We start from the raw sequence: 115,343 nt of genomic DNA, 5'->3' as shown, positions 1-115,343 counted from the left end.
CTAAGATTTCTTTTGGGTAAAGAATTCCAATAACGCTGACAATACTTGCTATGAATACTCCTAAAAATAGTGCTTGCACTGCTACTTTTGAAGCGCCATCTGGATCTTTTTCGCCTATTCTTCGGGCAACCATTGCTGTTGCTGCCATACTTACGCCAATGGCGACAGCATATACTAGCGTAACTACAGATTCGGTAAGTCCGATAGTTGCAACGGCATTTGTGCTGACTTGGGAAACAAAAGCAATATCGACAATTGCGAATATTGATTCCATCAACATTTCGAGAATCATAGGAATTGAAAGCATGAAAATAGCTTTTCGAATGCTTCCAGTGGTAAAATCATTTTGAGCCCCTTTTAAAGCTTCTTTGAAATATGAATAAAGTTGTTTGATTGATAACTTATGGTCTTGTGACATCTTGTAAAATTATATATTGAATGCAGTAACCTCAAGAAGATTGGGTTACTTAAAAGGGTCGAACTACATCGACAGGTTCCGAATATATATTACTTACAGTTCCATAAGAATACAAATATCGCTTTTTTTTCTGATTATGCAAATTGCATATCTTTTCTAGATAGAAATGATCTTACTAAAAAGCGATATTGTTATGTTTAGGTATCATTTTTATTGTTCAATCCAACTCAGAATACTTTCATCGTTTGGCAATGTTTGTGGCGAAATTACTTTTTCCAACTCACCTTTTGCGTTGATTAGATATTTTTGAAAGTTCCACGCCACCTCAGAATCTTGCAATCCATTTTGTGATTTTTGCGTTAAGAATTTATACACTTCGTGCATATCATCTCCTTTTACAGAAATTTTACTCATCATTGGAAATGTTACACCAAAATTTGCTTTACAGAATTTTGCTATTTGCTGATCGCTTCCAGGTTCTTGCGCGCCAAAATTGTTTGCAGGAAAACCAATTATCGTAAAGTTTTTATTTTTGTAAGTTTCGTATACTTCCTGTAATTGCTCGTATTGTGGCGTTAATCCACATTCGGAAGCTGTATTGACAATGAGTACTTTTTTTCCTTTTAAATCCGCTAATTTAAAGTCTTTTCCAGCAATATCTTTCACTGTAAATTGATGAATTGATCCTTTTTCCATAATTTTTTCAGGTGTTTTTTTGGTAGTTTTTTCTTGAGTTGAAGCCATATCTTTAGCTTTCTCATTAGAAGGTTTTGACGTGCAACTTACGGCGCACAATACAAGTACTAGTATAAATACTCTCATTAGTTCTTTGGTTTTTGTAAAAATACGAAAGTATTTATTTAGGATAGAATGTTCATGATATTTTTTATATACTCTATTTAAAATGTTTTTTTTCTTCTTTAGACTAAAATTACTTACTTTAAAACAAATCAAATGTACTCAAGATGATTAAGGATATTTATAAAATGACTAAAGCTATTGTGATAGTTCAACTAATAACAAATCTTATATTAATCTATTTCTTCTATCTAAAATTTAAGTCAGCCATTTTATTACCAATAGAATACAAGTTGTTTACTTGGGGTGAACTCTCGGTAACTTCTTTTATGAGAGAATTTCATTTTGATTTTATGCTAATAGTCATAGGTCTTTTTTCAGCATTTACTTTATATCAAAATCATAAAAATGGTTGGATTGGTAGTATTATTTTTTGGCTTCTTTTATTGACATCATTAATAGTAACTGTAACTTATCTTAGTTTTACTGACGCGCTAGATTTATTTATTTCAGATTATCTTTTAGCAATTATATTAACTATAATTTCAATAATGAGTATTGTTATGTTAACTAAAAAATCATTTCAAGAAAAATACGGTTTCAATCTTAGAAATAAGATCGTCATTATAGTTGGAGTTATATTGCTCACAATTAATTGTATGTATTCAATAACATTAGTATAGCAAGGAATCTACTAGAAATGAAACGAAAATTCCTCTTATTTTTTATTCTTATTGGGTTTTGTATTGGCTTGTTGAAATTATCACAACATGTAAACATCAATCCTTTCCGAACTGTTGGTGAAGAGTTGGATGCATTCAACAATGTTTCTGTCTATTATAATGGAGCTGTAAACCATGTGGAAACACGAAATGTAACGAAAGATGGTTATAATCTTGGTTTAGAGTTTCAATGTGTTGAATTTGTCAAACGATATTATTACGAATACTTACAGCATAAAATGCCTGATAGTTATGGACACGCCAAAGATTTCTTCAATCCGAATGTAAAAGATGGAAAACTAAATACACAACGAAATTTGATTCAGTACACAAATGGAAGTAGTTCGAAACCAAAAACAAATGATATTTTAGTCTTTACAAGTTCTTGGTATAATAGTTTTGGACATGTAGCAATTGTAACAAAAGTTGTCGAAAACAAAGTTTTTATCATTCAGCAAAACGCTGGTCCATTTAGTAATACACGTATTTCTTACGATTTGACTCATGAAAAAAATTGCTGGAAAATTCCAGCAAGTAAAATTGTAGGTTGGCTACGAAAAGAATAGTTTTACATCTCTGATAAGCTCTATGTGACACCATATAACAAATGAAAGACAAATATCTCAAAAATTTCAAGGACAAAACGAAAGCTGAACTTACACACATTGTAACAAATCCGAAAGAATACAATCAATATGCCGCTGCAGCTGCACACGAATTGTTACGAAAGAAAACGGCAACATTTTCGGAATATCAAGCACTAACTAATGGAAACACTTTTTCTTCAGAAACTACTAGAAGTAATAAAAGTTCAGTAGACAAAAGCTTTCTAGAGGTTTTTTTAACCATCTTAAAATGGATTGGAATTATTTTATTCTTTCCATTGTCATTAGTTGTCGTTGGTTATTACAAGAACAAAAAAGCAAAGAAAGAATACTACGCAAACAATCGTCCGCATAGTGAACGTAATACTTAAGATTTCTGTTTTTACAAAGAATGAAAATAAGTACTCTTGGCATACTTTCTTGCCTGGCATACATCAAGGTGAACGATAATTTAATACCTTAGATTTGTACAACAGTCACAATGACTATACGTAATTGTATATTTTCACAACTACACACAGCCGAACCATTGTAATACATTTTGAAAGATGAAAAAACTAATACAAGAACAATTTGAATTTGGTGCGTTAGAAATCAAAAGACTCAATGGTTACGAAAACGTCAACTATCTTATCGATAGGAGTTTATCTAAAAATATTTTTAAGACCTATAAATACAGTAAAGAGTTGCTTTCAATTCTTGAAGCTGAAAACAAAGCACTCTTGCACCTACAAGAGGAAAATGAAGATAAATTTCCTAAACCAATTCCGTTCGCTAATGGCGATTTTATAAAAGTATTAGATATAAATAGTGAATCAACTATTTGCAGAATGCTCTCTTTTCTTGACGGGGAATTTTTAGGTGACACAAAAGCCACTAGCGAACTATTTAAGTCATTCGGAGTTTTTCTTGCACAAATGAATATTAGATTTCAAAAATTTAATAGTTATGTCCTTAAAGCAAGACAATGGGAATGGGATATTCAATATTTACATTTGAATAAAAAATACATTGCTGATATTTCCAATCCGCATGACAGAAATATTGTCAACTACTTTTTTCAGCAATTTGAAGAAAATGTAACTCCAATTTTACCAGCCTTAAGAAAACAAATTATTCACAATGATGCAAATGAGTGGAATGTATTAGTGAAAAATGGAAAAATTTCTGGAATCATTGATTTTGGCGACTTGGCGTATTCTTTATTAATCAATGAGTTATCCGTGGCAATTACCTATGGTTGCTATGATAAAAAAGAGCCTTTAGAATGGGCTATAATTATTCTAAAATCATATCATGAAGTGCTGCCTTTGGAAGAAAAAGAAATAAAGGTTTTATATTATACAATTGCTGCCAGACTTTGTATAAGTGTCTGTAATTCGGCTAATTCAAGAAAAACAAATCCTGACAATGAATATGCCACTTCTAGTGAGAAACCAGCTTGGGCAATGCTGCATAAATGGATAGAAATTAATCCTACACATGCAGAAAATCAATTTAGAAAAGCTATTGGCTTGCCAAGTAAGCAACCGAAAACTACTGAAGAGGAAATCAACAACAGACTTAAACATATTAGTCCAATTTTGTCGTTAAGCTACAAACAACCTATCGCAATGGCACGTGCTGCATTTCAATACATGTATGATACGCACGGTAATACTTTTTTAGATGCATACAACAATATTCCACATGTAGGACATTCACATCCAAAAGTTGTCGCTGCTGGACAAAAACAAATGGCACTATTAAATACAAATACTAGATACTTATATGATTTATTACCAACGTATGCAGAAAAGTTGTTGTCAAAATTTCCAAAATCCCTTAACAAAGTGTATTTCGTCAATTCTGGAAGTGCCGCAAGTGATCTAGCGATGCGAATGGTAGATGCGCACACCAAACATGAAAAAATAATGGTAATGGAACATGGGTATCACGGAAACACACAGCTGTCTATAGATATTAGTGATTATAAATTCAGTAATGAAAAAGGAGATGGAAAAAAGAACCATATTTTAAAAACGCCCATTCCTGATACATATAGAGGAACATACAAAACAAATGATGGTAGTGCAGGTCAATTATATGCCAAAGACGCAATTAAAAAAATAGCACAATCAGAACTACCGATAGCAGCATTTATAAGTGAACCAATAGTTGGATGTGGAGGTCAAATACCGCTAGCTAAAGGATATTTAAAAGAACTATATCCTGTCATTAGAAAACAAGGCGGAGTATGTATAAGTGATGAAGTTCAAACTGGATTTGGTCGCTTGGGAGATCACTTTTGGGGTTTTGAAGCGCAAGAAGTAGTTCCTGATATCGTAATTATTGGAAAGCCAATGGGAAACGGACATCCAATGGGAGCGGTTATTACAACAGATGAAATCTCCGATTCCTTTAGTAAAGGTGTTGAATTTTTTAGTTCCTTTGGAGGAAATCCTGTTTCCTGTGCAATAGGTTTATCCGTATTAGAAGTAATCGAAGAGGAAAATTTACAAGAGAATGCAAAAATTGTCGGTGATTTTTATAAATCGCTTTTTATGGATCTTCAAAGTAACTATGATTGCATTGGAGATGTCAGAGGATCAGGACTGTTTATTGGTGTGGAAATCATAAAGAATGAAGCTTTAGATCCAGACACAAAATTAGCAGCTCACATCAAAAATGAACTTAGAAATCAGCACATACTTATAAGTACTGATGGTCCATTTGATAATGTACTTAAAACGAAACCTCCATTATGTTTTACGAAGGAAAATGCACAATTGGTTGTAGAAAAGATGGAAGAAGTATTAAAAACGTATTACAAAAAGTAAAGAATTTGAAACACGCATTGTTGGTGTCTATTTCTCGTTTGACAGCTATACTTAAAACCTTCTCCATTTTTAGAGAAGGCTTTTTATTTAATTTAGGATTAACTGAGTGGCGTAATACTTAAGCAAATTAGCCTATAAGTACATGGGGCAATGCGTCTGTAAAAACATCCTTCTGGCGGTGGAGCTAATTGTGGCTCTTCACACGGAAGTCCATCAATAGGAATTGGTCCTACTGCTCCTCCATTAATTGTTTTCTGTTCAGTTTTACTTAAAGCTTTTCCAATGCTTAAAATTTGTTTTTTCATGATTAAATAATTTAAAAATTAATAAAAAATTTTGGTATTACAAATTACACCATAAAAAATGATTTCCAATTTATAAAACCCTTTATTCATGAATATGATCGCAATGTTTTACGGCATAACAACAGTGAAAACATATTTTGGAAATTATCAGGTTTAGATATTTTGTGTGATTTAATTCTAGAAGATAAAATTGTCGGTTGGTTGCAGAAAAAATAAGTCGCTATTGTTGCTACAAGTGAGCGTATTTAAAAACCTTCTCTAAAAATAGAGAAGGTTTTTTATTTAATTTTAGGACTATTAGTATGGCGTAATATCGAAGCAAACTAGCTTGTAAGTAGGACATGGTATTCCTGGAACTGTTATATAATGACAACCTTCTGGTGGTGCAGCTAATAATACTATTGGACATGGATTACTTATTCCTCCAATACCAAGTGATCCGCCATTAATTGCTTTCTGTTCCGTTTTACTTAAAACTTTTCCAATACTTAAAATTTGTTTTTTCATGATTTAATAATTTAAAAATTAGTGGTTATAAAAATATTTTTGTACAACAAATTACACAATAAAAATGATTTTTCAATTTATAAAACCGTTAAAGCGAATAATGATATATGTATAACCGAAACTTACTTTAATTCTAGTATATTACATTCATAATTTATAACTATGAAATTAAACTTAGTGTCTTGTGATGCGCAACGTCCAGATAAAAGAGCGATCGCCAAATTTATTGCCGAGATTTCAACAAACATGAATGAATCTTTAGCGAATGAACTTACAGAAATACTCTTAGAAGGAGACGTTGTCGATATTGAAATAGCAGATAAAAACACAGGTTCTGCGCTAAGAACTTTACGAAAACTAGATATTGACTACGAAATTGTAGAATGAATTAAATTACGAATAAGAACGTCTGTAAACTATAAAAAATGTTGAACGAAATTGAAAATAAAATCCCAATACATGTAGATTTGGCTCCAAATCGAGATAAAGTTTATTCTGGAATTTGTTTAAAATCGAATGATGAAGTCTTCATTTTTATTTGTTTTAATGAAGATACCAAAGAATTTGATGGTTTCGCAATCATCAGAAATTATGAAATCGAACAATACAGAGCATGGGACGAAGAAGAACTCAGTGAAATAAAAAATAATAATTACTCAGATTTTATTGGACAATTGGCACTCGAAAAAATGGACAATATGTCCCAATGTCTATCAGAATTAAAAAATCAAGAATTAGTAGCCATTTTTGATGAATCTGATGATGATACGTATTTTGTAGGTAAAATTGAAACTGTAATGGATACTGAAATAGCATTAAAGCTTATCAATGAAGATGGAGAATGGGCTGAACCTGAAAAAATAAAAATTGATGAAATACAATATATCGGATTTGGAACGAGTTACGAAAAAGAATTGCTAAATAAAAACGCTTTACAATAAGATGTATAAAAGTATCCTACTCATACTATCAATTTTCTTCATTAGTTGTTCAAATACAAAAAATAAATCAACAGAAAACATCGCAAATACCAAGAAAATTGATACGCTAAAATATTCTTATCGCGGATTTAACAATGGATTGATTCTTAATCTATTAAGCAATGAAAATTTTGAATATCAAGAATATTTTTATGGATGTTTAGGAGGTGGAGAAAGGAAAAAAGTGTTTGGAACCTACAAATTTGACAAGACTAATTTGACACTAATTCCTTCTAAAATAAAGCTCATAACATACCCAATGGTGCGTAATGATAAACCAGACACACTCAAGATTGATTACGGTGTTGATTCTCTAAAAATTAAAACACAGTATACTATAATTACTTGGGGAAATGCTAACTATGTATTAACTGAGCAATTTGATGTAGGCTGGAATACCGATAAAAAAAACGACTACATGCGGTTTTCCGAAAATTACAATTCAGGAGCTGAACCTGAAAGAAGTGGTCGCTATTTAAAGGATCGACAAAAAGATACACTCAATGTGCCTTTAGACTTAAATCAAATTCCAAAAAAATGGAGAAAATTATTTCTAAAGAATCCATTATCAGCTAAAATTATAAGTTCATCTAAGAAAATTATATCAGGGGAAAATGGAGAGTTCATATATTGGATTCTTGAAATTGATAAAGGAACGAAAGACAACGTGAGTAAAGGAATGATTTTTCAAACGGAATCTGGAGATTGTTTTTTTGAAATAGACTCAATTGGTGTAAATAGAAGCTTTACTAAAGCTTTTCCCTATATGTGTAGTGATGAAAATGACTTATCCATAGGAGCCGTTTTTCAAACCAAATGGGAATAAAAATATCTATCATAACTGCACATGAATATGATCGTCATGGCGAACTGCATGACAACCGTGAAAACGGACTTTGGAACTCGTAAGTTTCATGCGTTTTTTTAAATGTGGCTCAATAAATACTTTCTTGATTTTGGATGAAGCTGTCAATTTATCAATCAAGGATTTTGTGCGTGTTCTGTCAAAAACATAATTTCCTTTTTTATATTGCGGAACGATTTTTTCCAAGAAACTATATTGAAAATAACCTTTCTCCGCGCAGAATTCAGGCATGTTCTCCTCGCCTACTGTTGGGGATTCGCAAACGCCGTAACCCAACCAAGATGGACTTCCGTTTTTATAGTATTTTGTAGTTGCATCTGTATAATAGAAAGCCAAATCTATTTTTCGTCCGTCGTTGTGACTCCAATGCGGCAACAAGGGAAATTTCGCGCCAAGCGGAAAACAAGCATCTAAATAATACGTGGTCGTTTCTGGAAACTCTTTTTGGATTTGTTCAGCTTCCGTAATTAAAACTGCGTATAAATCTTCATGCACATACTGCCGATTCATCAAATAGGTAAACATTCTTAATGGTTTCAATGCCGAATGTGTAATTGGTAATGCTTTTCTGTTGTATAAACTCGAAGCCAATATTGGTAAAATTACAAACGATAGTATACCGTAAATTGCCAGAAACATACTAAAATTAACCACTTTTCGCTTCCAACCTAAAATCGTAACGCGACGTTTCAACCCTAAATAAATCAAATATGCCAATCCGCCAACTTGCGTGAGTATTGTAAGCAACAATACTAGGAGAATGTGAAGCAATACGCGAAGTGCTTTCATATAATCTATTTTCTATTGTGTTAGGTAAAGGTACTAAAAAGCATAGATCTCGATCTTCATCGGGATTAGTTCAGCTTACAATTTTGAGTTCGTCTTGCAGACTTCTCAAAATCGAGATTCACTAAAACTTAATAGTAAAATATTCCCAACTCAACCTTTTTTAATCCCAATTCGGCAGAAACCCCTTTTCTATTGCATCATTCTGAGACATATTTGTTCATCAAAAAAAACGAACAGTTATGTTAAAAACTTTACTCAGCACCTTTTTATTGCTTGCAAGCCTTTCTATGTTTTCGCAAAGTACGATTTCAGGAAACGTATTAGACGAAGCTAAGCAACCTTTATCATTTACAAATGTAGTATTATACGAAAACGAAAGCGATATGCCTTTGAAAGCTGTCATTGTAGAAGACAACGGAGCATACAGGTTCACGAATGTCAAAAACGGAAGTTATCTAGTGGAAGCTTCTATTTTTGGTTACAAAACACAACGATCTATTGTATTAAACATTGATTCCACTAAGAATGTAACCTTCGATTTTATCATGAAAGAAGACATTCCTGAAAACTTAGGCGAAGTTGTCATTGTAGCTAAAAAACCAGTCATTACACAAACGGCAGAAAAACTCGTCGTGAATCTTGAAAATTCCGAAATGGTGAATTCAAATGTGCGCGATGTCATCAAAAAAATTCCAGGTATGTTGATCACGAACGGAAATATTAGTTATGCCGGACAAAGCAATATTCGCATCCTAATCAACGGAAAACAAACCAATTATATGGACATGCAAACGCTGCTGCGCGAAATGCCTGCGGATAATATTGCGAAAATAGAATTGGTACAACAACCTGGTGCAGAATATGATGCAGATGGTTCTGGCGCGTTGATTAATATTATTTTAAAGAAAAATGTAAAACTTGGAACCTACGGAACTTTAAAAAGTATGGTGGGTTATGTGGATGATTTCACTTTCAGAAAAAGTGCTTCCATTGCGAGTTTTAAAGATAAAATCAATTGGCAAGCGAGCGCGAGTTATTCACGTGGTTCTTGGCGAGAAAATTTACAAATCATTCGAAAAATTGGCGACGAAGTATACGATCAAATTTCCCGTTCGCCTTTTGATCCAAATACATTGCGACTGAGTGCCGGATTGGATTATTACATCAACAAAAAACATTCAACAGGAATTAGCGTCCGACGAACGGGAAGTTCTTCAAATCGTGTCACGGATAATGTGACGAATATTACAAACAACGGAACGATGGAATCGTTGGAAACTGACAACCGATTTGAGCGCGATTGGAAATTATATGTAATCAATCCGTATTACGAATATGATGATGAAGTGAATAAATTGACACTCGATTTTAATTATGTAGATTACAATTCTACGAATGAAAACAATTTATTTCAAGTTGGACAAAGTACTGTGGCGTATGACAATCAACGCTATTTTCAAGATGCAGATTATAAAATTTACACCTATCAAGCGGATTACAAACGTCAATTGAGTAAGAAGGCAACGTTGAGCGCAGGATTTAAGTATTCGGATGTAGATTCGGATAGCGATTTAAAATCGTTGGTTCAAGATACAAGTGGCGATTTTGTCAATAATAGCAACCAAACAAATCGTTTTCTGATTGATGAAAATATCATGGCAGCCTACGCAAAATTGAACGTTTCCGTAGATAAATGGTCTTTTTCTGGTGGATTGCGTTGGGAACAAAGCGAAACCGTTGGAACTTCGCAAAACTTGAATACTTCTTTAGACAGAACAATTGCGAAATTTTTCCCAAGTTTGAGTGTTTCTCGTGAAATTACAGACAAAATCTCTGCGAATCTTGCATACAGTTACCGCATTCAACGTCCTTCGTATGAAACTTTAAATCCGTTTGTATATTATTACGATCCGTTTACATTTGAAGAAGGAAATCCTACCTTAAAACCTGCATTGACGAATAGTTTCCGTTTCAACTTAACATACGAGAATCAACCATTTTTCAGCGCAAGTTACAGTAAGACGAATGATGTATTGTTTCAAATTGTATCACAAGATGATGCAACTTCAGAATCGTCTCGTTCCACGATCAACTTAGCAAATAACGAAAATTGGAGCTTTAGTTTGTTTGCACCATTGAGCTTTATAAAAGGTTTGGAAGGTTATACAGGCGTGATTGTAAATTATGCCAACTACACTTCTGAAAACTTAAATCCTGTCTTAGATACTTCTAAATGGAGCATGACATGGTTTACAAGCGCGGAATATAAATTACCTTGGAATATTCAATCAGAAATATCAGGATATTACACATCTGGCGGACTGGAAGGACAAATTGAGTTTGAATGGATAGCTGGAATTGATATCGCGTTTAGCAAAAAATTCTTAGATGATAAATTAAAAGTAAGTGTAGAATTGGAAGAAATTATCGATCGTAAATTTATGGGTGCCATCAATTATGACAATGTGAATGCAAACTTTATTAGTGACTGGCCACGAAGAAATGTGTTTTTACAATTGAGTTATAGTTTTGGTAAGAAATACAACAAATCAAAAAATAGAAAAAATAGCGCTGGTGACGAAGTTGATCGAATTAAAACGAAGCAATAATATGTGTTTCATATAAAATAATGCGTAACGGATTCTTTTTCCGCAGTGTAGTAGTCATTTTTCGTTAAGAATTTTTGAAGCCTTGGAAATCGCAGATTCATGAACTCATTAATTTAAAATAGAAAATCGTGAACTAAAAAATTTAGAAAAATGACTACGGTTTTAGTTTTCGATAGAAAAACTAAAAACACCTCTGGAAATCGAAGATTCATGAATACTTTAACTTGAAGTATAAATGCATGAACTAAAAAGCGCACTTTCTTTTGTTGAAGCCTGTGCTGAACTTGATTCAGTATTCTTTGTGCGAGCAAAGTAAAAGAAAATAAAAAAATGAAATATTTTCTAAGATATATTTGAAAGACTCTTTTATAAAAGTTATTTCAAATTCTCATAACAATAAAATTTTTACTCTATTTTTATGCATTCATTATGAAAACAAAACTCAACAAATCTGATTACATGCTATTCGTCATTTATTATGGCGTGTCAGTCCTGATGACGATATATGAATTCCAAAAGAAGAGTTATAATCTTATTGAATATTTACTAGATATTCCTGCGTTTATCATCCTTGATATTGGAATGATACTAATATTTATGTATTGGTTATTACCAGATTATATCATCAACCAAAAAAAGTACTTACGTTTTACATTTTGGGCAGTTTTGCTAATGATTATTGCTGGGTTTTTAGAAGATGCTGTGGGTCATTTTAGCGGTGATAATGATTGGAGTGAGTTTAAATATGGTGTGCAGGAACTGATAAATTATATTTCAGGCACGGCAGAAAGTATTGGGATGCCTTTTGGGTTATTACTCGCGAAGAAATACTATGAAAATCAAATTCAATTTTCAAACATTCAACAAAAACAAAAAGAAAATGAATTGAAGCTGTTGCGCTCACAAATCAGTCCGCATTTTTTGTTTAATAATTTGAATACACTGGATGCTTTAATTGATAGTGACACGGAAAAAGCAAAAGAATACATTAATCGTTTATCATTGATTTACAGGTATTTAATTCAAACGAAAGATGCAGAAGTCATGGAATTGACGGAAGAAATGAACTTGGCAGAAAATTATATGTTTTTAATAAAAACGCGTTTTGGCAATGATTATGACTTTGAGATTATTAAAAATGTATCGCTAGAAAATAAATTTGTACCGACTGGCGCGATTCAAACCTTGTTAGAAAATATTGCCAAACACAACAGAGCACAACACGGAAAAGCAATCAAAGCAACCATGACAATTGACGAAGATTGGTTAACGATTTCAAATACGAAAAGCAACATCAAATCCAATCAAGAATCACTTGGAACGAGCTTGAAAAATTTAGAATATCGGTATGCGTTATTATCCGATCAGAAACTAATTATAGAAGATACGACGAGTCAATTTATCGTGAAAATTCCAATTATTAAACTAAGTAACGAGTCATAATTTACAAGCAATGCGCATATTAATTTTAGAAGATGAAATTCCTGCTTACGAGAAACTCGTGGCAAATTTGGAAACCTATTTTGAGGAATCTTTTTTGCATGATTGGGCGCGTTCCAATGAAAAAGCACGTGAATTTTTAGCGCAACATAGTTATGATTTTATCCTGTCGGATATTCAATTGTTAGATGGAATTTCGTTTGATGTGTTTAATACGGTTCAAATTGATTGTCCAATTATTTTCTGTTCAGCACACGATGAATATTTGTTTGAAGCGTTTCGCACGAATGGAATCGCATATATTCTAAAACCATACACAAAAGAAGACATCAAGCAAGCACTAGATAAATTTCAATCGTTTTTTAAAACAGAGAGCTATCAACCAATTCACAATGACACGATTGATTTATTAAAATCTGCGTTAAAGCAAGAAGAAATACACTATAAGAAGCGTTTTGTGATTAAGAAATCAAAAGGAATTCAATTGTTAAGCGTAAGTGATATTAGTCTGATAGAAGCTTCTGGCGATTTTTGCATGGCGATCGATCACGCGGGCAAGAAACACCCAATTTCGCATACTTTAGGCACCATTCACGAAATGCTAAATCCGTTGAAATTCTTTCGCATCAATCGAAGTCAAATTGCGCACATTGAAGCTATTGAAAATATCGAAAATCATTTCAAAAATCGTTTACTCATTCAACTCACAGGTCTGAAAGAAAAGGTCATGACAAGTTCGTCGACGACTTCGGATTTTCGGAAATGGTTGGAACAGTAGAAATGTAAAATTTTGAATGCTAAATTTTAAATGTAAAAGTGCAAACTGAAAACCGCAACTACTTCGAAGCTGTTCTCGACTGCGCTCGAACTGACAATTGAAACTAAAACAACTGAAAACCGTCAACCGAAAACTGCTAAACTTATAAACTATTAAACTCCAAAGACTAAGAATTCACAGACTTACTTTTCTTATAATGCACTTGGTAACGCCAGTAACTCAATGCGCCATAAGCAAGCCAAACTAAGGTTGCTGTGATGACGAATGGTAATCCTAAAACAGCGTCTCCAGTTGCATACGAGTGCAATCCGCTAAGGACAAAGTTTACACCAAAATATGTAAAGAGAATTGAGCCAAACGCTGAGATTGCCATCCAGTTAAAGAACCAACGTCCACGCAATCCTGGCACCAATCGCATGTGTAATACAAATGCATATACCATGATACTGATTAACGCCCACGTTTCTTTTGGATCCCAACCCCAATAACGTCCCCAACTTTCATTTGCCCACATTCCGCCAAGGAAGTTTCCAATCGTTAACATCACTAAACCAACCGTAATCGCCATTTCATTGATAATGGTGATTTCTTTTAGGTTGAGTTCCATGCGTTTTTTGTTCTCTTTTGTGGTCAGAATGATCAATAAAAGCGATACAATTCCTAAGATCATTGCCAGCGCAAATGGTCCGTAACTTGCTACAATCACGGCAACGTGGATAAGTAACCAATAACTGTCTAAAACTGGTTGTAAGTTTGCTATATTTGGATCGAGCCAGTTCATGTGCGCGCCCCATAAAATCATAGCTACGACAAAAGTGGTTGCTGAAATTGTTAGATCGGACTTTCGACCAAATAACAATCCAAATAACATGGTTGCCCAACCTACATAAATCATAGATTCGTATGCATCACTCCACGGTGCATGACCCGAAATGTACCAACGTGCAATTAATCCTAAGGTATGTAATAAGAACAAGGCAACAACAAGCCACTTAAAGACTATAATTGTCACACGCATACCTTTGTTATCTTTGAAAATCTGAACAATGATTAGGATGAACATGATGGCGCCAATCAACAAATAGTACATCATGAGTTTTTCAAAAATGTTATATTTATTATAGGCAATTTCAGCATCAATCTTTTTTAAAGAAGGCACAACAGCACTTCCATATTCTTCTTGACGCTTGCGTAAACTTTCTAGCATTTTATCTGCTTCTGAATAGTCGCCCGTTTGTTGTGCTGCATTTAGGATCAATACATATACTGGCATTGCATTTTTTACATAACGCTCGTATAATGAATCTTTGGGTTGAAATCCTTGACTTGGATTCTGAGAATATTCTTCTCCAGAAATCCATTTGTTATTTTCATGATCGGGAAGTGGAAATATTTTTAAGATTTCTCCAGAAACTGCTCTATTGAGTAATCCTAGTTTTAAATCGAATTCTTTGATTGCTTTTTGGTATTGATTTGGCGTATTTGAAGCAAAAGCATCTTCTAGATAAGGTGCTAATTTATAATTCCCTTTTTTATCAAAAAAATCTAATAACATTGCGTATTTATCGCTTTTCTCAATTCCGATGATTTTTCGTAAACTATCGTGTTTTTGACGCTTTACACTAAGGATATTTGCGTTGTACCACAATTTTGGATATTGAATCATTGACAACAATACTTGGTTTGCCGAAATGACATTATCACTATACGTGTTTGATTTACTTAATTTACGTACCAATTCTTGCGCATACGTATTAACCGGTTTCATACGTCCATCCGCATCTTGAATGACCAAACGACCAAATTTATCAGCATGTTCTTTTGGAACAATATTCGCATAAATGATAGAATCTACTTGTTTACCCGTAATCGTTCTTGTCACAACTTCATGTTCTTCACCTGGCGCATGATCGTGTCCTTCATGACTGGTAGAATCTTGCTGCTTTACAACTGCTGCTTGTGGAGATGTTTCGTTTGCTGCTTGTTTTCGCACTTCTCCATTGTCTTGTGCAAATGCACCAAAACTAAAGAACAACAATGCAATGATAGAAAGTGTTGCTTTACGTTTCTTAATTTTTTCTAATTGCTTTTTCAAATCGCTAAAGCGTGTATTTTTATCAAACATAATAGCCATTAATGCGAAGTATAATAAGAAGTACCCAAAATAGGTAATGTTGGTTCCCCAGTAATCGTGACTTACCGAAAGAATGGTTCCTTTTTCATCTCTGTCAAATTGTGCTTGGAAGAAACGATATCCTTTGTGATCCATAATGTGATTCATATAAATATCGTAATCAAACGAAGTATCATCTACTAAAGTAACTCTACTCATAAACGATTTGTAACCGCCTTGCCCTACTGTTCCAGGATACCGTTCTGCGATGAAATCGTTGAGTTTTATACTAAATGGAAGTTTCATTCGGTCAGCACCAAACGTCAACCAAAAGCCAAGTCCACCAACTTTCACCTGTACAGGCGGATTTGTGCGTCCTTTTCCACCCATAACGCGAACTTCTTCAGTTTCGCCTTTACTTGTAATTTCTAAAATAATAGCATCAGCCTGATCTTTTAGTTTTTCTGGCGTTTCTACAACACCAATTTTTCCTTTAACGGCTGGTTCAGGAACTACAAATTGCAATCCTGCTAAGCTGTATAACGAAAGGAATTGAAACGGTTGTACACTGTCTTTGTATACTTTTCTTTTTTGTTGAATTGACATGATCATGTTTTCGCCATCAAACGGACTTTTGATCGTGTAATTTCCATCAGCATCACTCATGATGTTGATAGCACCTTCTGTTGGTTTATTGAACGCAATCAGAATGTTATGAAGATTATCAGCAGCTTGACCAGATTGTAGAAAGTGATTGTGACGATTTCCAGCGCCAGCTTCTACTATTTTCAGATATTCTATACCATTCTCGTCGGGCACAATACCTTCTTCTGCGCCTTGAATGTATCCTTTGTAATCAATTGTAAATTCTTGCCCGTTAAAATCTTTATTCCAAGGAAATCCTTCATTAGTCCAAGATCCTGGAGCAATTCCTTCTGGAGAGATTAAGTAATCACCTTTCAGTGTTCTACGTCTTGGTTGTCCGTCAATTTCGCCATCAACCAACGCTTTAATGTATGTTTTTTCAGAAAGAAATGTACTTTCGGTTGCGCCTTCTCTAATTGGCATCACACCTTCATAACTTATATAACGTGTGACAAACGCACCAAGAATGATAAATATGAACGATAGGTGAATGAGTAATGTTGCCCATTTTTCTTTTCGAAACAATCGATATCGAAACATGTTTCCAAAGAAATTTATCATAAAAAATATCATAATGATTTCAAACCACCATGCGTTGTAAACATATATTCTAGCTGTTATTGTGCTGTATTCACTTTCAACGAAAGTTCCTATTCCCATGGCAAGTGCGAATACAAAAAAAAGGACAGCCATTAATCGTGTAGAAAAGAGAATATTCTTGATGAAATTACCCATTGTGTAGCGTTATCGTTTAGATCAAAATTTCAGTATGCAAAAATACGGTATTTTACATAATTTAATGTCTATTTAACATTCAATTTACGCTTATTTAGGAACATTCTAATTGAAGTGATTTATTTCGGTGTGCGTGCTTCAAACAACTTGATGTAGATAAAAGTGCCCATTTTTCGAGCTCTGTTTTTTGCGATGTTCACTTTTTCGCCTTCAAAAAGTGCATCTAAGGTATGAAACCAGTAATTTAACCAAACGCCAAAATGATGTTCATTGATGGTGTTTTTTATAGCTGCATCTACCTCAACATGCTTTTCCAACGGATTTCCTTTGTATTTGTTGACAAAGAATAAACTGCTTTCCCAAAAGTCTGTTAAGTGTTCTAAATGCGCGTCCCAATGTGTAATTCGCGCATTGAAGATTGGTCCCAACAAGTCATCTTTTCGAATTTTATCATAGAAAGTTGTCACCAATAAATGTACATCTTCCCTATTTCGAATGTCGTGTTTCATGTTTGGACTTTATTAGACTTGCTTGGATTGTTAGATTATTGGACTTGCTTAGACTTCTTGGACTTACTTAGATTACTAGACTTCTTGGACTTGCTTAGACTTCTTGGACTTACTTAGATTACTAGACTTCTTGGACTTGCTTAGATTTGTTTGACTTGTAACTCGCTAGTTTCTTGATTTCAGAAACACTTACCCACAATAATACAATTACTTTGATGATTTCTAACAATACATAACTAATATGTAAGCTAGAATCTTCTACAGGTTGTTGATTTATAATTTGTACAGCTCTGTCATCTAATAAAGGTAATAAGAAAATTGTTTGTATCAATACGATTAAAATCAAACAATGCAATAAGTAACTTCTTCTAAAGCTATTACTCGCAAGCGATAGAATGGTATAAATTAATAAAAATGTTACTTCTACTCTATTTAATGCTGTAAAAATGATTTTTCCAATGCTGACACCAATTCGCCGATCGACTAATTCTGATTGAAATTTTAGCGGAGCTTCCATAAAGCTAATCGCTAAGACCATTCCAAACCAAATTAATGTGATCAGGTATTTATGTGTTTTCAAAAAATTCCACATACGTGTTTATTTTATTTCTGCTGTTTCTTGATTTTGTTTACACATTGGAATCTTATACTTATGCATTACTTTCTAATAAAACTGTATCGCATTTAGCACAATGACTAATGCACTGAATACTAAACTTAATAGCAACATATTAAATACAAATTTTCCTTTTAGTTGTGCTAAGATTGATGCGTTATAAAAAGAAGTGAATATTACACATAAAAATAATTGCACTAAAGAAGAAACCGTGTCTAGTCCGTTCATTAAAATATACATTGCAGCAATTGATCCGATACAACTTTGCAGAATGATCGTTAACGGAATGTACATGGTATATTTACTTTGAAATTCGTTTAAATAGGTGTTATATAGTGTCATCTTAATTTTGGTTTTTGTTCTTGACAAATATCTCAACTCTGACTATTTTTTTTCATGATATATATCATGTTTGAAAATTTTATGCATCATAATTAACCTATTTATGGGAAATTTAAAACGAATGGATTGAAAAGTACATCGCTAAAGTTTTAAAAACCGTAAAGTGTTGTTATTTTAGCGGCATGATAAGAATTGTCATTTTAGGCGCGGGAAATATTGCGCAACATTTATATGAGGTGTTTCAAACTGTTGAAACGCTTCAGGTTGTTCAAGTTTATAACAGATCGACAAAAGCTCTATCGTATTTCAAAAATACAGATACGACTACTAGTTTGAAGAATCTGGCGGAAGCCGAAATCTACATTATTGCCGTTGCAGATGACGCTATTCCAAGTATTGCCAATAAGTTACCATTTACCAATCGTTTGGTGGTGCATACTTCGGGAAGTGCAAGCATGCACGAATTGCACAAAAAAAATAGACGCGGCGTATTTTATCCGTTGCAAACCTTTACCAAAGGTGTGTCTGTTGATTTTTCTGCGATTCCGATTTGTTTGGAAACTGGCGAAAAAGCAGATTATAAAATTTTAAAAACGGTTGCGGACGCGATTGGAAGTACTTCGTATAAAATTAGTTCGGAACAACGACGCGCTTTGCATGTTTCGGCGGTTTTTGTGAATAATTTTAGCAATCATTTATATAGAATCGCGCATGAAATTTGTGAAACGAACAATGTTCCTTTTGAAATTTTAAGCCCATTAATTCAAGAAACTGCAAAGAAAATTACAACGCTTACGCCGTATATGGCACAAACTGGACCTGCAAAACGTGGCGATCAAAAAACGATTGATACACATCTAGAAAAATTAGATAAAGACATTCACAAAGAAATATATACCTTGCTCACGCAATCAATTGCAAAAACTTATGGAAGAGAAAAGCTATAAAGAATATTTGAACCAAATTACCACCTTTATTTTTGACGTAGATGGTGTTTTAACCGACGGAACTGTAACAGTGACCACATCGGGCGAAATGTTACGTCGTATGAGCATTAAAGATGGTTATGCGCTTAAAACTGCTGTTATGAAAGGCTACAATGTGTGTATCATTTCTGGCGGAACCAATGAAGGCGTTCGCAAGCGTTTGGAAGGTTTGAGCATAACGGATATTTACTTGGGTGCACATCACAAAGTGGAGCAATTAGACGAATATTTGGCAAAGAAAAACATCCAACTTGAAAATGTGCTGTATATGGGCGATGATATTCCAGATGTTCCTGTATTGAAACGTGTTGGATTGTCGTGTTGTCCACAAGATGCAGCATACGAGGTGTTAGAAATTTGCGACTATATATCTCATGTCGATGGTGGAAAAGGCGCGGCACGTGACGTCATTTCGCAAGTGATGAGAGTACAAGGAACGTGGGATAAGAATTTTGACGCGAAATACGATTAAATTCTAAATTCATGCTAAAGTTTTTACAACTCATTCGGTTTCCAAACTTGGTCATGATTGCCTTGACGCAATTCCTCTTTTTTTACTATTGGATTGTTCCTTTTGACGATTGCCACATAAAATCTGACTTGTTTCTGTGTGTTATGATAGCAACCATATTCATTGCTGCAGGTGGAAACATTATCAATGATATCTTTGATGTAAAAACAGATCGTATCAACAAACCAAATCGTATGTTTATTGATACGTTTATTTCCAAAAAGAAAGCGTATTTGCTTTATTCCTTTTTAACTTTCGTGGGAATTGGCTTGGGAAGCTATGCTGGTTTCGCAATCAACCATAGTTGGGTTTCTTTAATTTTCATCGGAATTGCTGTATTATTATTCTTGTACAGTTCGTACTTAAAAGGCATTCCGTTAGTTGGAAATAGTGTTGTTTCTGCTTTAGTAGCGAGCAGTTTATTCATCCTGATCGCATTTGATAAAGGACACACAACTCGCGGCAAGCACTTAGTATTTTTTAAAGATGTTGCGCTTATTGCAATATATATTTATGGAACGTTCGCTTTTTGGATAAATCTCATGCGCGAACTCGTCAAAGATATTGAAGATGTAAATGGCGATTACAATGCCGGAATCAATACGTTACCAATTATCTTAGGGAGAAATAGAGTCAATAAAATTGTTGCTGTTTTAGCTGGATTAATGATTTGTTTCATTCTGTATATTACAAGTGCATATCTTCAAGGAAAAACAATTACCACAATTTACGTACTGATTACCATACTTTTACCACTTTTATATTTCATTATGAAAATATGGCAAGCAGATTCCAAACGAGAATACCGAATGCTGTCTTTACTATTGAAATTAATCATGTTGTTTGGAATTTTATCTACACTCATTTTTTACTATTTTGATCCGATTGATAAACTTGCATTTCTATTACCTTAAAAATTATGTTAGACAAACTTTCTTCAACATATCATATCATTTTAGCATCTGGTTCTCCCAGAAGGCAACAGTTTTTTAAAGATTTAGGACTGAAATTTGAAATCCGATTGAAATCGGTTGATGAAGTCTATCCTGAACATTTACAACATCATGAAATCTCTGATTATTTAGCCGTCTTAAAAGCGTCTGTTTTTAAAGGTGAATTGAAAGCTAATGAAGTGTTAGTTACTTCGGACACCGTTGTGTGGCATGAAGGTGTTTCGCTTGCTAAACCACAGGATGCACAAGAAGCGTTTGATATGATTGCCGCGATGAGCGGAAAAAGTCACGAAGTTATTACATCGGTTTGTTTTACAACGGCGACTTCACAAAAAGTAGTGCATGAGATTACGAAAGTGTATTTTGAAGACATTTCTACGGAAGAGATCAACTATTATGTAAGTAATTTTAAACCGTTTGACAAAGCTGGCGCGTACGGAATTCAGGAATGGATTGGCAATACAAAAATTTCACGCATTGAAGGTTCGTATGCAAATGTGGTTGGTTTGCCAACGCATTTGGTATATAAAGTGCTTTCGGAGATTGAAACGTTATTCTGATGCTTTTTCATTCCTGCGAAGGCAGGAATCTACTCAATACTTGCTATTATTTCTTTTAGCTTCTTGTGTGATTCTGAATCACATTCCTACTCTACTCAATGTAAAAGTTAAAATGACAAATTATTTACGAAGACAAAAACGAAAATACATCAAACTAAAGGTTATGATTACTTCTCTAGAAGTAAAAATAACAATACAATTCCCTATATCAATAAACAGGTATGTCGGATTTTTAGGTTGTGAGTTGTTATTTATATGAGCGATTGTGAATCAATTACATACAATTCATTTACCGTTCATATACTTTTTTGTGCAATTCATACAATAATAGTGTAATCTCACAGATAAAACATCCGTTGTTCGATCAACATTGTGTAAATTGAATGAGATTCCCTAAAATAACAGTTTGTGAAAAAAATTATACGTTGTATTATTATTTCATTCATATTCCTTCTGCATACAACTCTTTGTGCGCAAGAAGTATCATCTATTTTAAAAACTACAGAAACTTTCTATACTAGCGAAGCCTTTGAAAAAACAATAGATGTTCCCTTGAATGAAATGTATTCGCTTCCGCTAGATAATATACTTTTTGAAAATCTTAATAAAAATAAATTTCAGTATACTGGACAACACTTTGATGCTTTTACCAATGTTTATGGTATAGAAAATCAGAGGTATCCAAAAACTGAAACAAATCTTCGAAGTTCATTCGATTCGGCAGATACTGCATCGTCTGTAGATTTATTACCAGTTGCGATACAAGAATCTTGTACAACTTTTATTGTGGTCATTTCATTACTTATCATTATGATTATCGCATTTATCATTATCCGAAGAATTAAAACAAACACACTTAAATTGTTTTAACACATTGTTAAATCATACTGCACAGTCATTGTTTTTGAATATCTTTATAAAAAAACGATGAAATCGATCTCACGACACCTTATTTTAGCTGGACTTACGATCATAGGAACGATTATAGCTTGTTCCAATATTAAAAATGATACCGCTACAACTTTAACAATAACAACCGTTTCCAAACTTGCACAACCAACTTCAGAAGCATTCAACAAGTATTGGTATGCTGGTACAGCGGAAATCACTTCTTACGAACTTGAACAAGCGCGTTACGGCGAAATTCACAAAGGGAAATCTGTATTAATTTACGTTACGGAAGATTTTAATCCAACAAAACAAGTCAAAGCAGATCAACAACGTCCGAATAATATTCCAATTTTAAAATTGAATAGTACGAAGAAATTCTACACCGGAATTTATCCGTATAGCACCATGACAAGTACATTTTATCCTGTGGCAAACAATAAACATGCGATAAAAGTCACTGCTTCCATGCAAGAATGGTGCGGGCATATTTTTACACAATTGAATACTAGAGAACAGTTTGAAGTACAATCGTATTCGTATTTTGAAAGTGAATCGGATCAGGAATTTACGACTGAGAAAGCAATTTTAGAAGATGAATTGTGGACAAAACTCAGAATTGATCCAACTCAATTACCCACAGGAGCACAGCAAATTATTCCTGCATTTGAAGTATTACGCATGAAACATATTCCGCTAAAAGCGTATGAAGCAATAGCAACATTAACAGCAAATGGAACCATTTCAACATACACATTAAACTATCCAAAATTGAACAGAAAACTTGCTATAAACTTCAACACTAGCTTTCCGTACGATATTTTGGGTTGGACTGAAAGAACGACAAGTGGCTACGGAAGTAATGCCAAATTATTGACGACTAAAGCAACGAGAATCAAACAGTTGAAGAGTCCGTATTGGTCTAAAAATGGTGTAAAAGATAGTATACTACGTAAAGAGTTAAGGCTATAATCCTACAAAAACGCCTATTAATCAATAGCAATAGAATAGCGGTTATATGGTAAAACCGTAATCAATAGTTATAAAATTTCACGACATTGATAATGTAATAATCTGATAAATTAATTACTAAATATATCTAAGTCATACTTAAGTAATATTCCACGCTTAACCTACTTGGCTTATATATAATCTCATTTGAAAAAGGATAAAATATGCCCTTATTTTATCCTTTCTTTTTTGTCTTAATTTAAAAAGTCACACCAAGCATTTCATCAATCGTATTTACTGTAACTGAATGATAATTTGGACGTGCTTTTGTATACATACGTTTTGCTTCTTCTAGTTTGTTATTTCGCTTGAATGCTTTGTATAAGGTTGAAACATACCAACGACGACCAACGCTCATTAAAAAGTTTTCAATTTGTGCATCAACATTGTTTGCATGATAATCATGATTGATGGTTTGTTCAAACCAAACCATGGCAATGTATGAATTGGTCGCGTTTGAAAAATTACATGCCGTATCTAAAGCAGTGAATTTTTCTATAGATATTCCTGCAGGAATGTTTCTGATGAAATGTATTTTTTGTTGAATGTTCCACTCTTTTTTACACAAATCAACTTCGCTTAAAGTTCCTTTTTCCCAATTGACAATAGCTTCTTCTACTTTTTGAAACTTATCAGATTGAATTTTTGCTGCGTTTGCTGGAATTCCGGGGTTGTAAATCCAATCGTTTACATTAAAATCAACCTTGTTTTTTTGTAATAATTCTTTGTTTAAATACACAACAAATTTTTCTGTTGTCATGGTAGAAAACGCATGCTTATTGAAATATTCTTTTAGAAAAGTATCCATATTTTCGCGTCCAACGGTTTCTTCTAAAGTTCTTAGGAATAAATATCCTTTGTCGTATGCAATACTATTCATTCCATCATCAGGATTTTTCCCTTTCAAGTCTAACTTTAAATGTGTTGCTGTTGGCTGATTTTTAAAACCTTCTATTTCTTCTGCCAAATCTTGTCTTCCTATTGAAGCTAACATATTTGCATATTCTTTTCCATATAACGCTTCCATGATGCGCATTTCAAAGTATACTGTGAAACCTTCGTTCAACCAGAAGTCATTCCATGTAGCATTTGTAACTAAGTTTCCAGACCAAGAATGTGCCAATTCGTGCGCTATCAAACTTGTTAAACTACGATCGCCTGCAATTACGGTTGGTGTTGCAAATGTCAATCGTGGATTTTCCATGCCGCCAAACGGAAAACTTGGTGGCAATACAACCACATCAAACTGATCCCAAGCATACGCTCCATATAAATTTTCAGCAGCTTTTACCATTTTTTCCATGTCTGCAAACTCGTAATGAACTTTGTCAATCATCGATTTTTCAGCATATACGCCAGTTCGTGGACTGATTTCTTTATATACCAAATCGCCAACTGCTAACGCAATTAAATACGGTGAAATTGGTTGTTTCATTTCAAAACTGTACTGTCCGTTTTCGTTTTTCTCTTTTGGGTTTTCCGCACTCATAATCGCCAATAACTCTTTTGGCACTTTTACATTTGCTGTATATGTTAATCGTACTTGTGGACTGTCTTGAATAGGAATCCAGGTTCGCGTTAAAATTGCTTGTCCTTGTGTTAGTAAAAACGGATGTTCTTTATCGGCGGTTTGTTGTGGGTTTAAAAACTGTAATGCTTCTGTCTTATCTGTTGTTTCGTAAGTAATGGCAACTGTTTTTGAGTTTTTTTCAATCGGAATTGACAATGATTGTCCCAATACGGCATCATTCGCGCCAAGCGAAAACTTCACTTCTTTTCCATCAACAGTTATTTTCTGAATGTTCAAGTTTTTCGCATCAAATACAATTTCGGAAGCATTTGTACTTTCTATGGTATATGTAGCTGTTCCTGTGATATTTTTTTTATCAAAATCAACAGTAATGTTGAGCAATAAATGCTTTGCAACAGCTTCGTTTGGTTTTGCGTACGAATGTGTATCATTTGCATACGCGATGATTTCTTTCATTTCTTCTTTTTGAGATGTTGAACAACTTACCATCAGGCAAGCAATCAAAATAAAGGCACTATTTTTTAATGTATTCATGAATGTATGTGTGAATTAAAACTGTCTTTTCAAAACTACGGAATTATTTAGGAATCTTTCGATAGGCTCAAGGTAAACTTGTCAAAATGCGCCACGTTGAACTTTCTGAAATGTATCACATTGAGGATGTTAAAACGTTAAGTAAGGTGTTTCCGTAACGCTCTTTTATTTGTTTTTCTTAATTTTTCATTATTAACCAAAAATTTACACTTATGTTAAAAAACATTTCAAATCTTAAGGGAACAAAAGTATTGAGTAAAGACTCTCAAAAAAATGTCAATGGTGGAAAAACCAGATTTTGTGGCGGAACTGGCGGAATTCCAATTAACTGGCCACAATCACAATGTTATGGTTGGGGAATTCAATGGTATAATGGACAATGTTATGCGTGTTACTAATAGTCAAATCTAAAATTTATATCATGAAAAAAAAAAATCTTAAAAGTTTACAACTGAACAAAAAATCAATCTCCAACTTAGAAATTTTTGTAGCTAAAGGTGGAAGCGGACGTACATGTAATGCCGATAGTAACATTATATGCGATGAAGGTAAAACAAATACTAATTGTTTGTTTAATTCTGATTGCATCTGCTAAACATTTTATAAAACCATTAAAATATTGAATCATGAAAAAAAGAAAACTTAACAGTTTACAACTGAATAAAAAATCAATTTCAAATTTAGAAGTTAGTGCTACAAAAGGTGGATATCAATCTGAAAACGGTTCTTGCTATTGGCAAGATTGCCCGTCTAACGATCCTAATTTTATGAGTGATTGCTATTGCCCTAATGAAGGCGGCGGCGGAAACAATACTAATAACTGTCAAACACAAGTTAATTGTGGTTCTAATGGACCTTCCTGCTTTAATGTAGATTGCGAATATTACTAGTCGCAAATACTAACATTTAATCTAATATCTATACTAAAAGCGAACTTCGGTTCGCTTTTTTCATGCTTCAATTTTTGGTGCTTATCCTAGCTTAAATCCGTGTTTTTCCTATTCTCTTTTATGAGCAATGTAACGTTCTTTGAACCTGTGAAACAAAAATTTAATTCCAATGAAAAAACAACATTTAAAAAACTTAAAACTTGGTAAATCTACAATTTCCAATGTAGGAATTTCAACTGTAAAAGGCGGCGCAACAACAACAAACCAATCTCAGTATTGTCCTGTACCAATTCCTTTACCAGATACAATTCAAGCTCCTTTACCAGTGACTCATGACACAATTATATGTACACTGAATACGTACACAAGGTTCGTGTCTGGATGTAAATGTTAAGACATCAAAAAAAGACAATCAGCGAACTTCGGTTCGCTTTTTTTATGGAATTTACAGAAGAAAAATTACACCTAAAAAACGCTAAATTAATGGTTTATTTTCCTATGAAAATTTGACGAACGTTAAAGAACGTTAAAAACTAGAGGTCTCTAGTACAACTTTCCTATTTTTGATTTTACTGAACCAAATATTTCCTAATGAGAAAATACATCCTGTTTATTCTAGTATGCTGTGCGTTTACGTCAATTAGTACCGCACAAAAACCAAATAAACTTTCCTCCAATCAAATCTACGAGAAAGTACAAAAACTAAATTTTTTAGGATCTGCATTGTACATTGCTGCGCATCCTGATGATGAAAATACACGACTCATCGCCTATTTGTCTAATAATGTAAAAGCACGTACGGCGTATTTATCACTTACACGCGGCGATGGCGGACAAAACTTGATTGGTCCGGAAATTAGAGAACAATTAGGTGTTATTCGTACACAAGAATTATTAGCTGCGCGTGGTATTGACGGCGGACAACAATTATTTACACGCGCCAATGATTTTGGCTATTCAAAACATCCAGATGAAACGTTGGCAATTTGGAATAAAGATGAAGTATTAAGCGATGTGGTTTGGGCAATTCGAAAATTTAAACCCGATGTAATTATCAATCGTTTTGATCACAGAAGAGCAGGAAGAACACACGGACATCATACCACTTCTGCTATGTTAAGTATGGAAGCTTTTGATTTAGCTGGCGACAAAAACGCGTATGCTTCACAACTTTCTGATTACGAAACTTGGCAACCAACACGTTTATTTTTCAATACATCTTGGTGGTTTTACGGAAGTAGAAAAAAGTTTGAAGAAGCTGATAAAAGCAAAATGTTGAATTTCGATATTGGCGTATATTATCCGTTAAAAGGATTATCAAATAACGAATTGGCTTCCATTGCGAGTAGTCAACACTTATGTCAAGGTTTTGGACGTTTAACTTCACGTGGTTCGCAACAAGAATATGTAGAGTTTTTAAAAGGAGATTTTCCAGAAGATAAAAGCAATATTTTTTCAGGAATTGATACTTCTTGGAATCGTGTGAAAGGTGGAAAAGCAATCGGAAACATTCTAACTACCGTTGAAAAAAACTTCAACTTCGTAAATCCAGCTTCGCATTTACCAAAATTAATGGAAGCGTATGGAATGATTCAAAAACTCGAAGATGAACATTGGAAAGCGATTAAATTAAGTGAAATTGAATTAATTATTCAGGCTTGCGCCGGATTGTACTTAGAAGCATCTGCCGCGACTCCAAATGCAACACCAAGAGCAAACGTGCAAGTGAATGTTGAAGCGTTAAACAGAAGCAACGCGAACATCAATCTGAAATCAATTACTTCTTCAAGCGATCAAAAAACAACTCCAAAAACGCTTTTATTACAACCAAATACAAAAGAAAATTTTCAATTAGCGATCAATTTAGCAACTGACAATTATTCTGCACCGTATTGGTTATTTGAAAAAGGAACCTTAGGAATGTACAACGTTGCCGATCAGCATTTACGTGGATTGCCAGAAACTCCAAGACCTGCGAAGTTGCAATTCAATCTTGAAATTGACGGAAAACCAATTACCATTACAAAACCTGTTGTGTACCGATATTCAAAACCTGATAAAGGTGAATTGTACCAACCGTTTGAAATATTACCTGCAGTTACGGCGAATTTTAAAGACAAAGTGTTGATTTTTTCTTCAAAAGAAGCCAAAGAAATTCCGGTAACAGTAAAAGCAGGAAAAGACAATATTGACGGCTATGTTTCTATCAAACATCCGTATAGCTGGAAAGTATATCCAGATAAGCAAAAAGTAACCATTGCTCAAAAAGGCGATGCAGTTACCCTAATGTTTACGGTGATTCCACCAGCAACACAAAGCGAAGGCGTTTTAGTACCAGAAGTATTTATTGGGGATAAAAAATACACGCAAGCACTCAACGAAATTGAATACGATCACATTCCGAAACAATCGGTTTTATTACCTTCTGAAACGAAAGTCGTTCGCTTGAACATACAAAAAGGCGGTCAATATATTGGATACATTCAAGGTGCAGGAGACGCAATTCCTGAAAGTTTAAAACAAATTGGTTATGATGTCACTGTAATTGATCCGGCAACGATTGATGCAACTTCACTTGATAAATTTGACGCAGTTGTCGTAGGAATTAGAGCGTACAATACAGTTGACGAATTAAAATTTAAGCAAAAATATATTCTAGAATATGTAAAAAATGGTGGAAACGTCATTGTACAATACAACACAAGTCGCCGCATAAAAGTAGACGCAAACGAATTAGCGCCGTATAAATTGACATTATCACGCGATCGTGTCACGGACGAATATGCAAAAGTAGAAGTTATTGCGAAAGATCATTCTATTGTAAACTTTCCAAATAAAATAACTGCAAAAGATTTTGACGGTTGGGTTCAAGAACGCGGATTGTATTTCCCGAATGATTGGGCACCCGAATTTACGCCAATACTTTCCATGAACGACAAAGGAGAAACAGCAAAAAAAGGAAGTTTGTTAATTGCCAAATACGGAAAAGGAAACTACATCTATACAGGATTGAGTTTTTTCCGCGAATTGCCTGCGGGCGTTCCTGGCGCATACAAACTTTTTACCAATATGATTTCTGTTGGCAAATCACAAATTATCACACAACCACAACTTAAAAACTAACTCATGGAAACTGAAAAATTTGTCTGGAAAAAAATGTATACCGTCATTTTGTTAGCCAACTTGGCATACATTATTTTCTTTTACATACTCATGAATATTTTCTCATAACCCACCGACAACATGCTCACATTAGACTGGATTGTATTGATAGGAACATTAGCCGCAATTGTTGGTTATGGAACTTGGAAAACGCGCGGAAGCCAAAACGTGCAAGATTATATTAGAGGTGGAAATAGCTCAAAATGGTGGACCATTGGTTTGTCTGTTATGGCTACACAAGCCAGTGCAATTACCTTTTTATCAACCACAGGACAAGCGTTTAGCGACGGAATGGGATTTGTACAATTCTATTTTGGAGTGCCAATTGCCATGGTTTTTATCTGTATGGTTTTTATTCCATTGTATCACAAACTCAAAGTATATACAGCGTACGAATTTTTGGAAAATCGATTTGATTTGAAAACCAGAAGTTTAACAGCTATTCTATTTTTAATTCAACGTGGATTGGCCGCAGGAATTACCATTTTTGCACCAGCGATTATCTTATCAGTTGTTTTAGGTTGGAATTTAGTCACGCTGAATATTATTATTGGTGTGATGGTTATTATTTATACCGTTTCCGGTGGAACAAAAGCTGTGAGTGTGACTCAAAAACAACAAATGTTTGTCATTTTTGCAGGAATGTTCGCTGCCTTTTTTATTACGTTAAACTTAATTCCAGAAGATGTAGGATTTATAAAAGCACTGGATATTGCAGGCGCAAGCGGAAAAATGAACGTGCTCGATTTTTCTTTTGATTTAGAGAATAGATATACGATTTGGACAGGAATTATTGGAGGAAGTTTCTTAGCACTCTCCTACTTCGGTACCGATCAAAGTCAAGTGCAGCGCTATCTTTCGGGGAAATCTGTAAAAGAAATGCGTTGGGGAATGATGTTCAACGGATTGTTGAAAGTTCCGATGCAGTTTTTCATCTTATTAGTCGGAGTTATGGTATTTGTGTTTTACCAATTCAATCCTTCGCCTTTAAACTTTATTGATACTTCTACTGAAAAAGTACTCGCTTCAGAGTATAGTAATGATTATAAAACGTTACAAGACAAACAAGCTGTTCTATTCGGTGAGAAAAAGACAGTAAGTTTACAATTAGCAAAATCATATAATGATGTCGATAAGAAAAATTTATTGCGATTAGATAGTATTGAAAAAACATATCGTGCCGAATCAAAATATTTGATAAAGCGTGCGATTGATGGAGATTATGGTGAAAAGTATGATAAATTATCACAGGAATTAATCGCGCTTGACGCGAATCCTGAAAGTGAAGCCTATAAAGAGAAAAAAGCTGAATTGAAATCGTGGTATAAAGAAGCTGCAAAAGACAGCGAGACCAATGACCGTGATTATATGTTTATTTCGTTCATCTTAAAATACTTACCAAACGGTTTGATAGGATTGTTATTGGCGGTAATTCTATCTGCAGCAATGTCCTCTACGGCTTCTGAAATCAATGCATTGGCAACCATTACGTCCATAGATTTGTACAAACGAAACGTCAGAGAAGAAAAAGACGAAGCGCATTATGTGAAAGCAACAAAATTATTCACGTTAGGTTGGGGAATTTTGGCTATTATCATTGCATGTTTTGCAAGTTTGGCTGAAAACTTGATTCAATTGGTGAATATTATTGGATCTATATTTTATGGAAATGTGTTAGGAATTTTCTTGTTAGCATTCTTCTTCAAGTATGTCAAAGGAAATGCAGTTTTTACAGCAGCATTAATCACGCAAGCAATTGTTGTGATTGTTTGGTGGATTGACCTCATGCCGTATTTATGGTTAAATTTATTCGGTTGTTTGGTCGTTATTATGCTGGCGATTATTATACAATCGACACAGAAAAAAGTAGTATAATTTTTTCGAAGTAATAAAGTTAATACCTTTTGGAACGCAACCTTTTAAATAGATTTGCATCTAAAAGGTATTAAAACCGTAAACATTATGAAAAAATTAACCAAACTACTCTTCGCATTTACATGCGTCTTATTCTTACAAAATTGTACCGATGATGATTTCGATTCTAGGACTGTTCCCAATCAGCAAACCGCAGCTGATATCTTAAAAGATGAAGAATTTAAAGCTGATAATTTCGGGTCGCCAACTACTGGAAATTTTATCGGCTTAGTCAAAGATGTCGATGATAATAGAATATCAGGTGTGCAAATCACCATTGGAAATTCCGTAACGATTACCGACCGTAATGGAATGTTCATTCTTAACAATGCAGATGTTTTTGAAAATTTCGCGTATGTAAAAGCCCAAAAAGAAGGATATATCAACGGATCAAGAGTTGTGATTCCAAAAACTACTGGTGAAAATAGAATAGATATTGTTTTATTTAAAAAGAGTATTACCGAAACAGTGACTTCAGGCTCCGTTTCTTCAGTGGCTTTAGAAAACGGCGCAAAAGTAAATTTTAGTGGCGGATTCGTTCGGCAAGATGGAAGTGAATATACTGGACAAGTGGATGTCGTTTTACATTATGTTGAACCAAACTCAATAAATACATTTTCCCAAATGCCTGGTAGTTTATTGGCGCAAACCGAAGCGAACGATGCACGAAATTTAGAAACCTACGGAATGCTTTCTGTAAATTTATTTTCTCCTTCTGGCGAACAACTAAACATCAATGAATTTAATAGAGCCACTATTGAATTTCCAGTGCATTTCAGTCAAACTAGTATTGCACCCGATTTTATTCCTTTGTGGTATTTTGATGAAGCACAAGGCTATTGGAAGGAAGAAGGACAAGCCGTTAAATTTGGCGATATGTATGTCGCAGAAGTTTCCCATTTTACATGGTGGAATTGCGATGCTCCTTTTGATGCTATAGATTTTTGCTTCAACCTGACACCAGCGAATAACACTTCAACTACACCCTATTACGTGATTATCAAACGACTTCCCAACGATCAAACTATATTTTCTGGTGCTGTATATTCAGGAAGTTTTGAATGTGGTTTAATTCCTAGAAATGAAGAAATAAGCGTTTCTATTTATCAATTTGCAAGTTTATGTTTTGGACAATTGATCGATACACAAACCATTGGCGGTTACGCGACAGATACTTCAACCGTAATTTCATTTGACGAGTCCGTAAATTTATTAACGACTACCATTACTGGAATTGCTAATGATTGTGACGGAAACCCTATTACCAATGGGTATCTATATGTAGATGAATACAATACGTTTTCAATCACAAACGGAATGATTAATATTGGACTGCAACATTGCGGAATACAAACAGCAACAATCCAATTGTTTGATTCTAATACAAATCAATGGGCAATTATAGACAATGTTCCACTTAATACACAAAATTTTAATTTAGGTGTAGTTAGCACCTGTACAAATAATGGTGGTATTTTTAATGGAAACCTTAGACTATCAACACAACAAGAAGTAAACGATTTTGGAACTTTTGGATTCACAAGTGTAACTGGAAATGTTACTATTGGTGATGAAAGTACGTATACAGATATTACCAATCTAAGTCCGTTAGCTTCCATTGCAAACATTGCTGATGATCTTAAAATTATCGGTAATGAAAATTTACAAAGTTTACAAGATATGAGCAATATAGCTAGTGTTGGTGGTTCACTTTTTATTGAAAACAATCCTTCACTAACTTCATTGAGTGGTTTTACAAGTTTAACGAACGTGGAGTATTTATATATAACTGATAATGATGGACTCACGTCACTTGCAGGTTGTGACAACTTTACTTCCATTCAAAATATACGAATCTCTGATAATGATGGACTCACATCACTTGCAGGCTTCAATAACTCAATTACAATTGGGCTTAACCTTACTATTGTTGGAAATAACACACTAACTTCATTACAAGGTCTGGACATTTTTGGTTTAACAAGTCAAAATGATTTAATAGTATCAAGCAATAATGCATTGACTTCACTACAAGGCATAGAAAGCATAAGCGATTTACGATTTTTAACTATTCATAATAATAACGCATTAAACTCGCTAACTTCATTAGAGAATTTAACAACAGTGTTAGATTTAGACATAAATGATAATGATGCTTTACTTAATTTAGAAGGCTTAGGACAACTACAAGCGAGAAGTTTACTTGTTTCCAATAATGATGCATTACTAAGTTTAAATGGAATTGAAGACTTAACTTTTATAGGAACAACTTTTTCAATAATTAATATTGGTGTTAGACAATGGGAAGGTGATTGCACTGGTTACTTTGATGGACCAAATCCAAACTTGACTGACTTATGTGCACTTAACAATGCATTAGTTACATCAAATTGGAATAATAATAATGATTATTGTGTAGTAATTGTTAATAATGGGTACAATCCTTCTGGTCAAGATATACTTAATGGAAACTGTAGTCAGTAGTATACTAGCTTCTAGCTTCTAGCTTCTAGCAAAATTAAAAAAGCCTTTCTACAAATGTGGAAAGGCTTTTTATTGTTTTAGTGTTTCTTTTAATTTTACAAGGATAAATCAAAGTCATTTACCGCAGCTGAGATTTCATACCCCAAACGTAAACCTTCGGTACAATCCATTCGCAAATGCACACCTAGTGGAATTCTTGAAAAACCATTTTCTGTTGCCATTTGTGTAAATGTTGTATATCCTCGTGGAGTTCCTCTAAATTCGGTTCTACCTTCGTGAGAACGATCAATAAAGTCAATATTGTTTCCAAAATGATGCATAAATATTCCCGCTGCAGCGGAAGCAAAGGTAGAATGTCCGGATGGATAACTTGGAAAAGAAGGATTTGGCCAAGAAATATACGGATATAAGTTCGTTTGAAAAGTTGGATCTATAAATTCCTGAATGTACACACTTGGACGCATCACCATATATTCATACTTATCTGCCCAAGTAGAAACAGCGGCATCATTTAATGAAAATCCAAGTTTTAGTAACAAAACCAACGCACTTTCATGATCTACATCATATTGTTTTATCAATTGATTTGCGATCGAAATTTGTCTTCCTGGCGGACTCATCATTAATCCTTCTACATCATTTGACCAAAATTCTGCAACCCATAAATCGTCATTATTTGTTGTTCTAGCAGTTTCACTAGACGCGTATACTTCTTGCATTGCTGTGTAAAACGAGCTCGTTGTATCTTCGCTATACGTCAACGGTGGCGCAACTGTTGAAGTTTCTGCTGACGAAATCACAAAGGTGCGCACAGAAGCCCAATATGGAAATAAAGCGCGTTCTGCATCATCACTGTAGGTCCAAAACCCAATACCAGTTGGCGGTTCATACGACGTTGGTTGCGGGCTCAATATTTGTGTTTCTGCTTCCGTATCAGTTTGACTGTATGCTATTATTTGTTGTGCTATGTAATTTCCCCAATCTTTTGAATTCAAAACAACATCACTACTTATATTTTGAGAAAGTTCGGCTTCTTTTTCTTGACGCAACATTGCTATTTTACTATCAATATCTGGTCGCACATTGTACATAAAATGATCAATTGCCGTTGCATAACAAGCATTCAAAGCTATACCAACATTCACATTTGCTTCTCTTTGGGTAAAATCAATATCAAGTTCAACATATCTATCTTTATTAGATGTGTACCCAACCATATCTGCCACACAAACTTCAAACGCCGCTAAGTGAATATACGCCAATGCTCTTGTAGATGCATTTGGACGCATGCCAATTGCATAGCGATCTAATTCACACCATAATTGATTCCAATCTAAAATAACTTCCGTAGTAGCATCTGAAACCGTTTCAGAAGGAGTTTGTATCGCAATATCTAGTTGTTCATCTGTACAAGAATTCAATATAAATGTGACAACGAACACTAAAAATAACGCGCGAAAAGATAATTTCATCATGATTCATTTTAAATAAAGCATGAAATTAATTTATTTTTTAAAACTACACACAAAAATTAATGATAATTCAATCAAAAATCATGGCGCATAAAAAAAGCCTTTCCACAGTGGAAAGGCTTTTTTATGTTTTAAGAGTAAAGAATTACTTCGACCATTTTTTGATAGAATCCTTATTCATCTTTACATAGTCAGCATTTCCAGCTTTTTCAGCTAATGCCATTGATTCTTTCGCAATTTTGATAGCGTCTGCTTTTTGACCCATTTTAGCGTATATTAAAGACTGTTGTCTTAAATACCAAAATCTTGGTTGCTCTTTTGTCATTTCAATAGCCTTGTCAATCCACATTTTAGCTTTGCTAATGTCTTTTCCTTCTTCTAAGAAATATCTAGCAGCAGAAAAATAATCTCCAGCACTAGCGCCAGCCATTACCTTTTCAATACTAGCGGTAGTTTTCTTGTCTGTAGGAACTGTAAAAGGAACAACTACATACGTTTTGTCCCAGCTAAATGTTAAATCTGCTCCACCATTAGAAAGGTTTCCGATTGCAATTGTAAACGATTCTGTTTTGTATGGCATAGTGTTTACAGGAGCTACAGCTGTTGCTACTACTTTAGTATCATCCCATTCGCCTGGTGTTCCCCAGTTTGTTGTTTCGTTATATAACATAACTTCCCATGTTTGCGCAGATGGCTTTACAAAAATTGCATACTCACCTGCTTTAACAGAAGTTCCTCCAATAGTAATATCATCACTAAACGAAATTTTAGTGTTTGCATTGGCTCCAGTTCTCCATACTTTTCCGAAAGGTACCAACTCTCCAAATATTTTTCTTCCTCTCATTGCTGGTCTTGAATATTCAACAGTCATTTTTGTTAAACCAACAGTTTGCTCTAACTTCGCGCTTGGGCTAGGTTGTGGCGTCTCTATTTGTGCTTGAACACTGATTCCAGCAGCTAAGAAACATGCTAAAAGTAATTTTTTCATCGTATTATTATTTTTGATTTTTTAGTTTGACGAAGTTACACAGAAACCACACGCACAAATGTTAACAAATCCTTAAAATAAGAAATACTATTTTTACGGCGAGCTAAATGCATATTATGAAAAATTACATTGCGGAATTTTTAGGAACATTTACGATGGTTTTTTGTGGTACAGCCGCAATGGTTGTGAATGACATTACTGGTGTTATTACACACCCTGGAGTCGCCATTACATGGGGATTGGTGGTCATGGGAATGATTTATGCGTTTGCTGAAATCTCTGGTGCACATTTTAATCCTGCGGTAACAATTGCTTTTTCGTATGCAAAGAAATTTCCATGGAAAGAAGTTCCAAAATATATTTTAGCACAATGTTTAGGCGCAATTTGTGCAAGTTTACTCGTTTATATGTTTTGGCCCGAAAGTGAAACGCTTGGCGCAACAATTCCAACAATCATAGCTTGGAAAGCTTTTATTCTTGAATTTTTACTGACTTTTTTCTTAATGCTTGTCATTATAAATGTATCAACAGGCAGCAAAGAGACTGGCACCATGGCTGGAATCGCTATTGGTGGTATTGTACTATTGGAAGCAATGTTTGCAGGTCCAATGACCAAAGCTTCCATGAATCCCGCACGTTCCATTGGTCCAGCGTTGGTTTCTGGAAATTTAGCTGATCTATGGTTATATATTGCTGCGCCAATCTTAGGTGCACTTTTCGCAGTTGTATGCTGCATACTTGTAAAAGGCAAAAACTGCTGTGATACTGACTGTTAACTAGCAAAACCCTCACTTTCCGATCAAAAAAACGCTTTTCATCATTTTCGTTATGATAACTTTAACAGCTACAAAAACATTTTGTTTAATTATAATCTAAAAAAGCTAAACAAAATTTCGTACCTTTATCCTGTTTTAAAATTAACATTATGGCAAAGAAAAAAAATATAACTCCACTCTTCATTATTTCAGCATATATGAACTCTATTTTGGAGCATGGGGAACAACCGAAAAATGTGTATGCATTTGCTAAAAACAACAATTTTGACGAAGCTAAGTTCTATGAATTCTATAGTTCTTTTGAAGTCTTAGAAGAAAACATTTTTTCAACATTTGGCACAAACACATTACAAGTATTATCAAACAGTGAAGAATTTGAAACATTTGACGCTCGTAACAAACTATTAAGTTTTTATTACACCTTCTTTGAGCAATTAACTGCCAACAGAAGTTACGTTGTTTACAGTTTAACTGTCGACAAAAAACCATTACAATCTTTAAAATTATTAAAAGAACTGAAGCATGTATTTACTGCTTTTATAGAAAGTTTAGATTTAAAAACGCTCGATCTGAATCAAGAACGCTTAGAACGTATTCAACACAAAGCAATCAACGAAACTGCTTGGATACAATTCATACTCACCTTAAAATTTTGGTTAGATGATACTTCTTCAAGTTTTGACAAGACGGATCAATACATCGAAAAATCTGTGAATGCAAGTTTCGATCTTATAGACAACACGCCGCTCAAAAGCATTGTAGATTTTGGGAAATTTATATTCAAAGAAAAATTAGACATCAGATCTTAATGAAAACAATTGACAAAATTCCAATTACAAAAATACAGCGTGCCAGCAAACTGGTAACGACAGGAGCAAAAGTTGGTGTCAACTATTTAAAATATTACGGTGATAAAATCATCAATTCTGAAGAAAAAGCGAAAGAAAGACTCGATGAGTCCAATGCAGAAGATATTTATGATGGTTTAAAAAGCTTAAAAGGAAGTGCTTTAAAAGTAGCGCAAATGTTAAGTATGGAAAAGAATATTTTACCGCGTGCGTACGTGGACAAATTTTCATTATCACAATTTTCTGTACCACCATTATCGCCACCATTAGTTATAAAAACATTTAAAAAATATTTTGGCAAATTACCAAGTGAGATTTTTGACAAATTCAATACCACTTCGTTAAACGCCGCTAGCATAGGTCAAGTACATGTTGCCGAAAAAGACGGGAAGAAACTTGCTGTGAAAATCCAATATCCGGGAGTTGCTCAAAGCATCTCCTCAGATTTGGCACTTGTAAAACCTATTGCGATGCGAATGTTTAACATTACTGGGAAAGGCTCTGATAAATATTTCAGAGAAGTTGAAGAAAAACTCACGGAAGAAACCAACTACTTACTTGAAATCAAGCAAAGTAAAGAAGTTTCGGAAGCGTGCAAACATTTGCCAAATATATTGTTTCCAACGTATTATGATTCGCTCTCATCAGAGCGAATCATAACGATGGATTGGATGACAGGAGAACATCTTTCTGAATTTACAGGAAAAAATACTGATCAAGAGAAATCAAATTTACTAGGACAAACACTTTGGGATTTTTATATGTTCCAAATTCATGAGTTTCGTAAAGTACATGCAGATCCGCATCCAGGAAACTTTTTGGTTTCAGAAGATGACAAATTAATTGCACTTGATTTTGGCTGTATGAAAGCCATTCCAGAAGATTTTTATGTGCCGTATTTTGAGTTGGCTGATAAAGGAACCATGAGCAATCCTGAATTATTTAGTAAAAAATTATACGAATTAGAAATTCTTCGTGAAGATGATACAAAAGAAGAAGTAGCTTTTTTTACAGAGATGTTTCATGAATTATTAGGTTTATTTACCACACCTTTTAATGTAGAAGTTTTTGATTTTTCTGATGAAGAATTCTTTGGAAAGATTGCTGATATCGGTGAACGCTATGCTAAAAACACACAATTGCGTAGCATGAATGCAAATAGAGGCTCAAAACACTTTATTTATATGAATAGAACGTTTTTTGGACTGTATAATTTATTGCACGAATTGAAAGCGAAAGATGTAAAAATCAACAATTATAAAAACTTTTAATGGCAACAATTACGCGTGACGATATTGACAATATGGAAAAATTGTACCGTATCAATTTGATTAATAGTTGTTCGGGGTATAAATCAGCTAATTTGATTGGCACACAATCCGAAAATGGTCAAACTAACGTTGCTGTATTTAGTTCTGTAACACATTTAGGATCAAATCCACCGTTACTTGGCTTCATCACGCGACCAGCCGTTGTACCTAGAGATACATACGAAAATATTCGGAAAACAGGAATTTTTACTATTAATCATATTCATCAAAATAGTATACAAGATGCGCATCATACATCTGCAAAATATCCAAAAGACGTTTCAGAATTTGATCAAACTGATTTAAAAGCTGAATATAAAGAAGATTTTTTAGCACCTTATGTAAAAGGTTGTCATGTACAAGTCGGAATGCGTTATGTAAACGAATATGTAATTGAGGAAAATGACACGATTCTTGTTATTGGTACAATTGAACATTTACATATCAATGACGAACTCTTAGAAACTGACGGTTTCATTAATCTTGCGAAAGCAAAAACCGCCACTATAAATGGACTTGATGGTTATGCGATACCGCAACAAAATACGCGTTATCCATACCAACGTCCCAAACAAATTTAGACTATGCGAATTCTACTTACGGGCGCTACGGGATATATCGGAAAACGACTCATTCCAATTTTATTGGAACTGGAACATTATTTAGTTTGCTGCGTAAGAGATAAGCAACGTGTTCCCGAAGAAATTGCAAATCATGAGCGTATTGAACTTATTGAAGTTGACTTTTTAAAACCAGAAACTTTACACAATATCCCAACAGACATTGATGTTGCTTATTATTTAATTCATTCAATGTCGTCTTCGTCTAAGTTTGAAAAAATGGAACACGATTGTGCGGTAAATTTTAAAACTCGCATTGAAAAAACGAATGTAAAACAAGTGTTGTATTTGAGTGGAATTGTAAATGATTCTCAATTATCAAAGCATTTACAATCGCGAAAAAATGTAGAAAATATTTTAGCGTCAAACACATACGCGTTGACAACTTTTAGAGCTGGAATTATTGTGGGAAGTGGAAGTGCATCTTTTGAAATCATACGAGATTTAACAGAGAAACTTCCTATTATGATTGCACCAAAATGGATCAATACAAAATCTCAACCTATTGGAATTCGTAATGTATTGGAATACTTATCAAAAGCGATCGGAAACGAGAAAGTGTATAACAAATCGTATGATATTTTTGGCCCTAAAGTGATGACTTATAAGGAAATGATGTTGCAGTTTGCAGAAGTACGCAAACTCAAAAGAACCATTATTTCTGTGCCCGTAATGACGCCAAAGTTATCTTCATATTGGTTGTATTTTATTACTACGACTTCGTATAAACTTGCGATGAATCTGGTGGATAGCATGAAGGTTGAAGTGATAGGGAAATCGAGTGATATTAATGAACTATTGGACGTTCAACCAATGTCATACAAAGAAGCCGTAAAAAAAGCATTTATAAAAATTGAACAAAACAGTGTGATTTCTAGCTGGAAAGATTCGTTGATTAGTGGACTTTTTCGTGAAAAAATATCGCGTTATATCAAAGTTCCGGAATTCGGTTGTTATGAAGATCTTAAAACAAGAGATATCGTTGATGAAGCACAAACACTCGATAAAATTTGGGCAATTGGCGGCAAAAATGGTTGGTATTATGCTACATTCCTATGGAAAATTCGCGGGTATTTAGACAAAATTTTTGGCGGCATAGGATTGCGTCGCGGACGAACGCATCAAACCACCTTAAATGCAGGTGATCCATTAGATTTCTGGCGCGTATTGTATGCAAATAAAGAAGAAAAACGATTGTTGCTTTTTGCAGAAATGCGCTTACCAGGAGAAGCTTGGTTAGAATTTAAAATTGAAAAAAATAAGCTCCATCAACGTGCTACTTTTAGACCAAAAGGAATATGGGGACGTATGTATTGGTTCGCAGTATTACCATTTCACGGCTTTATTTTCAACGGAATGATCAACAAATTGGTGAAAAAAGACAAAAAAATATAATGAATTCTCAAAACAAAATAGAAATTAATGTAGTTCTCTTTAAGCGTGACTTACGACTTCATGACAATGAAGCCATTCATGCTGCGCTTGCATCTGGGAAAAAAACATTGTTGTTATTTGTTTTTGAAGAAATTCTCTTGAATGATCCGCATTATAGCGAACGCCATTGGAACTTTATCAAAGAATCTTTGGCAGAATTGAATACCTCGTTGAAAACTTATAATAGTGAGGTTTTAATTGTACAATCGAATGTAAATAGAGCATTGCAAATCATTCAAGAAACATATAAAGTTACGCATGTATATTCACACCTAGAAACAGGCATAAAAGTAACGTACGATCGTGATAAAATATTGAAGCGTTTTTTAACAAACAACATGATTACTTGGGTTGAAAATGTAAATAATGGTGTTTTTAGAGGTTTGCAAGATCGAAAAAATTGGATCGAAAAGTGGGAAAACTTTATGAATCAACCTTTGTTAGATTTCAATCCAAAAAAAGAACAATTGTGTACGATTGAAGAGGTACAAAAATTAGCTTCTTTCTTTCATATTCCAAATTTAGAGACAAATCGTGATTCACCTTTTCAAAAAGGCGGCACTACGACTGGTTTAAAATACATGCATACGTTTTTTAAAGATCGCGGAAGAAATTACACGTTTCATATTTCAAAACCATTACTCGCGCGTCGCAGTTGCAGTCGTTTATCGCCATATTTAGCTTGGGGTAATTTATCGGTACGACACGTATTGAAAGAAGCAACAAGTAATATTGAACAAAATATTCATAAAAAACAAATAGAGTCTTTTGGTTCACGTTTGCGCTGGCAGGCACATTTCATTCAAAAATTTGAAATGGAAGACGAAATGGAGTTTGTAAGTATTAATAAAGGCTATCGAAAGTTAAAAAAACATGTTTCTGAGCAATATATAGAAGCATGGAAAAATGGACAAACTGGATATCCGTTGGTAGATGCTTGCATGCGCTGCTTGAAAGAAACTGGCTATTTGAATTTCAGAATGCGGGCTTTGGTTGTTTCTTTTTTTACACACAATTTATGGCAACCTTGGCAGAAAGCAACCGTAATTCTATCACGCTATTTTTTAGATTTTGAGCCCGGTATTCATTTTCCGCAGATTCAAATGCAAGCTGGAGAAACCGGAATTAATATGTTGCGCATGTACAATCCGACAAAGAATGGATTAGCGCATGATCCGGAAGGAATTTTTATTAAAAAGTGGGTTCCTGAGTTGGCGGATTTAGAAACTGTTTTTGTACATGAACCTTCAAGAATGACACAAATGGAACAACAAATGACAGGTTTTATCCTTGGGGAAAATTATCCAAAACCAATTGTAAACCTTCAGGAAACCAGAAAACGCGCAAGTGATATTTTATGGCACATGAAAGATGAAAATACAGTAATTGAAGAAAATTTTAGAATCTTGCGTAAGCATACATTAACCAATAGAAAACAGCCCTCATAATGATCTTAAATACTACCTACACAGACAGAGAAGCTTCAAAATTGATTGATTCTAATTTGGGCGAACAGTTTCCAATTATGCAACGTATCAAACTAAAAGGAATTGGTTCAAAACGAATGATTATCAATGATGTAAGTCCAAAAATGAAACAATATTTGAATACCGTTGATGATTTGAATTACGGAAGTATTGAACTGCGCCCGAAAGGAATTTTAATTCATATTCACAAAAAACTTGATAGCTATTCTTGGGTAATTCCGTATTACAAATTACACATTTATAATTCGGCTTATTTTAGCATTCATGCAGAAGGAAATTTTATTCAATTCAAAAAAAATAAGCTTTTTAAAGAAAATAAAGCATTCATTGAAAAAATAGTAACGCAAAAAAACACAGTGTTAAATACAACAGATTATTACGGAGCATGAAACATGATTTAAACCCAATACAAGTAGATCGCATTATTGAAATGGCGTGGGAAGATCGGACAACTTTTGATGCAATAAAGTTTCAATTTGGATTAAAAGAGCAAGAAGTGATTGATTTGATGCGAAATAATTTAAAAACTTCTAGTTTTAAACTTTGGCGCAAACGTGTTTCTGGTCGTAAAACTAAGCATGAAAAAAAGCGTAATTTTATCGAAGGACGCTTTAAATGCTCGCGTCAGCGAAGTATTAGCAATAATAAAATTTCGAAACGCTAAGGAAATCATAGCTTTTCTTTATAGGTGCATCAACAAAATAAGGCAAGAATCTTTCTTTTGAACTTAATTTTGTTTAACTTTATAAATAAATAATTAAACAATACAAAAAATATGAAAACTGCTGACGTTTTAAACCACATAAATGGGTTTAGCTATGAAGAAATTGGAGATGAACACCTGCTTACAGGTATGGAAACTCCTTTGCGTCCAGATGCTTTCAAACTATCTGATGAAGAGAAAAAGCAAAAAATTGCATATCACTTCTCGGAAATCATGGAAACGTTAGGATTAGATTTAACTGACGACTCATTGAAAGGAACCCCAAAAAGAGTTGCTAAAATGTATATAGAAGAAATTTTCTCAGGTTTAAACCCTAAAAATAAACCAAAAGTAGCTATGTTTGATAATAAATATCAATACAATCAGATGCTTATTGAGAAAAATATCCAATTTTACTCTAACTGTGAACATCATTTTGTTCCAATCATGGGAAAGGCTCACGTAGCTTATATTTCATCGGGTAAAGTAATTGGACTCTCGAAACTTAACAGAATTGTACAATATTACGCAAAGCGCCCTCAGGTACAAGAAAGACTTACCAATCAGGTTGCAAAAGAATTATGTAGTATATTGCAAACTGATGATGTAGCTGTAATTATTGATGCGAAGCATTTATGCGTTTCTTCAAGAGGCGTTAAAGATGATTCGTCAACAACAATTACATCTTATTATGGAGGTGTATTTAATACATCTCAAAAAATTCTAGAATTACAAAACTTTTTAAAAAATTAAATTATGACAACTATTTTTTCTGAGGTTATGGACTTTGAAGAAAAGAAGTTCATATCAAGAAGTGACAAAATTGCAGCTTCTCGTGAAGCAAAAAGATTAATCTTAGGTTTGAACGAGATTTACAAGCAAAAAAAAGATCCATCTATCATGGAAGTCATGAAAAGATTAACAACTTTAAAACGCAAGTACGAAAAGCGTTTATAATTAACATATTCCAATAAAATAATTCGCTATGCTGACAGCTATTTCGGTTGTTAGCATGGTTTATTATTGCCTATAAATCAAAAAATAAATGAAAAATATATTAGTAATTGGAGGAAGTAAAGGCATTGGTGCTGCCATTGTAGAATCGCAATTAGCACAGCATAAAGTCATCAATATTAGTAGAACAAACCCTGAAATTACTTCCAACAACTTCACACATTTTACTTGTAATGTCTTAGAAGATGAACTTCCAGAAATAACTGCAATAGACACCTTAATTTATTGCCCAGGAAGTATTAATTTGAAACCGATCTCACGACTCAAAATAGATGATTTTAAAAACGATTACGAAATTAATGTAATTGGTGCTGTAAAAGCAATTCAGAAATACTTACCCGTTTTAAAAAAAGGAGAAAATCCAAATATTCTATTATTTAGTACCGTAGCAACGAAGTTAGGAATGCCTTTTCATGCTAGTATTTCTGCTGCAAAATCAGCTGTTGAAGGTTTGGTAAAGTCATTGGCTGCTGAGCTTGCACCCACAATTCGTGTGAACGCAATTGCACCAACGATCACAAACACAGACTTAGCAAGTAAGTTGTTGCGAAATGATAAAATGGTAGAAAATATCACAGAACGTCATCCATTAAAAAAATTCTTAGAACCACAAGAAGTTGCAGATATGGCAGACTTTTTAATTTCTGATAAATCGCGTTCAGTATCTGGACAAATTTTTACCATTGATTGTGGTATTGTAAGCCTAAAAATATAATCTATGAAATTTTACATCCGATTAGCAATATTCTTACTAATTAATTTTGGCGCATTAGGAATAGGAACTATTCTAATGGATAACGGACCAAGAACAGATTGGTACATTAATTTAAACCAAGCGCCTTGGACACCGCAAGGTATCGTATTTGGAATTGCATGGACAACCATAATGGTTTGTTTTTCTATTTACATGGCAAAACTTACGGAACAAAAAAATCTCAAAACTATTCTAGCGCTTTTCGCGATACAATTTGTACTGAATGTTAGTTGGAATTACGTTTTCTTCAACCAACATTTTATTGCATTAGGAATGATTAATCTAATATTATTATTGGTATTAGTCACCTTAATTGCATACAATTACAAATCACAATTAAAAGTATATACATTATTTATACTTCCCTACATACTATGGCTTATAGTCGCCTGCTCTTTAAATGGCTATATTCTCATTAACAACTAAAATACATGCAAAAATTTAGCACAAAAGGAATTGTCTATCGATTACACAGCAAACAAAACTTTCCCATATCTCTTGAAGAGGCATGGGATTTTTTATCGGATCCAAGAAATCTAAAAACAATTACACCAGATTATATGAGTTTTGATATCCTAACGGAGAATATTGGCAAAATGTACGCTGGTCAAATCATACAATACATTGTAACGCCCGTTTTTAATATAAAAACACATTGGGTTACCGAAATTACACATGTAGAACATCAGCACTATTTTGTGGATGAACAACGTTTTGGACCTTATACAATGTGGCATCACAAACACTTTATCAGAGAAGTTCCAGGCGGCGTAGAAATGGAAGATATTATTGATTATAAAATACCTTTGGGCTTTTTGGGACGATTGATGCATCCGATTTTGGTGAAACCTAAACTAATAGAAATATTTGAATACCGTACTAAAAAACTAACTGAACTATTTGGAACTTATGAAGGATAATTGTGTGATTTTTTGGCATCGAAGAGATTTAAGAATCGATGACAATATCGGATTATACCATGCGTTGACTTCTGGAAAAAAAGTCATTCCACTCTTTATATTTGATGAAGACATTTTGGAAAAATTACCCGAAGATGATGCGCGTGTGAACTTTATTCATGAAGAATTAGAAAAAATTCATCAAACATTACAAAAACATGAAAGTTCGTTGTTAGTGAAACACGGAAAACCCGTTGAAATTTTAAAAAAAATCATCAAAGAATATCACATTTCTGAAGTATATACAAATCATGATTATGAACCGTATGCAATTTCAAGAGATAAAGAAATAAAAGAAGCATTAACCGCTGAAAATATACACTTCAAAACGTTTAAAGATCAAGTGATATTTGAACGCGATGATATTGTAAAAGCTGACGGTAATCCCTATAAAATATACACGCCGTTTTCAAAAAAATGGTTAGCTACTTTGCAAACTTCAGATTATGAAAGTGTTGATTGCGCTTCGCATTATAAAAACTATGCGAAAATTAAATTTGATTTCCCAACACTAAAAGATATAGGATTTACTGAAGCTAGCATAAAAGTACTTCCGTATAACATGTCTTCAACTATTATTGACAATTATGAAGACACAAGGAATTATCCAGCTATTGAAGGAACTTCAAGATTGAGTACGCATTTACGTTTTGGAACCATAAGCGTTCGAAAATGTGTCAAAAATGGATTGCAATCTGAAAATAATATATTTTTAAAAGAATTAATTTGGAGAGAATTCTTCATGCAAATCTTATGGCATTTCCCAGAATCAGTCACGCACAACTTCAAGTCTAAATACGATGGAATTAAATGGCGCAACAATGAAGATGAATACAAAGCTTGGTGCGAAGGAAAAACTGGCTATCCATTAGTGGATGCTGGCATGCGTGAACTAAATGAATCTGGTTATATGCACAATAGAGTTCGTATGATTACTGCGAGTTTTTTGTGCAAACATTTATTGATCGATTGGAAATGGGGCGAAGCATATTTTGCGAAAAAACTATTGGATTTTGACTTAGCGCAAAATGTTGGAAACTGGCAATGGGTTGCTGGTACAGGTTGCGACTCTTCTCCGTACTTCCGAATTTTCAATCCGACATCACAAATACAAAAATTCGATAAAGCACATGGGTACATTAAAAAATGGGCTTCAGATTATCAAGAATTCACATATCCACAACCCATTGTAGAACACAAACACGCACGTGAGCGTTGTTTAACAACTTATAAGAGTGGAATTGAAAGCTAATCAAATTGCTGTTTTGTTTAACCTTTTCATTGATTTAACAAACAATTAACATATTTTGTTTAACGATTATTTAAAATATATAAACAAAATTTATATCTTTGTTTCGATCGTTAACTAAAAAAATTGTTATGAAAAAGAAAACAACATCCATTCTAATGGCAATCGTCATTTCATTATTCACACTTACTTCATGTAGTGATGATGACAATAATGTAGTCGCACCAAGCAATACAATCGCAGATTTTGTTGCTGCAAACTCTGATTACAGTTCTTTAGGAGCTGCTTTAGACAGAGCAAGTTTAACTGGTGTATTAGCAGGAACTACAAACTACACCGTTTTTGCTCCCAATAATGCAGCATTCGACGCTTTCTTAACTGCAAATGGTTTTGCAAATTTAGAAGCTGTACCCGTAGATGTACTTACGCAAGTATTACTAAACCATGTAGTAAGTGGTGTAAATACTTCTTCAAATTTAAGTACTGGTTACATTCAAACATTAGCAGAAGAAGCTACAACTGGAAACAACCTAAACATGTATGTAAACACAAGTAATGGTGTTGTACTTAATGGTGTGTCTAGTGTAACAACACCAGATGTAAGTGTTGATAACGGAGTTATTCACGCAGTAAACACTGTAATTGGATTACCTACAGTTGTAACATTTGCAACAGCTGATGCAACATTTGGAATTTTGGTACAAGCATTAACTAGAGAAGCTTCATTTACGTATGTAGCTACACTTTCAACTACAGGAACACCAGCACCATTTACAGTATTTGCGCCAACTGACGCAGCATTTGTAGATTTATTAGCTGAGCTTGATGGTGTTACTGAGCTAGCTGACATCCCAACAGCAACGTTAGAAGCTACATTAAACACACATGTAGTAGCAGGCGCAAATGTATTAGCAGCTACATTAACCGATGGAATGACAGTAAATACATTAGGAGACAACTTTACAATAAACACAGTAGGTGGAGCAAGCTTCACAGACTTAAACAATAGAACCGGTGACATAGTTGTTACCGATGTCCAAGCAGTGAATGGAGTAATTCATGTTGTTAATAAGGTTATATTACCGAATCTAGATTAGGTGTACTAGATTCACATTATTTTAAAACTGACAAAGGCAACTAATTAATTTAGTTGCCTTTGTTTTTAGTATATTTTTGTACCTTTTTGGTCCCAAATGGTCAGTTTATGAAGCTACAACTACTTCTTTTATTTTTATGCAGTATCGGTTTTTGTCATGCACAAGAAATTGAGTTTGATCTTTATTTCGATTTGGGAAAATTTGAATTGTCTTCAAAACATGAAAAAAAAATTGATGAGAAGTTAGCTAATTTAGACAGTACAATTACTTATAATTTTATAATTAAAGGATATACCGATTTTGTGGACACCGAAAATTTTAATCTTGAATTGTCTCAAAACAGAGCAACTTCTGTTTTTGAATACCTAAAGAAACAGTATGAAGTGCTGATCAATTCTATTGAGAAAGAAGCCAAAGGTGAATTGCCAACGGAAACAACCAAACAAAATGAACGAATTGGCGTCAAAAAACACCGAAAAGTTTCCATTACTATTTCTAAAAACGATCACAAACCCAAACTGGTAAAGCGTAAAGAAAATATTTATGTCATTCCTGTGAAAGAACTTCGCATTGGATCTTCGTATGCTTTAGGAAAAATAAATTTTAAAACGGGAAGAGTTACATTGGTAAAATCTTCTATAAAAGAACTTGAAAAATTAGTCCGTTTTCTTAGGAAGAATAGAGAAATCCATATTGAAGTACAAGGGCATGTATGTTGTGGTGGCGACGACGATTCTGACGCACTTAATAGTGCTACTGGTACTGTTACACTTTCTGTAGATAGAGCTCGATTTATTTACAACTACCTAATTAATCGAGGTATTTCAGAAGATCGCTTAAGCTACAAAGGCTATGCATTTAAAGCACCATTACATTTTCCTGAAAAAAGTCGCCATGATCGAAGCGCTAATAGACGTGTTGAGATTAAAATCACGAAGAATTAATTTTCCTGTTGAGATTAAAATCGACTAAAGTTTAAAACAAAAAAAAATGAATCACTTTTGACAGCAATTCATTTTTTTATAAGTTTTATATACGTTTGAAACTATAAACGGACAATCTTCGCTCCTATCGCGCGTAAGCGTTCATCAATATTTTCGTAACCTCTATCAATCTGTTCTATATTGTGAATAGTTGATGTTCCTTTGGCTGATAACGCCGCGATTAATAATGAAATTCCTGCTCTAATATCAGGAGAAACCATTGTTGTCGCTTTCAATTTTGATTTAAAATCATGACCAATCACGCTTGCTCTGTGCGGATCGCAAAGTATAATTTTTGCGCCCATATCGATCAATTTATCAACGAAAAATAATCTACTTTCAAACATTTTTTGGTGTACCAATACACTTCCACGTGCTTGTGTAGCAACTACTAAAATAATACTTAGTAAATCTGGAGTAAATCCTGGCCAAGGCGCATCAGAAATAGTTAATATAGAACCGTCAATATAATTTTGAATTTCGTAACCATCTTTGTGTTCAGGAATATGAATATCATCGCCTTTACGTTCAACTGTGATTCCTAATTTTCTAAATACTTCTGGAATTTGACCTAAATCGCCCCAACTTACATTTTTAATCGTCAGTTCACTTCGTGTCATTGCTGCCAATCCAATCCAACTTCCAATTTCAATCATATCTGGAAGCATTCTATGTGAAGTTCCACCTAATTCATCAACACCTTCAATACTCAATAAGTTTGATCCAACTCCTGAGATTTTTGCGCCCATTCGGTTCAGCATTTTACATAATTGCTGTAAATAAGGTTCGCAAGCGGCATTATATATCGTGGTTGTTCCTTCTGCCAAAACAGCAGCCATCACAATATTTGCAGTTCCTGTCACAGATGCTTCATCTAAAAGCATGTAGGTACCTTTTAATTTTTTAGCTTCTACACCGTAGAAATAATCTTCACGATTATATCTAAATGTTGCGCCTAATTTTATGAAACCTTCAAAATGTGTATCTAATCGTCTACGTCCAATTTTGTCACCTCCAGGTTTAGGAATATATCCTTTTCCAAAACGTGCTAACAATGGTCCAACAATCATGATAGAACCACGCAATCCGCGTCCTTCTTCTTTAAATTGTTCAGATTCTAAATAGCTAAGATTGATATCATCTGCTTGAAATGTATAGGATCCCGGTCCGTTTTTTTGAGTTTTCACGCCTAAGTTTCCTAAAAGCATGATTAATTTATTGACATCTACAATGTCAGGAATATTACTAATTGTAACCTTTTCTGGAGTCAATAATACAGCACATAAAATTTGTAGTGCTTCATTTTTTGCTCCTTGTGGTTGAATACTTCCTTTTAACTGATGACCACCTTCAATCTTAAAAGTCCCCATAAAATATAATAATGAATGTTATTAGTAGCGTTTTCTATTGCTGCGGTTGTTGTTACTCTTGCTACGCTGTTGATTTTTGTTGCTGCTGCTTACGAACTTTTTCTTCTGCTTTAATAAGCTTGAAGCATCTGACAAGTCTTCTTCTCTGGCTGCTAAGTCAATTTCACCATTACTTAATACAAGTAAATGTCTAAAAATTACATAATCATCCACAGTATCTTTATTCCAATTGAGATAACATTTCTTCATGTGATTTGCAATCGCGTACTCTAATGCTTCTTTCTTTTCGCCATCCTCCCAACTATTGGCAACATCAATCATACGTTTGATGTTATTTCCATAGAAACGATATTTTGGAAAGTTTTGCGGATATCCTAAAGGTTCAGGACGTTCTTGCAATACTTCGCGTGATGGTTTTGGATATGGAGAATCAACATCAAGAGCAAAATCTGCCATGATAAATAATTGATCCCATAATTTATGTTGAAAATCAGGTACATCTCTTAGGTGTGGCTGCATGTTTCCCATCACACCTATAATAGACTTTGCAATTTTATTGCGCTCTACGTCATCTTCTGTGTCTAAAGCTTGGTTGATCATTTTTTGAATATGTCGTCCATATTCGGGAATAATCAATCGTTTACGCTCTGTATTATACTCTAATTGGTCAATCAAAATGAAAATTGTTTGTAAGGTAAATAATGAAGTAAAATAAAGTTCTCGTGAAGATTATTTTTGTGCTTGCAAAATAGTAAAAAAAAATAAATTATGTGTCTAATTATAAAGAAATTATGCCTTCTACCACACTTACATCCTTATATTTTTGAATAATAGCATCTGCACTTTTCATATTTACGGTAATGGTCACACTAGTATATGTTCCTTTAGAAGATTTTTTGGTATCAATTACGGCACCGATATTATTAAAAATTTGATGTACTTGTTTTATTTTTTCTTCCCTAGAAGGAACAATAAATTTATACATATATATGGCTGGAAATTTGGTTGTATCTTCTAACTGTGCTTTTAGTTTCGTGTAAAACGCTTCTGTATCGTTTTTTGAACTCATTATGTCTTTTTTTCAAATGAACGGCAAAGATACGAGGAATGTTTTAATTTTGAAACGCTTTGCTTTTGGATCACTGCGCTCTTAGATAATTGGAGCACTTTGCTGTTAGACTTGTTCCCGCGTAGGCGGAAATCTCTTAGATCGCTTCACTATTAGCGTCAAGATTCTAGACTTATTTAAAGCTTTTCGGGAATGATTACGGGAAACCGCATTGTGTATGTGTGATCTTTGTTTAGCTTTATAGAGAAATATGGAACGTAAAATTACTTAGACGTATATTGGCAAAGCTAAAAAAGGAAAATACAAATGAAAAAAAGAATATTGATTTTAATATTAATGCTAACTTCTGTCATTGGCTACTGTCAAGATTCAAAAGAAAATATCTTATTCGTTGTCGATTCAATTCCAATAATTGAAGAACCTAAAGAAGGATTTGGAACACTCACAGAAGATGAAATTAATAATGTTGTGGTCGTTACAGATCAAAAATTAATAAAATCATCTGGCTATAAAGATATAGATAAAATTATGTATGTTTTTACCAAAGCGTATGCAAAAAGACCCGACAGTATTAAAATAATTCCTTCTACTCAATTGATGAAAAGAAAGAATGGTGTTTGGTGTTTAAATAATAGTTCAACTGCATATTCAGGAAAGTTTATAGATTATTACTTAACAGGTGTAAAGCAAGGAGAAGGCGTTTTATTTAACGGTAGACTAAAAGGCAAAAGACGTATATACTATTTGAATGGAAACGTTTCTGATGAAATTGGATATGAAAACGGAATCTCCAACGGAGTCGAAAAACGATTTTATGAAGATGGTACACTAAAGCAAAAAGGTATTTTTAAAAACGGGAAAGAAATTGGCGTTTGGGAAATGTATCATCCAAATGGGCAATTAAAACAACGGACAACTTTTAATGAGAATGGAAAAATGAATGGCGAATCTATCTCATATTATTCTACAGGAGAACTAAAAGGTAAAAGTATTTTTGTAAATGGAGTTTCTCAAAAAGATAAAACAGCCGAAAAAATCTATAAATACTACAACCAAGGACAAGCTAACTATCGAGAAGGAAATTTTAAATCGGCTATAAAAAGATACACAAAATGTATTGAACTTGATGAGAATTGGGTTGAGGGTTACTTTGCGCGAGGAGCAGCAAAACTAAATAACTTTCAATTTGATGAAGCCATTAAGGATTTTGATAAAACCCTTGAAATAGAACCTTATTTTACAAATGCGTACTCAAACAGAGCTTTTACCATCATTAGAAAACACGAATTTGGAAATAGTAGAACCATCTCTAAATCCAAAGACATTCAAATAATGGCTTCAAAAGAAACTAAAATTCCTGAAGCTGAAAAAACTAAAGTATGTACTGATTTAAAAAAAGCGGTTGCGCTTGGAGATGATAATTGGATGGTTTTACAAGCATTGAAAAAACATTGTGAAGAATAAGCAACTATTTTGTGACGCGTGCTAGAAATTAATTAGATGTGAGATCGCTTCGCTTTTAGCGTTAGGATTCAAGATGTATATTTGACACATTGCGGATAATATTGTATTTTTCAAAAAAATAATTGAAGAAATTATTCATCAAAACACCTCAAAAACTATACTACAACGCAGACTCCTAGAAATATAAAACATGCCAAATCACACAAAAATTGTTATTGATGCTTCTTCCAGAATTTACTATGCATCATATTATATTCAAGGTTTGTGCGAAGTATTTGGGAAAAGAAATGTTACATTTTCAAACGCCTATTTCAGTGATTTAAAAAGAAAAGAAATAGAGTTTTCATTTGAGCATTATTTTGCATTTGTTGTCATTCAACCTGATAAAAGTTTAAAAAAGATTGTCATTGATTTTTGCGATCCGCCAGATATCAATGAAACTGCTCACAAATGGTGCGATATTTATGCAAAAATAAACTTCAATCACAACGAGACAGCAAAAGAATTTCTCGAAAAAATAATATCAATTCCGCCAAGTTTTAGTATCAAAATATGGAACAAAAGAGAAACGTTTTATCATTGTTTTAACAATCTCATAAAATGTAAATTTTCTCCAATCATAGGTTTTAAACGATTTTTTCAAGATTATTATGTACAAAACAAACGTCCACAATTACATGATTATACTAATTCTGATACTTTAGAAGCATCTCCAAAACCATATATTTTTATGATTGCTACACTTTGGGGAGCAAATGGAAAGAAAACGAATCAACAACGAAAAACTTTTATTGAACTCGTAAAGGCGAAACAATGCAATTTTGAAGGCGGATTTCTCACAAAAGAAATTACTGCTGAAATGGAAGGTTTCAAAGATTTTATATTCACAGAAGCGTATTCCAGTAAAGCATATATTGAAAAAACGAAACGATCTGATTTTGTATTCAATACGCCAGCTGTACATAAATGTCATGGTTGGAAACTCGCTGAATATTTAGCAATGGGCAAAACTATAATTTCCACACCTCCATACAATGAAATGCCTGAAAACCTTAAACATTCCGAAAATATTCACATCGCTTCTGATCATGAAGAATTAGCTGCTGCAATACATTTAATGCTAAATAACGCTGAATATAAAAATACATTAGGCAAAAATGCACAGGCCTATTTCGAAACATTTGTCAGTCCAAAACCTGTCATCAATAGAATCTTAGAAAAGGTTATTTAATCTGAGCCCGAGCTAATTGAATTACTTAATTTCGATACAAAATTCTTTCAGAATTTCACTCAATTTGACGTAATTCTAACTAAAAAATCGTCAATTCGAGTGATTTTCGAGAGAAAATCGTATCGAGAATAGGTTTTTTAGTGTATACTAACTTATATCGAACTCACGTTATTTAAGCAAGAAATCAGATATAAGTGAGCGTTTTTTTCAACTATTTTATATGCTCATTTCATATTCCTCACAATTTGACTAATTTTGCAACATAAATAATTCAGATTGAACACAAAAAGAATACTCATCATCGGCGGTCCAGGAACTGGAAAATCTACGTTGATTACCGAATTAGAACAACAAGGACATACGTGTTTTCATGAAATTTCACGTGAAGTCACAGCGGCTGCACAAAAACAAGGAATTGAACAATTATTTCTAACGCAACCGTTATTGTTTAGTGAATTATTACTCAAAGGTAGAATTCAACAATTTGAAGATGCCAAACAGTTAAATGTTGCGTATACTTTTTACGATCGAGGAATTCCGGATGTCGCTGCGTATATGGATTACACAGGTGACGAATATCCTGATATGTTCCGCGAAGCGTGTGAAAATCACAGATATGATGTTACATTTATATTAGCACCTTGGAAAGAAATTTACGCGCAAGACAACGAACGTTACGAAAGCTTTGAACAAGCAGAAACCATTCAAAAGTATCTGATTACAGCGTATGAAAACTATAATTATTCGCTAATTAATGTTCCTTTCGGAAGTGTTTCAGAACGTATAGAATTTATTCTAAATACACTCAAAAACCTATAATGACCAAACCGCTTGCGCTACTCGAAAAATACTGGGGACATACTTCATTTCGTCCGTTGCAAGCCGAAATTATTGACGCGGTTATTCTACAAAAAGATACCTTAGCATTATTGCCAACTGGTGGTGGAAAATCGGTTTGTTTTCAAATTCCTGCGTTGGTAATGGATGGAATTTGCATTGTAATTTCACCTTTAGTCGCTTTGATTCAAGATCAAGTAACGAACTTAAAAGCGAACGGAATTAAAGCAATTGCGCTTACTGGCGGATTGAAAACTGAAGAAATTGGCGCACTTTTAGACAATTGTGTGTTTGGCGATTACAAATTTTTATACCTCTCACCTGAACGTTTACAACAAGAAATCATTCAGGAACGCATCAAGCAAATGAACGTAAATTTAATTGCCGTTGATGAAGCACATTGTATTTCACAGTGGGGAAACGATTTTCGTCCTGCGTATAGAAATATTAATACTTTGCGCGAATTATTACCAAACGTTCCTTGTATCGCGCTGACAGCAACTGCAACTCCAAAAGTGGTTGTAGACATTGAAGAAAATTTACATCTTAAAGATGTTCAAAATTTTCAACAATCGTTTTCACGTGAAAACTTAGCGTATACTGTTTTAGAAACTGAAAATAAAGTGTTGACGATTGAAAAAACACTGCGCAAATATCCGCAATCATGTATTGTATACGCACGAAATCGGAAAAGCACCGTAACCATTCATGAAGCCTTACAGCGCAAAGGATTTACCAGCATGTATTTTCATGGTGGACTTTCGTCAGAAGATAAAAAAAAATCGTTGCAAAAGTGGTTGAACGGAAAAGTACAAACGATCGTGGCAACGAATGCCTTCGGAATGGGCATTGATAAACCTGATGTAAAAAATGTAATTCACATACAATTGCCCGATAGTTTAGAAAGCTACTATCAAGAAGCCGGACGCGCGGGACGAGATGGCGAATATGCAAACGCCATTATTCTCACCGATCAAAACGACATTAAACAATTACAACAACAATTCATTCATAATTTACCCGATGTTGATTTCTTGAAACTGGTTTTCAGAAAACTGTGTAGCTTCTTTCAAATTGCGTATGGTGAAGGTTATGAAACAAAACATGCGTTGGCTTTTTATGATTTCTGCAAAGCATATAAATTTCCAACACAAAAAACATATACAGCGTTACAGTTATTAGACAGACATAGCGTGATTCAGCTTTCGCAGAGTTTTCATCGAAAAACTACGATACAATTTGTGATTGATCAGTATAATTTGTTGAATTATTTAGACAATCATCCGCATTTAAGTTTGATTACACAAGCCATTTTACGCACGTACGGCGGTGTTTTTGAGCAAAAGATAAAAATTAACACCACATTTCTAGCGCAAAAATTAGGCTTACCTAAGGAAAAAATCAACGAAACGGTTCAACAATTGGCAAAAGATGAAGTCATATTATTAGAAGAATTGCAAACGGACGCGGAAATTACGTTTTTAGTCGCGCGTGAAGATGACAAAACGATCAATCCAATTGCAAGAGATGTTCGCCATCAGAATGAACTCAAAAAGAAACGCGTTCAATCTGTCATCAAGTACATTGAAAATACAGAAACGTGTAAAAATACTCAGCTTCTCTCTTATTTTGGGGAAACTGCTAAAACTCCGTGCGGGATTTGTTCTGTCTGCAAAGCAAAAAAAACAGCAACACCTGACAATGAATTACAAATGCTAATTCATGATGATATTTTAAAAGTACTGAAGACCAATCCAATGACTTCAACCGAAATTTGCGCTGTTTTACCTTATCGAGAACATCTGATATTAGCAATTATTCAATTACTTTTGGAAGCGGAGAAAATTAAATTAACAGAAACAAATATGTATACCTTATAATATATGAGAGATTTAAGAATCGTTTTTATGGGCACGCCCGATTTTGCTGTGGCAACACTCAAAGCACTTTTAGAAGCAAATTATAATGTAGTTGGAGTCATTACGGCACCAGACAAACCTGCAGGACGCGGACGCAAGATGCATCAATCTGCTGTGAAGAAATTTGCATTGGAACATAACTTGAATGTTTTACAGCCCACAAATTTAAAGCGGAAATCTTTTGTTGCCGAATTAAAAGCGTTACACGCGAATTTACAAATTGTAGTTGCGTTTAGAATGCTTCCAAAAGTCGTTTGGCAAATGCCAGAATATGGAACGTTTAATTTACACGCTTCGTTACTTCCAAATTACAGAGGTGCTGCACCAATAAATTGGGCTATTATTAATGGTGAAACAAAAACGGGCGTGACTACTTTCTTTATTGATGAGAAGATTGATACTGGTGCGATGATTTTTCAGGAAGAAATTCCTATTGATCCAATTGAAAATGCAGGTTCGCTTCACGATAAGTTAATGAATATTGGAAGTGCTTTGGTTGTGAAGACAGTTCAGCACATTGAGAAGGATGAAGTTACTACGACCATTCAACCTATAAGCGACGATATAAAAACGGCGTATAAAATTCATAAAGAAACCTGCGAGATTGATTGGACAGTTCCAATAGACACTATATTTAATAGAATTCGTGGTTTGAGTCCATATCCGGCTTCTTGGACAACCTTATATAATGGAGATGATACGTATGCGATTAAAATATATGAAGTAGCCAAAGTATTGGAAACGCATTCGCATGCAGTGGGAAGTGTTATTTCTTCCAAAAAAGAAATAAAAATTGCGGTAAAAGAAGGGTACATATTATTGAAGGTACTTCAACTTCCAGGAAAACGTAAAATGGAGATTTCGGCATTATTGAATGGTTTCAAATTCGAAAAAGACGCAAAGGTCTCGTAACCCTTATATCTAGTGATACGAGAGAAAACCTATAAAAAATAGTCGTGTTTATTAACAATCGCATGAAGTTATCAACAAAAACAGGGTTTTCCCGTGCTATTACTTGCATGAGAAGGAAATCCGTATAAATTTGTATTGCTTTTAAAAAATAATGTTTAACCAACAATTAATAATTCAACAATTATGAACAAAACAGAATTAATTGACGCAATGGCTGCTGACGCAGGAATTTCTAAAGCTGCAGCAAAGAAGTCATTGGAATCATTTTTAGGAAATGTAGAAGGAGCTTTGAAAAAAGGTGGAAGAGTTTCTTTAGTAGGATTTGGATCTTGGTCAGTTTCAGAAAGAGCTGCAAGAGATGGAAGAAATCCACAAACTGGAGCAACTATTAAAATTGCTGCTAAGAAAGTAGTTAAGTTTAAAGCTGGATCTGATTTAGGAAATGCTGTAAACAACTAGTATTTTATTTATATTAAATACACTATAAAAGCACTCAAATTGAGTGCTTTTTTGTTTTCAATAGGTTCCCAAGATTTACTAGATTTGATTATTCCATTTTTTTTTAATAGCTTTAAATAACCTAAAAAATCATAAATGGTAGCCTTAAAACCCAATAAAGGACATCTTCTAATTGCCGAACCTTCCATTATTGGCGATGTATCTTTCAATAGATCAGTAGTATTGCTTGCAGATCATACCGAAGAAGGATCTATTGGTTTTATCTTGAATAAAGCACTAGATGTAAGTCTCTCCGACTTGATTCCACAGTTTTCAAACGCAAAAACTACTTTTAAAGTCTACAATGGCGGTCCTGTAGAACAAGATAATTTATATTTTATTCATAAAATTCCACACTTAGTTCCAAATAGTATTGAAATTTCTTTAGGGATTTATTGGGGCGGCGATTTTTCGTCTGTTGCAAAGCTTTTAGAAGAAGATAAATTGGACAAAGACGATATTAAGTTTTTTCTAGGATATTCTGGATGGCATGCCAATCAATTGAGTGAAGAATTGAATTCTAATTCATGGATTATTGTTGAAAATGAATTCAAAAAAGAAATCATTTCCAAATCATGCAAGTCTATTTGGCGTAAAAAGATGATGGAATTTGGTGGTGAGTATTTGATTTGGTCAAATGCACCCGAAGATCCGAGTCATAATTAAATCCTAACCTATTCGAATTTTTAGATTTAGTTTTCCGATTAAATCTCTTGCGACTTCCGTTTTAAATTGCTTTTTTCGATATTTTGTAATTGGTAAAATTCCTTGAATCACGTTTGTAATGAAGAATTCGTCTGCTTTTTGAATTTCAAACGGTGAAATACTTTCTTCTTTTAGTTCGTAATCTGTTGTTTTTCCTATAATTTCAAGCAATTGCTTTCGCAAAATACCTTTTAGGCAACCATCGGTAATTGGTGGTGTTTTGATCACATTTCCTTTCACCAAGAAAATATTTCCGTTTAGTGCTTCTACAACGTTTTTATCTTCATTAACCAACAAACAGTTATCTAGATCGTTCTCCTTTGCGTAAACGCTTCCTAAAACGTTTATAATCTTGTTATTTGTTTTAAGTGTTGAAAGCAATCCTTTGTTGATATAAAAATCTTTATACAAGTCTACTTCATAAGCAGCATCCGAGAGTAAATAAAACGGAGATGCTAAATCATTTACGGTGATTATGTATTCAATATCATTAGAACTTGGCAAGTACAATCCGCCATTTCCTCTAAAAATAGTACAGCGCACACGTGCATTAGTTAGTTGACTCGCTTTTAATGTATTTAAAATTTCTTCTTCTAGGAATTCCATGGTAAAGTTCATCGGAATTTCCATTCGTAAAATACGCATTGATTCCATCAATCTGAAATAGTGATCTTCCCAAAAGAGAATTTTATTCCCTACAACTCTTAGCGTTTCAAAAAGTGCATCTCCATACTTCATCCCTCTGTTTTCAACACTTAACAATGTTGTCTCTTCACTAATATTACCGTTAAAATTTACCATAAAAAAAGCCTTGAATTTCTCAAGGCAAATATAGTTTTTAAAAATGTTTTTTTAGCGTGATCCTAAAACTTGTTTAAGACTTCCTATTTGATTATCCCACAACATTTTAGCTTCTTCTAACTCATCTTCATCGCTGTGATCAGTGACAATAATAGAAACATCTTTTGTAATTTCATCAACTTGAATCTTCAATTCAAAATAGTACGATGTACCTTCATCTTCTTCCCATTGAAAACGAATACGCTCATTGGTCTTTTTCCCTAGAAGTTTTGCAACCTCTTCACTATCGTCCCAAATAAAGGTAAAAAACTCTCCTCTTGAGTTTACATTATCTGAAAACCATTCAGACAATCCTGACGGCGTTGATAGATATTGAAACAAAAGCTGTGGAGAAGATTGTATAGGGAACTCAATTTCGTATTTTATTTTATCAGACATGCTTTATTTGTAATTATGTTGCTGACAATATATACATTAATTGTTTAGTTTAAAAGAAAAGAATTAAAAAAATAAAAATTGCGTATTATTTGCTCTGAAAAAAAATGTTTATATATTTGCACCCGCAAAGTAGGCGAGGTAGCTCAGCTGGTTAGAGCGTCGGATTCATAACCCGGAGGTCGCGGGATCGTGCCCCGCTCTCGCTACATAAGATAAAATAGACGTTAAGTCAATGTTTACACGGTTTTCCACTTTTGGAAAACCGTTTTTTTATGACTAAATTTGAGGAGATTTTAACAAACGAGTATGTAAACGAGTATATTTCTATGGCAAAAAAAATGTATTCAGAGCCAAAAATATATGATGCCAAGGGCGATCTTTCCAAGCGTTGGTACGTGTATTTCTATTTTAGAGACCCCGAAGATGGGAAAATGAAGAAGCAAAAACCAATCTTCAAGGGTGCAAATAGGTTTAAAACTAGAGCTGAACGAACGGAAATTTTAAATACCTATCGCAAAGCTTTAATCAATTTATTGAAAGATGGCTTTTCTCCTTATGAAAATAATCAGCAAACAAAAGAGCGTTTAGAGAAACTTCGAGGAGTAAACGACACCACTGAAAAAATAGTACAAACGCCTGTTACAAATTTAAGCACTGGATATACTGTAAAAAAAGCACTCGCTTTTGCATTAAAACAACGTGAACCTGATTGGGCAAAGAAAACAGCAGGATCTATGAAAGGGCATTATGATAGATTCATTGAATGGCTAACTGAAAATGATTTATTAGACCAAGATATCAGTGAATTGAAAAGAAATCATATTATGTCCTTTTTAAATCAACTAAAAACGAAGCCAAACAATAAATCACAGAAGCCTAAACCATTAGCACCAAAGACAAAGAATAATTACAGAGCCACATTATCGTCCTTATTCGCAATATTAGAAAGCGATGAAATTATTCCAAGCAATTTTATAGGCAAAGTAAAGCCCAAAAAAAGTACACCAAAGAAAAACAAACCTTTCTCAAACAAACAAGTTAAAGAGATACGTGAGCATTTAGATACGCATGATCCGTACCTACGAATATTTATTCAATTCATGTCTTACGCCTTTTTAAGAAATAAAGAAGTGTGTAACATCCGTATCAAAGATATTGACCTTGATTCTAAACGAATTTTTATAGGCACAAAAGTAGAATCCCAAACCGCGATCCCGATAATTAAAGAATTGGAAGATATCATACGCGCCATGAATATCGAAAAATACGATCGTGATGATTTTTTAATTACGCGCTTTGGTCATCCAGCACCTTGGAATACTGATGCAGATAATAAATCGGGATATTTCTCTAAGCGATTTAATACAAACGTAAGAGAACCGCTTAAATTAGACATGGAACATACTTTGTACTCATTTAGACACTCCGCAGCAATCAATATTTTTAAATCGCTTAGAGATACTAAAATGCCGCATGACCAAATATTATTCCGCTTAATGTCAATTACTAGACACAAATCTATTGCAGGACTTAAAAATTATCTTCGAGAAATTGGAGCGACACTGCCCGAAGATTACGGAAATATCTACACAATTGAGTTTTAATGACACAATATGGCATAAAAATTGACGTTAGATTTTAGTGCAACATTTTTACGGGTTTCCGTAAAATTTGATTTTTTTATTGCACGTCCAAATTGTTCTAGCAAAGCTTCCCCAAGCTGATTTCATAAAATTTAAGCGATCATTAGTAAATGATTGTTGAGTTGAATATGGAAGAAAGCGAAAAATCAAAAAAAGAAAATACACAGCAACAGCTTGATGCGTTAGAAGAAAGTATAAAGTTTCAAGATCAAAAAGAAATACAGGAATTATTCAAAAAAATGGATGTTGATGATATTCCATTCGATATGTATGTAGAAGCGATCAACAAACAACTTTCATTTAAGGTATCGTTTGAGGATGTGATAGATGAAGAAGAATAATGTGTATTAGTTGTTTAAATCTATCAGTTTTTGCATGCTTATGCTCTCGCCTTCTTTTGCGAGTAAAGCCATTTTTAAAGCTTCAATGTAGATCATGTCTTTAAAAGATTGTTCATGCAACAATGCTTCTTTGTTGGCGCGAATTTCTAAAGCCAACTTTTTAATGTAGTTTTTATCTTTTTTATCGAGTACATTCTCGTCGTTGCTATATACTGTATCACCATCAAAACCTTCTTTATTCTTTTCCATTAAAATCTTAGCATACGCAACAACAGCATCTTTGGTATTCCTTCTAGGATTTTTTGTGGTACCATTTAAGACTAAAAAAAGCGAACCTGCACTTTGTCCAGAATAATTAGCAAGTTCATTTGCCGTTACTTCTCGCTTTTTTAAATACTCCAATGCTTCTTTAAATTCAATCATACAGGAAAATGTTAAATTAAGAATAAATATTCTATTTAATTCTAAAATATTCTATATTTGAATAATTAATTCTAATATATCTCGTTAGAACTATACAAATATAGCTTTTTAAATATAAAATAGAATAAAAATAAGTCAAATCTTACGTCTGTTAGTTATTAAGAATAGACCATTACTACAAATTTCATTGAAAGCAGCAACGGCATATAACGTAATTCAAGCCTTATCGAAAGATGAGTTGCCTAAGCTGTACAAAATGTTGGGAGTGCAACAACCAAAACAAAAAAGGACTTCCAAGAAAAATAAGTTAGTAACGCTTGCCCAAGCAACAGACGATATTTTGGCTATGTATATAACTAAATAAACTATTGATAAATGGCAACAAAACGTAGAATCAAACTCAGAATTAGCATTAAAAATCAATTGAAAGATTACAAAGGATTTGGGAAACTACTCAATGGAATGACACGCGAAGGCTTTTGTGTGCTATCCAACGGACAAATTGTAAGCGAAAAAGAATTAGAAAAAGCCATAAGAGGATGAATTAGTTCATCAAACGTGAATTTCAAAGGCGTGATTTTACGCCTTTGAATCTTCACATTAATAATTGTAATACATGACAACAAATAAATTAAAAACTCCCATAGCGTGCGCTATTATGTATAAAAATCACTTTGCTTCATTCGGGTTTTCTTTGGATAATTTAATTACGCTATTGGAACTAAAAACGATTGATTCCTTTTTTGATATTCTAGTCTGTAAATATGATGATCATATTGAATATATGATACATGTCTCAAAAACCGATGATGAAGTTGTTAAAATACATAGAGTAACTGTGTTTCATAAGATGATACAAAAGATGCACAGTGTTAGCTATGAATCACTTACGAATTCGTATGTAATTGGAAAAGAATACGATTGTTTAACCGCTAAATGTATGCTCCATGCAGTTAATAAGTAACCACATACCGACCTATATTCAATGTCCGTATTTCCTAACGGAAGATAAGATAGAAACCATGCAACGCTATCGCATTTTTATAAACGCGTACAATGCAACGATTCCACGTTTGAATAAAGAAGTAAAGGAATATAACAATCGTGTTTTAGCATATATACAGAGCAACAAAACACAGCAACAAGCGGTGGTTGCACAACAAGAGTTTGAAGACATCGAAGTGAATGGTATACAAAACAAATGGTTATCGACACTTGACTATAACGAGCAAATTGAAAAAACCAACGGAGACAAGCTGCTGTTAAAGAAACAAAAACACCTTCCTGTTAGACAAGCGCAATTAGGCACTTTTGAAATTATTGTTTGGCTATATAGTCAGCAACTTATCAAGCTGAGAAAACAATTACAACAGCTTGGAAGCGGTGTAAAAGTATCTTTTCCAAAAGTACAAGTTACCTCTACTCAGGTTTGCAATTTCACGAAAAATGGCGAAAAAAGAATGCTGTTAAAGCGTGATACAATTCGTGAACATGTACACCGATTACGTCAAGCGGGTGTATTTGTTCAATATCAATTTAAAGGCAGCAGTATGCCTGTTAATTACTTTATCAATGGAGCAATTTTTGTCTTTAGAGACAAGCGAAAAGGATTTACTGATAATCAACAAGTTAAACCGTTTAATAACGGAAAACCGCTGGACTTTAGTGTAGATACAAGAACATTTACTAAAGAAATAATAAAGAAAGTAGGGAATGTTGATAACCATTCCCATGACAAGGAAGTATTTTCATTTGCTGCTGAAAATAGCAGCAAAAACAAGAACAGGTACAAGAACACCAAAGAGGATAAACCACAAAAAAATTCCAATGACAACGAAGGCAAACTAGGCGGCGGCGAAAATTTCCCGAAAAATGAATTGTCTGAGTATTTAAGAGGTCAAATTTTATACAAAACCGTTTTTCTAAACGCACTAACCGAGCATCAGTACGACAATTACAGCTTTTCCGCTTCCAATATGAACAGGCGTTTAGATACAGAATCCATAAGTGGCGTAATGTCTAAAGAAGAATTTAGAGAACTCCTCTTGCAACTATTCATCAAAATAGCAGCGCCTATCTGGAAAGGGAAAAATGTGTATTACGGAAGTTGGCACAAAGCCTACATTCAAATTGATGATGAGTATTTACGGAATCCGAACGGAAGCATTCCACGAAAAGAAACATTGTTGTATTTGTTTGGCTTTTTAGTGTACCGAATTGGTCGTGCGAAACGCTTTTTTAACAGCAAAACAACCTATCGCATTCATTTTCCGTGTATTTATTTTGATGCCACACGAAAGCAACCAAGTGAAGGCGGATTTGCCTATACGGTGGAATGGCTAAAACAGTATCAAAAGTATCAAGATTTACGAGCAACGAGGAAGCAACAAGCAGCAACAAAAGGTGGTGCAAGACGTAGACAGAAAACCAATGAAGAAAAAGTAAGAGATCAACTAAAACTGTATTTGAAAGGTACAATTACACTCCCACAAGTGTACACCTATATAGAGCGAAACAAAGGCATTCCTGATTATTTCATTAATGAAGTACCAAGACTCCTGAATGTATTAACTAATAAAGAATTTGATTTATATGACTAGCAACAAACCATGTAATTGCAGCAACAAAACAAGAACGGCTTGCGGAAATTGTTCCCGACTTCGGATGGTGTTTTTAATGTCGTACACATTGGGAAATATTCAAAACCCTGTATACTACTCGTTCCAAGCGGAGGACAGAAAGTTTAATGATGAGAGACAAGTAGCAACACAAATGCTAGGCAGACTCGTAAAGCTACACAGAGGGCATTTTTTTAAAATAGCGGTATATGACAACCAAACCGCAGGGAAACCAAAGCTGTTTGAGTTTACGAAAGAGGATGTATAGAATTAAATATGGATAGAACATGATTAAAAGAGAAGACATACAAACGATGGGAAAAGTGGAACTTCGCAGAATGCTTTTTGGCATTTCAAGGAAAGAAGCTAGAATTGTAATGAATATGGTTATTGCGGATTGCAGAAAAATTTCAGAAAAAGAAGCTAAAAAAAGAAAATTGGTACTCGCACATGAAGTATTGAAAGTACTTGATTTTTTTGGGTTTGAAGTTAATTAGTATAAAATTCTGTATACTATTTCACAATTATCTTAGTTGATTACGGAAAACCTCATTGTACTAATGTAATTTTTGTACTACCTTTATGAAAAATAACGGTAACATTTACTGAAAGTTCCGTATATACATACGTTAGCTGCAATTAAAACCAACCTATGAACTTGAAAGGACCAAACTCTGGTATTCGATGGAAAGATTATCAAATTACTACACCGACTTTCCACCTTTCATCAATTGAAAAGCCAGACTTCTCGCCTTTTTTAATTCATATGACTGGAAGGAATCAGCTTTTAAATATTTTACGTGGTGAAAATGCGCTTGAAGATGTTGAAGTTGCAGAAAATAATGGGTTTTTAAAATCTTCCATTCCTTCTTTCAATGGCAATGAAGGTCATTATAATTCTGGTGTCGTGTGTTTTACAGAATCACCGCTATTTTCTTTAGATTTTTTTAGATACAGAAGTTATTCTCGATGGCAAGCCGACCAACAATTTGGTATCGGATTTTCAAAAACCGATTTAGTGAACCATAGAAATGTTCGTCCTGTAATATATTTAGAAACAGAAACTAATACCGAGGTTTTAAATCTTTGTAATCAAATCTTGAATGATAATCTTACGGTATCTGACAATAATGGAGTAATAAAAGATTTAAAACCTCTGATGGAAAAAATAAAGCCATTACTTTTCCCTCTACTACAAGAAAAACCTTCACAAGGTTTTATGTGGGAAAGAGAATGGCGATGTCCAAGTGAAGTTGGAATGGTATTTCCTCTTGGAGCAATAAAGGTTATCTGTTGTCCAAATAACGAAAAAGAAGAAATTACGGAACTACTTGCAGATTACGTTGACAATATTCAAATAGTTGAAAGTTGGAGAGAATATGATGATGTAACTTCATTTTTGAAAAGAAGAAAATCTCAAGTCCAATATGATACAACTGACAAAATTCAGCAAGTTAGTAGTGTTAGTGCACTTTGCGAATTAAAACAGCAAAATGACCAAACATTGCACACTTTATCTGCTTATTACGGAGTGTTTAAAGAAACTGTTAATCAACTAGAAGGGAAAAGTATTGCTGATACTTTGAAAGATTTAGAAAACACATCAAAAATTATTTCGGATAGAATGAAAAAAGTTGAGGCGGAAATTAAAGCGAAAGAAGAACAAGCCAAAATGAAAAAGTAACTACAGCTAACAATGTATAAAAAAAATAGGGCAAAAAGTGCTTAATCGAAAGGTCTGTGTGTATTTGCCAAGTCGCCAAATTTTTAAATTTGGTTATATTTAGAAAAGAAAGTTAAACATAAAAATTAAAAATTCGGCTCGTGCTAAACCCGAAAAGTTAGCGTTTATTTATACGCTACGTTTCATATACAAAACCGTTATGTGCCATTTGAAAAAAAACTATGAACAATAAAAATATAACCAGAACTGCTGCCATAATTTATTCAGAAGAAAGTTCTGCTATTAAATCTTCCACTGTTCAAAGGAAAATTATAGAATCATTATTTGTTGAAAATGACAATAAAGAACTTACAATCGACCAAGTTATTGACAAACTGAAGAGTTCATTAGAAATGGACTTTGGTACTGATGAAGTAACTAAAATTATTAATGATGACAAACACTTGCATTTTGAAGTTCGTTTGGAAATAAAGGAAAATGAAAGTTACTTCAAATTATTGCCAAAAAGATTGGAAGTACTTTCTGCAAGAGAGCAACAAAATTCAATATTTCCACATATTGAAAGATTTAAAGATAGTATATATGAAGGTGTCTTATCAACTGACAAAATAGACGAAATCATACATAACTACCTCTACCAACTTTTAAACAAAAACATATCCGTTTTTCAGAAGATTGCTAAACCTACTAATCAGCCTCAGGACTTATTTATTGACCCAACACTATTCACTCTCGAAGAACGGGAAGCGATTAACGAATTTTTAGAATGGAATGATGTAAATAAAAATAAGTCAATTTTTGCTCTCATAAGTTATAGTCTTGAATACGCAGTAATAACAAACAACCAAGAGAGTTCGGCAGTATTTCTGAATTCAATAAAACATAAAGTGTTTTTTCTAGATAATAATGTACTTTACAGAGCTATTGGTTTAAACGGAGAAAATCGACAGAATAGAATTATCACTTTTCTTAACAAATGCAAAAGCGCTGGACAAGAATTTAAAATATCAAAATATTCAGAGAAAGAATTTAGAAATACAATAAAGCATAATGTAAAACTGCTTCAAAAAGTTCCCTTTAAAAAAATAAATCCAGATTTGTTTTCAAAATATTCTCTTAATCCAAATATTTACGAATATTATCATAAGTGGAAATCAAATCGTATGACCTATGGTTTTGACTTATTTATTACTCATATTCTTAGTCAACTTGACAATTTCAAAAAGAAATTTAATGTTGAAACTCTTTACAAAATACCATTTGATGAGCAAGGAAAAGAAGATGTCAAAAAAGTTCAGGAATATCAAGCAGAAATTGGAAGCATCAAAAAATATGGTTATGAAGAATCCCATTTTTATGATGCTATCAATATATATCTTATTGAAAAACTTAGAGGTCAAAATAATAATTCAATAACTGACACGAAATTCTTTTTCGTATCTACTGACCAAAAATTGAGAGGTTGGGACTTTTCAAGAAATAATAAACAACCGATTGCATTAATACCTAGCCAATGGATGGCTATACTACTAAAGTATTTTTCAAGAACAGAAAATGACTATTCTAGTTTTATTTCTTTCTTAAAACTCAAAACAAACAAACCAATCATTAATGAAGACAACTTACAAACAATTCTTGCTGGAATCAGTGAAATAACAGAGGATTTTGAGCGTCAAGAAACAATTCTTGATAAAATGGTTGAATTGAAATTTGAGGGCATTTTAAACGGAGATAACACTACCGAAGAAGTTTTCAAAAAGACAATTGAATTTGTATCAAAAGAATTTGAGTCTGAGATAAAAAAAATAAATGAGGATAGGAATAAGTCTGAATTTAATTTTAGCACGCAAACAATTGAATTTAAAGAAAACTTATTAAGCGAAAAACAAACAACAATAATTGAACTGTCAAAACAAAAAGTTCCAATTGAAAAACAAGCTGAGAAAAGTTTAAATAACTACAAATTCATATTCTGCCTTATTGTTTTTGGATATTTTATAGGTCTTGCAATTATTACTTGGGAAGTTGGCTGGAATACAATGGAACCTATTACTTACTTTTTAGGTGCTTTAGGAATTATTGGAACTTATTTATACACGGCAATTTCAGGTAAAGACATTAATCCAAAGATACATTTTGAACAAAAAAATGTAGAATTTATCAATAGAAAATACGAAGAATTTAATTTTAACGAAGAACGTTTTGAGAGTTTGATTGAGGAAAGAACAGAACTAGAAAAGGAAATTTTGGATTTAAAAAAGGCACATAACAGAATATATAATAAATAGCGAAAGTCTTTGCTAATAAGCAAGGTTTGGGCATTTTTGAAAAGTTACCAAATTTTTAAATTTGACAAATTGCAAAAATAAAATAATTAGTAAAATTTAAAAATTAGGCTTGTGTATTATCCGAAAATTATCGCCTTTTTCAGTGCCACTTTTCATATATGTAACCGTTACCAACAAGCAAAAAAATAATGATTGAAAAAAGAAATTTACATACAGCTCCTTTTGATATTGGAACACAATCTAAATTAGCAATTTTTAATGATTATATAAAAGAATGGTTACCTGTGTTCTTAGCGAAAAAGGAAATTTATTGGGATACAATAAATATTTTTGATTTTTTCTCTGGACCAGGTATGGATGTTGATGGGAATAAAGGAACTCCCTTATTAATTATTGATGAATTGGAATCATATCTCGAAAATATAGAGAGAAAAAAATTAAAAGTAAACCTATATTTTAACGATTATTCTTCTGAGAAAATTGAAATCTTAAAAAATAATCTTAAAAAATATTCTACCAAACCATATTCTATAAAAATTCAATCACAAGATTTCAAAGATGCATTCCGAGATCAATATCCTAAAATGGAAAATAAAAATGCTGCAAATCTTTTGCTACTGGACCAAACTGGAGTTAAACAAATTGATGAGAATATTTTTCAATCAATTGTTAAATTAAAAACGACAGATTTTTTGTTTTTCATTTCTTCTTCGACAATTAAAAGATTTAAAGATAACCCTTCAATAACTCGTCATATAAACATTGATTCGACGATAATAGAAGACACAAAATACGACCAAATACATAGGTTAGTTACTGAGTATTATAAAAACTTAATACCTAACAATATTAAATACTATATTTCGTCTTTTTCACTAAAGAAAAAAGCTGGTTTATATGGGATTATTTTTGGTAGTGGAAATCCATTTGGAATTGAAAAATTTTTAAGAACAAGTTGGAAAATAGACCCAATAAGAGGTGAAGCTAACTTCGATATAGACAATGATAACATAGTAGAAGGTCAAGTAAATATCTTTACAGGCAAAACGGAAGTCCCAAAAAAAGTAGAACTTTTTGAACAACGATTAAAGGAAAATATTCTGAATTCAAAACTAAATACTGATAAGGATGTATATCTTTACACTTTAATTAATGGCTTTAAACCAGAACACGCAAAAGAAGTAATTAAACATTTAATTAAAGAAAAAAAAATAGAAAAATTGAAATTAAACATCTCTTATAAAGTTTGTAAAAAAGGAGAAGTAATTACTCAAATAAAATTGAACTAATGGCACAATCAACTATTGAATGGACTGAAATGACTTGGAATCCAACAACTGGCTGTACCAAAGTATCTCAAGGTTGCAAATTTTGTTATGCAGAAATAATGTCTAAAAGGCTAAAAGCAATGGGAGTTGAAAAATATAAAGACAATTTTGCTGTTAGAACGCACGAAAATGCTTTAAGAACGCCTTACACTTGGAAAAAATCAAAAGTGGTATTTGTTAATTCAATGAGTGACTTGTTTCACGAGCAAATTCCTTTAGAATTTATTAAAAAAGTCTTTAAAGTAATGAATGAAAATCCCCAACATGTTTTTCAAGTTCTTACTAAAAGAGCCGAAAGATTATTGGAATTGCATACAGAATTAAAATGGTCACATAATATTTGGATGGGAGTTTCTGTTGAAGAACAAAAAGTCGAAAATAGAATTGATTATTTAAGAAAAACAGATGCAAGAGTAAAATTCCTTTCATTAGAACCTTTAATTGGCGCATTACCTAACTTGAATTTAAAAAAAATGGATTGGGTAATAGTTGGAGGTGAAAGTGGGCACACTCCAAGACCTATGGACGCAGACTGGGTTATTGACATTCAAGAACAATGTAAAAAAGCTGACGTTGCTTTCTTTTTTAAACAATGGGGAGGAAAGAATAAAAAGAAAAATGGTAGGGTTTTAAATGGACGGACTTATGATGAAATGCCAGAATTAGAATTACAACAAAGTGTGTAAAAGCCAGCAGGTAACAATGTATAAAAAAACATAGAGCGCATGTGCTAAATCGAATGTTCTGTGTATCTACCAAGTCGTCATAAATTAAAAACCAAACTCATAAAATAATTTTAATGAAAGATAAAAACCAAGATAGACACGAAAAACTAATAGATTTCTTATCTCAATTTTCACAATATCAAGATCATAATGGAAAATCTTCACTAACTAAAGTAAAAGAATCAAGAACATCTGGACAAGTTGAAAAAATATCGACAAATGATATTAATAAAGGAGTTGTCATTTTTACAGATTTATTAAATATTTATAGTGGTTCAGTTGGAAAATTTGATCTTTATAGGCTATTGCAGGCATATATTTCAGTTCCAGAATTTCGAGATAAAATTAATGAAGTTGTTGAAGAAGCTTTAAAGTATAAATATCAAACTAAGAAATAGATTGAATTTAAAAAACTGTTGGTAATACTGGTATCAGTTATGCAAATCTTAAGATATTAATGAATTTTTGAGTTTATCCAAAGACAGTTACAAGTTTACTGCGCCTAATTTCCCACAAGAAAAGCATAATACATAAACAGTATAACTAATATTATATTAGGATTTTGTAAAAAATTAAAAAGAAACAAAATTGGAAAAGAAAAAATCATACAAAGATTATTTAGATAAAACATTTCTTGAGGAATTGAATTATAAAGTTTGGTCTACAAAAGGAAGTAGGTTTAATGCTAATAAAAGACTATTAAAGATAGCTGATTTATCCAATTTATGTTTAAGTATGTTATCTGTCTATCTTATTGCTATTGGACTTTTGTCAGTTTACAATATATATTCGCCTGAAACGATTAATGAAAGTTTAATTGCATATTCAATTACTTGTTTATCAATATTATTATTGGTGTTTGGACAAATTGAAAATGCTAAAGATTTTAGTACTAAAGCAAAACAGTATCATAATTGTGGACTCGAAATTTCAAGCCTATATAACGATTTGAGAATATTTAAAACATTAAACAACAAACCAAAATTGAATGAAAAAAGAAAGTTTGCTGAAAAAATTTCTAATAAATACGAAAGAATTTTAGAACGACACGAAAACCATCAACCAATTGACCACAATATGTTTAAAGCTTCAAAAGCTGAATATCACGAATTGGACAAATTTGATGTTTTCAAAATAAAAATAGATTATTATATAAAAACTGGACTGGTTTATCATACTTTGATAATATTACCACCTATTGTTATAATTGGACTTTTGATAAAAAATATATGATATAATTATTAGAAAAAGTCAATAGAAAAGTAGTAAATTCAATTTACACAAAGCCCTTCTGAGGGCTTTTTAAATTTAAAGCAGTTATGATTTAAGATATTTCCTAAAATTTATCCATCCCTACCCGACATTATTTGACCCTATCCGTCGCTATGCGACCCTATCCGTCCACACACCTATTTTTTCTTGACAAATTTGCTGTATCAACATACAATACAGCAACAACATGTCAAGACTTCAAACCATCACATCAGTATCAGGCGGAAAAACATCTGCATACCTAGCCGCGAACTACCCGTGTGATGATTTGGTCTTTTCACTGGTTCGCATAGAAGATCAAAACTGCCTTTTTCCTGATAAAAAAATAAGACAACTTGTCGAAGATCGTATTCAAGCACCATTTATTGGCACAGCAGAAGACGATACTATTATCTATACCCTACTCGATTTAGAGCAATTTTTAGGGCGAAACATTCATTGGGTAACGGGAATCACTTTCGACAAGGTTATCAGTGAAAAAGGCGGTTTACTTCCCAACAAACACCGACGTTACTGTACTACGTGGCTCAAAATAGATCCGATTTTCAAGTATTGGCAAGCCAATTACAGCGAACCCGTACTCATGAACATTGGCTATCGTGCCAATGAAATGAACCGTGCTAAAAAACTCATTCAAAAGAAAAATGAATTTGGGTTTTGTGAGTACAACACCGTGGTGGGTATTCACGAAACAGGACGTTTCAAAGGCAAACAAAAATGGGAATCTATTCCGTACTACACGCCTAATTTTCCACTCATACAAGACGGCATATTCAGAGATCATATCCACGAGTATTGGACAAACAAATCCGTTCGATTTGCCGAGCGTAACAACTGCGTGGGCTGTTTCCATCGCAATCCAATCCTACTACGTCATGAATTTGACAAGCATCCTAACAAAATGCAATGGTTTACAAAACAAGAGCAACAAAAGAGCAACAAAGCAATATGGCGTGATGATGTTAGCTATTCGCAGATTGCAAACATGAAATCGCAACTCTCACTCATGGATGATATGTTTTCTGAGTGCGATACAGGTTTTTGTGAACTCAACTAAATGATAAAAGACGATGAGCGGAATTACACAAAATCAAATCAACCAAAGTTTACAGCGAAACATTGTTTCAGGGGATCAGTATGAACAGTATTATACGCCTTCTACATGTAGCGAGAATCAATTGGGAAAAGGAACGACTACGCATGGCATGAAAAAAATTGCTGCGTGGGCAAAAAAGCACAAACACGAATCCACCGCTATTGCCAAAGCTGAATTTGCAGGCTATTCATTAGCTGAAACCACCAAGCGCATTCATCAGTTCTTATTCCATCATTTTCAATATGAAATAGATCGGGAACTGCAACGGCTAAAAGCACCGAATTGCATGTGGGCATCACGCGCTCAAGGAAACGACTGTAAAAGTTTTAGTCTCAACGCTTCTACTATTTTACTCAATCTTGGTATCAGGCATTACCTGAGACGTACCAAACAAGCAGCCTACTATCCTAGCCTATATACGCATGTGTATGTGGTTGTTCCGAAAGATCAAAAACACGGCAGTTTGCGTAATGGCTATTACACCATAGACGGCACAATTCAATCAATGGTAGAACTACCCTATTTAAAAAAAGACGATACATACATGGAAGAAGCAAACTTACAATACGTTGGACTCTCCGCGCCTTCATGCGGTTGTACAAATCAAACCAATTACCCAAACAATACAGATATTGTTGGACTCTCAGCAGCGTACAAAGGGCAATCTGTAACGCAGTTTAGTAAAAGTGATTATCACAAAGTCATCTATGAATCCTTAAACCGTGTGGATGATTTTTTAAATGTGCTTGCACCGTATACAACCTCAGAGCATAGTAGCAACTTACTACGTGGGAAAATCTTTGATAAGCTTTGGAATGGACACAATCCAACGCTAAAATTTACACCCAAAGGAATCTATGTAGATGGTGAGTTTGTCAACTTTTCCAAAACCTTTGCGCGATTAAAGAAGTCGAATCCAAGCTTCGGTATGGGCGCAAACCCATCCACAGGTGTTCCCACAGCGGACTTTTTAATTAGTTCCGTTTTAGGCGATAACTTTTTCGCTGACACCTTTGGTGCAATATTCGCCAATGGATTAGAACTCACGTGTTGGGGTTCGACATTTACACCGCAGCAAACGTCTGCACAAATTCAAGCAATTCAAGCACCCTATTTTGAAGACTTATTTCAAGGACTGCAAGCAGCAACAACTGTTGGTATACTTGGTGAGCGATTGAACTTCTTAGCGATGGCGGTCTTTGTATGTCGTGACATGTACTGGTTTTTACGTGTAAATGAAAACTGGCGTAGATGTTCGCGTCTTGCTTTAGATCAATACAACGAATTATTCTACGCGCTTGTTCCTGCCTTTGAGAGCATTGTCTCCTCACTTGGTCTTACTTATAACATTACGGAAATAAGACAAGAAACCACAGCAGCAGCATGGGTATTTGAAGGCTACAATCATGAGTGGTCAGAGAACACCACTGCGGTATATCCTGTCTTTAATGTGACATCAAGAACAAGTACCAATCCTACGCAACCAACCAACCCAAGTACACCGCCTGTGATAACAGATGGTTCGGGCGTACCAAATCTACCCGAAAAGAAAAAATCGAGTACTGGACTGTTACTCACAGCTACCGCTGTGATCGGAACACTCATCGCAAAAGCATAAACACAAGTATTAATTAATAAACACAAATAGACTATGAAATTAAAAATGTTCACAGGCAAGCAAGTCGCAAAAACTTCTATGGATGCGGGGAGCTTGCTTTTAGGCGGTATGGTTTCTTCAGGAATTGAAGGAGCGATCCCAATTGAAGAATCCAAAACACGAAAAGGAATCTTAGCAGCCGTTGGAATTTTAGGCGCAGCTTCGGTAAGCGGAAATACCAACAGTGCAACCATTGTTCGCAACCTACTTTTAGGAATGGGCATCCGACAAGGGCAGCGCTTTATTCAAGAAGCAGCAACGCCAAGCTTGCCCGAAGCAGACGGCACGGAAATGAACAAATTCATTCACGATATGTTTGAGACAGGCGGTGGCGATGCTATTGTAAGTGTTGAGACTCAAAATCGCATGGGAATGGGCTACCGATTCACACCGCAAAGACAACTAGGTACAACGGCTAATTTTCAAACAAATACACTCGATTTTCCATTAACCTAAAAGGCAGCAACAAAACATAATTACGATAATTTTTATTAAAAAAAAACACATGAAACAAACAGAATTATACGGGGAAGTTTTAGCATTCTTAGGAAGTGTAGCCAATGAAAGTGGCAATTTCTCCACCGATATGTTAGCCAACATTCGCAGTAGAAACATCAAATTACAGGATAGCGAAATCTACATCAGACAGCAATTGCAAGCCAATGGAAGTTCACAGGATCTATTTGAAAAGGAACTGCAAAAAATTGTCGGGGAAAACCTTTTTGATGGTAACAAATTAGATACAGGACGCTATTTTGTGGCAACGGCTGTACGCTTAACCTATGGTGTAGCTGACAAAGGAACTTCACGCGGGCTTGTGGAATATACAAACAACGTTCCCATAACGCTTTTAAATGGTCAAATCATTCAAAAGATGGATTCTAATATCATTATGGATTTACCGATCAAATCCATCGTGGATGCCGTGAATACCGATAGCTACAAATACAATTTTAATAAGTTCTTACTATTTCGTGATAATAAAATTTTGAATGCAGAAGTACGTGTGCCTTCAGGTGGAGATTTAGGACTTACAGTAGAGAAAACAGGTTTTATTGAAATTCGGTATATAGGTTTTGAAACGGCTGCGAGTAAGAAATAATAAAGGAATTAAAAACGCCTTTTTTATCCGCTAAAAAAGGTGTTTAAAACGATTTGAATATGAACGATAGAAAACTAAAATATGTCGGTGTGAATTTGACACTTGCAAGTCGCGCAAAGAGTAGTCAAGAACCGAAAGAACTAACCAAAGGCAAATGTATTGGAGTTACCTTTTTTGTCTATGGAGATTTACCACCGCAAAACATTAACCTTTCCATTGAGGACACCCAAGGAAACCCAATTTTGGAAGCGGTAGACGTACGTGATTTTGAAAAAGGAAACACAGGCGGTTTGCAAGCCTATAAGCAAGTGAATTTTAATACCAATGGCAAAGTATATATCAATCTGTTCTCGCCACAAGATGCAGCCACAACCGTAAACGGACACTTTCTATTTGTAATTGACACCAACGGATATGAATAGACCAGAAGGCACAATCTCGGCAATCGCCATCACAGAAAGTGTGAACCTTAATCTAAAGGAATTAAACATGCGCGGTGTATATCATTTAACCATTCGCAATCGTGGCAATGTAACTGCGATGATTAATGGAATCGATGATATCAAACCCGATGAAGTGTTTGTGGTTGAAGTGCCTTTTGCGGTGGTCAATACCAGTTTTAGAATTGATTTTGTGCAAAGTAATGAAGTAGAACCAAATCCGCGTTTGGTGCTTTGGTATGGAACACGCGCTTGTTAAAGAAATAGAAAGATGCAACAAATTATAGATCATTTAGAAAGTAATGCGCAAAACGCCATTGTGATATCATTTCAGAATATGAAAATGATTAATCCTTTTATGCGTGTCAATAAATATGAGTTTACCAAAAATCATATTGAAAAAGGATGGGGAACGATTGCAGCTTTTCTAAAAGGTCTAAAAAAGGAAGGATTTGGAAGTGGTACACAAGTGTGTTTAAAAAAACCCAATGGAACTACTTCTAAAACTATCGGTGAACCAATCACATTACAATTTAGCAATGACATACAAACCATACCACAAATGGCACAAACAGGACAGCAACAAACAGTGCAACAAACGGTGCAACAAAACACCCTAGCACAAAACGGATATCACGGGATGCAATATCCTGCAATGGGCAGCGGTATGATGGGCGTGCATCCCACAGAAAGTAAATTGGAAGCAATCACCTCCAAATATGATGATCTGAAAGAGCGCTATCAAGAGTTAAAAAATGACTATCAAGATATTCGATCTAGCGAACGTCAATTAAAGGAAGAAAACAATTCGCTAAAATTAGAGGTCAACACCGCAGAGAAGCACAAGGAACTCGCCATACTGCAAGCGAATTTGAATCAAAAAAGTTTTATGGATAGTGATGCCATGAAGTCTTTAGCGGAGAACTTAGCCCCTGTACTTCCACAAATGATTAGTGGACAACAAGCGCAAATTGGAATGGGAAATGCGCATCAAAACGTATCGAGCAATAAAAAGCAATTTATTGATTTTATCGCAAGTACGAATGTTCAGGATGCTGATGTTGATTTCATTTATACACTCTATAAACATACACTCAAAAACAAAGACTTTGCAGCGAGTTTGCAAGGACTTTTAACACAATTTAATATCATTTAAAATATTTTAAAACATGATAAAAGTAACAGGAAAAAATGGTTTAGATACCGATTTGAGAATCGAAGCTTTACAAGAACTCAATAGCCTACCAACCGAAGTATTGACACGCTTAGTGGAATTATCGAAAAGTAAAAAAGCACTTGGGTTTCTGAGTACGAAAACGGGTTTTGCTACTATCAAAGCTTATTTAGGGAACTAAAAAAACAATCGCAATGAGTCAATTAGGAAATCCAATCGCAACCGCAGTAGCTACTAAAACGGCAAGTTCCGCAGGGAATTTTGTGAAAAACAATTCGCTTGTCGTTGTGGGTACGCTACTTGGAGTGTATGCCTGGTATAAATTACCCGCCTATTTAAAACGAAAAGCAGCAGAACGCTATGCACGTGCCAATATTGGGCATCCAGTGGTAACGGCAGCAGCTATTATTCATGAATCGTTTTCGCGTGTGGGTTATAAAGATGGCTTTCTTAGTTTTTTGCTTCCCGAATTTGATCTTTTTACAGACGAAGCTGCACTGATGAATATTGCTTCTCAAATTGATAATATTCAATTGGTTGCAAAGGCATACGAGATACTTTTTGATCGCGATTTATTTACCGATACACTGAACGGTTTATCCACCGCAGAACTCAACTCGTTTTACAATGCCATCAAAGCACCGAATTACAATTCCAATCCACAGCTTAATACTAATTATTATCTGATTGGCGATAGCTTGTATTGCGCTAAAAAGTCGGGGATTCAAGTGCCACAAGTAGAAGAACAAAATGACGGTTCATGGTTTACTACCGAGCAGTTATATGGAAACTATCAGCACAAGCAGCTTATTGGAGAAGTCATTGCCACAGGAATTTACGAACCTGAAAATAAACGCTATTACATTGTACAGCGATGTGCTATATGGGGTGGCTATTGGTGTTATGATGGAATTGTATGGAGCGATCAAGTAACCAACGAACAAATTTAAAAAAAAACAGTTATGAGTCAATTTAATATCAATAGCGCGTGTACGGAGTATAGTACTACCGTTTCGATCACAGGACAAGTATTCGATGCTGTGACCAAAGAAACCTTACCCTTTGCCAATGTGTATGTAACCATCGATACAACTATCGGTACGGCAGCTAATGAGGATGGTATATTTAGTATCGATGTACCTGATGGCACAACACTCACGGTAAGCTTTACGGGCTATCATGCCTTCAAATTCGAGGCTACTAGGGGATTTACAAAGGTGTTTTTAACACCAGACGATCAGCTTGACACCGTGTATTTAGAACACAAAAAGAAAAATAATAATTGGCTTTGGTGGTTGCTATTTGGCGGTTTAGCCGTTAGCGCAATGGCAAATAGTGAAGAAAAACCAAAACGAGGTATGGCAGGAAGTACGACTATTAAAGCTAAAATTTAAAGACATGGAACTCATATTTCAAGAAAATGTACCAAGCGTATATGGAAGTAGTTTTATTGCTTCTGTAAAGGATTATTGCCGTTCGTTAAATATTGATCCGAATTGGCTCATGGCAGTGATGTATTTTGAAACAGCGGGAACATTCAGCGCATCCATTAGAAATCCATTTAGTAATGCCACAGGACTGATACAATTTATGCCAAATACAGCACTCAGCTTAGGGACTTCCATAGATGAATTAGCACTGATGACTGCGGAAGAACAATTGTATTATGTGTATCAATATTACTATCCATATCGAAATAGAATGAATAGTTATGTGGATTTGTATTTGGCTACTTTTTTTCCTGTGGCAATGGGCAAAGCTTCCAATTATGTGTTACAGACAAGCAATTTGAGTGCGAGTACCATAGCCGATGCAAATCCTGTTTTTGATTTGAATAATGATCGGCAGATTACCGTTGGAGAAATTACTAAATTGATTACCAATAAGATACCACAGGCGTGGCGAAACTATTTTTTAGGCAGTAGTTCGGGTGGCATTGCCAAAAAAAAAAGTTGGATACCTAAAGTCTTTGGTATTTCATTACTTGGATATATAGCGTATAAAATTGTTGCAACATGATTGGAGTCAAACCAAAAAAAAAGAAAGAACCATCAAATCAGCCAGATTTTAACTTAGCTGAAGGACAGGCTGCAATTTATGGAAAAGTAACTGAGCGAAATGTATATGATAATAGCGTGAGGGATGCCATAGACGCACAAGTAACAGTGTTTAAAAATGGCGTTTTAGTTGGTTATGTAATCCCCTTTTTAGACAGTTCATATCAAATTGTTTCCATTGATGCGGGTGATGATTACACCATGGAATTTGTAAAGGATTCTATGTTTACAACGCCTATTTTTTCGCTTAGTTCTAAGGAAATCAAAGAGGTAAATGTAGAACTCACAAGCTATGATATTTCATAAGCAAAAAAGTAACCAACCATCAAAAAAAAACAAACAATTACTAAAAAGAGAAAAAGCCCTCTAAAGAGGGCTTAGGGGAATAGCATTACTTGAATTAAGCCGAAAATTATAGTACGCTAAACAGCATAGTTAATTTAAGAATTAACCATCCAAATATATCATAAACAAAAAAAACGTCAACTAGAAATTCAACAAACAACATTTTTATTCGATAAAAAGTATTTAAAAATGAAAACAACCATTGAAGCCATATTAGATAAACAAACACTTTCCAAAGAAGACCTAGCCGTTTTAGAAACTTACGAATCAAATGTAGGACAAAATCGTTTGTATTCGTTTTTCACCCCTATTTGGCTTTGTGAAGTGATGTATAAACTAGCAAAACGCTATGGATTTGATGTAAACGGAAACGTACTAGAACCCGCATGCGGAACTGGAAATTTTCTAATGGTATTGGACAATCCACAAAATGCAACCGCTTTTGAATTAGATCCGCTAAATTTTAAAATTGCGCAAAAAAGAGCGCCACAAACCACGATATATAATCAGTATTTTGAAACCGCTTTTTTAGAATCGCCACGTTATACAACCAAATTAAAAAACAATAGCACATGGCTTACAGATGCGCCTTTTGATTTAGTCATTGGAAACCCACCGTACGGCAAGTACAAGAACCTATATTCTAGTTATTTTAAGCCCTTAAAGATCAAACAAATTGAACTTTTTTTTATGTATCAATCAATGCAACTCCTAAAAAAAGATGGGTTGCTCGTATTTATAACGGCTTCCTCTTTTTTACGAAATAAAGACACCTATACAAACGAGAAACAACTCATTGGAAAGTATGCAGAACTTGTAGATGCCTATCGCATGCCAAAAGTTTTTAAAAACACACAAGTACCTACCGATATTATAATACTTAGAAGAAAATGATAGACACCCTAAGACAAAATATAGAGAATGCATTGTCGCAAGTAACACTGCAAAATGCGCCTAAAATCTTTCATGCCATTGAAGAGGAAATTGGCTATAAAAATATTGAAGATCGCATTATCAATATGATGATAAGCGAAAGCATGACGGCAAGCGCGTGTATTGTTCATATTGAAAACTCTTTGTGATGGATTTTACTCAAATCACCAGTGATGATGCTTGGTTTAAAAAGCATCCCGAAAAGATTGCAGGTGTAGAATATGCAACGACCTCGCTCTACTTCCCTATCATGGTTAAAGGCAACAAAGATGATGTGTTACGAGTTACGGGAATGACAGATACCAATAGAGATAAAAAAATAGAAATCGCCAAAGCAAAAGCTGCTGCTTTACTAGCAACATTACAAGGATTATGAAAGTATATAAAGGACAATTAAAAAAAGAAACGTTTACACGTATTGAGCAATCTAAAAATAGATTGCATAGGCTTATTAGTGTTGGGCTAGGAAAACCCGCAACACCTACTTATACTATTGAAGAAAGTATCTCCAAACACAATACAGGAATTTCTAAAGAAGAAATTCAGGCGTGGGTATGGTATCGTAGAAAAAGCGGTGTACCAATGGAAAACTGGAAATCGTATCATGTGGAAATGACCGCAGCGCGTCTTAAACATTGGATCTCTAAAGGAATCTTATTTGTTGACCCAATTACAGAATCGTATGTACCCTATCCTGTATTTGTCTTTGGAAATCTGTATACCAAAATAAGTAAGCTTTCCAAAATGGCTGATACCATTATTGAAAATTTTGGCGAAAGTGTGTATGAAAAACATCTGTTAACATTAGAAGAAAATAAACCCAATCCTTTGTCTGTTCAAAACCCAATGGAGAGTGAACGTCCTGTAATACTTTTGATTTCAGAGTATACCCGAATTTTTAAAGTAAAGTCTCTAAAAACAGATACAGGCGTATTTCTTTCTGAAGAAATGAGTCTTCGGCTCGCGTTCTCGGATTGGTTAACATCTTTGGATGAAGCGGATATTAAAAATACGAATCCAACAGAAATCATTGACTATTATATCAATGCCAAGCGCAAGCCAATGGATATTGAAAAAATAGCATGGCGTGAGATTAAGAAGATTACCAAAGATGAAGGAGAACGTTTATTTAAAGTATTTCTTCATGAAGCATTAACCATTACCGATCAATTGCGCTTAGATGGATATTACAATAGCAATTACAACGCCATTGCTCCATTGCAACATCATAAAATCCCCATTGGTATTGAGGTATCAAAAAAGTTTATGGGATTTGATTTGGATATTAGAGCTGCACAGCGTGAAGGAATCGCATTTATGGAACTGATTGGCTCAGGAATTATTGCCTATGATGTGGGTGTTGGAAAAACGATCACTGCAATTATAGAAACTGCGAGTGCTATTTTAAACGGTAAGTGCAAACGTCCGATTATTGCAGTTCCCAATCCAACGTATGAAAACTGGTTGAAAGAAATGTTGGGAAGTTCCGATGATATGCAAGGTATCTTAACTGGCACAGGAATAAAGGTGAACAGATGGTATAATCTTGGAGCGGGTTATAAGCATATCGATTTAACAAAACAAGTACCCGAAAACACCATCACACTTGTAACCTACAAAGGACTTGAAAAACTAGGGTTTAATGAGCGAACGCAACAGGAACATTTTATACAACTTGCCGATATATTGGAACAAAATGCGCAAAAAAGCGAACGGAATATTGAACGTGATTATGAAAAAATACGCTCCATTATTGGTGTTGGACTTAAAGAAACCATTGCGGATATAGAGGATTTAGGGTTTGATTACATTGTGATTGATGAAGCCCATAATTTTAAAAATATTTTTTCTGAAGTAAAAGGCGATGAAGACAACGGCAAACAATTCTACATAAAAGGCGGATTGCCTTCCAATCGTGGAATCAAGGCTTTCTTTTTATGCAATTACATTCAGCGCAAATATGGTCGAAATGTCATGCTACTCACAGCCACACCATTTACCAATAGTCCAATGGAAATCTATTCCATGTTATCGCTCGTTGCGTATGAGTATATGAAAACATGGGGCATTTTAAATATTAGATATTTCTTTGAGCAGTACATACAAGAAACAACCGATAATGTAATTACTATTGATGGGGAAATCAAGCCGAAAAACGTAGTTAAAAAATTCAATAATCGTGTTTCGTTACAGAAGCTTATCAATAGCCATATCAACTACAAAACAGGCGAAGAAGCCAACATACCAAGACCTTGTAAAATCAATTTACCGAAAACCTCGCAGCGAACTGAAAAAGGAGTAAAACCACTTCCAAAGGAGAAACAAATCCTAACGTATTTAAAAATGACAAAGCAACAAGCTACCAATCAACTAGCGATCAATGAACAAGCTTCTTTGGGCGGTTCAAAGGCAGACCCAAGTAGATTGCTTAGGCTTTTGAATTATAGTTTAAATAATGCACTGAGTCCATTTTTAATTGGTGGAACACCTACTGATTTTATTGATTTTGTAGACAGTTCCCCTAAGATTAAGTACACAATGGAATGCATTTCAAGTGTCAAAAAGTGGTATGATAAACGAGGACTTCCCATGTCAGGACAAGTCATTTATATGAATCGTGGCAAACACTATTTTAAATACATTAAAGAGTATTTGGAAGTTGTCGTTGGTTTTAAAAAAGATCGTCCCTTACTGAGCAATCCTAAAAAACGAGTTGATGAAGTAGAATTTATCACAGGTGATGTTTCACTGGTTAAAAAGGAAAAAATAAAACAGGCTTTCAATGAAGGTGTTTGCAAAATAATCATTGGTACAAGTACCATCAAAGAAGGAATTAATCTGCAAAAAAAAGCTACGGATCTATATAATTTATATCCCGATTGGAATCCAACTGACCTTAGACAATTAGAAGGTAGAGTTTGGAGACAAAAAAATGAAAATGCCTTTGTGAGAGTGACCATGCCACTGATGGAAAACAGCATGGATATTTTCGTTTTTCAAAAATTAGAGGAAAAAACAAGTCGGATCAATGATTTGTGGAGCAAATCAGATCGTGGCAATGTCCTCGATGAGGAAAGCTTAAACCCAAATGAGGTGAAATACGCGCTGATAACAGATACCAAAGTATTGCTGCGATTTGAACTAAAAGAACTGGCTTTTGAATTGCAATCAAAGAAAAGTTACCTCAAAAAAAGAATTGATGATATCGAGAAATATGATGAGTTAAAAGTTGCGTATGATACGGCAAAAGAAAAATTAAAAACAGATGTTTCAAAAGCCTTGAATGACTTGCAAGATGTCAATGTGTATAGCACACAAGAGCGCACTGTCTATTTTTATCAAATGGTACATATTGATCTTGAAGATTTACCAAAAGTAGCACAGGACAAAGTAAAACGCATTCAAAAATTATTGGATGACTTGGTCGAACTCACCACAGGCGGATATGATGATAAGATACTGATTTCAGCAATGCCAAAGTATTACAAACTTTTGAAATATGATGGAAATCAGCCGTATTATGATGATTTCAAAGAAGCCGTTACAAAAGTGTATAAAATTCAGAAATCACTCCTATCTAAAGGATATACAGAAGGTTCTAACACAGAAGATGTCATCGAAAAATTCCGTGAGGAACTAAAAGCGACTGAGCAAGAATATGAAGAACTCTCAGACACAGCCTTTCAAGATAAACTTGAACAAAAGATCATACAGGAAAAAAAAAAACTAACCGTTTTTGGAGCTGACCTAGATACTAGAGTACGAGACTTTGAAAATTTAAACCATTTGCTTAGCTATAAATTCAATGAGGTTGAACAAGATACGTGTGGCATACCCGATAGAGAAAATCCTAAACTAGCTGAAAAAGTAAAAAAAATAAAGATTGCACGCGCTAGAGCGCAAGCGTTAACCTTAGCACTCGCATTAAAATAATCTGATTAAAAAGACATAACATGATTACAATAGAAAATTATTTTGAAAAAAAGAAAGAAATCAATTGGGAGTTCGTGGACCAAAAAGTAGTTGACGGAATTGAAAGTGCTGAAGGCGTGTTGACACTTTTAAATGAATATCCCGAAATGATGAGTGACCAGCAGCTTAGAAAACCTATTGATGCCTTTTTAAAAGCTGTCAATGAGCAATTCAAAACAACAAGCACAACCAAAAAGAGAACAACTAGAAAAAGGAGTACTTCTGCACCTAAGAAACAGCTAGGAAAACAAGAAACACCAAAGCCAATTCAGCAAAAATCAAAGCGATTAAGCACGCACGCGCAAATACAGCAAACTAAGTATTTTAAACGCTTAGCACCTTACAATCAAAGACAGGCGCTTATCGAAATGAATAGTGTTGAACTTGATGATGTGATTGGGCGTGTTGAAAAAGAACTAGCAAGCATTCCAAAAAAGCCACAAGGAGATTCTATAAAGAAAAGTACCGTATATGCGCACTATTTTCATGGTGAAACAGATTGGTATATTACCGATATTGCAGAAGATCGTAATTCATTATTTGGGTATGTAATTCTTAATGGAGATACACAAATGGCGGAAGCAGGCTATATTTCTATTGACGAAATCACCCAAGAAAGAGATCATAAGTTTACAGTTCAATACGGTGTAACTGAACTTGATTTTTATTTTAAAAAAGACATATTAGAAAACATCCTATACAAACAATATCCAAGCGACTATCCAAATCCAACTCAGCGGAAACAAACGTCCACAGCTTCAAAAACAGAAGCTAAACCCAAGCCACAAAAAAAGACCATCCAAAAAACCGTAGATATTAAAATGGTAGATCATTTTTCAACTGAGTATAGGCTCATAAGACGCTTTTATAACCTCATTAGACTCAATAAAACGGCTACATTCCGTAAAATACAACTTGTCTACATGGCGTTCCAAAAAGCTGCCTTAGATCGCTCGATACGAAAAACGAGCAGCGATGCTGATTTGTTTACCCGTATTCATAAAAAAGTAATTGCGCTTTTTGATATTGTGAATCCCGTAAAAGGCGATGCCGATATTGAATTTACAGATCAAAAGCTGTACTTAGAAATGGAAGCCTACTCAAAAGAGCGAAAAGTAAATTATGCTATCACACTTTTAAAATCCTTTATTGGGATGCAAGGATTTAAGCCGGAACGAACTAAAGCTACAAATTTATTAAAACGCATTAATAGTGCCATTGAAAAAGAGAAAGTAACCAAGAGTAATCGACTTTACAAAGATGTAGTGAATGCTAAAATGGCACTGGAAAGTTACCTTGCTACACCTTCTAAAAAAATCGCGCCTAAACTTGTTGGGCTTTCCATTCCTGTACGAAGCTTGTGTACCAACAGAATTAAATGTATAGGACTCCGAAAAGATGGGAAACTCAATAAAGGATATCGATTTTTAGAAGGTGGCAGCGTGATTGCTTCAAAAAAAAAAGCGGTTTAGGTAGCCCTATTTTAGTGATTGATGAATCTGAAAATAAAAATAAAAACCCTTTTGTTGATATCGTTCCATCACTTCCTATATCACATCATACTCAAGAAATTCAAAACACAATTAACCAGGAACAAAACCAACATATAACACCCGAAAATAAGCAGCAAAAAACGGCTAAAAGTTTGAAAAACAAACGGACGCTTTCCTCCGATGAACTTATGAGTTTACAATTTGATACGCTTACCTTTGATATGGGTTGGGAAAAGTTTTTACAAGATCCTGCACGGAATATGAAAATAGGTATTTCGGGAAAACCAAAAAACGGAAAAACCGCAGGCGCATGTCAACTCGCAGCCTATTTAACCAAGTTTGGAAATGTACTGTATAATTTTGCAGATCAAGGGTACAATGCAAATACACAAAAATTATGGTCATTGGCAGGACTTGATAAAAACCCAAACGCCAAAGCTTCGGACTTTCAAACCTTAGAAGATTTAGACGCAGTGTGCGCATCGGGAAAGTTTCAGTTTATTTTTATTGATCTCATTAACGGCTACATTGATCGAACCAAAATTAAACCGCATGAGTTTGAAGATCGTTTTATTAAAAAATATCCCAACATTTCATTCATCCTTATTTTTGAAGTCACCAAACAAGGCAATTTTAAAGGCGATCAAAAGTGGATGCACTTGGTAGATGCAATCATCGAAGTGAAAGACTATGTGATGGAAAGTAGAGGGCGTTATGGACACGGTTTCCATATTGTTTGGGAAGAAGAATTTAAGAAGATTAACCCTAAAAAGTATGCGGAGTTAGTTCCTGCTGAAGAAGTGAATGTGGCTAGTGTGTTGTATTTGTAAAAGGAAGTTCACAACATACTATTCAAAATTCAAGAAACTCTTTCAAAATACTTACATCTCAATATTCGTTTTTTAATATGAAAAAGAAAAGCGAACCGAAGTTCGCTCGAAATTATATACTATTCGATTTCTATTAAACAGTTTATGAGATATATTCAATTATTCATTGACATGGTCCCATTTGACCATAGCGATGTGTATAAACACATCTAGGATAGTCACTATTATCTGCAACGCAAATTAAATCAAAAGTGTCAATTCTTCCTCCTTTAATCGATTTGGAATTTAGCCTATAGATGGAACTCTTGTTAAGGTTTAAAACTTTAAGATTTCTTTTTTTCATTACTAAATGATTTAAATTTATTATCACTTAAGTAAGTAAAAAACTATAAATAATCCTAAGATAATATTCACTTTAACATTTAAAACAGTAGTTATACAGATATAAAAAAGAAAAACACCATACACATTGATTTTTTTCAATTTCATCAATATCATTATATAAGTAGTAACAATCACAACAGGTATTACAAAAATTAATATCAATAATGTAATATAAAACAACAACTCACTGCAACTACGGAACTCACTGGTTTTTTTGTGCTAGTGCTAATAAGTTCTTCACCAATTTTACAATCCCCTAAAACCCCGAAATATGTATTGCTTAGTAGATGTAAACAACATGTACGCGTCTTGTGAACGCGTATTTAATCCATCTTTGGAAGGAAAGCCAGTCGTAGTACTTTCCAATAATGATGGTTGTGTAATTGCCCGATCCAATGAAGCCAAAAAGCTAAACATCCCAATGGGAGCCGTTGCACATCTTTTCAAAAAAACATTTGAAGAAAATAATATCAATGTATTTAGTTCTAATTATACCTTGTATGGTGACCTCAGTGAACGCATCATGAATACATTGGCGACATTTACGCCCGATATTGAAATATATAGCATTGATGAAGCTTTTTTGTATTTCAAAGGCTATGATCGTTTCAATTTTGAAACCATTGGAAATGATATGAGAAACGCAGTTGCTCATGGTCAAGGAATTCCAATAAGTGTTGGGTTTGCTCCAACAAAAGCATTGGCAAAGGTTGCCAATAAAATAGCAAAGAAGTTTCCGAGTAAAACAAATGGTGTGTATGTAATGGATTCTGAAGAAAAAATAAAAAAAGCTTTAAAATGGCTATCCGTTGAAGACATTTGGGGAATAGGCGCACGATATGCTAGTAAACTAAAACGCTACGGTATAAACAACGCGCTGCAATTTACGGAAGCTTCAGATCAATGGATTCGTAAAGAATTTACCGTTGTTGGCTTACGACTAAAAAAAGACCTAGAAGGAATACCGACGTTGTCACTTGAAGAAGTTCAAAACAAAAAAGCAATTGCCACAACGCGGAGTTTTTCAGGTATGATCTCAAACATTCAAGATATCGGAGAAAGAGTGTCAACATTTGCCGTTACATGTTCGGAGAAGTTACGCAAACAACAATCATGTTGTAATCTCATTATGGTATTTATTCATACCAACGGACACAGAACAGATTTAAAACAACATCGTAAAAACATTGTTATCAAATTGCCATATCCGAGTAATTCTAGCATAGTAATTTCAAAATATGCCAAACATGCCTTAAAAAGCATATACAAAGAAGGATACCACTATAAAAAAGCGGGTGTCATTGTCATGGGAATTGTTCCAGATACAAATATGCAGCTGAATATGTTTTTAGAATCTAATGCGAAACATAAACCATTAATGGTAACTATTGACAAGCTTAACGGAAAATACGGAAGTCATACCTTAAAGCTTGGTGGGCAAGACCCGAAACGCGCTTGGAAAATGCGACAGGAACGTTTGTCACCAAATTATACAACTGATATAAATGAAATTATTGTAGTAAATTGCAAATAATCCTCTAAAATATTTGTTATGTGCTTCCATACTTCTCAAACTAAAAAAGCAGTACAACTCGAAAGTCGTTTTGATGCTACTTTTGAATATCCTGAACTGTACGAGCCGTATTACCATTTCAATGGTTGGGAAACTAAATCATTGCAAATAATTACGCAAGACGATCCGTATTTAATAAAACCTGCCTATTGGGGTTTGATGCCAAAGAATGTAGATATCTCTGAGCGAAGCAACCAATTAAGAAATTGGAACACATTAAACGCTCGAAGTGAAGCAGTATTAGAAAGTAAATTATTTAGAGAACCAACCCTAAACAATAGATGTCTCATATTGGTGGATGGCTTTTTTGAACCGCACGAATTTCAAGGTAAAAAGTACCCATACTACATTCGGTACAAAAACAAAGAAGCATTTGCATTTGCTGGTATCTTTAACCACATGGAAGATAACATATACACAGCTTCCATACTTACAACTAAGGCAAACCCATATTTTGAACGTGTACATAATAGTAAGAATAAACAAGGACAATACAGAATGCCTATTGTATTAGATACTAAAGAAGAAATGGACTGGATAAACCCAGATTTAAAAGAAGGTGACATTACAGAACAAATGATGTTCTCTTTTACGCAACAAGAATTTGAAGATTTCCCTGTGTCGCGTGATTTATTTTCTAATAAAGTTGATTCTAATAGACCAACTATTATTGAAGAATTTCATTATCCAGAGATGAATACATTATTTTAAAAGAAAAAAATGAGTGATAATATTGAATTTTTCAGAATATATATCAAATAAAAAATGGCGATTATATACTACTTTTACCCAAATGCCGTTATTTTAAATTTGAAATGTAAAAGATTTCTTTAAATTGTTATATTTGTACATTACATATCTAAAAGCTATCAAATGAGAATCAATCCCGAATTACTAATGATTAGAAAGTTTAATGACTTACTAGCAAAGTATAATGATAAAGACACTATTCCAAAGGCTGAAATAGCTGAATTTAAAAAGGATATTGAAGATATGATAAAACAAGAGGTTGCATACTCTAAACTGTATTTAAACGCCGCTTCTCAATTTATGGATATATAGTAGTTACTTCTTATTGGTAATCTTTTTTATCTTCTTATCAACCTCTTTTTTATCAACGTTAGATAGTCTTTGCATCATCTCGTCAAAACTCATATCTACCTGTAAAGGTTTTTCGTATTTGGGTTTTTTATTTGTCATTATTGCATACGTTTTTATTTGGAATTATTTTTCTATCTTGTTTAAAAATTCCAATGATTAAATCACATCATATTTTATTCTTAAAAACATTAGATTATGTTTTAGATACTGTGAATAGTCCTTATTTAAACTATACGGTTTCAAAAGAAACAATTATAAAATTAGTAAAGCCTAAAATAGTTTTTGATAAAACTTATGAAAACGAAAAATCAAAGTTTCTTACTGAAAATTACGATAAATATACAGAATCTCAAACTAAAATATATTTAATAGATTCCGCACTTGACTATCTTTCAGAAAGTAAATATATAAATATTCATAAAAGTGATAATGAGGGAACTATCTATCAAATTACTCACAAAGGTTTCCTTAAAATTCATTTGGGTTTTGAAAAAAAGTATGAAAATGATAAGCTTAAAATCAATAATCTAAAATCTCAAACTAAGTTTGAAAATTTAATGAGAGTTTTACAAATATTAATTCCTGCTGTGTTATCTTTTTTTCTCGGAATTATTTTAAAAATTTTGATTTAAACGCCCAATAACATTGAAAAAATCCTATTAAATACATTCCTACTCCTATTATTGCTGCTATTAAAAGTTTTGTGTCTTCACTCATTTTTAAATCGGTTTTAATTATTCTCTTATCAAGTTTTTATAAGTTATTCGTGAATTGCATAGTGATAACATATTATCAAAACGCTCAACACACGTAATATTTTTTGTATTGTATCTGTATTCAAATTCATCTACATAAGCGTCTAAATGCTTAGAACTTACATTGTGGTATATTCCAATAATACCGCGCTTTAACAACGACCAAAAACCCTCTATTGTGTTTGTATGGCATTGTCCGACAACGTATTCACCTTTTCCATGCTTTATAAATTCGTGATCGTAAATGCTAGATAAACCGTTATAAGCTTTCCATTCGTCAGTCATTATCTTTGCGTCTTTACTTACGTTTCTTGATATAATAGGCATGACAGTTGCTTTTGTTGTATTACGTACTCTCATAGCTACCAAACGTCCGTTTCTTTCGACTAATCCAAATACAGGCGTTTTGTCTTTGGTACTTCTACCTTGTGCATTTGGAACTTTCTTATTTGCATGACGATTTTTATTCTTGCCACCAACATAAGTTTCGTCTAGTTCTACAATATTTGTAAGTGGCGTATTAAAAGACCTCGTTCTAATTGCAAAACGTATTCTTTGAAGTAAAAACCAAGCACTTTTCTGTGTGATCCCTAAATCTCTGTGCAACTGTAAAGATGAAATCCCTTTCTTATGTGATGTAATCAGCCAAATTGCCGAGAACCACTTTTGTAATGGTATTGCGCTATTCTCAAATATAGTTCCTTTGGTAATTGAAAAAGGCTTACGACACTTAGCACATTTATAGCCTTTTTTCATTGTGTAAATCTTTTCTGAATTATCACAATGAGGACAAATAATACCATTTGACCAACGCATTTCTGTTAAATACTCTTTACAAGTATTTTCATCTGAGAAGTGCATCATTACTTCTATTAAATTAGTAAAGGCTTTTTTAGTTGTTGACTTACACATAATTGGTTTGTTTTATAGTGTAATATACAACTTATATTTGGGTAAAACAAGTATATAATCACCTAAAAAATAATATCGCTAAAACAAAAAATACTACAAAAATACTTATATCTTAATATTAAAAAGAAAAGCGAACCGAAGCTCGCTTTAAAACTTTTAATAGTCATTGCATTTGTCATCGCACCATGAAAAACAACTATCATTTATTGTTGGAAAATCACATCCAACTGATAGAGTTTGATCTGGTTGATTAGTGTCTGACCAATTTAAACCTCCAGTATTATTTTGAAGACTTGAAATTGACTTTCTGTTAAGTTTTAAAGATTTAAGACTCTTTTTTTTCATGATAAATAGTTTAAAATTGATAATAAACATAAATTACAAAAATAATATATTAATCACTTACGGGAACACCATAATTACCATTCAAACTCTAATTAAAAACAATAAAAATCAGACTCAATTCTAAACTAAAATAGTAAATACGTTTTAGGACGATACAGCTAAAAAAAAGAAACCTCAATTAGTACGATTGAGGTTCTCACTTCCAGAATAATTTAGCTTTACGATTACATTCTGAAAAAAATTAAGGGATTTTAGGCAAGGGTAATTAGTATTTTACAAAAAAATAGATCCCTACTAAAACAAATACTGCAAAGAATATGGCTGCGGATAGAAATCCAACAACAAAGCCTTTGAAAAATAGTACTTTTTTAGCGTTCATATTCATTTCCCATGTACTTCGACAAACTCAGCAACCAACGGGAATCTTGTTAGTTTTTTAAAAAAGCAAAGCAGTCTTACAACGTAAGACTACCCTACTCCTGTCTAAATAGCAAATCATAAATAAATCAAGAAAATTCAAATTCATATTATTGAACCCACTATACTTAAATCAAAGTCGTTTTGATATTCGTTTCTTGATTTTATATACTCTTTACTTCAGCTTCCCCAAACTGATTTCGTTTAGACGTATTTATTTCCCGTGAAAACGGGAATCTCTTTTGTTTACATTATATTCATTCTCATATTTTAGATAACAAGACGGCTAGGTCAACCTTAATTTACCTCATACCGTCTTGCCTGTCTAAAAAACAGCAAATCATTAGACATTTCATTCCCGTGAAAACGGGAATTTTACTCTGTATCACTATCAAAACGTGTTACATGCCGCAAAACAACTTTGTATAGTTTAATGGTATAATACCCAACTAAAATCATTTATGGTGTTTGTCATGATCATACCTATTTTATTCGCTTAGGATTTGATTCTTATGCATTAAAAAACTTGAAACGGTTTTGCCTGTTTTCTTCTGAAATGCTTTTGTAAATGATTCTGCGGTTGCAAAACCAGCTTCTTTTGCCATTGCTTTTAGCGTGTACTTTCGGTAACTACCATTATTTTCTAACTTCTGAATGCTGTACTGTACACGCAAGTCGTTGATATAATTCCGAAAAGATTTTAATTTATGCGCATTAATCACTTTTGATAAATACTTCGTATTGGTTTGCAGTTGCTTGGCAAAGGAATGCAGTGTAATTTTTGAAACCAAAAACCCTCGTTCGTTCTCAAATGCTTGCAAGTTTTCTAAAATTGCGTCAATAATAGTTTCGTCAATATCGAGTTGAAAATGCTCCGTGTTTGTTTTTTCATCAGTTGGAAGTTTCCTTTTTTCTAACAATGTTATAATCTTTTCAAGTCGTTTATCACCTCGTTTATTCAAAAAACACAGTACACCAAAAATAAAAACCAACAACAACGCAATGCCTACCAATACATACACTCGCATTTCAAATGCTTGTTGCTTTTTGTACAATGCTGTTACTAGCTTTTCGTGCATTTCTACTACTTGAGTACTATCCGTAGTTTGATTAGCTGTCTTTACTAATGCTACCTGAAGTGTCTTTTCAGTATGCTGTTCGCCAGCATGTACTTGGAGTAAACTTGAAGCAAATACAGATACTATTAGAACGATGTTGTATATAATTTTCATGGTAATATCTATTTGTTTTTATTCCTGCGAAGGCAGGGATCTATTACGTATTCTTTCTTAATTCATTTTCAATTTCATCATCTACTTCGTTTCGTTTTTTTGATGTTGTAGTGTTTTTATTTGACCTTTTAGGTAAGTATAGAATTGCTATGATTACAATGACTATTATTTCTACAATAATGATTCCTATTAAAAACTTTATGTTACTATCCATTACATATTTTTATTAATGTCAACGGCTATTAACAGTAATAAAATAGATTTAAAAAAAGCCATGCGTATAGCAGGCTATGCTATGGAAAGCATGGCTTTTTAAGGGTAATCATGAAAAAAAGTGAATTGTTTAGTGTTGCTTTTTAGTGGAGAAAAAGATCATTGCTTTTGCTTCTTTTTCTTGGTGGAGTCAGTTACAATTATTATTTCTTTTTTAAATGAAGAATCTATTTTTTTCATAAACTTTTTCAACTCGCTTAAATTTTTAAATTCTAATCGTTTTCTACTGTTATCCTTCTCAAAGTTAAATTCCATTTCTGGAAAATTACGATCAAGTTCCAACATAATAGACAATTCATCTATATCATACTTGCCATAAAAAAAAGAATCTAGTCGTTTTTCGACTTTCCTTTTAGCTACTTTTTTATTTTTTAATGATTTAGATATTGAATATAAGATTGAATCATTATTAGCTAATTGAAGAAATTGTTTTTTTGATAAATCAAGAGTTTTCTTCAGGTGTTTAATGTTTTCTTTTTTTGCCTTTCGACTAACAAAAGGTTCATACGATTTACAACTCGTGATAATAAATAGAAATAATAAAATATAACTGATTTTCATTTTGTCATTTTTTAATTTAAAGGTAATCCCAATAACTCCAAATTGGATCGATCGTACTATTGTCCGTAAAGTAACTTATAGTGATTTCCAAAAATTTTCTTGACCCTAATAAACGTCCTCTGTACTTAATTCCAAATTCTAGTTTTCCAGTGACAATAATTCTTTGTTTGTTAACACTTCCTGATATGTAATTTTCAACGGTTGGTCCATTAGCTTCATCACTTGTTTCTGATGTATTTGTTTGTGTCCAATCCATTAATGTTGTACTTCCCTCTAAAGCAGTATTCATACTCAGCACTCTCATTTCTGGTAAACCATTATCAATAGTTGGCAATTTCACTCTCATTTCACAACGAATAGATGACTCTGGAAATGAACTAACTTGCATTTTGTGTACATCACGTCTAGTAGAATTGTTTCCTGGTTCCATCTGTGAAGATTCAAGCGTAAAATTACCTTCAACTAAACTCGCTAAAAATGTTTCTAATTCTTCAGGAGATTCAAAATTAGGTGCATCATCAGGAACATTATCATCAAATTCCCAATTTCCTTCTCCCAAAACATCATTAAGTTCACTACTAATTTCTAAGTATTCCTCTTTAGTTATTGGCGAAGTCACAATATCATTGTAGGGATCATCATCCGTACTTGGTGGTGTAGTAGTGTCGCTACCTGAGTCATTTCCACCACCACTTGGTGTATTATTTGGGCTTCCATAAGGATCTGTACTCGTGTTATCATCAGTACCGCTTCCCGATCCACTTCCTCCATCTGGGCAATAAATATCTATTAACGTGAAGGTTTGACATGGATCATCATCATTTTCATGCTCACACGAGTTTTGCTCATATCCATTTGTTGAATATAAGAACGTTCCTGAATTTGGACCTGGTGTGATATGATATACTGAATAGCTGGTAGTACAGGGCAATGGCAAAGTATTTTCAGCTAACATATCTGACAAATTCACTGTAATAGGCTCAGAGGTTATTTCATGAGATGTAGCTACATGTTTCGTTAATACAAACTCTTGCTTTTGAGAAGCCGTAAAATGATACGTCACTAAACTAGCTGTGTAATCATCAATACTTGCATTGTATGAGAATACTAAATTTTCTAACGTACTTCCGGTATTATTATCGCGTTCAATAGGAAAGGTGTATGAATGCGAATTATTCTCCGTACTTTCCACAAAGTTGGCAACATCGGTATGCACCGTAAAGTTATACGTTTCGTTGTATACACTTTCTGCAATACTACTCGATTGTAAAGTTGCTAAACTTCTCATTTGATTACTTAGTTTTGTATTGACTTCCACATCTTGTTTAGACAATACACTGGATTTAAAAGGAAACTCTTTTTGGACCGTTGCTTCTTCTTGAATTTCGGTTACTGTATCATTTTGACAATTGGTCAGCGTCAATGCTAGCGTTAAGATACATAAAACTCGAATTAAATTTCTTACTCTTTTCATTATTGTAATTATTTTAATACACCTACTCATACGTTTTTCGGTTTCCACGACTTTTGTTAATAGAAATGAGTTATTAGTATTGAATTATTTTTCAATCTCAATACTAAAACCTCACTTCTATAAAAGGAAAGCTATCCTTTCATCTAAACATTTACCGCGACATGTATTAAAAAAATACTTATCTTTGATTTGCAGATCGTAGGCAAATGTTTATTTGTTTACTTTAAGAGCTTCTACTTATATTATGGAAGCTCTTTTTAAATTTATTCTATTTAATTGGAAATATTAGATCTTGATTTTCCATCAATTTTTTTAACTTCTAGTATATTTTCAGTATAATAAATACCTTTAGCCTTTTCTATTAATTCCAATTCTAATACTACTTTTTTCCCTTCTTTAAAAAGGTCGACATGTCTAATTTCTTTGACTTTCTTGTATTCATTTTCGCTTAAGTATACAGTAATAACAGAATCTTTTTCGATATTCAAAAATATATATGGTGATCTCAAAAGAGAAAGTTTTTGCAGTTTTTTAAAATAACGACATAGCTTCAAATTTTCATTTTCCTCACTGGAATTTTGTAATGTACTATCAACTTCATGAACCAAACTTTCATACCTTTCATCTGTTGCTCCATAAAAACTTGAAAATGTAACAGATCTAAAAGCTAGGTCAGCTTTTATTTTTTCTGTTTTCTGTTTTCCACATCCAATAAACAAAAAAGTAAAAAGTATAATTTTTATGTAATGTAAATTTTTCATTGATTTTTATTTTTAATTACAATCGCCACTATTAGCATTTGCATTTTCACTATCAGCACCTCCATTATTAGTATTTCTAGTCATTCCAGGAGAAAGTGCCATATTTCTCAAAGCTTGTCCAAAAGCCCCAGGATTACTACCGCCCCCACCAGTCCATGATCTTTGCGGATCGGGTAGTGTTATTCCCATTAGTTGAACTGTCTGTATAACATAATCAGTACAATTATTTGTGTTCAAATCATAATTTTGATCATAATTATTCGCATTGTTCACTACTTGTGTTAGAGCAGCTCCACTTATTGAGAATGTAATACTGACATGAAATTCATTACTTTCATCATTTCCGAACTGATGAGGATCATTAGGTGCTAATGGGTCTGCGCTACCCGCAGGATATAATCCAATAGCTCTAGTTACGTTTCCTTGCGTAATTCCTATAAATGAATGTCCAGCTTTAATTTCTCCACCTAACACCCATGGATTATCAGTGTTTGGTTCTGGCTGATCTACATAAACTGTAATCTCGGCACTTTGCGAAAGATCAAAGCAATTTAAGTAATCTCTGATATCTAGGATAGGAACATCTGGGGCTTCAAATTCACCTTGTGAATATCGATATTGCCTTAAAGTTAATTGATCGTCAGCCATCAATGCATTAATAGCTTCTAAAATAGAGTCTTCTGCTTCAGGGTTTTCTGCAAGAATAGAGATTAATTCGAGTTTTACAGCTAAATTTTGGTTCAACCAATTGTTCATATCAAAAGAAATTCCATCAATATCCAAAGTATCTTCGACTATGGGTACTGTCGGAATCGTCACTGGGTTATTGTTACTGTTATTACTAGTACCAGATGATGTACTTGTTGTAGCACTGTCAGGTGAATCACTCGTAGATGATGATGGTGGATCAACTAATTCAGGAAAATCACTACATACTTCATAACTAACATCAAACATGAATCTCGTTGTACAATTTGCACCTGCAAGATGTGGTGTTCCTTCTAAGTTCCCTTCTGACCAATTACAATATTTTATGGTAATGGTTGTACAGTTTGGATTTGCATTTTCACTTAAATTATCTAAGCTTCCATCATATTGAAGTGATTCTTTTGTGATGCTTCCAGAAAAAGGTGTTTGATCATAATTTTCAGCAGCTTCTAAAAACCCATCGTTTGGTTCATAATTTATGATAAATGCCTCAGTTTGGTTAGTATCACTGAATTTCACTACTAAATTACTAAAAGTGCCGACTTCTTGTTGAAACTTCAAAATTGGTATCGTATAAGTAGTTTTCGTTTGTTCTTCGTAAATCAAAATATCTTGATCTTCAATAATAACAAAATTATAAGTGTCTTCAAGTGAAGATTCTTTGTTTATAGAAGTTCCTTTAAGGTTACGCTTTAATTCTTCAACATAAGAAGTCAGTTTCTCTAAATTTTGCAATCTTCCACTTTTAAAAGCAATATTATTTCCAGTTTCAGATGTGATAATTTCATCAAGGTTAGTATCACTTTGACAGTTAAACAGTAAAAAAGAAATTCCAAACACTAATGTGAATTTCAAATAGTTTTTCATTTTTGTTTTCATAAATTCTTTAATTATTAAATATGACTAGAAATTATACGTTCCTAAATCAGTTTTATAAGTTAATACGCTGCAATGATATTTCATCCAAAGAGTTATACAGTGTCAAAATCTACAATTTTAAAGAAAATGACACTTATTTTTGAGAATTTATAAACTCTTGAGGTGTGCAACCCTCTATTTTCTTGAAGGCTCTATAAAAACTTGACTTAGAATTAAAGCCTGCCTCTAACCCTATTGCAGTTGTTGTATAGTTTTTATACTCATCATTGATGAGCATTTTTTTTGCTTTTTTTATTCTTAAAGTATTTATATATGTAGAAAAATTTTCGCCACTACTTGCTTTTATTTTTTGAGATAGAGAACTTGTACTTATACTTAATTCTTTACTTATTAGTTCGAGAGTTAAATTTGGATTATTATACTGTTGGTTGACAATTGAAACAAAATTACTAAAGAACTCATCAATCTTATTTGTTGCTTTTCTCTCTTTCTTTTCTTTTTTTACTGTTTGAGTAATTCTTATATTCTTCCTTTCTTTTATCAATTGTAGTTTATTAATCCCTACATATCCTAAATAATAAATTATTATAGACATCCCAAGCCAAAGAGAATAGAACAAGGAAAGGTTCTCTTTATTCGAGTACACTGTAATCCCCATAGCTATTATCCAAAAAATACATGTAATAACACCAATTGTTATAAGTCGTTTTAACCATTTTGTTTCAGAAATTACTTGCAACGGATCGTATTTTTTATTATCAAGTTCATATTTTCTCAACATTTTAAAAATCATATATATGATACTTATGATAAAAAGTATAGATAAAATATCTAAATAAATAAAAATACCTCTACTAAAATGTGATGGTAATTCATAGTTTGGATCAATTAGGAATTTATATATAAGTTGAATAAAGACGATTGAAAGAACAACGAAAAAAGGAACAAAAAGATAAAGCTTAATTTTTTTACTTAATTTTTCTTTTCGTTGGATATAGAGATATACAAAAATATAGAAGAACGGCATTATTAGCCAGTGCCAAGGGATGTATGTAAATTTTATAAAACTATATTTTTCTGCTGTTTTGGTATCAATCAACCAATATTGTAAATTGCTCAATGACATCAAGAGCATTACAAATGCTAGGCAAAAACTAGCTCTATTATTATATTTTTTGCTTGATAAGACTATAATTCCAAAAATAAATCCCTGTATTATACCTGCAAAAATTAATAAGTTATATATATTTAAGTTTAAATCGCTTAATTTCATAAAGTTACGTATGCTCGTTGCATTTCATTTAAAAAAATCAAATATAAATATTATTAAGATGATTCTTTTTTAATTGTAACTCCTTTTTTGACAAAATATTTTACATCAATAAAATACTGCGAATTACGGTACAAATTTGAGACACTTCCCGTCTTTGCAGTAAAAAACACTCAAATTAATTGTGATATAATTAGTTTGAGTGTTTTTTTGTGTCATAAAACCCCTTTTTATGACTTCTAAGAACGCATATTGGTTTAAGTATAGAAAACCACAAAAAGAAGATAGTTATTTAGCTATCGTAGCTGAAACGCTAGATGAAGCTTTTAAAATGATTATGGTACAGTATGATGTGCCCAATGAAGACATTTTTTATTTGAATCGAGAATTGGAAGTGTTGTTGCCTTTTTGAAAATATTAATGTTAACATTTTTTTGCTATATTTGAATAATTATAACACAAAAGTGGTTTTTAAAACGAGTATACAAACGAGTATATTTTATCAAAATAATAGTGGTTTAAAAAATGTAAGTTACTGAAAATCAATTACAATTAATTTTCGCTTACATATTCATAACCCGGAGGTCGCGGGATCGTGCCCCGCTCTCGCTACAAAGACAAAAATGCATGTTTTGTCAATGTTTAAAAGGTTTTCCATCATTTGGAAAACCTTTTTTTTATGTCTAAATTACACACTCTTTTAACAAACGCATATACAAACGCATATACTTTGAGTAAGAATTTATACACAGAACCAAAAATTTACGATGCGAATGGTGATCTTTCCAAACGCTGGTATGTGTACTTCTATTATCGGAATCCCATAACAGGTAAATTAGTCTTACAACCACCTTTATATATGGGAGTCAATAGGTTAAAGACTAAAAAGGAACGAATGGAAATGCTCACTATTAATAAAATAGCACTTCATGAATTGCTAAAACAAGGCTATAATCCTTATGAAACCTTCAAGGAAACCGAAAAACGTATTGAACAGCAGAAAAAACCAGCAGAAGACACCGTTTTTGAGAGTCAACGGAAAAATTATACCATAAAAGAAGCCTTATTCTTTGCACTAACGCAACGAAAACCACATTGGAAAAAGAAAACTGCGGGTACAATGGTGGGGCATTTCAATAGATTTGTTGAATGGTTAGGCACTCATAAATTACTCCATAAGAATATTTCGGAACTAAAAAAGCGTGATGTTTCCACATTTTTAAACTCTTTAACCAAGCTTCAAACTAAAAAAGAAAAGGAATTAGGAGAAGAACTTGTTCCTGTAAGTCCAAAAACTAGAAATAATTTTAGAGCAACACTCTCTACCCTATTTGCTCAATTAGAAGAAGATGAAATTATAGAACGTAATTTTATTGCGCAAATAAAGATAAATAAGAGTACGCCAAAGAAAAATAAACCTTTTTCAAAAGAACAAATTATTGATATTCGAGAATATTTGGACAAAAATGATCCGTATTTGCGAACTTTCATTCAATTTATGTCGTATGCATTTTTGAGAAACGTAGAAGTTTGTCGTTTGCAAGTAAAAGATATTGATTTAGCGTCTAAACGTTTGTACGTTCGCTCAAAAACTGCTCCACTTGCCATAGTTCCTATTATTGGCGAATTAGAAACGGTTTTAAGAAATATGAAGCTTGAAAATTATGCGCCTGATGATTTTGTTGTTACGCGTTTTGAAAAACCTGCTAATTGGGATATTGACGAAAATAATAAGACCAATTATTTTTCTAAAAAGTTTAAACTTGTAAAACAAGTTCTAGGATATTCAAATGATTATTCATTGTATTCTGTTAGACATACGGCAGCAACAAACATCTATAATTCGTTATTAGCAGAAGGAAAAAGCGAAGAAGGTGCTTTGATGCACTTAATGTCTATTACTCGACATAGATCAAAAGCTGGATTGAAAAATTACTTGCGTGAAATTGGTGCAACACTTCCAAAAGACTATTCAGATAAATATTCGATTGAGTTTTAAACTGACAAAAGTATTAATTATTCAATGCTATCAATTTTTCCATGCTTATACTCTCCCCTTCTTTGGCAAGTAATGCCATTTTTAAGGCTTCAATGTAAATCATGTCTTTAAAAGATTGTTCTAGCAACAATTGTTCTTTGTTGGCGCGAATTTCTAAGGCTAACTTTTTAATGTAGTTTTTATCATTTTTATCAAGTAAATTCTCGTCTTTACTAAATACAGTATTACCATCAAAACCTTCTTTATTCTTTTCCATTAAAACCCTAGCATACGCAATGACAGCATCTTTTGTATTCCTTCTAGGATTTTTTGTTGTGCCGTTTAAGACCAAAAAAAGCGAACCTGCACTCAGTTCTGAATAATTAGCGAGTTCATTTGCAGTTACTTCACGCTTTTTTAAATACTCCAATGCTTCTTTAAATTCAATCATAAGGGAAAATGTTAAATTAAGAATAAATATTCTATTTAATTCTAAATTATTCTATATTTGAATAATTAATTCTACTTTTAGTCGTTATTTCAATACAAATATAGGTTTTTAAATAGAATTAGAAATCGAAAAATAAGTGAAACCCTACGTTTAATTAATTGAAAGCTGAAACTATATATACCGTAATACAAGCATTATCTGAGGATGAATTACCTCGGCTATACGAGTTATTAGGTGTAGAAGTTTCTAAAAAAGAAAAGTTAAGCAGTAAAACGAAAAAGGTGAAAGTATCTGAAGCTATGGATAAAATACTGGTTCGATATTTTAATGTTCGTAGAACACTTTAATTTATAATATCAACGATTAGCAACAAGATGCAACAAAACGCAACAGATCGCAACAACATAAAAGAACCATGAAGCGATGGCATAATCCATCTTATTTAAGTGAATTTCGGGAAGTAACGACGCTTGCTTCCCTTCTTTCACATGTAAAACTCCTTTTTTAGATACAAGTACTAAAACTATATCATAAAATAAAACTCAACAAGACGCAACAAGATGCAACAAAACGCAACAAATGTAAAGGATAGTAATATGCACATTATTAAAGACCAAATCCCCGAAAAAACTTTACGCCCTTATATTTTAAGTGAAGATCGTTTACTGATGTTACAACGCTACAGGATTTATGTAAATGCTTATAACGATGCTGTAAATAAACAAAATGAAGCCATTCTAACATATAATGAGCGTGTTGCAAAGTTTGTTGCTACGCATAAATTAAAGCAACAAGCCGTTGTTGCTGTTTCAAATTTTGAAAATAAAAGACATCAAGGAGTAAAAATAAAATGGTTAGCTATTGAAGAATATAATTCACTGGTTGCTACTCAAAATGATACGCTCTTATTACTTTCTAAAAAAACACATCACAAAATTAAAGCAATGCACGAACGGACTTTTGAAGTGATTTTATGGCAATATGGAAATCAATTGAGCGACCTTAGAAGTCATTTAAAGACACTTGACACAAAGCTTGGCGTTAGCTTTCCAAAAGTAAAAATTACTTCTACTGGAATTGCGCATTTAACTAACGATGGACAACCAAGAATTTTATATTCTTCCAGAACCGTTCAGAATCATATCTACCGATTACGTGATGCAGGAGTTCTCACAAAATATTGTTTTCATGGTACTAAAAAGCCTGTTAACTTCTTTATCAATAAAGCTATTTTTTGCATGCGTGAAAAATTAATAATGAGTAATGAAAATCAATTAGTTAGCAATTTCTTACCGCAAAAAGTTCAGCATAAAAGTGAAGATACAAGAACATTTACTAAAGAAATAATAAAGAAAGTAGGGAATGTTGATAACCATTCCCAAGATATGGAAGTAGCTTCTTTTGCTACTGAAAATAGTAGCAAAAACAAGAACATTTACAAGAACACCAAAAGCGATAACCCTCAAAAAATTTCCAATCAATACGCAGGTAAACTTGGCGGCGGCGAAAATTTTCCGAAAAATGAGTTGTCGGAGTATTTACGAGGTCAAATGTTGTACAAAACCGTTTTTCTAAATGCATTAACAGAGCATCATTACGATACATACAGCTTTTCCACGGCGAATATGACCAGGCGTTTGGACACAGAGTCCATTCGTGGTGTGCTATCTAAAGAAGAATTTCGTGAACTTTTGTTGCAACAATTCATAAAAATAGCCGCGCCTATTTGGAAAGGTAAGAATGTGTATTACGGAAGTTGGCACAAAGCCTACATTCAAATCGATGATGAGTATTTGCGAAATCCGAATGGAAGTATTCCAAGAAAAGAAACATTGTTGTATATGTTTGGCTTTTTAGTGTATCGAATAGGTCGTGCTAAACGCTTTTTCAATAGTAAAAAAGACTATCGCATCCATTTTCCGTGTATTTATTTTGATGCAACACGCAAACAACCAAGCGAAGGTGGTTTTGCATATACAGTAGAATGGCTCAAACAATACCAGAAGTATCAAGATTTACGTGCAACAAGGAAGCAACAAGCTGCAACAAAAGCTGGTGCAAGACGCAGACAGAAAACCAACGAAGAAAAAGTAAGAGATCAAATAAAACTATTTGTAAAAGGTAAAATTGCACTACCACAAGTGTATGACTATATAGAAACTAATAAAGGCATTCCAAATTACTTCATTGCTGAAGTGCCTAGACTGCTAAACCTATTAACCAATAAAGAATTTGATTTATATGAGTAGCAACAAAGAGTCATGTAACTGCAACAAAAGGTAAAAAGGAGGAACTTCTAACAGCAATTTGTTTTCACGGCGTTAAATGCCAAGTACTTTCTAAACTAATTTCAGCTTCAATTTAAATGCCCACGCGCCAGCTAGCTAACTGGCTAGAGGTTGGCTAAAAAGTCGTCATTGCGAATGAAATGAAGCAATCTGTGAAATTTAAGCTATTGATTTACAGATTGATTCAGAATTAAAAATTCTTCGCAAAGACGTTTCTAAAACTTATCAGACAATCTCTGAACGCTCGTCCCCAACGTTAAATGCCAAGTACTTTCTAAACTTGAAAATCTATGGATCCAGAATATAGCTTTAATTGTTTTCACGGCGTTAAATGCCAAGTACTTCATAAACAGAATTAGGAACTACAAAAACACCTAAACACATTGTTTTCACGGCGTTAAATGCCAAAAGTTCTCAAAAAACTTTCTTGCTCCAAATCCCAGCGCGCCAGCTGGCTACTTCGCTAAAAAGGTATACTATACCTTTTTTTAACGCTCGTCCCCAACGTTAAATGCCAAGTACTTCATAAACCTATCGGGCTCACTGTAAAACCTTGCTTATTTTGTTTTCACGGCGTTAAATGCCAAGTACTTCATAAACACATTGCACATTACAAGAATGAGATGCATAAAAAGTTTTCACGGCGTTAAATGCCAAGTACTTCATAAACATAGGTTCAAGTCACATGTATAGTGCTTTATTAGTGTTTTCACGGCGTTAAATGCCAAGTACTTCATAAACAAATAGTAGCAATTATTTCAATTAACTTTTTTGTTTTCACGGCGTTAAATGCCAAGTACTTCATAAACATGTTGTTAACAAAAGAATAACAGGTAGTGTTTTGTTTTCACGGCGTTAAATGCCAAGTACTTCATAAACTATAGAAGTCATAATGGAAATTGAAAAACAAAACAAGTTTTCACGGCGTTAAATGCCAATAATTCACAAGAAACTTCTTTACTACAAATTCCAACGCGCCAGCTGGCTACTTCACTAAATAGGTCTACTAGACCTATTTTTTACGCTCGTCCCCAACGTTAAATGCCAAGTACTTTCAATTTCATTTTCAGCTTCGATTTCTAAAGATTCCCGCCTGCGCGGGAACAAGGTTTTCACGGCGTTAAATGCCAATAGTTCACAAGAAACTTTTGTATTCCAAACTCCAATGCGCCAGCTGGCTACTTCGCTAAATAGGTCTACAAGACCTATTTTTTACGCTCGTTCCCAACGTTAAATGCCAAGTACTTCATAAACAGTTGATTCTCTCTTAAAAAGATTTGATACAAAAGTTTTCACGGCGTTAAATGCCAAGTACTTCATAAACCCCGTACTTTTCTTAATCTCAACAATAACAGTACTTCCCAAGCGTTTTAACATTTCCATTTTGCCCATATTATGCAAAGGTTCAAATTATCATAGAACGTTTTTTCTTTTTATTTCAACTTCACTTTCAGCTTCAATTTCAATTTCAAAATGCCCACGCGCCAGCTGGCTACTTCGCTAAATAGGTCTACAAGACCTATTTTTTACGCTCGTCCCCAACGTTAAATGCCAAGTATCTTCAGAACATGAAACCATGACGACTAAGAATAGCTTATTGTTTTCACGGCGTTAAATTATCTCTCTTTTATTAAATAGCAACCAACAAAGGAAACGTTGGATCTCCTGGGTTTTCACGGCGTTAAATGCCAAGTACTTTATAAACAAACAGCTCAAGAAGAAATGATTGCAGCATTTGGGTTTTCACGGCGTTAAATGCCAAGTGCTTCGTAACCAATGTAGGTAACAAACACTACTTTTTTATATTAGAGTTTTCACGGTGTAAAATACCAAGTACTTCTAAAATCAACCAAAATGCGAGCAAAGCTTGCGAGTAAATTGTTTTCACGACGTTAAATGCCAATAGTTTTCAATGAACTTTCTTGTTTCAAACTCCCGCGCGCCAGCTGGCTACTTCGCTAAATAGGTCTACAAGACCTATTCTTTACGCTCGTCCCCAACGTTAAATGCCAAGTACTTTATAAACACTTAACGTATTTATATTGATAGCAGGTTTGTTTTTGTTTTCACGGCGTTAAATGCCAAGTACTTCCAAAACAAAACGTATCTAATATTTTGTGTAGAATTTCTAGTTTTCACGGCGTCAAATGCCAAGTATTTTCTAAACCGTACAAGCACAAGGTTTTCAAGTGACTCCTGTAGTTTTCACGGCGTTAAATGCCAAGTACTTTCTAATACAAGAACAAGGACTTTATCGTTACGATTATTAGTTTTTACAGCGTTGAATGCCAAAAGTAGCTTCAAGATAAAATCTCAAACGTGCATTGATTGGGAAGTCAGATGTGTGTTTCAACGGCGTTAAATGCCAAGTACTTCATAAACTGATACCATAAAGGTACACCTACCAACTGATTGTTTTCACGGCGTTAAATGCCAAGTACTTTATAAACAGATCAGCATGATCCAAAAAGCTCTGATAAAAGGTTTTCACGGCGTTAAATGCCAAGTACTTCATAAACGATGACGAGAATCCTAGGTACTCTTTAATCTTTTTGTTTTCACGGCGTTAAATGCCAAGTACTTCATAAACATTTCTGCAGCGCCAAAAACTGTATTTACAAAAAAGTTTTCACGGCGTTAAATGCCAAGTACTTTATAAACATGATTATGATCTTGATGCGCTAAAAAGCTTAAATGTTTTCACGGCGTTAAATGCCAAGTACTTCATAAACTCAACAGGAAATTTAAACCAAAATGCTCTAGAAAGTTTTCACGGCGTTAAATGCCAAGTACTTTATAAACCAAAAATCTATTTTAATCAACAAAGGTCATTCGTTTTCACGGCGTTAAATGCCAAGTACTTTATAAACCCGTATTTTTCTTAATCTCAACAATAACAGTGCTTCCCAAGTGTTTTAATATTTCCATTTTGCCCATATTATGCAAAGGTTCAAATTTCAAAGATCGTTTTTTCTTTTTATTTCAATTTCACTTTCAGCTTAAAATGCCCACGCACCAGCTGGCTACTTCGCTAAATAGGTCTACTAGACCTATTTTTAACGCTCGTCCCCAACGTTAAATGCCAAGTACTTTATAAACTAATAGAAAGAAATATCTAGGTTTATGCTTTGAAAGTTTTCACGGCGTTAAATGCCAAGTACTTCTAAAACAACAAAATAACGTCATTAGATGGGTTTGTTCAAAAGTTTTCACGGCGTTAAATGCCAAGTACTTTACAAACAGGATTGGAAAATTATGTTCAAGGTGGCATTATGTTTTCACGGCGTTAAATGCCAATAGTTCACAAGAAACTTTTGTATTCCAAATTCCAATACGCCAGCTGGCTACTTCACTAAATAGGTCTACCAGACCTTTTCTTTACGCTCGTCCCCAACATTAAATGCCAAGTACTTTATAAACTTACTATACACAATGGCATAATCTAGTCTTTAGAAAGTTTTCACGGCATCGAATGCCAAGTACTTCATAAACAAACTGGTCCAGCCTATACGGAATCATGTAATGGGTTTTCACGGCGTTAAATGCCAATAGTTCACAAGAAACTTCTTTACTCCAAACTCCAGCGCGCCAGCTGGCTACTTCGCTAAATAGGTCTACAAGACCTATTTTTTACGCTCGTTCCCAACGTTAAATGCCAAGTACTTTCTAAACTTTTAAAAGGAATAACCAATGAAAGCACATACAAGTTTTAACGGCGTCATGTGCCTAGTACTTTCAAAACCTTCTACAAAAGAAAGTACAATTGCCGTGCCTTGGTTTTCACGGCGTCATGTGCCTAGTACTTTCAAAACGACAATAGTAGGTAAATCTGAATATGAAGTACGGTTTTCACGGCGTTAAATGCCAAGTACTTTTAAAACATCTCAAAATATTGTTTTATATCTGTAATATATTGTTTCAACGGCGTGATGTGCCAAGTACTTTCAAAACATGTCATGAAAATCAGGGAATAACGCACCAGAGGTTTTCACTGCATTAAATTTCAAGTACTTCATAAACAAAACAAATACTATTGGTCATTCGCGAGGTGTTTTCACGGCGTCAAATGCCTAGTACTTTCAAAACAATACCTCAAGAACTATCAGATGATCCAGTGCAAATGTTTTAACGGCGTTAAATGCCAAGTACTTTATAAACCTTAAAATAAACGCAATACTCCAAATAGTGGATAGGTTTTAACGGCGTTAAATGCCAATAGTATAAAAGAAACTTTTGTACTCCAAACTCCAGCGCGCCAGCTGGCTACTTCGCTAAATAGGTCTACAAGACCTATTTTTAACGCTCGTCCCCAACGTTAAATGCCAAGTACTTTTAAAACTGATAAACAAGATCTTTAAGTTAAGAAATTTATTGTTTTCACGGCGTCAAATGCCAAGTACTTCTAAAACTTATTTAGGAGCAATTTTATATTTACTTGGAATTTGTTTTCACGGCGTTAAATGCCAATATTTTCAAAGAAACTTCTCTCCTCCAAACTCCAGCGCACCGGCTGGCTACTTCGCTAAAAAGGTCTACAAGACCTTTTCTTTACGCTCGTACCCAACGTTAAATGCCAAGTACTTTCTAAACAATGATTTATAACCACAAAAACATGTTAATTGGTTTTCACGGCGTCAAATGCCAAGTACTTTCTAAACAGAAAGTTAAATACACAGAAAAACGCGTCAAAAAGAGTTTTCACGGCGTTAAATGCCAAGTACTTTCTAAACTGAATAAATACGAAAAGAAACAAATATTCTTCACTGTTTTCACGGCGTTAAATGCCAAGTACTTTCTAAACGTGGGGGAATTCAGATTATCTAATGGAGAATGGAAGTTTTCACGGCGTTGAATGCCAAGTACTTTATAAACACGCCTAAGCTGATTCAAACGGATTACGAACTCATGTTTTCACGGCGTTAAATGCCAAGTGCTTTATAAACCCGTACTTTTCTTAATCTCAACAATAACAGTGCTTCCCAAGTGTTTTAATATTTCCATTTTGCCCATATTATGCAAAGGTTCAAATTATCATAGAACGTTTTTTATTTCAAGTTCACTTTCAGCTTCAATTTCAATTTCAAAATGCCCACGCGCCAGCTGGCTACTTCGCTAAACAAGGTATACCATACCTTTTTTTACGCTCGTCCCCAACGTTAAATGCCAAGTATTTTCAATTTCATTTTCAGCTTCGATTTCTAAAGATTCCCGCCTGCGCGGGAACAAGGTTTTCACGGCGTTAAATGCCAAGTACTTTATAAACGCTTAGACCACTTTGATCTGAGCACAGCAGTAATGTTTTCACGGCGTTAAATGCCAAGTACTTTATAAACTTAAGGGTGAAGATGCTTTACTGACAAAACGATAGTTTTCACGGCGTTAAATGCCAAGTACTTCATAAACCACATAATCATCTTCTTAGTGCTGATGTTACTAGTGTTTTCACGGCGTTAAATGCCAAGTACTTTCAGTTTCAACTTCAATTTCAATTTCAGCTTAAAATGCCCACGCGCCAACTGGCTACTTCGCTAAATAGGTCTACAAGACCTATTCTTTACGCTCGTCCCCAACGTTAAGTGCCAAGTACTTCATAAACAGCAAAAATGAAGATTTTTGTTAGAGACTCAAATGTTTTCACGGCGTTAAATGCCAATAGTTTACAAGAAACTTTACTACTCCAAACTCCAGCGCGCCAGCTGGCTACTTCGCTAAATAGGTCTGCAAGACCTATTCTTTACGCTCGCCCCCAACGTTAAATGCCAAGTACTTTATAAACTCGAAGCAACAATACGTTATGACTCATCCTACTTGTTTTCACGGCGTTAAATGCCAATAATCTCAAAGAAACTTCTTCTTCCAAACTCCAGCGCGCCAGCTGGCTACTTCACTAAATAGGTCTACAAGACCTATTTTTTACGCTCGTCCCCAACGTAAAATGCCAAGTACTTTCCAAACACTTGGAAAGAAATTGCACCTGGAGACAATGGTTAGTTTTCACGGCGTCAAGTGCCAAGTACTTTCAAAACCCGTAAATTTTCAATCTCAGCAATAACAATACTTCCCAAACGTTTTAACATTTCCATTTTGCCCATATTATGCAAAGGGTTAAATTTCCATAGTTTTTTAAAAGTACATTTTGAGTATAATTATACTTCATATTTTCTCTATAATTTTTCAATTTCGAGTTCAGTTTCAACTTCAATTTAAAAACCCCACGCGCCAGCTGGCTACTTAGCTAAATAGGTCTACAAGACCTATTCTTTACGCTCGCCCCCAACGTTAAATGCCAAGTACTTTATAAACACTACATACATCTTTGGCAAGGTTCCCTTTATAAGTTTTCAACGGCGTCAAATGCCAAGTACTTCATAAACAAGAAGCTAAAGAACAAGAAGAAGTTATTCAAGCGTTTTCACGGCGTTAAATGCCAAGTACTCTCTAAACTTTCTTCAAAGCAAAGACTAGAAGATACGGTAAAGTTTTCACGGCGTCAAATGCCAATACTACAAAGAAACTTTTCTACTTTAAACTCCAACGCGCCAGCTGGCTACTTCGCTAAAAAGGTATACCATACCTTTTTTTAACGCTCGTCCCCAACGTTAAATGCCAAAAACAGCTTTCAGATTCGATTTCAATTTTAGCTTTGATTTAAAAAGATTCCCGCCTTCGCGGGAACTAGGATGTCAAAGAACGTTTTATTTTAGGTTTTATGCGGTTATTAAACAGCCGTAGCCTTTGCTTTTACTGGTAGCAATAGCCGTTAGTGGTGGTAATAACATATTTATAGCGAATGTGAGTTGTACGCCGCGCTCAAAGAAAGTACCGTGTGGTTTGTAGGTGCGAAAGTTGGTCGGTGCGCTTATGTTTTGTATTTCCAAGGCAAAGTCTGGCAGCGAAAAACCTAGTTGCTTGTGTACCAATTCATAGATATTATTTTTTAAACGCGTTGTAATGTCGTCAATGTCTTTCCACAAATCGTGTATGTTTTGATAGGTTTTCCGTTTGCTATGCGGAAATAAGTAGCGTTCTATGTGATAGGTTTTCGGCGTTTTTAATAGCATAGGCGTGTAATACGCGGTTTGCTGAAAGGTGTTATTTGTGCTTTCAGGATACTTTTTAGCGTAAGCTTCTGCAAAATACGCCACTGCCCACGAAGCTTCTTTTCCAATGCCCGCTAATGCCGCATAACCGCCATCGTTTCTAAATTGTATGACAGGATATTCCGAATCTTTATTATGAAATAAATGATATAATTCGGGATGATCGGTTTGTTTTACCGCATCCAATACGTCGCCTTGCCACTTTCCTGTTCCTAAGGAATACGCGGAATGTTCCGTGATGGGAATGGGACGATCATAGAATGTAATTTGTGTAATGACTTGTGGTGACATAATTTGCGTTTATTGGTTAAAGTATGCTATTAATTTTTCGGCTGCTTCACTTCCGATCCATTTGATGAGATCATTTCTTTTGTTTTCATTAAAGAAAGTCTTGCGATGTCTTGGTGCTTTTTTATTTCGTATTTGAATGATGATACTTTTCAAGCTTTCCAATGCTGTTTCGTCAGTAATAATTTGATCATTTCGCATTGCCAACCAAGCGTTCATTTTTTCTTTCAACACTCCATAACTAGTAACTTCTGAAATCCAGCTGGTTAATCCTTTTGCTAGAATACCATCTATTTCATCTTGTTTCTTTTTTGCTTCTATAGTGGCATTATTTTCATCGACAATTCTTTTCGCTTTTGCCAAACGCTTTTTTTCGGATTCCACAAATTGATTGATGTTTTCCATATATGCAGTCGGATATACCAACGGTTCCGTTCCTAAAAAGTGTGTGAATCGTGGCAATGCTTCTTTGGCTTTTTTAACTTTAGGAAATTCTTCTAATTCCAAATAGGCAAGCTTTTTTCTATGCTTTGAGAATCGTGCCATGGCAATCAATTCTTTTAATTGCTCACTTTTAGACCAAGTGCCCGAAAGTGTATTGTGTATCCACCACGATTCCATATACGCTCTGAATGCAAGGATGGAATTTCGACGTACGTTTTCGTCCATTTCAAGAGCGACTGCGACTGCGCCATATCCGTAGGGTTTTGCCATTCCAATCCCGTGATGACATGCTTCAACTTCGTTAAAAGTGAGCGCACACACTAATGCGCCTAATTCTACAGGCAATAAATTATGATATACGATTTCGGTCGTAAATACAGTTCCTGCTTTTAATGGTGTAAATGTGGTTGAGAATGCTGTTTTAATTGTTTCTTCATCTCCAACATGTTTAATCGGATAGCGTTTTCGTCCAGCCAACGTTGCACCATTGTCGTATGTTTGATACGTTCCGTTAATTTGAGTGGTTTTCGAATGTTGAAATTTTTGTTTAAGATAGAAAGGATAGAAACTCGCTTTCGGACCACCCAAAACCAATGTTTTTGGGGTCAATTCTTGTGCATTTTCAACTGCAAAAGCATGTTTGAAACTGACTCTTCCTTTGTTACTTTCTTTGTCTATTGAATAACCAAATAGTGTTTCTACAAAATCATTCCCTTCTAGTAAATGTCCTTTTGGAATTAAGTCTTTTATTCTGTTTCTATAAGGCAATTTATACAACATGGACAATCCGAAATGCATTATATTGTTATTGTCATCTAACTGAAGAAATATGGGAACTCGTCCTCCATTTGCTAAAACTTCTCGCCAATGTTTCCAATCGGTCGTCATTTGTTTCGGATCGTGATCGTAATAGGCAAACAGAAAGTCTTCTATCAAACGATCATCTACCTTTACACCAATTGCATCCGGTTCCCAAAAGATAAATTCTTTGTTTTTACCTTGCCATTCTCCATCTTTATATTCACGTTTTGCAGGTTGTCCTGAAAATACAAGTGTTCCAGATTGCGCATCTTTTTCATTTGGATGAATCTTATATTTTTGTTGTTCAAATCTTTCTCTTTTTGGAATTTTCACAAAAGCATTCTCTAGTTTAAGCTTTTTATCATGTAAAAGTTTATACTTTTTCAGCGCAGATTTATTTTCTCCAGTAACACTTGGATCAAATTCTTCTCCGAAAATCTCTTGAAACTTTGTCTTAAAGTGTGTATCAATTACCTTATGCTCAATACGCCCAATACTATTTGTACTGTAGTCAATTTTATAACATTTATCATCTTCATCTTCATCATAATACAACCAACCACCTTTATTTTCTCTAGCAAAACTTTGCTTATCATAGATTCCACTATTTTCCCAATCACGCTGACTAAACCGATGATCGTTTACTTTTTGAAGCTTTCCAAATGATAGTATTTCCAACACATTGGCAATTGTTCCTTTGATACTGCTTCCAGGAATGCAATAGCGATTGTTGTGTCGCATAAAGCTAAATTCTTGATGTCCGCTTTCTTGTGTAGCTGTACATTCACCTCTGACAAAAATTGGTGTTTTTGCCGTGATGTTTAGTTCAATGACTCCAGATACTGCTCCTTGTAAAGGAACGTCTTGACTTACGGCGTCTGCCCATTCGGGAAAACATACGTTTTCGTTTAATGGTACAAAGTTATAGGATGATGTTACGATGCTCATGAGTTGATTCCTTTAAAGATTT

At 33.8% G+C, this 115,343-nt stretch carries 115 protein-coding genes and 1 tRNA gene (2 of these 116 only partly in view); 84 read left to right on the top strand and 32 right to left on the bottom strand.

The window, feature by feature from the left end; translation table 11 throughout:
* Positions 1-418, bottom strand: the 5' end (the start) of a protein-coding gene (locus H2O64_RS05175; RefSeq protein ID WP_187561089.1) for an MATE family efflux transporter. It extends 992 nt beyond the left edge of the window; the window shows 418 of its 1,410 coding nt (coding positions 1-418); its start codon is at positions 416-418; the stop codon falls past the left edge of the window.
* Positions 419-628: 210 nt separating this feature from the next.
* Complete coding sequence (locus H2O64_RS05170) at positions 629-1,240, bottom strand: glutathione peroxidase (protein ID WP_187561088.1); 612 nt, start codon at positions 1,238-1,240, stop codon at positions 629-631.
* Between the two features lie 676 nt (positions 1,241-1,916).
* On the opposite strand from H2O64_RS05170, the gene H2O64_RS05165 reads away from it, so the two are divergent.
* The 3 genes from H2O64_RS05165 to H2O64_RS05155 all read left to right on the top strand — a co-directional run bounded on the left by H2O64_RS05165 (position 1,917) and on the right by H2O64_RS05155 (position 5,362).
* On the top strand, positions 1,917-2,504 hold the full coding sequence (locus H2O64_RS05165) for a CHAP domain-containing protein (RefSeq protein ID WP_187561087.1): 588 nt from the start codon (positions 1,917-1,919) through the stop codon (positions 2,502-2,504).
* Between the two features lie 41 nt (positions 2,505-2,545).
* The gene (locus H2O64_RS05160; protein ID WP_187561086.1) at positions 2,546-2,914 is read left to right on the top strand and encodes a hypothetical protein; all 369 of its coding nucleotides are present in this window, start codon (positions 2,546-2,548) and stop codon (positions 2,912-2,914) included.
* A gap of 177 nt (positions 2,915-3,091) precedes the next feature.
* Entirely contained in the window at positions 3,092-5,362 is a 2,271-nt protein-coding gene (locus tag H2O64_RS05155) for an aminotransferase class III-fold pyridoxal phosphate-dependent enzyme (RefSeq protein WP_187561085.1), read from the top strand.
* A gap of 98 nt (positions 5,363-5,460) precedes the next feature.
* Here the strand turns inward: H2O64_RS05155 and H2O64_RS05150 are convergent, their stop codons facing one another.
* Positions 5,461-5,667 carry a hypothetical protein gene (locus H2O64_RS05150; RefSeq protein WP_187561084.1) on the bottom strand — a complete coding sequence of 69 codons (207 nt, stop codon included), beginning with the start codon at positions 5,665-5,667 and terminating at the stop codon, positions 5,461-5,463.
* 297 nt (positions 5,668-5,964) lie between these two features.
* Entirely contained in the window at positions 5,965-6,174 is a 210-nt protein-coding gene (locus H2O64_RS05145) for a hypothetical protein (RefSeq protein ID WP_187561083.1), read from the bottom strand.
* Between the two features lie 162 nt (positions 6,175-6,336).
* On the opposite strand from H2O64_RS05145, the gene H2O64_RS05140 reads away from it, so the two are divergent.
* From H2O64_RS05140 to H2O64_RS05130, 3 genes are read left to right on the top strand one after another with little or no spacing between them, the layout of a single operon-like run.
* The gene (locus H2O64_RS05140; RefSeq protein ID WP_187561082.1) at positions 6,337-6,561 is read left to right on the top strand and encodes a hypothetical protein; all 225 of its coding nucleotides are present in this window, start codon (positions 6,337-6,339) and stop codon (positions 6,559-6,561) included.
* Between the two features lie 38 nt (positions 6,562-6,599).
* On the top strand, positions 6,600-7,115 hold the full coding sequence (locus tag H2O64_RS05135; protein ID WP_187561081.1) for a hypothetical protein: 516 nt from the start codon (positions 6,600-6,602) through the stop codon (positions 7,113-7,115).
* Position 7,116: 1 nt separating this feature from the next.
* Positions 7,117-7,980: a hypothetical protein gene (locus H2O64_RS05130; RefSeq protein ID WP_187561079.1), complete on the top strand. Its 864-nt coding sequence runs from the start codon at positions 7,117-7,119 to the stop codon at positions 7,978-7,980.
* A 9-nt stretch (positions 7,981-7,989) separates the two neighbouring features.
* Here H2O64_RS05130 and H2O64_RS05125 read toward each other — a convergent pair whose 3' ends face one another.
* Complete coding sequence (locus H2O64_RS05125) at positions 7,990-8,808, bottom strand: hypothetical protein (RefSeq protein ID WP_187561077.1); 819 nt, start codon at positions 8,806-8,808, stop codon at positions 7,990-7,992.
* A 239-nt stretch (positions 8,809-9,047) separates the two neighbouring features.
* On the opposite strand from H2O64_RS05125, the gene H2O64_RS05120 reads away from it, so the two are divergent.
* From H2O64_RS05120 to H2O64_RS05110, 3 genes are all read left to right on the top strand, one after another.
* Positions 9,048-11,417: an outer membrane beta-barrel protein gene (locus H2O64_RS05120; protein ID WP_187561075.1), complete on the top strand. Its 2,370-nt coding sequence runs from the start codon at positions 9,048-9,050 to the stop codon at positions 11,415-11,417.
* A gap of 429 nt (positions 11,418-11,846) precedes the next feature.
* Complete coding sequence (locus H2O64_RS05115) at positions 11,847-12,860, top strand: sensor histidine kinase (RefSeq protein WP_187561074.1); 1,014 nt, start codon at positions 11,847-11,849, stop codon at positions 12,858-12,860.
* A 10-nt stretch (positions 12,861-12,870) separates the two neighbouring features.
* Positions 12,871-13,635: a LytR/AlgR family response regulator transcription factor gene (locus H2O64_RS05110; RefSeq protein ID WP_187561073.1), complete on the top strand. Its 765-nt coding sequence runs from the start codon at positions 12,871-12,873 to the stop codon at positions 13,633-13,635.
* A gap of 166 nt (positions 13,636-13,801) precedes the next feature.
* Here the strand turns inward: H2O64_RS05110 and ccsA are convergent, their stop codons facing one another.
* From ccsA to H2O64_RS05090, 4 genes are all read right to left on the bottom strand, one after another.
* Positions 13,802-17,128 (bottom strand): cytochrome c biogenesis protein CcsA, encoded by a 3,327-nt coding sequence (gene ccsA, locus H2O64_RS05105; RefSeq protein WP_235982770.1) that lies wholly within the window; start codon positions 17,126-17,128, stop codon positions 13,802-13,804.
* Positions 17,129-17,247: 119 nt separating this feature from the next.
* The gene (locus H2O64_RS05100; protein WP_187561072.1) at positions 17,248-17,637 is read right to left on the bottom strand and encodes a group III truncated hemoglobin; all 390 of its coding nucleotides are present in this window, start codon (positions 17,635-17,637) and stop codon (positions 17,248-17,250) included.
* Between the two features lie 121 nt (positions 17,638-17,758).
* Entirely contained in the window at positions 17,759-18,229 is a 471-nt protein-coding gene (locus H2O64_RS05095) for a hypothetical protein (protein WP_187561070.1), read from the bottom strand.
* 72 nt (positions 18,230-18,301) lie between these two features.
* Complete coding sequence (locus H2O64_RS05090; protein WP_187561069.1) at positions 18,302-18,595, bottom strand: hypothetical protein; 294 nt, start codon at positions 18,593-18,595, stop codon at positions 18,302-18,304.
* A 182-nt stretch (positions 18,596-18,777) separates the two neighbouring features.
* Here H2O64_RS05090 and H2O64_RS05085 point away from each other — a divergent pair, with 182 nt between their 5' ends.
* The 6 genes from H2O64_RS05085 to H2O64_RS05060 all read left to right on the top strand — a co-directional run bounded on the left by H2O64_RS05085 (position 18,778) and on the right by H2O64_RS05060 (position 23,465).
* A complete protein-coding gene (locus tag H2O64_RS05085) occupies positions 18,778-19,542 on the top strand; it encodes a Rossmann-like and DUF2520 domain-containing protein (protein ID WP_187561068.1) in 765 nt (254 codons plus the stop codon).
* On the top strand, positions 19,523-20,053 hold the full coding sequence (locus H2O64_RS05080) for a KdsC family phosphatase (RefSeq protein WP_187561067.1): 531 nt from the start codon (positions 19,523-19,525) through the stop codon (positions 20,051-20,053). Before H2O64_RS05085 ends, H2O64_RS05080 begins: the two co-directional genes overlap by 20 nt.
* Positions 20,054-20,064: 11 nt before the next feature.
* Positions 20,065-21,006: a geranylgeranylglycerol-phosphate geranylgeranyltransferase gene (locus H2O64_RS05075; RefSeq protein WP_187561066.1), complete on the top strand. Its 942-nt coding sequence runs from the start codon at positions 20,065-20,067 to the stop codon at positions 21,004-21,006.
* Between the two features lie 5 nt (positions 21,007-21,011).
* Positions 21,012-21,605 (top strand): Maf family nucleotide pyrophosphatase, encoded by a 594-nt coding sequence (locus H2O64_RS05070; protein WP_187561065.1) that lies wholly within the window; start codon positions 21,012-21,014, stop codon positions 21,603-21,605.
* A 408-nt stretch (positions 21,606-22,013) separates the two neighbouring features.
* The gene (locus tag H2O64_RS05065; protein WP_187561064.1) at positions 22,014-22,475 is read left to right on the top strand and encodes a hypothetical protein; all 462 of its coding nucleotides are present in this window, start codon (positions 22,014-22,016) and stop codon (positions 22,473-22,475) included.
* Between the two features lie 57 nt (positions 22,476-22,532).
* Entirely contained in the window at positions 22,533-23,465 is a 933-nt protein-coding gene (locus H2O64_RS05060) for a septum formation inhibitor Maf (RefSeq protein WP_187561063.1), read from the top strand.
* A gap of 238 nt (positions 23,466-23,703) precedes the next feature.
* Here the strand turns inward: H2O64_RS05060 and H2O64_RS05055 are convergent, their stop codons facing one another.
* Complete coding sequence (locus H2O64_RS05055) at positions 23,704-25,569, bottom strand: hydrolase/aminopeptidase (protein ID WP_187561062.1); 1,866 nt, start codon at positions 25,567-25,569, stop codon at positions 23,704-23,706.
* A gap of 212 nt (positions 25,570-25,781) precedes the next feature.
* On the opposite strand from H2O64_RS05055, the gene H2O64_RS05050 reads away from it, so the two are divergent.
* The 6 genes from H2O64_RS05050 to H2O64_RS05025 all read left to right on the top strand — a co-directional run bounded on the left by H2O64_RS05050 (position 25,782) and on the right by H2O64_RS05025 (position 34,019).
* Positions 25,782-25,967, top strand: coding sequence for a hypothetical protein (locus tag H2O64_RS05050; protein WP_187561061.1), 186 nt, complete (start codon positions 25,782-25,784; stop codon positions 25,965-25,967).
* Between the two features lie 228 nt (positions 25,968-26,195).
* On the top strand, positions 26,196-26,459 hold the full coding sequence (locus H2O64_RS05045) for a hypothetical protein (RefSeq protein WP_187561060.1): 264 nt from the start codon (positions 26,196-26,198) through the stop codon (positions 26,457-26,459).
* Positions 26,460-26,628: 169 nt separating this feature from the next.
* Complete coding sequence (locus H2O64_RS05040) at positions 26,629-26,853, top strand: hypothetical protein (RefSeq protein ID WP_187561059.1); 225 nt, start codon at positions 26,629-26,631, stop codon at positions 26,851-26,853.
* A 197-nt stretch (positions 26,854-27,050) separates the two neighbouring features.
* Entirely contained in the window at positions 27,051-29,582 is a 2,532-nt protein-coding gene (locus H2O64_RS05035; RefSeq protein WP_187561058.1) for a PIG-L family deacetylase, read from the top strand.
* Positions 29,583-29,702: 120 nt separating this feature from the next.
* A complete protein-coding gene (locus tag H2O64_RS05030) occupies positions 29,703-31,496 on the top strand; it encodes a sodium:solute symporter (RefSeq protein ID WP_187561057.1) in 1,794 nt (597 codons plus the stop codon).
* Between the two features lie 87 nt (positions 31,497-31,583).
* Positions 31,584-34,019 carry a leucine-rich repeat domain-containing protein gene (locus H2O64_RS05025; protein WP_187561056.1) on the top strand — a complete coding sequence of 812 codons (2,436 nt, stop codon included), beginning with the start codon at positions 31,584-31,586 and terminating at the stop codon, positions 34,017-34,019.
* A 95-nt stretch (positions 34,020-34,114) separates the two neighbouring features.
* On the opposite strand, the gene H2O64_RS05020 is transcribed toward H2O64_RS05025, so the two are convergent.
* Together H2O64_RS05020 and H2O64_RS05015 are read right to left on the bottom strand one after the other, a co-directional pair.
* Entirely contained in the window at positions 34,115-35,494 is a 1,380-nt protein-coding gene (locus H2O64_RS05020) for a vanadium-dependent haloperoxidase (RefSeq protein ID WP_187561055.1), read from the bottom strand.
* Between the two features lie 142 nt (positions 35,495-35,636).
* Positions 35,637-36,479: a DUF2911 domain-containing protein gene (locus H2O64_RS05015; protein WP_187561054.1), complete on the bottom strand. Its 843-nt coding sequence runs from the start codon at positions 36,477-36,479 to the stop codon at positions 35,637-35,639.
* A 116-nt stretch (positions 36,480-36,595) separates the two neighbouring features.
* Between H2O64_RS05015 and H2O64_RS05010 the strand changes: the two genes are divergently transcribed.
* From H2O64_RS05010 to H2O64_RS04935, 16 genes are all read left to right on the top strand, one after another.
* Entirely contained in the window at positions 36,596-37,255 is a 660-nt protein-coding gene (locus tag H2O64_RS05010) for an MIP/aquaporin family protein (protein ID WP_187561053.1), read from the top strand.
* Between the two features lie 149 nt (positions 37,256-37,404).
* Positions 37,405-38,064: a TetR family transcriptional regulator C-terminal domain-containing protein gene (locus H2O64_RS05005; protein WP_187561052.1), complete on the top strand. Its 660-nt coding sequence runs from the start codon at positions 37,405-37,407 to the stop codon at positions 38,062-38,064.
* Positions 38,064-39,374, top strand: a complete 1,311-nt coding sequence (locus H2O64_RS05000; protein ID WP_187561051.1) for an ABC1 kinase family protein — start codon at positions 38,064-38,066, stop codon at positions 39,372-39,374. The genes H2O64_RS05005 and H2O64_RS05000 overlap by 1 nt, the downstream gene beginning before the upstream one ends.
* The gene (locus tag H2O64_RS04995) at positions 39,374-39,994 is read left to right on the top strand and encodes a flavin reductase family protein (protein WP_187561050.1); all 621 of its coding nucleotides are present in this window, start codon (positions 39,374-39,376) and stop codon (positions 39,992-39,994) included. Before H2O64_RS05000 ends, H2O64_RS04995 begins: the two co-directional genes overlap by 1 nt.
* 3 nt (positions 39,995-39,997) lie before the next feature.
* Positions 39,998-41,428, top strand: a complete 1,431-nt coding sequence (locus H2O64_RS04990; RefSeq protein ID WP_187561049.1) for an SDR family oxidoreductase — start codon at positions 39,998-40,000, stop codon at positions 41,426-41,428.
* Positions 41,428-42,915: a cryptochrome/deoxyribodipyrimidine photo-lyase family protein gene (locus H2O64_RS04985; RefSeq protein ID WP_187561048.1), complete on the top strand. Its 1,488-nt coding sequence runs from the start codon at positions 41,428-41,430 to the stop codon at positions 42,913-42,915. The genes H2O64_RS04990 and H2O64_RS04985 overlap by 1 nt, the downstream gene beginning before the upstream one ends.
* Positions 42,915-43,343 carry a hypothetical protein gene (locus H2O64_RS04980; RefSeq protein ID WP_187561047.1) on the top strand — a complete coding sequence of 143 codons (429 nt, stop codon included), beginning with the start codon at positions 42,915-42,917 and terminating at the stop codon, positions 43,341-43,343. The genes H2O64_RS04985 and H2O64_RS04980 overlap by 1 nt, the downstream gene beginning before the upstream one ends.
* A complete protein-coding gene (locus tag H2O64_RS04975; RefSeq protein WP_187561046.1) occupies positions 43,340-43,618 on the top strand; it encodes a TIGR03643 family protein in 279 nt (92 codons plus the stop codon). Before H2O64_RS04980 ends, H2O64_RS04975 begins: the two co-directional genes overlap by 4 nt.
* A gap of 111 nt (positions 43,619-43,729) precedes the next feature.
* Complete coding sequence (gene folE, locus H2O64_RS04970) at positions 43,730-44,410, top strand: GTP cyclohydrolase I FolE (RefSeq protein WP_187561045.1); 681 nt, start codon at positions 43,730-43,732, stop codon at positions 44,408-44,410.
* A 3-nt stretch (positions 44,411-44,413) separates the two neighbouring features.
* Entirely contained in the window at positions 44,414-44,614 is a 201-nt protein-coding gene (locus H2O64_RS04965; RefSeq protein ID WP_187561044.1) for a hypothetical protein, read from the top strand.
* An 88-nt stretch (positions 44,615-44,702) separates the two neighbouring features.
* Positions 44,703-45,386 carry an SDR family NAD(P)-dependent oxidoreductase gene (locus H2O64_RS04960; protein ID WP_187561043.1) on the top strand — a complete coding sequence of 228 codons (684 nt, stop codon included), beginning with the start codon at positions 44,703-44,705 and terminating at the stop codon, positions 45,384-45,386.
* Between the two features lie 3 nt (positions 45,387-45,389).
* Positions 45,390-45,851: a TspO/MBR family protein gene (locus tag H2O64_RS04955; RefSeq protein WP_187561042.1), complete on the top strand. Its 462-nt coding sequence runs from the start codon at positions 45,390-45,392 to the stop codon at positions 45,849-45,851.
* Positions 45,852-45,856: 5 nt separating this feature from the next.
* Entirely contained in the window at positions 45,857-46,345 is a 489-nt protein-coding gene (locus H2O64_RS04950) for an SRPBCC family protein (protein WP_187561041.1), read from the top strand.
* Entirely contained in the window at positions 46,335-47,636 is a 1,302-nt protein-coding gene (locus H2O64_RS04945) for a cryptochrome/photolyase family protein (RefSeq protein ID WP_187561040.1), read from the top strand. Before H2O64_RS04950 ends, H2O64_RS04945 begins: the two co-directional genes overlap by 11 nt.
* A gap of 128 nt (positions 47,637-47,764) precedes the next feature.
* On the top strand, positions 47,765-48,730 hold the full coding sequence (locus H2O64_RS04940) for a fasciclin domain-containing protein (protein WP_187561039.1): 966 nt from the start codon (positions 47,765-47,767) through the stop codon (positions 48,728-48,730).
* 107 nt (positions 48,731-48,837) lie between these two features.
* Positions 48,838-49,674, top strand: a complete 837-nt coding sequence (locus H2O64_RS04935) for an OmpA family protein (protein WP_187561038.1) — start codon at positions 48,838-48,840, stop codon at positions 49,672-49,674.
* A 101-nt stretch (positions 49,675-49,775) separates the two neighbouring features.
* Here H2O64_RS04935 and murA read toward each other — a convergent pair whose 3' ends face one another.
* The 3 genes from murA to H2O64_RS04920 all read right to left on the bottom strand — a co-directional run bounded on the left by murA (position 49,776) and on the right by H2O64_RS04920 (position 52,152).
* Positions 49,776-51,083: a UDP-N-acetylglucosamine 1-carboxyvinyltransferase gene (gene murA / locus H2O64_RS04930; protein ID WP_187561037.1), complete on the bottom strand. Its 1,308-nt coding sequence runs from the start codon at positions 51,081-51,083 to the stop codon at positions 49,776-49,778.
* Positions 51,084-51,104: 21 nt separating this feature from the next.
* Positions 51,105-51,758: a DUF4290 domain-containing protein gene (locus H2O64_RS04925; RefSeq protein ID WP_187561036.1), complete on the bottom strand. Its 654-nt coding sequence runs from the start codon at positions 51,756-51,758 to the stop codon at positions 51,105-51,107.
* Between the two features lie 103 nt (positions 51,759-51,861).
* Entirely contained in the window at positions 51,862-52,152 is a 291-nt protein-coding gene (locus H2O64_RS04920; protein ID WP_187561035.1) for a DUF493 family protein, read from the bottom strand.
* A 306-nt stretch (positions 52,153-52,458) separates the two neighbouring features.
* Here H2O64_RS04920 and H2O64_RS04915 point away from each other — a divergent pair, with 306 nt between their 5' ends.
* The 7 genes from H2O64_RS04915 to H2O64_RS04885 all read left to right on the top strand — a co-directional run bounded on the left by H2O64_RS04915 (position 52,459) and on the right by H2O64_RS04885 (position 59,679).
* The gene (locus H2O64_RS04915; RefSeq protein ID WP_187561034.1) at positions 52,459-53,616 is read left to right on the top strand and encodes a toxin-antitoxin system YwqK family antitoxin; all 1,158 of its coding nucleotides are present in this window, start codon (positions 52,459-52,461) and stop codon (positions 53,614-53,616) included.
* A gap of 190 nt (positions 53,617-53,806) precedes the next feature.
* Positions 53,807-54,847 (top strand): glycosyltransferase, encoded by a 1,041-nt coding sequence (locus H2O64_RS04910; RefSeq protein WP_187561033.1) that lies wholly within the window; start codon positions 53,807-53,809, stop codon positions 54,845-54,847.
* Between the two features lie 276 nt (positions 54,848-55,123).
* The gene (locus tag H2O64_RS04905) at positions 55,124-55,666 is read left to right on the top strand and encodes an AAA family ATPase (RefSeq protein ID WP_187561032.1); all 543 of its coding nucleotides are present in this window, start codon (positions 55,124-55,126) and stop codon (positions 55,664-55,666) included.
* Complete coding sequence (locus H2O64_RS04900) at positions 55,666-57,564, top strand: RecQ family ATP-dependent DNA helicase (protein ID WP_187561031.1); 1,899 nt, start codon at positions 55,666-55,668, stop codon at positions 57,562-57,564. Before H2O64_RS04905 ends, H2O64_RS04900 begins: the two co-directional genes overlap by 1 nt.
* A gap of 3 nt (positions 57,565-57,567) precedes the next feature.
* The gene (fmt, locus tag H2O64_RS04895) at positions 57,568-58,515 is read left to right on the top strand and encodes a methionyl-tRNA formyltransferase (RefSeq protein WP_187561030.1); all 948 of its coding nucleotides are present in this window, start codon (positions 57,568-57,570) and stop codon (positions 58,513-58,515) included.
* Positions 58,516-58,698: 183 nt separating this feature from the next.
* Positions 58,699-58,974 carry an HU family DNA-binding protein gene (locus tag H2O64_RS04890; RefSeq protein ID WP_187561029.1) on the top strand — a complete coding sequence of 92 codons (276 nt, stop codon included), beginning with the start codon at positions 58,699-58,701 and terminating at the stop codon, positions 58,972-58,974.
* Between the two features lie 135 nt (positions 58,975-59,109).
* A complete protein-coding gene (locus H2O64_RS04885; RefSeq protein ID WP_187561028.1) occupies positions 59,110-59,679 on the top strand; it encodes a YqgE/AlgH family protein in 570 nt (189 codons plus the stop codon).
* Positions 59,680-59,682: 3 nt separating this feature from the next.
* Here H2O64_RS04885 and H2O64_RS04880 read toward each other — a convergent pair whose 3' ends face one another.
* Both H2O64_RS04880 and H2O64_RS04875 read right to left on the bottom strand, forming a co-directional pair.
* Entirely contained in the window at positions 59,683-60,519 is an 837-nt protein-coding gene (locus H2O64_RS04880; RefSeq protein ID WP_187561027.1) for an aminotransferase class IV, read from the bottom strand.
* A 51-nt stretch (positions 60,520-60,570) separates the two neighbouring features.
* Positions 60,571-60,957 (bottom strand): START-like domain-containing protein, encoded by a 387-nt coding sequence (locus H2O64_RS04875; protein WP_187561026.1) that lies wholly within the window; start codon positions 60,955-60,957, stop codon positions 60,571-60,573.
* A 132-nt stretch (positions 60,958-61,089) separates the two neighbouring features.
* On the opposite strand from H2O64_RS04875, the gene H2O64_RS04870 reads away from it, so the two are divergent.
* From H2O64_RS04870 to H2O64_RS04860, 3 genes are all read left to right on the top strand, one after another.
* A tRNA-Met gene (locus H2O64_RS04870) sits at positions 61,090-61,163 on the top strand.
* A gap of 66 nt (positions 61,164-61,229) precedes the next feature.
* On the top strand, positions 61,230-62,561 hold the full coding sequence (locus tag H2O64_RS04865) for a tyrosine-type recombinase/integrase (RefSeq protein WP_187561025.1): 1,332 nt from the start codon (positions 61,230-61,232) through the stop codon (positions 62,559-62,561).
* Between the two features lie 167 nt (positions 62,562-62,728).
* Positions 62,729-62,941 (top strand): hypothetical protein, encoded by a 213-nt coding sequence (locus H2O64_RS04860; RefSeq protein WP_187561024.1) that lies wholly within the window; start codon positions 62,729-62,731, stop codon positions 62,939-62,941.
* Positions 62,942-62,947: 6 nt separating this feature from the next.
* Here the strand turns inward: H2O64_RS04860 and H2O64_RS04855 are convergent, their stop codons facing one another.
* On the bottom strand, positions 62,948-63,364 hold the full coding sequence (locus H2O64_RS04855; protein ID WP_187561023.1) for a hypothetical protein: 417 nt from the start codon (positions 63,362-63,364) through the stop codon (positions 62,948-62,950).
* Positions 63,365-63,551: 187 nt separating this feature from the next.
* Between H2O64_RS04855 and H2O64_RS04850 the strand changes: the two genes are divergently transcribed.
* The 33 genes from H2O64_RS04850 to H2O64_RS04690 all read left to right on the top strand — a co-directional run bounded on the left by H2O64_RS04850 (position 63,552) and on the right by H2O64_RS04690 (position 91,397).
* Positions 63,552-63,728: a hypothetical protein gene (locus H2O64_RS04850; protein ID WP_187561022.1), complete on the top strand. Its 177-nt coding sequence runs from the start codon at positions 63,552-63,554 to the stop codon at positions 63,726-63,728.
* Positions 63,729-63,739: 11 nt separating this feature from the next.
* Complete coding sequence (locus H2O64_RS04845) at positions 63,740-63,907, top strand: hypothetical protein (protein ID WP_187561021.1); 168 nt, start codon at positions 63,740-63,742, stop codon at positions 63,905-63,907.
* A gap of 73 nt (positions 63,908-63,980) precedes the next feature.
* Complete coding sequence (locus tag H2O64_RS04840) at positions 63,981-64,328, top strand: hypothetical protein (RefSeq protein WP_187561020.1); 348 nt, start codon at positions 63,981-63,983, stop codon at positions 64,326-64,328.
* The gene (locus H2O64_RS04835; protein WP_187561019.1) at positions 64,312-65,964 is read left to right on the top strand and encodes a hypothetical protein; all 1,653 of its coding nucleotides are present in this window, start codon (positions 64,312-64,314) and stop codon (positions 65,962-65,964) included. The genes H2O64_RS04840 and H2O64_RS04835 overlap by 17 nt, the downstream gene beginning before the upstream one ends.
* The gene (locus tag H2O64_RS04830) at positions 65,957-66,250 is read left to right on the top strand and encodes a hypothetical protein (RefSeq protein ID WP_187561018.1); all 294 of its coding nucleotides are present in this window, start codon (positions 65,957-65,959) and stop codon (positions 66,248-66,250) included. The genes H2O64_RS04835 and H2O64_RS04830 overlap by 8 nt, the downstream gene beginning before the upstream one ends.
* Before the next feature lie 19 nt (positions 66,251-66,269).
* Positions 66,270-66,479: a hypothetical protein gene (locus tag H2O64_RS04825; protein ID WP_187561017.1), complete on the top strand. Its 210-nt coding sequence runs from the start codon at positions 66,270-66,272 to the stop codon at positions 66,477-66,479.
* A 155-nt stretch (positions 66,480-66,634) separates the two neighbouring features.
* Positions 66,635-67,666 carry a hypothetical protein gene (locus tag H2O64_RS04820; protein ID WP_187561016.1) on the top strand — a complete coding sequence of 344 codons (1,032 nt, stop codon included), beginning with the start codon at positions 66,635-66,637 and terminating at the stop codon, positions 67,664-67,666.
* Between the two features lie 221 nt (positions 67,667-67,887).
* Complete coding sequence (locus H2O64_RS04815) at positions 67,888-69,954, top strand: hypothetical protein (RefSeq protein ID WP_187561015.1); 2,067 nt, start codon at positions 67,888-67,890, stop codon at positions 69,952-69,954.
* A gap of 188 nt (positions 69,955-70,142) precedes the next feature.
* Positions 70,143-71,243, top strand: coding sequence for a three-Cys-motif partner protein TcmP (tcmP, locus tag H2O64_RS04810; protein ID WP_187561014.1), 1,101 nt, complete (start codon positions 70,143-70,145; stop codon positions 71,241-71,243).
* Entirely contained in the window at positions 71,243-71,968 is a 726-nt protein-coding gene (locus H2O64_RS04805) for a DUF5131 family protein (protein WP_187561013.1), read from the top strand. Before tcmP ends, H2O64_RS04805 begins: the two co-directional genes overlap by 1 nt.
* A 113-nt stretch (positions 71,969-72,081) precedes the next feature.
* Positions 72,082-72,405: a hypothetical protein gene (locus H2O64_RS04800; RefSeq protein ID WP_187561012.1), complete on the top strand. Its 324-nt coding sequence runs from the start codon at positions 72,082-72,084 to the stop codon at positions 72,403-72,405.
* Between the two features lie 190 nt (positions 72,406-72,595).
* Positions 72,596-73,240 carry an SLATT domain-containing protein gene (locus H2O64_RS04795; protein ID WP_187561011.1) on the top strand — a complete coding sequence of 215 codons (645 nt, stop codon included), beginning with the start codon at positions 72,596-72,598 and terminating at the stop codon, positions 73,238-73,240.
* A gap of 226 nt (positions 73,241-73,466) precedes the next feature.
* Complete coding sequence (locus H2O64_RS04790) at positions 73,467-74,336, top strand: adenine nucleotide alpha hydrolase family protein (protein ID WP_187561010.1); 870 nt, start codon at positions 73,467-73,469, stop codon at positions 74,334-74,336.
* A gap of 13 nt (positions 74,337-74,349) precedes the next feature.
* Positions 74,350-75,993, top strand: coding sequence for a hypothetical protein (locus tag H2O64_RS04785; RefSeq protein ID WP_187561009.1), 1,644 nt, complete (start codon positions 74,350-74,352; stop codon positions 75,991-75,993).
* A 33-nt stretch (positions 75,994-76,026) separates the two neighbouring features.
* Positions 76,027-76,488, top strand: a complete 462-nt coding sequence (locus H2O64_RS04780) for a hypothetical protein (RefSeq protein WP_187561008.1) — start codon at positions 76,027-76,029, stop codon at positions 76,486-76,488.
* Positions 76,489-76,537: 49 nt separating this feature from the next.
* Positions 76,538-77,134 (top strand): hypothetical protein, encoded by a 597-nt coding sequence (locus tag H2O64_RS04775; RefSeq protein WP_187561007.1) that lies wholly within the window; start codon positions 76,538-76,540, stop codon positions 77,132-77,134.
* A gap of 59 nt (positions 77,135-77,193) precedes the next feature.
* A complete protein-coding gene (locus tag H2O64_RS04770) occupies positions 77,194-77,556 on the top strand; it encodes a hypothetical protein (RefSeq protein WP_187561006.1) in 363 nt (120 codons plus the stop codon).
* Complete coding sequence (locus H2O64_RS04765; RefSeq protein ID WP_187561005.1) at positions 77,549-77,833, top strand: hypothetical protein; 285 nt, start codon at positions 77,549-77,551, stop codon at positions 77,831-77,833. Before H2O64_RS04770 ends, H2O64_RS04765 begins: the two co-directional genes overlap by 8 nt.
* A gap of 12 nt (positions 77,834-77,845) precedes the next feature.
* Positions 77,846-78,730 (top strand): DUF3450 domain-containing protein, encoded by an 885-nt coding sequence (locus H2O64_RS04760; protein WP_187561004.1) that lies wholly within the window; start codon positions 77,846-77,848, stop codon positions 78,728-78,730.
* Positions 78,731-78,743: 13 nt separating this feature from the next.
* The gene (locus tag H2O64_RS04755; RefSeq protein ID WP_187561003.1) at positions 78,744-78,929 is read left to right on the top strand and encodes a hypothetical protein; all 186 of its coding nucleotides are present in this window, start codon (positions 78,744-78,746) and stop codon (positions 78,927-78,929) included.
* 13 nt (positions 78,930-78,942) lie between these two features.
* Positions 78,943-79,698, top strand: a complete 756-nt coding sequence (locus H2O64_RS04750) for a hypothetical protein (protein WP_187561002.1) — start codon at positions 78,943-78,945, stop codon at positions 79,696-79,698.
* Positions 79,699-79,710: 12 nt separating this feature from the next.
* Complete coding sequence (locus H2O64_RS04745; protein ID WP_187561001.1) at positions 79,711-80,142, top strand: carboxypeptidase-like regulatory domain-containing protein; 432 nt, start codon at positions 79,711-79,713, stop codon at positions 80,140-80,142.
* Positions 80,143-80,146: 4 nt separating this feature from the next.
* Positions 80,147-80,767, top strand: a complete 621-nt coding sequence (locus tag H2O64_RS04740) for a lysozyme family protein (RefSeq protein WP_187561000.1) — start codon at positions 80,147-80,149, stop codon at positions 80,765-80,767.
* Positions 80,764-81,111 carry a hypothetical protein gene (locus H2O64_RS04735; protein WP_187560999.1) on the top strand — a complete coding sequence of 116 codons (348 nt, stop codon included), beginning with the start codon at positions 80,764-80,766 and terminating at the stop codon, positions 81,109-81,111. The genes H2O64_RS04740 and H2O64_RS04735 overlap by 4 nt, the downstream gene beginning before the upstream one ends.
* Before the next feature lie 228 nt (positions 81,112-81,339).
* Entirely contained in the window at positions 81,340-82,044 is a 705-nt protein-coding gene (locus H2O64_RS04730; protein WP_187560998.1) for an Eco57I restriction-modification methylase domain-containing protein, read from the top strand.
* Positions 82,041-82,232 (top strand): hypothetical protein, encoded by a 192-nt coding sequence (locus tag H2O64_RS04725; protein WP_187560997.1) that lies wholly within the window; start codon positions 82,041-82,043, stop codon positions 82,230-82,232. The genes H2O64_RS04730 and H2O64_RS04725 overlap by 4 nt, the downstream gene beginning before the upstream one ends.
* Positions 82,232-82,459 carry a hypothetical protein gene (locus tag H2O64_RS04720; protein WP_187560996.1) on the top strand — a complete coding sequence of 76 codons (228 nt, stop codon included), beginning with the start codon at positions 82,232-82,234 and terminating at the stop codon, positions 82,457-82,459. The genes H2O64_RS04725 and H2O64_RS04720 overlap by 1 nt, the downstream gene beginning before the upstream one ends.
* Positions 82,456-86,016, top strand: coding sequence for an SNF2-related protein (locus tag H2O64_RS04715; RefSeq protein WP_187560995.1), 3,561 nt, complete (start codon positions 82,456-82,458; stop codon positions 86,014-86,016). Before H2O64_RS04720 ends, H2O64_RS04715 begins: the two co-directional genes overlap by 4 nt.
* 20 nt (positions 86,017-86,036) lie before the next feature.
* Positions 86,037-87,527 (top strand): hypothetical protein, encoded by a 1,491-nt coding sequence (locus H2O64_RS04710; protein ID WP_187560994.1) that lies wholly within the window; start codon positions 86,037-86,039, stop codon positions 87,525-87,527.
* Between the two features lie 209 nt (positions 87,528-87,736).
* Positions 87,737-88,378: a hypothetical protein gene (locus tag H2O64_RS04705; RefSeq protein WP_187560993.1), complete on the top strand. Its 642-nt coding sequence runs from the start codon at positions 87,737-87,739 to the stop codon at positions 88,376-88,378.
* 655 nt (positions 88,379-89,033) lie between these two features.
* The gene (locus tag H2O64_RS04700; protein WP_187560992.1) at positions 89,034-90,296 is read left to right on the top strand and encodes a Y-family DNA polymerase; all 1,263 of its coding nucleotides are present in this window, start codon (positions 89,034-89,036) and stop codon (positions 90,294-90,296) included.
* 18 nt (positions 90,297-90,314) lie between these two features.
* Positions 90,315-91,046 (top strand): SOS response-associated peptidase, encoded by a 732-nt coding sequence (locus H2O64_RS04695; protein ID WP_187560991.1) that lies wholly within the window; start codon positions 90,315-90,317, stop codon positions 91,044-91,046.
* Positions 91,047-91,208: 162 nt separating this feature from the next.
* Positions 91,209-91,397 carry a hypothetical protein gene (locus H2O64_RS04690; RefSeq protein ID WP_187560990.1) on the top strand — a complete coding sequence of 63 codons (189 nt, stop codon included), beginning with the start codon at positions 91,209-91,211 and terminating at the stop codon, positions 91,395-91,397.
* A gap of 3 nt (positions 91,398-91,400) precedes the next feature.
* Here the strand turns inward: H2O64_RS04690 and H2O64_RS24155 are convergent, their stop codons facing one another.
* Positions 91,401-91,535, bottom strand: a complete 135-nt coding sequence (locus H2O64_RS24155; protein ID WP_262890628.1) for a hypothetical protein — start codon at positions 91,533-91,535, stop codon at positions 91,401-91,403.
* 53 nt (positions 91,536-91,588) lie between these two features.
* Here H2O64_RS24155 and H2O64_RS04685 point away from each other — a divergent pair, with 53 nt between their 5' ends.
* Positions 91,589-92,068 carry a hypothetical protein gene (locus H2O64_RS04685; RefSeq protein WP_187560989.1) on the top strand — a complete coding sequence of 160 codons (480 nt, stop codon included), beginning with the start codon at positions 91,589-91,591 and terminating at the stop codon, positions 92,066-92,068.
* Positions 92,069-92,170: 102 nt separating this feature from the next.
* Here H2O64_RS04685 and H2O64_RS04680 read toward each other — a convergent pair whose 3' ends face one another.
* The 9 genes from H2O64_RS04680 to H2O64_RS04640 form a co-directional block, all read right to left on the bottom strand.
* The gene (locus tag H2O64_RS04680) at positions 92,171-93,103 is read right to left on the bottom strand and encodes an IS1595 family transposase (RefSeq protein WP_187560988.1); all 933 of its coding nucleotides are present in this window, start codon (positions 93,101-93,103) and stop codon (positions 92,171-92,173) included.
* A 156-nt stretch (positions 93,104-93,259) separates the two neighbouring features.
* Positions 93,260-93,448, bottom strand: a complete 189-nt coding sequence (locus tag H2O64_RS04675) for a hypothetical protein (RefSeq protein WP_187560987.1) — start codon at positions 93,446-93,448, stop codon at positions 93,260-93,262.
* Between the two features lie 905 nt (positions 93,449-94,353).
* Complete coding sequence (locus tag H2O64_RS04670) at positions 94,354-95,097, bottom strand: helix-turn-helix domain-containing protein (protein WP_187560986.1); 744 nt, start codon at positions 95,095-95,097, stop codon at positions 94,354-94,356.
* 43 nt (positions 95,098-95,140) lie between these two features.
* On the bottom strand, positions 95,141-95,311 hold the full coding sequence (locus tag H2O64_RS04665; RefSeq protein WP_187560985.1) for a hypothetical protein: 171 nt from the start codon (positions 95,309-95,311) through the stop codon (positions 95,141-95,143).
* 158 nt (positions 95,312-95,469) lie between these two features.
* Positions 95,470-95,931, bottom strand: a complete 462-nt coding sequence (locus H2O64_RS04660) for a hypothetical protein (RefSeq protein WP_187560984.1) — start codon at positions 95,929-95,931, stop codon at positions 95,470-95,472.
* 16 nt (positions 95,932-95,947) lie between these two features.
* Complete coding sequence (locus H2O64_RS04655) at positions 95,948-97,405, bottom strand: hypothetical protein (protein WP_187560983.1); 1,458 nt, start codon at positions 97,403-97,405, stop codon at positions 95,948-95,950.
* A 272-nt stretch (positions 97,406-97,677) separates the two neighbouring features.
* Positions 97,678-98,166: a hypothetical protein gene (locus H2O64_RS04650; protein ID WP_187560982.1), complete on the bottom strand. Its 489-nt coding sequence runs from the start codon at positions 98,164-98,166 to the stop codon at positions 97,678-97,680.
* A gap of 12 nt (positions 98,167-98,178) precedes the next feature.
* Positions 98,179-99,753, bottom strand: a complete 1,575-nt coding sequence (locus H2O64_RS04645) for a hypothetical protein (RefSeq protein ID WP_187560981.1) — start codon at positions 99,751-99,753, stop codon at positions 98,179-98,181.
* A 133-nt stretch (positions 99,754-99,886) separates the two neighbouring features.
* Positions 99,887-101,026 (bottom strand): helix-turn-helix domain-containing protein, encoded by a 1,140-nt coding sequence (locus H2O64_RS04640; protein ID WP_187560980.1) that lies wholly within the window; start codon positions 101,024-101,026, stop codon positions 99,887-99,889.
* 229 nt (positions 101,027-101,255) lie between these two features.
* Between H2O64_RS04640 and H2O64_RS04635 the strand changes: the two genes are divergently transcribed.
* On the top strand, positions 101,256-101,435 hold the full coding sequence (locus H2O64_RS04635; protein ID WP_187560979.1) for a hypothetical protein: 180 nt from the start codon (positions 101,256-101,258) through the stop codon (positions 101,433-101,435).
* A 267-nt stretch (positions 101,436-101,702) separates the two neighbouring features.
* Positions 101,703-103,022, top strand: coding sequence for a tyrosine-type recombinase/integrase (locus tag H2O64_RS04630; RefSeq protein ID WP_187560978.1), 1,320 nt, complete (start codon positions 101,703-101,705; stop codon positions 103,020-103,022).
* Positions 103,023-103,035: 13 nt separating this feature from the next.
* On the opposite strand, the gene H2O64_RS04625 is transcribed toward H2O64_RS04630, so the two are convergent.
* Positions 103,036-103,452 (bottom strand): hypothetical protein, encoded by a 417-nt coding sequence (locus tag H2O64_RS04625; protein WP_187560977.1) that lies wholly within the window; start codon positions 103,450-103,452, stop codon positions 103,036-103,038.
* A gap of 560 nt (positions 103,453-104,012) precedes the next feature.
* On the opposite strand from H2O64_RS04625, the gene H2O64_RS04620 reads away from it, so the two are divergent.
* On the top strand, positions 104,013-105,701 hold the full coding sequence (locus H2O64_RS04620; RefSeq protein WP_187560976.1) for a hypothetical protein: 1,689 nt from the start codon (positions 104,013-104,015) through the stop codon (positions 105,699-105,701).
* A gap of 6,746 nt (positions 105,702-112,447) precedes the next feature.
* Here the strand turns inward: H2O64_RS04620 and H2O64_RS04615 are convergent.
* The 3 genes in view from H2O64_RS04615 to H2O64_RS04605 are tightly spaced (at most 9 nt apart) and all read right to left on the bottom strand, a layout consistent with a single transcriptional unit that may run on beyond the window.
* Entirely contained in the window at positions 112,448-113,131 is a 684-nt protein-coding gene (locus H2O64_RS04615; RefSeq protein ID WP_187560975.1) for a hypothetical protein, read from the bottom strand.
* Between the two features lie 9 nt (positions 113,132-113,140).
* Entirely contained in the window at positions 113,141-115,321 is a 2,181-nt protein-coding gene (locus H2O64_RS04610) for a TIGR03986 family type III CRISPR-associated RAMP protein (RefSeq protein WP_187560974.1), read from the bottom strand.
* Positions 115,318-115,343, bottom strand: partial view of a TIGR04423 family type III CRISPR-associated protein gene (locus tag H2O64_RS04605; RefSeq protein WP_187560973.1) — the final stretch only. 418 nt of this gene lie beyond the right edge of the window; only the last 26 of its 444 coding nucleotides appear in the window; the start codon falls outside the window, past its right edge; it ends in the stop codon at positions 115,318-115,320. Before H2O64_RS04605 ends, H2O64_RS04610 begins: the two co-directional genes overlap by 4 nt.

This window comes from Kordia aestuariivivens, from assembly GCF_014397005.1.
GTDB classification, from domain to species: Bacteria; Bacteroidota; Bacteroidia; order Flavobacteriales; family Flavobacteriaceae; genus Kordia; species Kordia aestuariivivens.
This window is presented reverse-complemented; position numbering and strand designations above follow the sequence as displayed.

What these genes read in the sequence shown, in the direction of transcription:
- H2O64_RS05170 (WP_187561088.1), bottom strand. Translation starts at nt 1,240, where the DNA reads ATGAGAGTATTTATACTAGTACTTGTATTGTGCGCCGTAAGTTGCACG.
- H2O64_RS05165 (WP_187561087.1), top strand. Translation starts at nt 1,917, where the DNA reads ATGAAACGAAAATTCCTCTTATTTTTTATTCTTATTGGGTTTTGTATT.
- H2O64_RS05160 (WP_187561086.1), top strand. Translation starts at nt 2,546, where the DNA reads ATGAAAGACAAATATCTCAAAAATTTCAAGGACAAAACGAAAGCTGAA.
- H2O64_RS05155 (WP_187561085.1), top strand. Translation starts at nt 3,092, where the DNA reads ATGAAAAAACTAATACAAGAACAATTTGAATTTGGTGCGTTAGAAATC.
- H2O64_RS05150 (WP_187561084.1), bottom strand. Translation starts at nt 5,667, where the DNA reads ATGAAAAAACAAATTTTAAGCATTGGAAAAGCTTTAAGTAAAACTGAA.
- H2O64_RS05145 (WP_187561083.1), bottom strand. Translation starts at nt 6,174, where the DNA reads ATGAAAAAACAAATTTTAAGTATTGGAAAAGTTTTAAGTAAAACGGAA.
- H2O64_RS05140 (WP_187561082.1), top strand. Translation starts at nt 6,337, where the DNA reads ATGAAATTAAACTTAGTGTCTTGTGATGCGCAACGTCCAGATAAAAGA.
- H2O64_RS05135 (WP_187561081.1), top strand. Translation starts at nt 6,600, where the DNA reads ATGTTGAACGAAATTGAAAATAAAATCCCAATACATGTAGATTTGGCT.
- H2O64_RS05130 (WP_187561079.1), top strand. Translation starts at nt 7,117, where the DNA reads ATGTATAAAAGTATCCTACTCATACTATCAATTTTCTTCATTAGTTGT.
- H2O64_RS05125 (WP_187561077.1), bottom strand. Translation starts at nt 8,808, where the DNA reads ATGAAAGCACTTCGCGTATTGCTTCACATTCTCCTAGTATTGTTGCTT.
- H2O64_RS05120 (WP_187561075.1), top strand. Translation starts at nt 9,048, where the DNA reads ATGTTAAAAACTTTACTCAGCACCTTTTTATTGCTTGCAAGCCTTTCT.
- H2O64_RS05115 (WP_187561074.1), top strand. Translation starts at nt 11,847, where the DNA reads ATGAAAACAAAACTCAACAAATCTGATTACATGCTATTCGTCATTTAT.
- H2O64_RS05110 (WP_187561073.1), top strand. Translation starts at nt 12,871, where the DNA reads ATGCGCATATTAATTTTAGAAGATGAAATTCCTGCTTACGAGAAACTC.
- ccsA (WP_235982770.1), bottom strand. Translation starts at nt 17,128, where the DNA reads ATGGGTAATTTCATCAAGAATATTCTCTTTTCTACACGATTAATGGCT.
- H2O64_RS05100 (WP_187561072.1), bottom strand. Translation starts at nt 17,637, where the DNA reads ATGAAACACGACATTCGAAATAGGGAAGATGTACATTTATTGGTGACA.
- H2O64_RS05095 (WP_187561070.1), bottom strand. Translation starts at nt 18,229, where the DNA reads ATGTGGAATTTTTTGAAAACACATAAATACCTGATCACATTAATTTGG.
- H2O64_RS05090 (WP_187561069.1), bottom strand. Translation starts at nt 18,595, where the DNA reads ATGACACTATATAACACCTATTTAAACGAATTTCAAAGTAAATATACC.
- H2O64_RS05085 (WP_187561068.1), top strand. Translation starts at nt 18,778, where the DNA reads ATGATAAGAATTGTCATTTTAGGCGCGGGAAATATTGCGCAACATTTA.
- H2O64_RS05080 (WP_187561067.1), top strand. Translation starts at nt 19,523, where the DNA reads ATGGAAGAGAAAAGCTATAAAGAATATTTGAACCAAATTACCACCTTT.
- H2O64_RS05075 (WP_187561066.1), top strand. Translation starts at nt 20,065, where the DNA reads ATGCTAAAGTTTTTACAACTCATTCGGTTTCCAAACTTGGTCATGATT.
- H2O64_RS05070 (WP_187561065.1), top strand. Translation starts at nt 21,012, where the DNA reads ATGTTAGACAAACTTTCTTCAACATATCATATCATTTTAGCATCTGGT.
- H2O64_RS05060 (WP_187561063.1), top strand. Translation starts at nt 22,533, where the DNA reads ATGAAATCGATCTCACGACACCTTATTTTAGCTGGACTTACGATCATA.
- H2O64_RS05055 (WP_187561062.1), bottom strand. Translation starts at nt 25,569, where the DNA reads ATGAATACATTAAAAAATAGTGCCTTTATTTTGATTGCTTGCCTGATG.
- H2O64_RS05050 (WP_187561061.1), top strand. Translation starts at nt 25,782, where the DNA reads ATGTTAAAAAACATTTCAAATCTTAAGGGAACAAAAGTATTGAGTAAA.
- H2O64_RS05045 (WP_187561060.1), top strand. Translation starts at nt 26,196, where the DNA reads ATGAAAAAAAGAAAACTTAACAGTTTACAACTGAATAAAAAATCAATT.
- H2O64_RS05040 (WP_187561059.1), top strand. Translation starts at nt 26,629, where the DNA reads ATGAAAAAACAACATTTAAAAAACTTAAAACTTGGTAAATCTACAATT.
- H2O64_RS05035 (WP_187561058.1), top strand. Translation starts at nt 27,051, where the DNA reads ATGAGAAAATACATCCTGTTTATTCTAGTATGCTGTGCGTTTACGTCA.
- H2O64_RS05030 (WP_187561057.1), top strand. Translation starts at nt 29,703, where the DNA reads ATGCTCACATTAGACTGGATTGTATTGATAGGAACATTAGCCGCAATT.
- H2O64_RS05025 (WP_187561056.1), top strand. Translation starts at nt 31,584, where the DNA reads ATGAAAAAATTAACCAAACTACTCTTCGCATTTACATGCGTCTTATTC.
- H2O64_RS05020 (WP_187561055.1), bottom strand. Translation starts at nt 35,494, where the DNA reads ATGATGAAATTATCTTTTCGCGCGTTATTTTTAGTGTTCGTTGTCACA.
- H2O64_RS05015 (WP_187561054.1), bottom strand. Translation starts at nt 36,479, where the DNA reads ATGAAAAAATTACTTTTAGCATGTTTCTTAGCTGCTGGAATCAGTGTT.
- H2O64_RS05010 (WP_187561053.1), top strand. Translation starts at nt 36,596, where the DNA reads ATGAAAAATTACATTGCGGAATTTTTAGGAACATTTACGATGGTTTTT.
- H2O64_RS05005 (WP_187561052.1), top strand. Translation starts at nt 37,405, where the DNA reads ATGGCAAAGAAAAAAAATATAACTCCACTCTTCATTATTTCAGCATAT.
- H2O64_RS05000 (WP_187561051.1), top strand. Translation starts at nt 38,064, where the DNA reads ATGAAAACAATTGACAAAATTCCAATTACAAAAATACAGCGTGCCAGC.
- H2O64_RS04995 (WP_187561050.1), top strand. Translation starts at nt 39,374, where the DNA reads ATGGCAACAATTACGCGTGACGATATTGACAATATGGAAAAATTGTAC.
- H2O64_RS04990 (WP_187561049.1), top strand. Translation starts at nt 39,998, where the DNA reads ATGCGAATTCTACTTACGGGCGCTACGGGATATATCGGAAAACGACTC.
- H2O64_RS04985 (WP_187561048.1), top strand. Translation starts at nt 41,428, where the DNA reads ATGAATTCTCAAAACAAAATAGAAATTAATGTAGTTCTCTTTAAGCGT.
- H2O64_RS04980 (WP_187561047.1), top strand. Translation starts at nt 42,915, where the DNA reads ATGATCTTAAATACTACCTACACAGACAGAGAAGCTTCAAAATTGATT.
- H2O64_RS04975 (WP_187561046.1), top strand. Translation starts at nt 43,340, where the DNA reads ATGAAACATGATTTAAACCCAATACAAGTAGATCGCATTATTGAAATG.
- folE (WP_187561045.1), top strand. Translation starts at nt 43,730, where the DNA reads ATGAAAACTGCTGACGTTTTAAACCACATAAATGGGTTTAGCTATGAA.
- H2O64_RS04965 (WP_187561044.1), top strand. Translation starts at nt 44,414, where the DNA reads ATGACAACTATTTTTTCTGAGGTTATGGACTTTGAAGAAAAGAAGTTC.
- H2O64_RS04960 (WP_187561043.1), top strand. Translation starts at nt 44,703, where the DNA reads ATGAAAAATATATTAGTAATTGGAGGAAGTAAAGGCATTGGTGCTGCC.
- H2O64_RS04955 (WP_187561042.1), top strand. Translation starts at nt 45,390, where the DNA reads ATGAAATTTTACATCCGATTAGCAATATTCTTACTAATTAATTTTGGC.
- H2O64_RS04950 (WP_187561041.1), top strand. Translation starts at nt 45,857, where the DNA reads ATGCAAAAATTTAGCACAAAAGGAATTGTCTATCGATTACACAGCAAA.
- H2O64_RS04945 (WP_187561040.1), top strand. Translation starts at nt 46,335, where the DNA reads ATGAAGGATAATTGTGTGATTTTTTGGCATCGAAGAGATTTAAGAATC.
- H2O64_RS04940 (WP_187561039.1), top strand. Translation starts at nt 47,765, where the DNA reads ATGAAAAAGAAAACAACATCCATTCTAATGGCAATCGTCATTTCATTA.
- H2O64_RS04935 (WP_187561038.1), top strand. Translation starts at nt 48,838, where the DNA reads ATGAAGCTACAACTACTTCTTTTATTTTTATGCAGTATCGGTTTTTGT.
- murA (WP_187561037.1), bottom strand. Translation starts at nt 51,083, where the DNA reads ATGGGGACTTTTAAGATTGAAGGTGGTCATCAGTTAAAAGGAAGTATT.
- H2O64_RS04920 (WP_187561035.1), bottom strand. Translation starts at nt 52,152, where the DNA reads ATGAGTTCAAAAAACGATACAGAAGCGTTTTACACGAAACTAAAAGCA.
- H2O64_RS04915 (WP_187561034.1), top strand. Translation starts at nt 52,459, where the DNA reads ATGAAAAAAAGAATATTGATTTTAATATTAATGCTAACTTCTGTCATT.
- H2O64_RS04910 (WP_187561033.1), top strand. Translation starts at nt 53,807, where the DNA reads ATGCCAAATCACACAAAAATTGTTATTGATGCTTCTTCCAGAATTTAC.
- H2O64_RS04900 (WP_187561031.1), top strand. Translation starts at nt 55,666, where the DNA reads ATGACCAAACCGCTTGCGCTACTCGAAAAATACTGGGGACATACTTCA.
- fmt (WP_187561030.1), top strand. Translation starts at nt 57,568, where the DNA reads ATGAGAGATTTAAGAATCGTTTTTATGGGCACGCCCGATTTTGCTGTG.
- H2O64_RS04890 (WP_187561029.1), top strand. Translation starts at nt 58,699, where the DNA reads ATGAACAAAACAGAATTAATTGACGCAATGGCTGCTGACGCAGGAATT.
- H2O64_RS04885 (WP_187561028.1), top strand. Translation starts at nt 59,110, where the DNA reads ATGGTAGCCTTAAAACCCAATAAAGGACATCTTCTAATTGCCGAACCT.
- H2O64_RS04880 (WP_187561027.1), bottom strand. Translation starts at nt 60,519, where the DNA reads ATGGTAAATTTTAACGGTAATATTAGTGAAGAGACAACATTGTTAAGT.
- H2O64_RS04875 (WP_187561026.1), bottom strand. Translation starts at nt 60,957, where the DNA reads ATGTCTGATAAAATAAAATACGAAATTGAGTTCCCTATACAATCTTCT.
- H2O64_RS04865 (WP_187561025.1), top strand. Translation starts at nt 61,230, where the DNA reads ATGACTAAATTTGAGGAGATTTTAACAAACGAGTATGTAAACGAGTAT.
- H2O64_RS04860 (WP_187561024.1), top strand. Translation starts at nt 62,729, where the DNA reads ATGGAAGAAAGCGAAAAATCAAAAAAAGAAAATACACAGCAACAGCTT.
- H2O64_RS04855 (WP_187561023.1), bottom strand. Translation starts at nt 63,364, where the DNA reads ATGATTGAATTTAAAGAAGCATTGGAGTATTTAAAAAAGCGAGAAGTA.
- H2O64_RS04845 (WP_187561021.1), top strand. Translation starts at nt 63,740, where the DNA reads ATGGCAACAAAACGTAGAATCAAACTCAGAATTAGCATTAAAAATCAA.
- H2O64_RS04840 (WP_187561020.1), top strand. Translation starts at nt 63,981, where the DNA reads ATGACAACAAATAAATTAAAAACTCCCATAGCGTGCGCTATTATGTAT.
- H2O64_RS04835 (WP_187561019.1), top strand. Translation starts at nt 64,312, where the DNA reads ATGCAGTTAATAAGTAACCACATACCGACCTATATTCAATGTCCGTAT.
- H2O64_RS04830 (WP_187561018.1), top strand. Translation starts at nt 65,957, where the DNA reads ATGACTAGCAACAAACCATGTAATTGCAGCAACAAAACAAGAACGGCT.
- H2O64_RS04825 (WP_187561017.1), top strand. Translation starts at nt 66,270, where the DNA reads ATGATTAAAAGAGAAGACATACAAACGATGGGAAAAGTGGAACTTCGC.
- H2O64_RS04820 (WP_187561016.1), top strand. Translation starts at nt 66,635, where the DNA reads ATGAACTTGAAAGGACCAAACTCTGGTATTCGATGGAAAGATTATCAA.
- H2O64_RS04815 (WP_187561015.1), top strand. Translation starts at nt 67,888, where the DNA reads ATGAACAATAAAAATATAACCAGAACTGCTGCCATAATTTATTCAGAA.
- tcmP (WP_187561014.1), top strand. Translation starts at nt 70,143, where the DNA reads ATGATTGAAAAAAGAAATTTACATACAGCTCCTTTTGATATTGGAACA.
- H2O64_RS04805 (WP_187561013.1), top strand. Translation starts at nt 71,243, where the DNA reads ATGGCACAATCAACTATTGAATGGACTGAAATGACTTGGAATCCAACA.
- H2O64_RS04800 (WP_187561012.1), top strand. Translation starts at nt 72,082, where the DNA reads ATGAAAGATAAAAACCAAGATAGACACGAAAAACTAATAGATTTCTTA.
- H2O64_RS04790 (WP_187561010.1), top strand. Translation starts at nt 73,467, where the DNA reads ATGTCAAGACTTCAAACCATCACATCAGTATCAGGCGGAAAAACATCT.
- H2O64_RS04785 (WP_187561009.1), top strand. Translation starts at nt 74,350, where the DNA reads ATGAGCGGAATTACACAAAATCAAATCAACCAAAGTTTACAGCGAAAC.
- H2O64_RS04780 (WP_187561008.1), top strand. Translation starts at nt 76,027, where the DNA reads ATGAAATTAAAAATGTTCACAGGCAAGCAAGTCGCAAAAACTTCTATG.
- H2O64_RS04775 (WP_187561007.1), top strand. Translation starts at nt 76,538, where the DNA reads ATGAAACAAACAGAATTATACGGGGAAGTTTTAGCATTCTTAGGAAGT.
- H2O64_RS04770 (WP_187561006.1), top strand. Translation starts at nt 77,194, where the DNA reads ATGAACGATAGAAAACTAAAATATGTCGGTGTGAATTTGACACTTGCA.
- H2O64_RS04765 (WP_187561005.1), top strand. Translation starts at nt 77,549, where the DNA reads ATGAATAGACCAGAAGGCACAATCTCGGCAATCGCCATCACAGAAAGT.
- H2O64_RS04760 (WP_187561004.1), top strand. Translation starts at nt 77,846, where the DNA reads ATGCAACAAATTATAGATCATTTAGAAAGTAATGCGCAAAACGCCATT.
- H2O64_RS04755 (WP_187561003.1), top strand. Translation starts at nt 78,744, where the DNA reads ATGATAAAAGTAACAGGAAAAAATGGTTTAGATACCGATTTGAGAATC.
- H2O64_RS04750 (WP_187561002.1), top strand. Translation starts at nt 78,943, where the DNA reads ATGAGTCAATTAGGAAATCCAATCGCAACCGCAGTAGCTACTAAAACG.
- H2O64_RS04745 (WP_187561001.1), top strand. Translation starts at nt 79,711, where the DNA reads ATGAGTCAATTTAATATCAATAGCGCGTGTACGGAGTATAGTACTACC.
- H2O64_RS04740 (WP_187561000.1), top strand. Translation starts at nt 80,147, where the DNA reads ATGGAACTCATATTTCAAGAAAATGTACCAAGCGTATATGGAAGTAGT.
- H2O64_RS04735 (WP_187560999.1), top strand. Translation starts at nt 80,764, where the DNA reads ATGATTGGAGTCAAACCAAAAAAAAAGAAAGAACCATCAAATCAGCCA.
- H2O64_RS04730 (WP_187560998.1), top strand. Translation starts at nt 81,340, where the DNA reads ATGAAAACAACCATTGAAGCCATATTAGATAAACAAACACTTTCCAAA.
- H2O64_RS04725 (WP_187560997.1), top strand. Translation starts at nt 82,041, where the DNA reads ATGATAGACACCCTAAGACAAAATATAGAGAATGCATTGTCGCAAGTA.
- H2O64_RS04720 (WP_187560996.1), top strand. Translation starts at nt 82,232, where the DNA reads ATGGATTTTACTCAAATCACCAGTGATGATGCTTGGTTTAAAAAGCAT.
- H2O64_RS04715 (WP_187560995.1), top strand. Translation starts at nt 82,456, where the DNA reads ATGAAAGTATATAAAGGACAATTAAAAAAAGAAACGTTTACACGTATT.
- H2O64_RS04710 (WP_187560994.1), top strand. Translation starts at nt 86,037, where the DNA reads ATGATTACAATAGAAAATTATTTTGAAAAAAAGAAAGAAATCAATTGG.
- H2O64_RS04705 (WP_187560993.1), top strand. Translation starts at nt 87,737, where the DNA reads ATGAGTTTACAATTTGATACGCTTACCTTTGATATGGGTTGGGAAAAG.
- H2O64_RS04700 (WP_187560992.1), top strand. Translation starts at nt 89,034, where the DNA reads ATGTATTGCTTAGTAGATGTAAACAACATGTACGCGTCTTGTGAACGC.
- H2O64_RS04695 (WP_187560991.1), top strand. Translation starts at nt 90,315, where the DNA reads ATGTGCTTCCATACTTCTCAAACTAAAAAAGCAGTACAACTCGAAAGT.
- H2O64_RS04690 (WP_187560990.1), top strand. Translation starts at nt 91,209, where the DNA reads ATGAGAATCAATCCCGAATTACTAATGATTAGAAAGTTTAATGACTTA.
- H2O64_RS24155 (WP_262890628.1), bottom strand. Translation starts at nt 91,535, where the DNA reads ATGACAAATAAAAAACCCAAATACGAAAAACCTTTACAGGTAGATATG.
- H2O64_RS04685 (WP_187560989.1), top strand. Translation starts at nt 91,589, where the DNA reads ATGATTAAATCACATCATATTTTATTCTTAAAAACATTAGATTATGTT.
- H2O64_RS04680 (WP_187560988.1), bottom strand. Translation starts at nt 93,103, where the DNA reads ATGTGTAAGTCAACAACTAAAAAAGCCTTTACTAATTTAATAGAAGTA.
- H2O64_RS04675 (WP_187560987.1), bottom strand. Translation starts at nt 93,448, where the DNA reads ATGAAAAAAAAGAGTCTTAAATCTTTAAAACTTAACAGAAAGTCAATT.
- H2O64_RS04670 (WP_187560986.1), bottom strand. Translation starts at nt 95,097, where the DNA reads ATGAAAATTATATACAACATCGTTCTAATAGTATCTGTATTTGCTTCA.
- H2O64_RS04665 (WP_187560985.1), bottom strand. Translation starts at nt 95,311, where the DNA reads ATGGATAGTAACATAAAGTTTTTAATAGGAATCATTATTGTAGAAATA.
- H2O64_RS04660 (WP_187560984.1), bottom strand. Translation starts at nt 95,931, where the DNA reads ATGAAAATCAGTTATATTTTATTATTTCTATTTATTATCACGAGTTGT.
- H2O64_RS04655 (WP_187560983.1), bottom strand. Translation starts at nt 97,405, where the DNA reads ATGAAAAGAGTAAGAAATTTAATTCGAGTTTTATGTATCTTAACGCTA.
- H2O64_RS04650 (WP_187560982.1), bottom strand. Translation starts at nt 98,166, where the DNA reads ATGAAAAATTTACATTACATAAAAATTATACTTTTTACTTTTTTGTTT.
- H2O64_RS04645 (WP_187560981.1), bottom strand. Translation starts at nt 99,753, where the DNA reads ATGAAAACAAAAATGAAAAACTATTTGAAATTCACATTAGTGTTTGGA.
- H2O64_RS04640 (WP_187560980.1), bottom strand. Translation starts at nt 101,026, where the DNA reads ATGAAATTAAGCGATTTAAACTTAAATATATATAACTTATTAATTTTT.
- H2O64_RS04635 (WP_187560979.1), top strand. Translation starts at nt 101,256, where the DNA reads ATGACTTCTAAGAACGCATATTGGTTTAAGTATAGAAAACCACAAAAA.
- H2O64_RS04630 (WP_187560978.1), top strand. Translation starts at nt 101,703, where the DNA reads ATGTCTAAATTACACACTCTTTTAACAAACGCATATACAAACGCATAT.
- H2O64_RS04625 (WP_187560977.1), bottom strand. Translation starts at nt 103,452, where the DNA reads ATGATTGAATTTAAAGAAGCATTGGAGTATTTAAAAAAGCGTGAAGTA.
- H2O64_RS04620 (WP_187560976.1), top strand. Translation starts at nt 104,013, where the DNA reads ATGCAACAAAACGCAACAAATGTAAAGGATAGTAATATGCACATTATT.
- H2O64_RS04615 (WP_187560975.1), bottom strand. Translation starts at nt 113,131, where the DNA reads ATGTCACCACAAGTCATTACACAAATTACATTCTATGATCGTCCCATT.
- H2O64_RS04610 (WP_187560974.1), bottom strand. Translation starts at nt 115,321, where the DNA reads ATGAGCATCGTAACATCATCCTATAACTTTGTACCATTAAACGAAAAC.